General features: G+C 56.6%; 110 protein-coding genes (2 of these 110 running past the window's edge). 55 read left to right on the top strand and 55 right to left on the bottom strand.

Translation table 11 applies throughout. The annotated features are described in order from the left end of the window. On the top strand, positions 1-98 hold the end of the coding sequence (otsA, locus tag EDF73_RS00820; RefSeq protein WP_132724780.1) for an alpha,alpha-trehalose-phosphate synthase. Its footprint begins 1,327 nt before the window's first position; only the last 98 of its 1,425 coding nucleotides appear in the window; its start codon lies off the left edge, out of view; it ends in the stop codon at positions 96-98. A 26-nt stretch (positions 99-124) separates the two neighbouring features. Here otsA and uspC read toward each other — a convergent pair whose 3' ends face one another. After that, the gene (gene uspC / locus EDF73_RS00815; protein WP_132724778.1) at positions 125-553 is read right to left on the bottom strand and encodes a universal stress protein UspC; all 429 of its coding nucleotides are present in this window, start codon (positions 551-553) and stop codon (positions 125-127) included. 508 nt (positions 554-1,061) lie between these two features. On the opposite strand from uspC, the gene EDF73_RS00810 reads away from it, so the two are divergent. Both EDF73_RS00810 and EDF73_RS00805 read left to right on the top strand, forming a co-directional pair. Next, positions 1,062-2,645 carry an MFS transporter gene (locus tag EDF73_RS00810; protein WP_132724776.1) on the top strand — a complete coding sequence of 528 codons (1,584 nt, stop codon included), beginning with the start codon at positions 1,062-1,064 and terminating at the stop codon, positions 2,643-2,645. A 4-nt stretch (positions 2,646-2,649) separates the two neighbouring features. Next, positions 2,650-3,789 carry a glycoside hydrolase family 105 protein gene (locus EDF73_RS00805; RefSeq protein WP_132724774.1) on the top strand — a complete coding sequence of 380 codons (1,140 nt, stop codon included), beginning with the start codon at positions 2,650-2,652 and terminating at the stop codon, positions 3,787-3,789. 394 nt (positions 3,790-4,183) lie between these two features. Here the strand turns inward: EDF73_RS00805 and argS are convergent, their stop codons facing one another. Beyond that, positions 4,184-5,917 (bottom strand): arginine--tRNA ligase, encoded by a 1,734-nt coding sequence (gene argS / locus EDF73_RS00800; RefSeq protein WP_132724772.1) that lies wholly within the window; start codon positions 5,915-5,917, stop codon positions 4,184-4,186. 230 nt (positions 5,918-6,147) lie between these two features. Between argS and EDF73_RS00795 the strand changes: the two genes are divergently transcribed. Together EDF73_RS00795 and cutC are read left to right on the top strand one after the other, a co-directional pair. Beyond that, entirely contained in the window at positions 6,148-6,717 is a 570-nt protein-coding gene (locus EDF73_RS00795; protein WP_132724770.1) for a VOC family protein, read from the top strand. A gap of 76 nt (positions 6,718-6,793) precedes the next feature. Beyond that, complete coding sequence (cutC, locus tag EDF73_RS00790) at positions 6,794-7,537, top strand: copper homeostasis protein CutC (protein ID WP_132724768.1); 744 nt, start codon at positions 6,794-6,796, stop codon at positions 7,535-7,537. A gap of 88 nt (positions 7,538-7,625) precedes the next feature. Here the strand turns inward: cutC and cmoB are convergent, their stop codons facing one another. From cmoB to EDF73_RS00765, 5 genes are read right to left on the bottom strand one after another with little or no spacing between them, the layout of a single operon-like run. Next, the gene (gene cmoB / locus EDF73_RS00785) at positions 7,626-8,639 is read right to left on the bottom strand and encodes a tRNA 5-methoxyuridine(34)/uridine 5-oxyacetic acid(34) synthase CmoB (RefSeq protein ID WP_132724766.1); all 1,014 of its coding nucleotides are present in this window, start codon (positions 8,637-8,639) and stop codon (positions 7,626-7,628) included. Next, on the bottom strand, positions 8,636-9,379 hold the full coding sequence (gene cmoA, locus EDF73_RS00780) for a carboxy-S-adenosyl-L-methionine synthase CmoA (protein WP_132724764.1): 744 nt from the start codon (positions 9,377-9,379) through the stop codon (positions 8,636-8,638). Before cmoA ends, cmoB begins: the two co-directional genes overlap by 4 nt. Positions 9,380-9,418: 39 nt before the next feature. Then, entirely contained in the window at positions 9,419-9,814 is a 396-nt protein-coding gene (locus EDF73_RS00775) for an MAPEG family protein (protein ID WP_132724762.1), read from the bottom strand. Positions 9,815-9,867: 53 nt separating this feature from the next. Next, positions 9,868-10,686: a DUF72 domain-containing protein gene (locus EDF73_RS00770; protein ID WP_132724760.1), complete on the bottom strand. Its 819-nt coding sequence runs from the start codon at positions 10,684-10,686 to the stop codon at positions 9,868-9,870. Further along, positions 10,683-11,249 (bottom strand): hydrolase, encoded by a 567-nt coding sequence (locus EDF73_RS00765; protein WP_132724758.1) that lies wholly within the window; start codon positions 11,247-11,249, stop codon positions 10,683-10,685. The genes EDF73_RS00770 and EDF73_RS00765 overlap by 4 nt, the downstream gene beginning before the upstream one ends. A gap of 268 nt (positions 11,250-11,517) precedes the next feature. Here EDF73_RS00765 and aspS point away from each other — a divergent pair, with 268 nt between their 5' ends. From aspS to ruvB, 6 genes are all read left to right on the top strand, one after another. Beyond that, positions 11,518-13,305, top strand: coding sequence for an aspartate--tRNA ligase (aspS, locus tag EDF73_RS00760; protein ID WP_132724756.1), 1,788 nt, complete (start codon positions 11,518-11,520; stop codon positions 13,303-13,305). A gap of 1 nt (position 13,306) precedes the next feature. Further along, positions 13,307-13,750, top strand: a complete 444-nt coding sequence (gene nudB / locus EDF73_RS00755; protein WP_132724754.1) for a dihydroneopterin triphosphate diphosphatase — start codon at positions 13,307-13,309, stop codon at positions 13,748-13,750. 60 nt (positions 13,751-13,810) lie between these two features. Next, positions 13,811-14,551 carry a YebC/PmpR family DNA-binding transcriptional regulator gene (locus tag EDF73_RS00750; RefSeq protein ID WP_132724752.1) on the top strand — a complete coding sequence of 247 codons (741 nt, stop codon included), beginning with the start codon at positions 13,811-13,813 and terminating at the stop codon, positions 14,549-14,551. A 142-nt stretch (positions 14,552-14,693) separates the two neighbouring features. After that, positions 14,694-15,215, top strand: a complete 522-nt coding sequence (gene ruvC, locus EDF73_RS00745) for a crossover junction endodeoxyribonuclease RuvC (RefSeq protein WP_132724750.1) — start codon at positions 14,694-14,696, stop codon at positions 15,213-15,215. 79 nt (positions 15,216-15,294) lie between these two features. Then, positions 15,295-15,906 (top strand): Holliday junction branch migration protein RuvA, encoded by a 612-nt coding sequence (gene ruvA / locus EDF73_RS00740; RefSeq protein ID WP_132724748.1) that lies wholly within the window; start codon positions 15,295-15,297, stop codon positions 15,904-15,906. A gap of 8 nt (positions 15,907-15,914) precedes the next feature. Further along, the gene (gene ruvB / locus EDF73_RS00735; protein WP_132724746.1) at positions 15,915-16,925 is read left to right on the top strand and encodes a Holliday junction branch migration DNA helicase RuvB; all 1,011 of its coding nucleotides are present in this window, start codon (positions 15,915-15,917) and stop codon (positions 16,923-16,925) included. Positions 16,926-16,988: 63 nt separating this feature from the next. On the opposite strand, the gene znuB is transcribed toward ruvB, so the two are convergent. Together znuB and znuC are read right to left on the bottom strand one after the other, a co-directional pair. Next, entirely contained in the window at positions 16,989-17,774 is a 786-nt protein-coding gene (gene znuB / locus EDF73_RS00730) for a zinc ABC transporter permease subunit ZnuB (protein ID WP_132724744.1), read from the bottom strand. Next, a complete protein-coding gene (gene znuC / locus EDF73_RS00725) occupies positions 17,774-18,526 on the bottom strand; it encodes a zinc ABC transporter ATP-binding protein ZnuC (RefSeq protein WP_132724742.1) in 753 nt (250 codons plus the stop codon). The genes znuB and znuC overlap by 1 nt, the downstream gene beginning before the upstream one ends. A 78-nt stretch (positions 18,527-18,604) precedes the next feature. Between znuC and znuA the strand changes: the two genes are divergently transcribed. The 3 genes from znuA to lpxM all read left to right on the top strand — a co-directional run bounded on the left by znuA (position 18,605) and on the right by lpxM (position 22,034). Then, positions 18,605-19,549 (top strand): zinc ABC transporter substrate-binding protein ZnuA, encoded by a 945-nt coding sequence (znuA, locus tag EDF73_RS00720; RefSeq protein WP_132724740.1) that lies wholly within the window; start codon positions 18,605-18,607, stop codon positions 19,547-19,549. A gap of 15 nt (positions 19,550-19,564) precedes the next feature. After that, the gene (mepM, locus tag EDF73_RS00715) at positions 19,565-20,884 is read left to right on the top strand and encodes a murein DD-endopeptidase MepM (RefSeq protein WP_132724738.1); all 1,320 of its coding nucleotides are present in this window, start codon (positions 19,565-19,567) and stop codon (positions 20,882-20,884) included. 175 nt (positions 20,885-21,059) lie between these two features. Continuing rightward, entirely contained in the window at positions 21,060-22,034 is a 975-nt protein-coding gene (lpxM, locus tag EDF73_RS00710; RefSeq protein WP_132724736.1) for a lauroyl-Kdo(2)-lipid IV(A) myristoyltransferase, read from the top strand. 55 nt (positions 22,035-22,089) lie between these two features. Here the strand turns inward: lpxM and dcuR are convergent, their stop codons facing one another. The 3 genes from dcuR to EDF73_RS00695 form a co-directional block, all read right to left on the bottom strand. After that, complete coding sequence (gene dcuR / locus EDF73_RS00705; RefSeq protein WP_132724734.1) at positions 22,090-22,806, bottom strand: two-component system response regulator DcuR; 717 nt, start codon at positions 22,804-22,806, stop codon at positions 22,090-22,092. Positions 22,807-22,881: 75 nt separating this feature from the next. Beyond that, the gene (locus tag EDF73_RS00700) at positions 22,882-24,567 is read right to left on the bottom strand and encodes an NAD-dependent malic enzyme (protein WP_132724732.1); all 1,686 of its coding nucleotides are present in this window, start codon (positions 24,565-24,567) and stop codon (positions 22,882-22,884) included. A gap of 75 nt (positions 24,568-24,642) precedes the next feature. Then, positions 24,643-25,590, bottom strand: a complete 948-nt coding sequence (locus tag EDF73_RS00695) for an AEC family transporter (protein ID WP_132724730.1) — start codon at positions 25,588-25,590, stop codon at positions 24,643-24,645. Between the two features lie 422 nt (positions 25,591-26,012). On the opposite strand from EDF73_RS00695, the gene EDF73_RS00690 reads away from it, so the two are divergent. After that, a complete protein-coding gene (locus EDF73_RS00690) occupies positions 26,013-27,347 on the top strand; it encodes a 2-hydroxycarboxylate transporter family protein (RefSeq protein WP_132724728.1) in 1,335 nt (444 codons plus the stop codon). Between the two features lie 72 nt (positions 27,348-27,419). Here the strand turns inward: EDF73_RS00690 and pyk are convergent, their stop codons facing one another. Both pyk and EDF73_RS00680 read right to left on the bottom strand, forming a co-directional pair. Next, positions 27,420-28,862: a pyruvate kinase gene (pyk, locus tag EDF73_RS00685; RefSeq protein WP_132724726.1), complete on the bottom strand. Its 1,443-nt coding sequence runs from the start codon at positions 28,860-28,862 to the stop codon at positions 27,420-27,422. Between the two features lie 118 nt (positions 28,863-28,980). Further along, the gene (locus EDF73_RS00680; RefSeq protein WP_165905634.1) at positions 28,981-29,886 is read right to left on the bottom strand and encodes a MurR/RpiR family transcriptional regulator; all 906 of its coding nucleotides are present in this window, start codon (positions 29,884-29,886) and stop codon (positions 28,981-28,983) included. A gap of 319 nt (positions 29,887-30,205) precedes the next feature. Between EDF73_RS00680 and zwf the strand changes: the two genes are divergently transcribed. The 3 genes from zwf (at position 30,206) to EDF73_RS00660 (ending at position 34,397) form a co-directional block, all read left to right on the top strand. Then, positions 30,206-31,681 carry a glucose-6-phosphate dehydrogenase gene (gene zwf, locus EDF73_RS00670; RefSeq protein WP_132724724.1) on the top strand — a complete coding sequence of 492 codons (1,476 nt, stop codon included), beginning with the start codon at positions 30,206-30,208 and terminating at the stop codon, positions 31,679-31,681. A 222-nt stretch (positions 31,682-31,903) separates the two neighbouring features. Further along, positions 31,904-33,715 (top strand): phosphogluconate dehydratase, encoded by a 1,812-nt coding sequence (gene edd / locus EDF73_RS00665; RefSeq protein WP_132724722.1) that lies wholly within the window; start codon positions 31,904-31,906, stop codon positions 33,713-33,715. Between the two features lie 40 nt (positions 33,716-33,755). Next, on the top strand, positions 33,756-34,397 hold the full coding sequence (locus EDF73_RS00660) for a bifunctional 4-hydroxy-2-oxoglutarate aldolase/2-dehydro-3-deoxy-phosphogluconate aldolase (RefSeq protein WP_132724720.1): 642 nt from the start codon (positions 33,756-33,758) through the stop codon (positions 34,395-34,397). A 62-nt stretch (positions 34,398-34,459) separates the two neighbouring features. Here the strand turns inward: EDF73_RS00660 and purT are convergent, their stop codons facing one another. Beyond that, complete coding sequence (gene purT, locus EDF73_RS00655; RefSeq protein ID WP_132724718.1) at positions 34,460-35,638, bottom strand: formate-dependent phosphoribosylglycinamide formyltransferase; 1,179 nt, start codon at positions 35,636-35,638, stop codon at positions 34,460-34,462. A gap of 135 nt (positions 35,639-35,773) precedes the next feature. Between purT and EDF73_RS00650 the strand changes: the two genes are divergently transcribed. The 3 genes from EDF73_RS00650 (at position 35,774) to ptrB (ending at position 39,107) form a co-directional block, all read left to right on the top strand. Continuing rightward, positions 35,774-36,157 (top strand): YebG family protein, encoded by a 384-nt coding sequence (locus EDF73_RS00650; protein ID WP_132724716.1) that lies wholly within the window; start codon positions 35,774-35,776, stop codon positions 36,155-36,157. A gap of 98 nt (positions 36,158-36,255) precedes the next feature. After that, a complete protein-coding gene (locus EDF73_RS00645) occupies positions 36,256-36,930 on the top strand; it encodes a DUF533 domain-containing protein (RefSeq protein ID WP_132724714.1) in 675 nt (224 codons plus the stop codon). 116 nt (positions 36,931-37,046) lie between these two features. Continuing rightward, positions 37,047-39,107 carry an oligopeptidase B gene (gene ptrB / locus EDF73_RS00640; RefSeq protein WP_132724712.1) on the top strand — a complete coding sequence of 687 codons (2,061 nt, stop codon included), beginning with the start codon at positions 37,047-37,049 and terminating at the stop codon, positions 39,105-39,107. Positions 39,108-39,112: 5 nt separating this feature from the next. On the opposite strand, the gene exoX is transcribed toward ptrB, so the two are convergent. Together exoX and EDF73_RS00630 are read right to left on the bottom strand one after the other, a co-directional pair. Continuing rightward, positions 39,113-39,772, bottom strand: coding sequence for an exodeoxyribonuclease X (gene exoX, locus EDF73_RS00635; RefSeq protein WP_132724710.1), 660 nt, complete (start codon positions 39,770-39,772; stop codon positions 39,113-39,115). Between the two features lie 78 nt (positions 39,773-39,850). Next, complete coding sequence (locus EDF73_RS00630; protein WP_132724708.1) at positions 39,851-40,081, bottom strand: DNA polymerase III subunit theta; 231 nt, start codon at positions 40,079-40,081, stop codon at positions 39,851-39,853. Positions 40,082-40,207: 126 nt separating this feature from the next. Between EDF73_RS00630 and yobA the strand changes: the two genes are divergently transcribed. The 3 genes from yobA to EDF73_RS00615 are packed head-to-tail and all read left to right on the top strand — an operon-like array spanning position 40,208 to position 41,810. Next, a complete protein-coding gene (gene yobA, locus EDF73_RS00625) occupies positions 40,208-40,582 on the top strand; it encodes a CopC domain-containing protein YobA (RefSeq protein ID WP_132726216.1) in 375 nt (124 codons plus the stop codon). 3 nt (positions 40,583-40,585) lie between these two features. After that, a complete protein-coding gene (gene copD / locus EDF73_RS00620; RefSeq protein ID WP_132724706.1) occupies positions 40,586-41,455 on the top strand; it encodes a copper homeostasis membrane protein CopD in 870 nt (289 codons plus the stop codon). A gap of 16 nt (positions 41,456-41,471) precedes the next feature. Next, positions 41,472-41,810 carry a YebY family protein gene (locus EDF73_RS00615; protein ID WP_165905612.1) on the top strand — a complete coding sequence of 113 codons (339 nt, stop codon included), beginning with the start codon at positions 41,472-41,474 and terminating at the stop codon, positions 41,808-41,810. A 602-nt stretch (positions 41,811-42,412) separates the two neighbouring features. Here EDF73_RS00615 and EDF73_RS00610 read toward each other — a convergent pair. The 3 genes from EDF73_RS00610 to EDF73_RS00605 form a co-directional block, all read right to left on the bottom strand. Continuing rightward, entirely contained in the window at positions 42,413-43,750 is a 1,338-nt protein-coding gene (locus EDF73_RS00610; RefSeq protein ID WP_132724702.1) for a hypothetical protein, read from the bottom strand. Positions 43,751-44,375: 625 nt separating this feature from the next. Next, on the bottom strand, positions 44,376-44,519 hold the full coding sequence (locus EDF73_RS27375) for an Ecr family regulatory small membrane protein (RefSeq protein ID WP_165905611.1): 144 nt from the start codon (positions 44,517-44,519) through the stop codon (positions 44,376-44,378). Between the two features lie 114 nt (positions 44,520-44,633). After that, entirely contained in the window at positions 44,634-45,584 is a 951-nt protein-coding gene (locus tag EDF73_RS00605) for a VirK/YbjX family protein (RefSeq protein ID WP_132724700.1), read from the bottom strand. 165 nt (positions 45,585-45,749) lie between these two features. Here EDF73_RS00605 and pphA point away from each other — a divergent pair, with 165 nt between their 5' ends. Further along, complete coding sequence (gene pphA, locus EDF73_RS00600) at positions 45,750-46,394, top strand: protein-serine/threonine phosphatase (RefSeq protein ID WP_132724698.1); 645 nt, start codon at positions 45,750-45,752, stop codon at positions 46,392-46,394. Between the two features lie 3 nt (positions 46,395-46,397). On the opposite strand, the gene EDF73_RS00595 is transcribed toward pphA, so the two are convergent. From EDF73_RS00595 to yebS, 5 genes are all read right to left on the bottom strand, one after another. After that, a complete protein-coding gene (locus tag EDF73_RS00595) occupies positions 46,398-46,589 on the bottom strand; it encodes a YebW family protein (RefSeq protein WP_064793225.1) in 192 nt (63 codons plus the stop codon). Positions 46,590-46,682: 93 nt separating this feature from the next. Further along, entirely contained in the window at positions 46,683-46,922 is a 240-nt protein-coding gene (locus EDF73_RS00590) for a YebV family protein (protein WP_132724696.1), read from the bottom strand. Between the two features lie 115 nt (positions 46,923-47,037). Next, positions 47,038-48,471 carry a 16S rRNA (cytosine(1407)-C(5))-methyltransferase RsmF gene (rsmF, locus tag EDF73_RS00585; RefSeq protein ID WP_132724694.1) on the bottom strand — a complete coding sequence of 478 codons (1,434 nt, stop codon included), beginning with the start codon at positions 48,469-48,471 and terminating at the stop codon, positions 47,038-47,040. Positions 48,472-48,545: 74 nt separating this feature from the next. After that, a complete protein-coding gene (locus EDF73_RS00580) occupies positions 48,546-51,179 on the bottom strand; it encodes a PqiB family protein (RefSeq protein ID WP_132724692.1) in 2,634 nt (877 codons plus the stop codon). Continuing rightward, on the bottom strand, positions 51,148-52,431 hold the full coding sequence (gene yebS / locus EDF73_RS00575; protein ID WP_132724690.1) for a membrane integrity lipid transport subunit YebS: 1,284 nt from the start codon (positions 52,429-52,431) through the stop codon (positions 51,148-51,150). Before yebS ends, EDF73_RS00580 begins: the two co-directional genes overlap by 32 nt. Positions 52,432-52,563: 132 nt before the next feature. Between yebS and EDF73_RS00570 the strand changes: the two genes are divergently transcribed. The 4 genes from EDF73_RS00570 to htpX all read left to right on the top strand — a co-directional run bounded on the left by EDF73_RS00570 (position 52,564) and on the right by htpX (position 57,016). Next, positions 52,564-53,061 carry a GAF domain-containing protein gene (locus EDF73_RS00570; RefSeq protein WP_132724688.1) on the top strand — a complete coding sequence of 166 codons (498 nt, stop codon included), beginning with the start codon at positions 52,564-52,566 and terminating at the stop codon, positions 53,059-53,061. Positions 53,062-53,158: 97 nt separating this feature from the next. Beyond that, a complete protein-coding gene (gene proQ / locus EDF73_RS00565) occupies positions 53,159-53,833 on the top strand; it encodes an RNA chaperone ProQ (protein WP_132724686.1) in 675 nt (224 codons plus the stop codon). Between the two features lie 19 nt (positions 53,834-53,852). Beyond that, entirely contained in the window at positions 53,853-55,901 is a 2,049-nt protein-coding gene (gene prc / locus EDF73_RS00560) for a carboxy terminal-processing peptidase (RefSeq protein ID WP_132724684.1), read from the top strand. 233 nt (positions 55,902-56,134) lie between these two features. After that, a complete protein-coding gene (gene htpX / locus EDF73_RS00555; protein ID WP_004863936.1) occupies positions 56,135-57,016 on the top strand; it encodes a protease HtpX in 882 nt (293 codons plus the stop codon). A gap of 78 nt (positions 57,017-57,094) precedes the next feature. On the opposite strand, the gene EDF73_RS00550 is transcribed toward htpX, so the two are convergent. After that, complete coding sequence (locus EDF73_RS00550; protein WP_132724682.1) at positions 57,095-58,468, bottom strand: MFS transporter; 1,374 nt, start codon at positions 58,466-58,468, stop codon at positions 57,095-57,097. A gap of 177 nt (positions 58,469-58,645) precedes the next feature. Between EDF73_RS00550 and kdgR the strand changes: the two genes are divergently transcribed. After that, entirely contained in the window at positions 58,646-59,437 is a 792-nt protein-coding gene (gene kdgR / locus EDF73_RS00545; protein ID WP_132724680.1) for a DNA-binding transcriptional regulator KdgR, read from the top strand. A gap of 59 nt (positions 59,438-59,496) precedes the next feature. Here kdgR and EDF73_RS00540 read toward each other — a convergent pair whose 3' ends face one another. Next, a complete protein-coding gene (locus tag EDF73_RS00540) occupies positions 59,497-59,739 on the bottom strand; it encodes a YobH family protein (RefSeq protein ID WP_132724678.1) in 243 nt (80 codons plus the stop codon). Between the two features lie 159 nt (positions 59,740-59,898). On the opposite strand from EDF73_RS00540, the gene mgrB reads away from it, so the two are divergent. From mgrB to rlmA, 6 genes are all read left to right on the top strand, one after another. Next, a complete protein-coding gene (gene mgrB / locus EDF73_RS00535) occupies positions 59,899-60,042 on the top strand; it encodes a PhoP/PhoQ regulator MgrB (RefSeq protein ID WP_015584020.1) in 144 nt (47 codons plus the stop codon). A 74-nt stretch (positions 60,043-60,116) separates the two neighbouring features. Further along, the gene (locus EDF73_RS00530) at positions 60,117-60,407 is read left to right on the top strand and encodes a YebO family protein (protein ID WP_132724676.1); all 291 of its coding nucleotides are present in this window, start codon (positions 60,117-60,119) and stop codon (positions 60,405-60,407) included. 634 nt (positions 60,408-61,041) lie between these two features. Continuing rightward, positions 61,042-61,158, top strand: a complete 117-nt coding sequence (locus EDF73_RS00520; protein ID WP_049267871.1) for a DUF2627 domain-containing protein — start codon at positions 61,042-61,044, stop codon at positions 61,156-61,158. Between the two features lie 40 nt (positions 61,159-61,198). After that, positions 61,199-61,408: a transcription antiterminator/RNA stability regulator CspE gene (gene cspE, locus EDF73_RS00515; protein WP_001062678.1), complete on the top strand. Its 210-nt coding sequence runs from the start codon at positions 61,199-61,201 to the stop codon at positions 61,406-61,408. Between the two features lie 191 nt (positions 61,409-61,599). Beyond that, positions 61,600-63,345, top strand: coding sequence for a peptidoglycan glycosyltransferase FtsI (gene ftsI / locus EDF73_RS00510; protein ID WP_132724674.1), 1,746 nt, complete (start codon positions 61,600-61,602; stop codon positions 63,343-63,345). A gap of 61 nt (positions 63,346-63,406) precedes the next feature. Then, the gene (gene rlmA / locus EDF73_RS00505; RefSeq protein WP_132724672.1) at positions 63,407-64,201 is read left to right on the top strand and encodes a 23S rRNA (guanine(745)-N(1))-methyltransferase; all 795 of its coding nucleotides are present in this window, start codon (positions 63,407-63,409) and stop codon (positions 64,199-64,201) included. Between the two features lie 3 nt (positions 64,202-64,204). Here rlmA and mntP read toward each other — a convergent pair whose 3' ends face one another. The 5 genes from mntP to manX all read right to left on the bottom strand — a co-directional run bounded on the left by mntP (position 64,205) and on the right by manX (position 68,398). Next, positions 64,205-64,771 carry a manganese efflux pump MntP gene (mntP, locus tag EDF73_RS00500; RefSeq protein WP_132724670.1) on the bottom strand — a complete coding sequence of 189 codons (567 nt, stop codon included), beginning with the start codon at positions 64,769-64,771 and terminating at the stop codon, positions 64,205-64,207. A 421-nt stretch (positions 64,772-65,192) separates the two neighbouring features. Then, on the bottom strand, positions 65,193-65,651 hold the full coding sequence (locus EDF73_RS00495; protein WP_132726213.1) for a DUF986 family protein: 459 nt from the start codon (positions 65,649-65,651) through the stop codon (positions 65,193-65,195). A gap of 55 nt (positions 65,652-65,706) precedes the next feature. Further along, complete coding sequence (locus EDF73_RS00490; protein ID WP_132724668.1) at positions 65,707-66,558, bottom strand: PTS mannose transporter subunit IID; 852 nt, start codon at positions 66,556-66,558, stop codon at positions 65,707-65,709. A gap of 12 nt (positions 66,559-66,570) precedes the next feature. Further along, positions 66,571-67,371 (bottom strand): PTS mannose/fructose/sorbose transporter subunit IIC, encoded by an 801-nt coding sequence (locus EDF73_RS00485; protein WP_132724666.1) that lies wholly within the window; start codon positions 67,369-67,371, stop codon positions 66,571-66,573. A gap of 55 nt (positions 67,372-67,426) precedes the next feature. Next, positions 67,427-68,398 carry a PTS mannose transporter subunit IIAB gene (manX, locus tag EDF73_RS00480; protein WP_132724664.1) on the bottom strand — a complete coding sequence of 324 codons (972 nt, stop codon included), beginning with the start codon at positions 68,396-68,398 and terminating at the stop codon, positions 67,427-67,429. Between the two features lie 447 nt (positions 68,399-68,845). Here manX and yoaE point away from each other — a divergent pair, with 447 nt between their 5' ends. Next, on the top strand, positions 68,846-70,405 hold the full coding sequence (gene yoaE / locus EDF73_RS00475) for a CNNM family cation transport protein YoaE (protein ID WP_132724662.1): 1,560 nt from the start codon (positions 68,846-68,848) through the stop codon (positions 70,403-70,405). A gap of 57 nt (positions 70,406-70,462) precedes the next feature. On the opposite strand, the gene EDF73_RS00470 is transcribed toward yoaE, so the two are convergent. The 4 genes from EDF73_RS00470 to pabB form a co-directional block, all read right to left on the bottom strand. Then, positions 70,463-72,031 carry an EAL domain-containing protein gene (locus tag EDF73_RS00470; RefSeq protein WP_132724660.1) on the bottom strand — a complete coding sequence of 523 codons (1,569 nt, stop codon included), beginning with the start codon at positions 72,029-72,031 and terminating at the stop codon, positions 70,463-70,465. 132 nt (positions 72,032-72,163) lie between these two features. Next, positions 72,164-73,528, bottom strand: coding sequence for an L-serine ammonia-lyase (gene sdaA, locus EDF73_RS00465; RefSeq protein WP_132724658.1), 1,365 nt, complete (start codon positions 73,526-73,528; stop codon positions 72,164-72,166). A 256-nt stretch (positions 73,529-73,784) separates the two neighbouring features. Continuing rightward, positions 73,785-74,363 carry a CoA pyrophosphatase gene (locus EDF73_RS00460; RefSeq protein ID WP_132724656.1) on the bottom strand — a complete coding sequence of 193 codons (579 nt, stop codon included), beginning with the start codon at positions 74,361-74,363 and terminating at the stop codon, positions 73,785-73,787. 3 nt (positions 74,364-74,366) lie between these two features. Beyond that, the gene (pabB, locus tag EDF73_RS00455; protein ID WP_132724654.1) at positions 74,367-75,722 is read right to left on the bottom strand and encodes an aminodeoxychorismate synthase component 1; all 1,356 of its coding nucleotides are present in this window, start codon (positions 75,720-75,722) and stop codon (positions 74,367-74,369) included. 88 nt (positions 75,723-75,810) lie between these two features. Between pabB and EDF73_RS00450 the strand changes: the two genes are divergently transcribed. Then, positions 75,811-75,996, top strand: coding sequence for a YoaH family protein (locus tag EDF73_RS00450; RefSeq protein ID WP_132724652.1), 186 nt, complete (start codon positions 75,811-75,813; stop codon positions 75,994-75,996). Here the strand turns inward: EDF73_RS00450 and EDF73_RS00445 are convergent, their stop codons facing one another. Next, positions 75,997-76,341: a RidA family protein gene (locus tag EDF73_RS00445; protein WP_132724650.1), complete on the bottom strand. Its 345-nt coding sequence runs from the start codon at positions 76,339-76,341 to the stop codon at positions 75,997-75,999. A 131-nt stretch (positions 76,342-76,472) separates the two neighbouring features. On the opposite strand from EDF73_RS00445, the gene EDF73_RS00440 reads away from it, so the two are divergent. The 5 genes from EDF73_RS00440 to rnd all read left to right on the top strand — a co-directional run bounded on the left by EDF73_RS00440 (position 76,473) and on the right by rnd (position 82,857). After that, positions 76,473-78,383 carry an ATP-dependent DNA helicase gene (locus EDF73_RS00440; RefSeq protein ID WP_132724648.1) on the top strand — a complete coding sequence of 637 codons (1,911 nt, stop codon included), beginning with the start codon at positions 76,473-76,475 and terminating at the stop codon, positions 78,381-78,383. 67 nt (positions 78,384-78,450) lie between these two features. Then, positions 78,451-79,146, top strand: coding sequence for a tRNA (adenosine(37)-N6)-threonylcarbamoyltransferase complex dimerization subunit type 1 TsaB (gene tsaB, locus EDF73_RS00435; RefSeq protein ID WP_132724646.1), 696 nt, complete (start codon positions 78,451-78,453; stop codon positions 79,144-79,146). Positions 79,147-79,184: 38 nt separating this feature from the next. After that, positions 79,185-79,766 carry a Slp family lipoprotein gene (locus EDF73_RS00430; protein ID WP_132724644.1) on the top strand — a complete coding sequence of 194 codons (582 nt, stop codon included), beginning with the start codon at positions 79,185-79,187 and terminating at the stop codon, positions 79,764-79,766. A gap of 208 nt (positions 79,767-79,974) precedes the next feature. Continuing rightward, positions 79,975-81,660, top strand: coding sequence for a long-chain-fatty-acid--CoA ligase FadD (gene fadD / locus EDF73_RS00425; RefSeq protein WP_132724643.1), 1,686 nt, complete (start codon positions 79,975-79,977; stop codon positions 81,658-81,660). An 81-nt stretch (positions 81,661-81,741) separates the two neighbouring features. After that, a complete protein-coding gene (gene rnd / locus EDF73_RS00420) occupies positions 81,742-82,857 on the top strand; it encodes a ribonuclease D (protein WP_165905633.1) in 1,116 nt (371 codons plus the stop codon). Between the two features lie 83 nt (positions 82,858-82,940). On the opposite strand, the gene minE is transcribed toward rnd, so the two are convergent. From minE to minC, 3 genes are read right to left on the bottom strand one after another with little or no spacing between them, the layout of a single operon-like run. Next, positions 82,941-83,210 (bottom strand): cell division topological specificity factor MinE, encoded by a 270-nt coding sequence (gene minE / locus EDF73_RS00415; RefSeq protein ID WP_002910902.1) that lies wholly within the window; start codon positions 83,208-83,210, stop codon positions 82,941-82,943. Between the two features lie 3 nt (positions 83,211-83,213). Beyond that, positions 83,214-84,026, bottom strand: coding sequence for a septum site-determining protein MinD (gene minD / locus EDF73_RS00410; protein ID WP_041146180.1), 813 nt, complete (start codon positions 84,024-84,026; stop codon positions 83,214-83,216). A 23-nt stretch (positions 84,027-84,049) separates the two neighbouring features. After that, a complete protein-coding gene (gene minC, locus EDF73_RS00405; protein WP_132724639.1) occupies positions 84,050-84,748 on the bottom strand; it encodes a septum site-determining protein MinC in 699 nt (232 codons plus the stop codon). Positions 84,749-84,874: 126 nt separating this feature from the next. On the opposite strand from minC, the gene EDF73_RS00400 reads away from it, so the two are divergent. The 3 genes from EDF73_RS00400 to EDF73_RS00390 all read left to right on the top strand — a co-directional run bounded on the left by EDF73_RS00400 (position 84,875) and on the right by EDF73_RS00390 (position 86,375). Next, positions 84,875-85,156: a YcgL domain-containing protein gene (locus EDF73_RS00400; protein WP_132726210.1), complete on the top strand. Its 282-nt coding sequence runs from the start codon at positions 84,875-84,877 to the stop codon at positions 85,154-85,156. A gap of 17 nt (positions 85,157-85,173) precedes the next feature. Further along, positions 85,174-85,833 (top strand): fumarylacetoacetate hydrolase family protein, encoded by a 660-nt coding sequence (locus EDF73_RS00395; RefSeq protein WP_132724637.1) that lies wholly within the window; start codon positions 85,174-85,176, stop codon positions 85,831-85,833. 95 nt (positions 85,834-85,928) lie between these two features. Beyond that, entirely contained in the window at positions 85,929-86,375 is a 447-nt protein-coding gene (locus tag EDF73_RS00390) for a YcgN family cysteine cluster protein (RefSeq protein ID WP_100682353.1), read from the top strand. 129 nt (positions 86,376-86,504) lie between these two features. Here the strand turns inward: EDF73_RS00390 and EDF73_RS00385 are convergent, their stop codons facing one another. The 3 genes from EDF73_RS00385 to nhaB all read right to left on the bottom strand — a co-directional run bounded on the left by EDF73_RS00385 (position 86,505) and on the right by nhaB (position 89,179). After that, on the bottom strand, positions 86,505-86,849 hold the full coding sequence (locus tag EDF73_RS00385) for a DUF1971 domain-containing protein (protein ID WP_132724635.1): 345 nt from the start codon (positions 86,847-86,849) through the stop codon (positions 86,505-86,507). A 114-nt stretch (positions 86,850-86,963) separates the two neighbouring features. Further along, positions 86,964-87,494, bottom strand: coding sequence for a disulfide bond formation protein DsbB (dsbB, locus tag EDF73_RS00380; protein ID WP_132724633.1), 531 nt, complete (start codon positions 87,492-87,494; stop codon positions 86,964-86,966). Between the two features lie 134 nt (positions 87,495-87,628). Next, positions 87,629-89,179 carry a sodium/proton antiporter NhaB gene (nhaB, locus tag EDF73_RS00375; RefSeq protein ID WP_132724631.1) on the bottom strand — a complete coding sequence of 517 codons (1,551 nt, stop codon included), beginning with the start codon at positions 89,177-89,179 and terminating at the stop codon, positions 87,629-87,631. Positions 89,180-89,420: 241 nt separating this feature from the next. On the opposite strand from nhaB, the gene fadR reads away from it, so the two are divergent. Further along, entirely contained in the window at positions 89,421-90,140 is a 720-nt protein-coding gene (gene fadR / locus EDF73_RS00370) for a fatty acid metabolism transcriptional regulator FadR (RefSeq protein WP_132724629.1), read from the top strand. 58 nt (positions 90,141-90,198) lie between these two features. Here the strand turns inward: fadR and EDF73_RS00365 are convergent, their stop codons facing one another. Further along, positions 90,199-91,731, bottom strand: a complete 1,533-nt coding sequence (locus EDF73_RS00365; RefSeq protein ID WP_132724627.1) for a SpoVR family protein — start codon at positions 91,729-91,731, stop codon at positions 90,199-90,201. 321 nt (positions 91,732-92,052) lie between these two features. Here EDF73_RS00365 and EDF73_RS00360 point away from each other — a divergent pair, with 321 nt between their 5' ends. Both EDF73_RS00360 and dadX read left to right on the top strand, forming a co-directional pair. Further along, entirely contained in the window at positions 92,053-93,351 is a 1,299-nt protein-coding gene (locus EDF73_RS00360) for a D-amino acid dehydrogenase (protein ID WP_132724625.1), read from the top strand. A gap of 9 nt (positions 93,352-93,360) precedes the next feature. After that, a complete protein-coding gene (gene dadX / locus EDF73_RS00355; protein ID WP_132724623.1) occupies positions 93,361-94,431 on the top strand; it encodes a catabolic alanine racemase DadX in 1,071 nt (356 codons plus the stop codon). A 15-nt stretch (positions 94,432-94,446) separates the two neighbouring features. On the opposite strand, the gene EDF73_RS00350 is transcribed toward dadX, so the two are convergent. Then, positions 94,447-96,180 carry a potassium/proton antiporter gene (locus EDF73_RS00350; RefSeq protein ID WP_132724621.1) on the bottom strand — a complete coding sequence of 578 codons (1,734 nt, stop codon included), beginning with the start codon at positions 96,178-96,180 and terminating at the stop codon, positions 94,447-94,449. Positions 96,181-96,273: 93 nt separating this feature from the next. Further along, the gene (gene ldcA / locus EDF73_RS00345; RefSeq protein ID WP_132724619.1) at positions 96,274-97,188 is read right to left on the bottom strand and encodes a muramoyltetrapeptide carboxypeptidase; all 915 of its coding nucleotides are present in this window, start codon (positions 97,186-97,188) and stop codon (positions 96,274-96,276) included. Between the two features lie 95 nt (positions 97,189-97,283). Here ldcA and emtA point away from each other — a divergent pair, with 95 nt between their 5' ends. Continuing rightward, the gene (gene emtA, locus EDF73_RS00340; RefSeq protein WP_132724617.1) at positions 97,284-97,895 is read left to right on the top strand and encodes a membrane-bound lytic murein transglycosylase EmtA; all 612 of its coding nucleotides are present in this window, start codon (positions 97,284-97,286) and stop codon (positions 97,893-97,895) included. Positions 97,896-97,987: 92 nt separating this feature from the next. Here emtA and EDF73_RS00335 read toward each other — a convergent pair whose 3' ends face one another. From EDF73_RS00335 to EDF73_RS00295, 9 genes are all read right to left on the bottom strand, one after another. Beyond that, on the bottom strand, positions 97,988-100,108 hold the full coding sequence (locus EDF73_RS00335) for a TonB-dependent siderophore receptor (RefSeq protein WP_132724615.1): 2,121 nt from the start codon (positions 100,106-100,108) through the stop codon (positions 97,988-97,990). Positions 100,109-100,373: 265 nt separating this feature from the next. Continuing rightward, complete coding sequence (locus tag EDF73_RS00330) at positions 100,374-101,018, bottom strand: MOSC domain-containing protein (RefSeq protein ID WP_132724613.1); 645 nt, start codon at positions 101,016-101,018, stop codon at positions 100,374-100,376. Between the two features lie 37 nt (positions 101,019-101,055). Further along, positions 101,056-103,026, bottom strand: a complete 1,971-nt coding sequence (locus EDF73_RS00325; RefSeq protein WP_132724611.1) for a TonB-dependent receptor — start codon at positions 103,024-103,026, stop codon at positions 101,056-101,058. Positions 103,027-103,052: 26 nt separating this feature from the next. After that, the gene (modD, locus tag EDF73_RS00320) at positions 103,053-103,907 is read right to left on the bottom strand and encodes a ModD protein (protein WP_132724609.1); all 855 of its coding nucleotides are present in this window, start codon (positions 103,905-103,907) and stop codon (positions 103,053-103,055) included. After that, on the bottom strand, positions 103,904-104,707 hold the full coding sequence (locus tag EDF73_RS00315) for a class I SAM-dependent methyltransferase (RefSeq protein ID WP_132724607.1): 804 nt from the start codon (positions 104,705-104,707) through the stop codon (positions 103,904-103,906). The genes modD and EDF73_RS00315 overlap by 4 nt, the downstream gene beginning before the upstream one ends. 2 nt (positions 104,708-104,709) lie before the next feature. After that, positions 104,710-105,474: an ABC transporter ATP-binding protein gene (locus EDF73_RS00310; RefSeq protein ID WP_132724605.1), complete on the bottom strand. Its 765-nt coding sequence runs from the start codon at positions 105,472-105,474 to the stop codon at positions 104,710-104,712. Continuing rightward, positions 105,471-106,463, bottom strand: coding sequence for an iron ABC transporter permease (locus EDF73_RS00305; RefSeq protein WP_132724603.1), 993 nt, complete (start codon positions 106,461-106,463; stop codon positions 105,471-105,473). The genes EDF73_RS00310 and EDF73_RS00305 overlap by 4 nt, the downstream gene beginning before the upstream one ends. Beyond that, positions 106,460-107,485, bottom strand: coding sequence for an ABC transporter substrate-binding protein (locus EDF73_RS00300; RefSeq protein ID WP_132724601.1), 1,026 nt, complete (start codon positions 107,483-107,485; stop codon positions 106,460-106,462). Before EDF73_RS00300 ends, EDF73_RS00305 begins: the two co-directional genes overlap by 4 nt. A gap of 182 nt (positions 107,486-107,667) precedes the next feature. Then, entirely contained in the window at positions 107,668-109,413 is a 1,746-nt protein-coding gene (locus EDF73_RS00295) for an alpha,alpha-trehalase (RefSeq protein WP_132724599.1), read from the bottom strand. Positions 109,414-109,643: 230 nt separating this feature from the next. Between EDF73_RS00295 and EDF73_RS00290 the strand changes: the two genes are divergently transcribed. The 5 genes from EDF73_RS00290 to EDF73_RS00270 form a co-directional block, all read left to right on the top strand. After that, on the top strand, positions 109,644-110,537 hold the full coding sequence (locus EDF73_RS00290) for an alpha/beta hydrolase (protein ID WP_132724597.1): 894 nt from the start codon (positions 109,644-109,646) through the stop codon (positions 110,535-110,537). A 205-nt stretch (positions 110,538-110,742) separates the two neighbouring features. After that, a complete protein-coding gene (locus tag EDF73_RS00285; RefSeq protein WP_132724595.1) occupies positions 110,743-112,182 on the top strand; it encodes a circularly permuted type 2 ATP-grasp protein in 1,440 nt (479 codons plus the stop codon). Then, positions 112,176-113,105, top strand: a complete 930-nt coding sequence (locus EDF73_RS00280; protein WP_132724593.1) for an alpha-E domain-containing protein — start codon at positions 112,176-112,178, stop codon at positions 113,103-113,105. The genes EDF73_RS00285 and EDF73_RS00280 overlap by 7 nt, the downstream gene beginning before the upstream one ends. Further along, on the top strand, positions 113,102-113,917 hold the full coding sequence (locus EDF73_RS00275; RefSeq protein ID WP_132724591.1) for a transglutaminase family protein: 816 nt from the start codon (positions 113,102-113,104) through the stop codon (positions 113,915-113,917). Before EDF73_RS00280 ends, EDF73_RS00275 begins: the two co-directional genes overlap by 4 nt. Before the next feature lie 18 nt (positions 113,918-113,935). After that, positions 113,936-113,958: the 5' portion of a proteasome-type protease gene (locus tag EDF73_RS00270; RefSeq protein ID WP_132724589.1), read on the top strand. The gene runs 718 nt beyond the window's last position; only the first 23 of its 741 coding nucleotides appear in the window; its start codon is at positions 113,936-113,938; the stop codon falls past the right edge of the window.

Here is a 113,958-nt window from a genome sequence, read left to right as displayed (position 1 = left end):
GGCAGGAAAGGTTTATTACCGACCTAAAGCAGGTTGAGCCGAGAAGCGAGGAGAGCCGGCTGCGACGAAAAGTCGCCACTTTCCCTAAACTTGCCTGACCATGGTTAAGGCTAACGCTGCGGCGTTAGCCTTTTTCCAGCGATACCAGCAATACATCCACGCCGCTGCTGCCGACGATACTTTTCGCCGAGCAGGTCGCGCGGGAAAACAGGCTCTGATTGTGGTTGCCACAAATGACCAGGTCGACATGATGCTGCTGGCAAAAGTCTTTGATATGGTGACACAGCTCACCGCTGGCGATCGTGAGGTTGCCGATCGGATAACCGGCCTCTGCGGCCAGTCCCGCGAGAAAATCGCGGGTTTCTTCGTGCATTAAATCCCGCAGATTTTCCAGCATCGGTGCGGCGAAGTGATTATACAACTCCGGATCGGTCGCCAGGGTGATCAGGCTGACTTTGGCCGCCAGCGGGCGGGCGATGGAGACCGCCTTCGCGATCAGTATGCGGCTTTCCGGCGTGGGCGCAACGGCAACTAACAGATGTGAGTAGGGCATCAAGCCTCCTTAAGATACGCAAAATAACCCCTCTTACTTTCTTTACTCCGATTTCCATTCTCCCGCAAGGTCTATTCGCCATGCGCCAAAAGCACGCAATCCGTGGGTAATAAATCACGTTTCTGGTCATTGGTCCTCGGTTATGGTCTTCGGTTTTGCTATAAAAGAAATGCTGTTTTATAAATAGGTGAAGCCCGTCTGCTGACTCTTTGTATTTTTGCCATGGGTGAGGGCGGGCTGGCAAAAATGAAAAGGTAACCCTCTCCCCATGCTTTTACTGTAGCCATGTACCAACTCCCTTTTGGCTAAGAACCTCACCCATCAGGCTATTTTATTGGCCGGTTCGGCTCCGGGTGAACGACGCGAATCATCCTCATGTACCTGGCGTATCGCCGGTTGTTTCGCGCTGTCGGTGTCCGAACCGTCTGCAATAATGTCGCCTACCGGGAAAGGCTCTAAGCCAGAAAGATTGTCGGAGTTCTCTCCAAAAGACACAGGATTTACGGCGATGAAAACACGTAAAATCGGTTTGGCTAACTACCTTGCCTATGGATCGGGCGATTTTCTGGGCGCGGGGACCACAGCACTCACCGCGGCATGGTTACTCTATTTTTATACAACGTTTTGTGGTCTGACGCCTATCGAAGCGACGTTAATCTTCGCGACGGCGAGGGTACTGGATGCGGTGATTAGTCCGCTGATGGGCTTTCTGACGGATAACTTTGGCACCACCTGGCTGGGCAAACGCTTTGGCCGACGCAAGTTCTTTATTCTGTTAGGTATTCCCTGTGTGTTTAGCTACTCGATCATGTGGGTTGGCGACATGGGATTCTGGTACTACCTGCTGACCTATCTGCTGTTTGATATCGTCTACACCATGATTCTGGTGCCATACGAAACGCTGGTACCGGAAATGACCGACGATTTTAAGCAGAAAACGAAATTTTCCGGAGCGCGCATTTCCATGGCGCAGATGTCGGCCATTCTGGCATCGTTCCTGCCGGGCGTTCTGCTGAGCCACTTTGGCAAGGACAACGCCATCTCCTTCTTTTACGCCAGCCTGGTGTTCTCGGTACTGTGTGCGCTAATGCTGACCTTCGTCTGGTGCTTTACCTGGGAACGGCCGCGTGAAGCGTGGTCGGAGGCGGCGCTGCGTGCCGAAGAAGAGAAGCGTAACCTCTCGCTGGCTCAGAGCCTTAACCGCCTGTTTATTGAGCTGAGTTCGACGCTGCGGATTAAGATTTTCCGTCAGCATTTAGGCATGTACCTCGGCGGCTATATCGCCCAGGACGTCTTCAACGCCGTCTTCACCTACTACGTGGTCTTTGTGCTGATGCAGGAAGCCTCGATGGCCTCCAACCTGCTGGGTACGATGGCCATCTTCCAGTTTATTGCGGTGATCGCCATGATTCCGCTGTGCATTCGCTTTGGCCCGGCGCCGTCTTATCGCATGGTGGTGGTGTTGTTCGGCTTGAGCTCTCTGTCATATGCGATGCTCTACTATGCCGGCCTGAGCGACATCTACTCGCTACTGCTGCTGGTCTCCGCCATTGCCGGCCTGGGGCGCGGTGGGATTAACTACGTGCCGTGGAACACCTACACCTACATCGCTGATGTCGATGAGGTTATTACCGGGCAGCGCCGCGAGGGCATTTTCGCCGGCATCATGACGCTGACGCGTAAAGCCTCGCAGGCGGGGGCGGTGATGTTGGTGGGGATCATTATGCAGCTGTCCGGCTTTGTCTCCGGGCAGAAGACCCAGCCCTATGAAGTCAGCCACACCATTTTATTGATCCTCAGCGTGGGTACGCTGCTGGTGCTGGCCTGCGGCTTCCTCGTCTCCCTGCGCTTTAAGCTCAACCTCGCGACGCATAGCGTGCTGCGGGCCGAAACGCAGAAAATGCGCCAGTCAGGTCGTCCCCAGCCGGAGCTGGCGCGCGCCGAAGACCGTGCGATAGTCGAGATGCTGGCCGGGATGCCGTACGCCTCTCTGTGGGGAAATAACAATATTGGTTATCTGAATCGTAATAAACCTGCTGCGCCATCGCTCAAGCAGGGCGCTGAATTGAATTCGACATATAACAGAGGTTAAAGATATGAAGGTTTGGCCTGTCAAACATAGCCCGCTACTGCGTCAGCCGGAGCATTTTATCGCCCGTCATGAGCTGCAGGCGCTGATCCAAAAAGTGACCCATAGCCTGGTCAATATCCGGGATGAAGAGGGGACGTTTCTGCTGCGGCTGGACGACGGGCGGGTGATTGATACCAAAGGGTGGGCCGGTTGGGAATGGACCCATGGCGTGGGTCTGTACGGCATTCATCAGTATTACCAGCAGACCGGGGATGTCGCAATGCGCGATATTATCGACGACTGGTTTGCCGAGCGCTTTGCCGAAGGCGCCACGACCAAAAACGTCAATACCATGGCGCCCTTTTTAACGTTGGCCTACCGCTACGAAGAGACGGGCAGGCAGGAGTACTTACCCTGGCTCGACAGCTGGGCGGAGTGGGCGATGTATGAGATGCCGCGCACCGATCACGGCGGGATGCAGCACATCACCCTGGCGGAGGAAAATCATCAGCAGATGTGGGACGATACCTTGATGATGACCGTGCTGCCGTTGGCGAAAATCGGTAAATTGCTCGATCGGCCGCAGTATGTGGAAGAAGCCACCTATCAGTTCTTACTCCACGTACAGAACCTGATGGATCGTGAGACCGGGCTGTGGTTCCACGGCTGGAGCTATGACGGCCAGCATAACTTCGCCCGCGCGCGCTGGGCACGCGGTAATAGCTGGTTGACGATGGTGATTCCGGACTTCCTCGAACTGGTCGATCTCCCGGAACACAGCGCCGTCAGGCGCTATCTGATCCAGGTTCTGACCGCCCAAATTGCCGCGCTGGCGAAATGTCAGGACGACAGCGGCCTGTGGCATACGCTGCTGGACGATCCGCACTCTTATCCTGAAGCCTCGGCGACGGCCGGGTTCGCCTACGGCATCCTGAAAGCGGTGCGTAAGCGCTACGTCAGTCGGGAATATGCCGGCATCGCGGAGAAGGCCATTCGCGGGATTGTGAGCCATATCTCTGCGCAGGGCGAGCTGCGGCAAACGTCGTTTGGTACCGGGATGGGGTCGACTCTCGATTTCTATCGTGATATTCCGTTGACCTCAATGCCGTACGGCCAGGCGATGGCGATTCTGTGCCTCACGGAGTATCTGCGGAAATATTTCTGATAATAAAAAACCTGGCAAGCCGCGCCGCGGCAGTTTTCAGCGCCTTGCCGGGGGCCACGGGGGCGGGCGAAACGCCCCCGTGCCGTTCGTCCGCCGCGGAGGAGGAGAAAAAAAACGGATTCACCGTGCACAGAACATTCCAGCGGAATATTCCACAGAACGAGCCACACACCTCCTGTGCCCAAACCCGTGTAAAAAAGAAATCTCCTGCTTAACGGCGACGTCAGCTACGGGGTCGCCGGCCAGAGAGGTTGATAACCCGGCTGAACAGCATAAAAAAATCCGTAATCACGGTGAGATTACGGATTCTTATATCGCCACAGGAGCGGGCAATGCATCCTTAAACGCTCGGCATCAGGCAAACAGCGCCGGGTTTTTTATGTCTGCATCGCGATTACATACGTTCAACGGTCTCAATGCCCAGCGTATCCAGACCCAGCTTCAGCGTTTTCGCGGTCAGCTGCGCCAGTTTCAGGCGGCTGTTGCGCGCGCTTTCGCTGTCGGCGGTGATGATCGGGCAGTGCTCGTAGAAGCTGGAGAACAGACCGGCCAGATCGTAGAGGTAAGCGCACATTACATGCGGCGTGCCTTCACGGGCAACCACGGTCAGGGTCTCTTCAAACTGCAGCAGGCGCGCGGCCAGCTGCGCTTCACGCGCTTCGCTAATGATAACCGGCGCCGCGGCCAGCGCGTTTTCGTCGACGTCCGCTTTACGGAACACGGACAGCACGCGGGTATAGGCATACTGCATATACGGCGCGGTGTTGCCTTCAAACGCCAGCATGTTGTCCCAGTCGAAGACATAGTCGGTGGTGCGGTTTTTCGACAGGTCGGCATATTTCACCGCGCCGATACCCACCGCATTGGCCAGCTTCTCCAGCTCATCGGCAGGCATATCCGGGTTCTTCTCGGCTACCAGACGGCGCGCGCGCTCCAGCGCTTCGTCCAGCAGGTCGGCGAGCTTCACGGTACCGCCCGCACGGGTTTTAAACGGCTTGCCGTCTTTACCCAGCATCATGCCGAACATGTGGTGTTCCAGCGGTACCGACTCCGGCACGTAGCCGGCTTTACGCACGATCGTCCACGCCTGCATCAGGTGCTGGTGCTGACGGGAATCGATGTAGTAGAGCACCCGGTCAGCGTGCAGGGTTTCATAACGATATTTCGCACAGGCGATATCGGTGGTGGTGTAGAGGTAGCCGCCATCCTTTTTCTGGATGATGACGCCCATCGGTTCGCCTTCCTTATTTTTGTATTCATCAAGGAACACCACGGTCGCGCCTTCGCTCTCGACGGCCAGACCTTTGGCTTTCAGGTCGGCGACGATGCCCGGCAGCATCGGGTTGTACAGGCTTTCACCCATCACATCATCGCGGGTCAGGGTGACGTTCAGACGATCGTAGGTGATCTGGTTTTGGGTCATGGTGATGTCGACCAGCTTGCGCCACATCTCGAGGAAGTAAGCATCGCCGCCCTGTAGTTTCACCACGTAGTTACGGGCGCGCTCGGCAAAGACTTCATCTTCGTCATAATGCTTTTTGGCATCGCGGTAGAAGCCTTCGAGGTCAGACAGCGCCATCTCGCCGGCGTTTTCCTGCTGCTGTTTTTCCAGCCAGGCGATCAGCATGCCGAACTGGGTACCCCAGTCGCCGACGTGGTTGGCGCGGATGACGTTATGCCCGAGGAACTCGAGGGTACGCACCGCGGCATCACCGATAATCGTGGAACGCAGGTGGCCGACGTGCATCTCTTTCGCCACGTTCGGGGCCGAGTAATCGATAACCACCGTCTGTGGCTCCGGTTGGGCGACGCCCAGACGCTCTGAGGTCAGCGCGCTGTTGACGCTGTCCGCTAAAAAGGCCGGATCGAGGAAAATATTGATAAAGCCAGGCCCGGCGATTTCGACCTTGTTGGCGATCCCGTTCAGGTCGAGATGAGACAGCACCTGCTCTGCGAGTTGTCGTGGCGCCATACCCAGTTTTTTCGCCACTGCCATCACGCCGTTGGCCTGATAGTCGCCGAACTGGATTTTTGCTGACTGGCGGACCTGAGGTTCGCAATCGGCAGGGGCGCCTGCCGCGATCAGGGCCTGGCTGACTTTTTCTGAGAGAAGAGCCTGAATATTCACCGGAATACCTTACTTTTAAGGCGCGATAACCCCTACGGGGCGGCGCCGGAATGTGGACAAATTAGGCCGGGAGTATACTGCATTTGCGCTCATGCGTCAGCACCGCGCGCGCGTTGGCGGGCGGCACGCTTAATCAATAGCCACTCAGCGGACGCCGGAGAGGATTCCCGGTTGGTCGCCGCCGGGAAACGCGATAAATTAACGCTCTTTGGCGTGGATTGAGGTTACGAATGGCGAACTGGCAGCAAATTGATGAACTTGACGATATTTCCGCGGACCTGCCGCGCTTTAGCGCCGCGTTGAACGGCCTGGCCAACCGGCTGGGGCTGGATATCGCGCCGCTTGCGGCGGACCATATTTCATTGCGTTGCCACCAGAATACCACGGCGGAGCGCTGGCGCCGCGGCTTCGAACGGTGCGGTACGCTGCTGTCGGAAAATACGATCAACGGGCGTCCTATCTGTCTGTTTAAACTTGATGAACCGATCTGCGTTGCCCACTGGCGCTTTCAGGTGGTTGAGCTGCCGTGGCCGGGGGAGAAGCGTTACCCGCACGAGGGGTGGGAGCATGTTGAAATCGTCTTGCCGGGCGAGCCGGATTCGCTGAACGCGCGGGCGCTGGCGTTACTTTCCGATGATGGCCTGAGCCAGCCGGGCATTTTTGTCAAAACCAGCTCGCCGAAAGGGGAACGCGAACGCCTGCCGAATCCGACGCTGGCGGTGACGGACGGCAGCGTCACCGTCAAGTTTCATCCGTGGTCGATTGAGCAAATTGTCGCCAGTGAACAAGCGGATGCGTAACAGTGTGAAGCGGCGCGGTTTCTGTAGCCATAAATCATGACATGCTGTGTCGCCAGCGCAGTGAAGGGAGAAGGAAATGACGTTACTGGAAGTTTGCTGTTATAGCATGGAGTGCGCGCAAGAGGCGCAGCGCCGCGGCGCCGACCGAATTGAGCTGTGTGCCGCGCCGCGGGAAGGTGGCTTAACCCCATCGCTGGGCGTATTGAAAACGGTCCGGGAAACGGTGACCATCCCGGTTCATCCGATTATTCGGCCGCGTGGCGGCGATTTTTGCTATACCGGAGGCGAGTTTGCGGCGATGCTTGACGATGTCGCCATGGTCAGAGAGCTGGGTTTTCCCGGCGTGGCGATCGGCATCCTCGATGCCGACGGTCAGGTGGATATCCCCCGCATGGGTAACGTTATGGCGGCGGCGGGTCCCCTGGCGGTGACGTTCCACCGGGCGTTTGATATGTGTGCGGATCCCCGTCGGGCTTATCACGCGCTGGCCGATTTAGGCGTTGCGCGGATCCTGACATCGGGCCAACAGGCGTCGGCAGAAAAAGGTCTTTCATTAATTACGGAACTTATTGCCCTGGGCGATACTCCAATCATTATGGCTGGCGCAGGGGTAAGAGCGGCTAACCTGGCGCAGTTTCTCCAGGCAGGCGTAAAAGAGGTGCATAGCTCGGCCGGGCAATGGGTCCCTTCGCCGATGCGGTTTCGCCATTCTGGCCTGTCGATGTCGGCCGATGCCGACGCAGATGAATATTCGCGTTATGCCGTTAACGGCGTAGCGGTCGCAGAAATGAGGCAAATCATTTCTGCGCAGAGAGGTTAAACCATTTTTTGCCGCACATCATGTCGCCCAATATGATGATTGCCCGTACCAGGCCCCTGCCATTTCAACAGGGGTCTTTTTTTCGCCTTTATTTCCGTTGCGCCGCTTTTTTCGCCAGCGACTGCTGGGTTTCCGGTCTGGTCGCAATAATGACCGCGCGCTGCGGAGCCGGGTAGCCTTCAAGGGTTTTGCTGCTGTCGGCAGGGTCGAGGAAGTCCGCCAGCGATTCGGTGGTCATCCACCCGGTGCGGCGCTGCTCTTCGGTCGTGGTGACGCCGACATCCACGATGCGGACATCGACAAAACCGCACTTCTCCAGCCACATTTTCAACGCCGCGGCCGAAGGGATAAAGTAAACGTTACGCATTTGCGCGTAGCGGTCGCCCGGCACCAGAACGGTGTTTTCATCCCCTTCAATCACCAGCGTTTCCAGAACCAGCTCGCCGCCTTCAACTAACTGATCTTTTAACTGCCATAAATGGTCGAGCGGAGAACGGCGATGGTACAGTACGCCCATCGAAAATACGGTATCAAAGGCATTCAGCGCCGGCAGTTGCTCAATGCCTAACGGCAGCAGATGCGCGCGCTGATCGTTGCCCAGCAGCTTACGCACTGCTTCAAACTGGCATAAAAACAGCTGTGTCGGGTCAATCCCCACCGCCAGCTGCGCGCCAGCGCCGATCATCCGCCACATGTGGTAACCGCTCCCGCAGCCGACGTCGAGGATCGTCCGTCCGCTCAGGTCGGAAAGGTGCGGCAAGACGCGATCCCATTTCCAGTCCGAACGCCATTCGGTATCGATATCCACGCCGTAAAGCGAGTAGGGGCCTTTGCGCCATGGCATCAGGTTTTTGAGCAGGTTCTCAACGCGCAGGCGATGACCTTCGCTCAACGGCGTTTCGGCTTCGGCGGTTACGCTGTGCAGCAGATCCAGCCGATGCGGCGCCAGCTCGGGCAGAAACTCAACCGCCCGCTCCCATTCACGGAACTTGCCGTGCAGGGCCTCTCGTTGCCAGGCGGCCACCTGGGCAGGCAGCGTTTCCAGCCAGTGGGATAGCGGGCTTTTGGCAATTCGCTGATAGAAATTGCTGAAATCGATCATCCTTTTTCCCCGGATTTCACCGCCACCAGCGAACCAAAGTTAAAGCACTGGAACCACAGTTCGGCATGTGCAAAACCGGCCTGGCGCAGGCGCGCCTTATGGGTCTCAACCGTGTCGGTCAGCATGACGTTTTCCAGCATGCTGCGCTTCTGGCTGATTTCCAGTTCGCTGTAGCCGTTGGCGCGCTTAAAGTCGTGATGCATGTTGAACAGCAGTTCGCCAACCTCGGCATCTTCGAAGCTGAATTTCTCCGACAGGACCAGCGCGCCGCCGGGATTCAGCCCCTGGTATACTTTATCGAGGATCGCCTGGCGTTCAGCGGGGGCAAGAAACTGGATGGTGAAATTCAGCACCACCAGCGAGGCATTCTCAATGGTGATATCGCGAATGTCGCCTTCCACAACCTCGACCGGCGTGGGCGCTTTGTAGGCATCAATATGACGACGACAGCGTTCGACCATGGCCGGGGAGTTATCCACCGCCACAATTTTGCAGCCGGGATGAGCAATATTACGCCGGATGGAGAGCGTTGCCGCTCCGAGCGAACAGCCGAGATCGTAGACCTGAGTCTCTGGCTGGACGAATCGTTCGGCCAGCATGCCGATCATAGAAATAATATTGGAATAGCCGGGAACAGAGCGCTGGATCATATCCGGGAAGACTTCAGCAACCCGTTCATCAAAGGTCCAGTCGCCGAGACTGGCAATCGGCGCGGAAAAAAGCGTATCGCGGTGAGACATAACGTTAAACCCGAAAAAACGAAAACGGCGTATTGTGCGCTAATGTAAGGAGAAAACCAACTCCCAGGGCATATACCACAGATTAGCCAGCACCATCAGCAACAGGGAACACCAGGTGGCGCTCATCCCCGAGCGGCGCCAGCTATACAGCCGGTGGTGAAAACCATAAGAATGCATCAGCCGTCCGGCAATCAGTAAAATGCCGCAGACGTGCACCATCCAGTTCTGGGCGCCGTTCATTTCCATAAACAGCAGCAGAATAATGCCAATGGGCACATATTCAACGGCGTTGCCATGCACGCGAATCGCCACCTGCAGCTCGCTAAAACCGCCGTCGCCATACCCAACGTGATACTGCGTGCGCAGGCGAACGACATCGAACGAAAACTTAATTAACAATAACGCACCTAAAACCGCGTACAGCGCGCTGACCATACAAAAAACTCCCTTTTATTCTGTCAGATGGCTCCGACTATCATAGCAGGATATCAGAAAAGAGAGCTTTGCTGCGGAATTGACGGCGCAGCTCCGACCTCTGGCAATACCGCACGTATCTCCGCCCACAGGGTGTTCACCAGCTCCGGGGCCTGGGCGATATCCGGCGTGTGGAGAAACAGATAAGGGGTGGTGGTCTGGCACCATCTGGCGAGCGTCTGCAGCCAGATGCCAAACAGCTGCTGATTCTGCACCATGTCATCGCTGCCGATAAAGCGCACCAGCGGATTGCTGGCGGTGACTACCGCGTGCACCGGCAGTTTGGGCTTTTTGCGCTGGGCGTCGAGCATCGCCGGCGTGCGCGCGATGGCGCTATGGACGGGGCGACTATCGAGGATGGCGCGGTTGACGTTACGCTGATGCAGGCCGCGGTTGAGCGCCTGCTCGGCTTCTCCTTTGGCGAAAAATTCCGGATGCCGCACCTCGACGCCATAGGTAAAACCGGCCGGTAAGGTATCGAGGAACTGCCACAGGGCGGGAAGGTCAGCGGGGCCAAAGCTGGCCGGCAGCTGTAACCAGTACTGGCCAATCCGGCTTTCCAGCGGCGCCATGCGGGTAAAAAATTCGCGGCTTAAATCATCACAATGACGCAGCGCCGCCTGGTGGGAAATGGTCGCCGGAAATTTAAAGCAGAAGCGGAAGTCGTCGTGGGTTTGTTCATACCAGCGGCTGACGATTTCGTCCCTGGGTAACGCATAAAGGGTGGTGTTGCCCTCCACGCAGTTAAAGTGGCGAGCATACTCTTCAAGGCTGGTGATACCCAGGCGCACCCATTTGGGGTGCGACCATTGCGGAAGCCCGATATAAATCATAAGGCGGCGAGAACGTCCTCGGTGCTGCGCACGCGGGCGATGCGCGGGAAAATATGCGTCATACTGCCCTGGTGCTGTTCGGCAGAGGCCGCGCTGCAGGCATCTTCGGCGATCACCAGATTAAAGCCGAGCTCCCAGGCGTTACGCGCGGTGGATTCGACGCCGATATTGGTGGAAATCCCGCAGAGGATAATGGTGTCGATGCCGCGGCGGCGCAGCTGCAGCTCGAGGTCGGTACCATAGAAGGCGCCCCACTGGCGTTTGGTGACCTCAATATCGCCGTCCTGTTTGCCTAACGTCTGCGGATAGGTCCACCAGTTGTCCGGCAGGGCGTGCGCGCCGGCCTGGGCGTCAACCGGTTGCTTCAGCGCTTCGGCGAAATCAGCGGACCAGCCGACGCGGACCATGACGACAGGTGAACCCTGCTGGCGACATTTTTCCGCCAGACGGGCGGCGCGCGTCACGACGTCACCGGCGCGGTGTGGGCCGCCGGCGAAGGGCAAAATGCCTTCCTGCAGGTCAATGACCACCAGCGCTGTTTTTTTCGCATTGAGTTCTAACATGGTATCCCCGTATCTTGTTCAGTGGTTTGGCCGTTACAATACCGTTGCCAATCGTGCTCATAGGTATCAATTTTTGTTAATTTTTGTGAGCACAGGCAATAAGCGTACAGCAAAGCAACGGACAAACTGCATCGGGCTTATCGTGCGGCGGAAATTCTATTATAATGACCGCCTTTTTTCATTCAGTTGTGACATTCAGCTAAAGCTGCGACTCCGTCGCCTGCGAAGCAGGCAACAAACCGCCTGCGGCTAAGTTAAGGGATATCTCATGCGTACAGAATATTGCGGACAGCTACGTCTGTCCCACGTGGGGCAGCAGGTGACTCTGTGTGGTTGGGTCAACCGTCGTCGTGATCTTGGTAGCCTTATCTTCATCGATATGCGTGACCGCGAAGGCATCGTGCAGGTGTTTTTCGATCCGGATCGTGCCCAGGCGTTAAAGCTGGCTTCCGAACTGCGCAATGAGTTCTGCATTCAGGTCACCGGTACCGTACGCGCGCGCGACGAGAAAAACGTCAACAGCGACATGGCCACCGGCGACATCGAAGTACTGGCGTCCGATCTGACCATCATCAACCGTGCAGAGGCGCTGCCGCTGGACTCCAATCACGTCAACACCGAAGAAGCACGACTGAAATACCGTTATCTGGACCTGCGTCGGCCGGAAATGGCCCAGCGCCTGAAAACTCGCGCCAAAATCACCAGCTTCGTGCGTCGCTTTATGGACGAGCACGGTTTCCTTGATATCGAAACCCCGATGCTGACCAAAGCGACCCCGGAAGGCGCCCGTGACTATCTGGTGCCAAGCCGCGTCCATAAAGGTAAATTCTACGCGCTGCCGCAGTCTCCTCAGCTGTTCAAACAGCTGCTGATGATGTCCGGCTTCGACCGTTACTATCAGATCGTCAAATGCTTCCGTGACGAAGACCTGCGCGCTGACCGTCAGCCGGAATTCACCCAGATCGATGTGGAGACCTCCTTTATGACCGCACCGCAGGTGCGCGAAGTGATGGAAGAGCTGGTCCACAAACTGTGGCTGGATGTGAAGGGCGTCGACCTCGGCAAGTTCCCGGTCATGACCTTTGCGGAAGCCGAACGCCGCTACGGTTCTGATAAACCGGATCTGCGTAACCCGATGGAGCTGGTCGATATTGCCGATCTGGTGAACGCGGTAGAATTCGCGGTCTTCTCCGGCCCGGCGAACGATGCGAAAGGCCGCGTGGCCGCGCTGCGCGTTCCCGGCGGCGCTGCGTTGACCCGTAAGCAGATCGATGAGTACGGCAAGTTCGTACAGATCTACGGCGCGAAAGGCCTGGCCTATATGAAAGTCAACGAGCGCGCGCAGGGCCTCGAAGGCATCACCAGCCCGGTGGCGAAATTCCTCAACGCGGAAATCGTCGAAGCGATCCTTGAGCGCACCGGCGCGCAGGACGGCGACATGATTTTCTTCGGTGCCGACAACAAGAAAGTGGTTGCCGATGCGCTGGGCGCGCTGCGTCTGAAACTGGGTAAAGACCTGGGCCTGACTGACGAAGCCAAATGGGCGCCGCTGTGGGTTATCGACTTTCCGATGTTTGAAGACGATGGCGAAGGCGGCCTGACCGCGATGCACCACCCGTTTACCGCGCCGCGCGATATGACAGCCGACGAGCTGCAAGCCGCGCCGGAAACGGCGATTGCTAACGCCTACGATATGGTTATCAATGGCTATGAAGTGGGCGGCGGTTCCGTGCGTATCCACAATGGCGATATGCAGCAGACGGTATTCGGCATCCTGGGCATCAACGAACAAGAACAGCGTGAAAAATTCGGCTTCCTGCTGGATGCGCTGAAATACGGTACGCCGCCGCACGCCGGTCTGGCCTTCGGTCTTGACCGTCTGACCATGCTGCTGACCGGTACCGATAACATCCGTGATGTTATCGCCTTCCCGAAAACCACCGCGGCGGCCTGTCTGATGACCGAAGCGCCGAGCTTTGCCAATCCGGCATCGCTGGGCGAATTAGGTATTCAGGTTGTGGCGAAGGAGACAAAAGAGTCTCCGGAGAATAAGTAAGATGTCATTCAAGCTTCCCGTTTCCGTTCTGGTAGTGATCTATGCCGAAGATACGAAGCGGGTGCTGATGTTGCAGCGACGCGATGATCCTGCTTTCTGGCAGTCGGTAACCGGCAGCCTGGAAGCGGGGGAAACCGCAGCGCAAGCCGCCGCGCGTGAAGTAAAGGAAGAGGTCGCCATTGATGTTGCTCGCGAGCAGCTGGCCTTAATCGACTGTCAGCGCACGGTGGAGTTCGAGATATTTTCTCATTTACGTCATCGCTATGCGCCGGGCGTAGAGCGCAATACGGAATTTTGGTTCTGTCTTGCGCTTCCTCAAGAACGCCAGATTGTCTTTACCGAGCATCTGGATTACCGCTGGGTGAATGCGGCGGAAGCCGCCGCGTTAACCAAGTCGTGGAGCAACCGGCAGGCGATTGAAGAATTTGTAATTAACGCCGACTAGTATTCCCCGGCCTTTGCACACAGAAGGCTGCGGGAAGAAGGCATTTTTGGAGAGTTTTTTATGGCAGGTCATAGTAAATGGGCCAACACCAAACACCGCAAAGCGGCACAGGATGCCAAGCGCGGTAAAATCTTTACTAAAATCATTCGTGAGCTGGTTACCGCTGCGCGTCTGGGCGGCGGCGATGTCGCCTCCAACCCGCGTCTGCGTGCGGCAGTCGATAAAGCGCTGTCCAACAACATGACCCGCGACACCCTGAACCGCGCTATCGCCCGTGGCGTCGGCGGCGACGAAGACGCGAACATGGAAACCATCATTTATGAAGGTTACGGCCCTGGCGGCACCGCGGTGATGGTTGAGTGCCTGAGTGACAACCGCAACCGTACCGTTGCCGAAGTGCGTCACGCCTTCAGCAAAACCGGCGGCAACCTCGGTACCGATGGTTCTGTGGCCTATCTGTTCAGCAAGAAAGGGGTGATCTCTTTTGAAGCTGGCGATGAAGACGTGATTATGGAAGCGGCGCTGGAAGCCGGTGCCGAAGACGTGGTGGCCTATGACGACGGCGCGATTGACGTTTATACCGCGTGGGAAGATATGGGCGCGGTACGCGATGCGCTGGAAGCGGCCGGTCTGAAGGCCGATGCGGCGGAAGTCTCCATGATCCCCTCGACCAAAGCGGATATGGATGCGGAAACCGCACCGAAACTGCTGCGTTTGATCGATATGCTGGAAGACTGCGACGACGTACAGGAAGTGTATCATAACGGTGAGATCTCTGATGAGGTCGCAGCAACGCTGTGATCCCCGTTATTTTTCAGCCCGCAGGTGCCGTAGCTCGTCCCGGTTGCGTTGTTGCTTCACGCGGCCGGGGATTCTCTGAGTGGCGGCCTGCCGGTGAGCTGAAATCTTCAGGGCAGCGCTTATCGTTAACCGGAGGGGCGTGATGGCGATTATTCTCGGTATTGACCCGGGGTCACGCATTACCGGTTACGGCGTTATTCGTCAGGTCGGACGGCAGTTGAGCTACCTTGGCAGCGGTTGTATTCGCACTAAGGTTGACGATCTGCCGTCGCGCCTTAAGCTGATTTACGCCGGGGTGACGGAAATCATTACCCAGTTCCAGCCCGATTATTTCGCCATCGAACAGGTATTTATGGCGAAAAACGCCGACTCAGCGCTGAAGCTGGGGCAGGCGCGCGGGGTGGCGATTGTGGCGGCGACCAATCAGGATCTGCCGGTCTTTGAGTATGCCGCCAGGCAGGTGAAGCAAACCGTGGTCGGTATCGGCAGCGCGGAGAAAAGCCAGGTGCAGCACATGGTGCGCACGTTGCTTAAACTCCCGGCCAATCCGCAGGCGGATGCGGCGGATGCGCTGGCTATCGCCATCACCCACTGCCACATCAGTCAGAACGCGGCGCAGATCGGCGAGACGCGGCTCAACCTGGCGCGCGGACGCTTACGATAACCTCAAATCAGGCTGGATATTCATCCAGCCTTTTTTTATGATACCGCAGATACTTTCGCCCTTAACGCAGGAGCTCCATGTGATAGGCAGACTCAGAGGCATCGTTCTCGAAAAACAACCTCCGCTCGTATTACTGGAAACGGGAGGCGTGGGCTATGAAGTACATATGCCGATGACCTGTTTTTATGAACTGCCGGATGTGGGCCATGAAGCCGTCGTTTTCACCCATTTTGTCGTTCGCGAAGATGCGCAGTTGCTGTATGGCTTTAATAACAAGCAGGAGCGCACCCTGTTCAAAGAGCTGATTAAAACCAACGGCGTCGGGCCAAAGCTGGCGCTGGCGATCCTCTCCGGGATGTCGGCGCAGCAGTTTGTCAATGCCGTTGAGCGCGAGGAGCTTGCCGCACTGGTGAAACTGCCGGGTATCGGCAAAAAAACCGCTGAGCGGCTGATCGTTGAAATGAAAGACCGTTTCAAAGGTCTGCACGGAGACCTGTTTACTCCGGCGGCCGATCTGGTGCTGACCTCGCCGGCCGGCCCGTCCGATGACGATGCCGAACAGGAAGCGGTTGCCGCGCTGGTGGCGCTGGGCTATAAACCTCAGGAGGCCAGCCGAATGGTGAGTAAAATCGCCCGTCCGGACGCCAACAGTGAAATGCTAATTCGTGAAGCGCTTCGCGCCGCGTTGTGAGGTAAGGGATGATTGAAGCAGACAGGCTGGTTTCAGCAGACAGCACCGGGTTTGAAGAGTCGGCCGATCGCGCAATCCGCCCCAAATTACTGGCAGAGTATGTCGGTCAACCGCAGGTGCGTTCGCAAATGGAGATTTTTATCCAGGCGGCAAAGCTGCGCGGGGATGCGCTCGATCACCTGCTGATCTTTGGTCCTCCGGGGCTTGGGAAAACCACGCTGGCGAATATTGTCGCCAATGAAATGGGCGTTAACCTGCGCACGACCTCCGGCCCGGTGCTGGAGAAGGCGGGCGATCTGGCCGCCATGTTGACCAACCTCGAACCCCACGACGTGCTGTTTATCGACGAAATACACCGACTTTCCCCGGTGGTGGAAGAGGTGCTGTATCCGGCGATGGAAGATTATCAGTTGGATATCATGATCGGCGAAGGGCCGGCGGCGCGCTCGATAAAAATCGACCTGCCGCCGTTTACTCTGATTGGCGCCACCACGCGCGCGGGGTCGTTAACCTCGCCGCTGCGTGACCGTTTTGGCATCGTACAGCGGCTGGAGTTTTACCAGGTCCCAGACCTGCAGCATATCGTCAGCCGCAGCGCCCGCTTTATGGGGCTGGAAATGAGCGAAGAAGGGGCGCTGGAAGTGGCGCGCCGGGCGCGTGGCACGCCGCGTATCGCCAACCGCCTGCTGCGCCGGGTGCGTGACTTTGCCGAGGTACGCCATGATGGCACCATATCGCTGGACATCGCCGCTCAGGCGCTGGACATGCTCAACGTTGATGCGGAGGGGTTCGATTATATGGACCGCAAACTTCTGCTGGCGGTGATTGATAAGTTCTTCGGCGGACCGGTGGGCCTGGATAACCTGGCGGCGGCGATCGGCGAAGAGCGGGAAACCATTGAGGATGTGCTGGAGCCGTACCTGATTCAGCAAGGCTTTTTGCAGCGAACGCCGCGTGGCCGGATGGCGACGGTGCGCGCCTGGAATCACTTTGGTATCACGCCGCCGGCCATGCCGTAGCCGTCATTCCCGGATCACAGACCGTTCCCCCGCTCTGCATCGCGCGACCGGGGGAATGATAACTCAGGCGGCGGATTTCTTCATCATGCTGAAGATAAACAGCAGCGCAGCGCAGAGGACCACCGACGGCCCGGCCGGCGTATCGTAAAACGCCGAGAGGGTCAACCCCCCCGTTACCGCCACGATACCGACGCCGACCGCGACCGCGGCCATCTGCTCCGGCGTGCGCGCGAAGCGGCGAGCCGTTGCGGCGGGAATGATCAGTAGCGAAGTAATGATCAGCGCGCCGACGAACTTCATCGCCACGCCGATGGTCAGCGCGGTCACCAGCATCAGCAGTAATTTCACCCGCTGCAGCTTTACGCCATCGACAAAGGCGAGGTCAGGGCTGATGGTCATCGACAGCAGGTTCCGCCACTGCCAGAGTAAGATCGCCAGCACAATCACCACGCCGATGGCGATAGAGATCAGGTCCTGCGGGGTAACCGCCAGCAGATCGCCAAACAGGTAGGCCATCAGGTCGACGCGAATATTCGACATCAGGCTGACCACCACCAGACCGAGCGACAGCGCGCTGTGCGCCATGATCCCCAGCAGGGTATCCAGCGCCAGATGCGGGCGTTTTTCGAGCCACACCAGGCCGCCGGCCAGCAGCAGCGTCACCGCGATCACCGCATAAAACGGATTAACGTTCAGCAGCAGGCCGAAAGCGACGCCAAGCAAAGAGGCATGGGCCAGCGTATCGCCGAAATAAGACATCCGCCGCCAGACGACAAACGATCCCAGCGGGCCTGCCGCACAGGCAAGCATCATCCCGGCCAGCCAGCCGGGTAACAGTAATTCAATCATCAGCGCTCATTTCCCCGACGCAGTACAATCCGCCCCTGCAGGTCATGGCGGTGATTATGATGGTGACGATAAATACCCAGCTGTTCCGCACCGCGCTGGCCGAACATCGAGATGAACTGCGGATGCAGCGAGACCACTTCCGGCGTACCGGAACAGCAAATATGCTGATTCAGGCACAGAACCTCATCGGTTTTCGCCATCACCAGATGCAGGTCGTGCGACACCATCAGCACCGAGCAATCAAGCTCCTGGCGCAGCTGGTTGATCAGATCGTACAGCGCAACCTGACCGTTGACATCGACGCCCTGGGTCGGCTCATCAAGCACCAGCAGCTGCGGTTGGTTCAGCAGGGCGCGGGCTAGCAGTACGCGTTGGGTCTCGCCACCGGAGAGCTTCTGCATCGGCGCATCGATCAGATGCCCGGCCTGGACGCGCTTCAGCGCCGGCAGAATATCCCGTTTATGGGTGCCGGGACGTAAACGCATAAACCGGTTGACGGTAAGCGGCATCGTGGCATCGAGGTGGAGTTTTTGCGGGACGTAACCAATTCGCAGGTTGCTCTCGCGCTTGATAACACCGTCAGTCGGTGCTACCAGTCCGAGAACGACCCGCACAAGCGTCGATTTACCCGCGCCGTTGGGGCCGAGTAGAGTCAAAATTTTGCCGGGCTTTAGCGTCAGCGAAATGTCAGACAACACGCGTCTTTGGCCGAAGGCGACCGAGACGTTTTCCAGAGTTACAAGATTTGTCATGTCAAATTAGGGGTTGCACAAGCTAGTGAATGTTATAATATCACATCTTTCTCATTCATTACGATGACTAGACGCATTATGTTACATAAAAATACGCTTCTTTGCGCTGGACTTGGCGCCGTTTTTTTGTTCACTCAAACCTCTGCGGCTAACGCCGCCGTTGTTACCTCAATGAAACCGTTAGGCTTTATCGCTTCTGCTATCGCCGACGGCGTCACCGATACCCAGGTTCTCCTGCCGGACGGCGCCTCAGAGCATGATTATTCATTGCGGCCTTCTGATGTAAAACGCTTACAGAACGCAGACTTAGTGGTCTGGATTGGTCCAGAGATGGAGGCGTTTATGGATAAGTCAACGCAAAGCATTGCGCCGAATAAAAAGGTGACGATTGCCGAGCTTGCCGGCGTGAAACCGTTGCTGATGAAAGGGGCGGACGACGACGACGACGACGACGATCATCACCACGGCGCAGGTGAAAATAGTGACCACGATCACCATCACGGTATCTACAACATGCATCTGTGGTTATCCCCAGAGATAGCGCGGCTTTCGGCGGTTGCAATCCACGATAAATTATTGGAACTTATGCCGCAGAGTCGAGCCAAACTTGACGCAAACCTGAAAGAATTTGAGGCAAACTTAGCCTCAACCGATAAGCAGGTGAGTAACGAGCTCGCACCGCTGAACGGGAAAGGGTATTTCGTTTTTCATGATGCCTATGGCTACTTTGAAAAACACTACGGTCTGACATCGCTTGGTCATTTCACCGTTAACCCTGAAATACAGCCTGGTGCGCAGCGTTTACACGAAATCAGAACACAGTTGGTTGAGCAAAAAGCGACCTGCGTTTTTGCTGAGCCACAGTTCAGGCCAGCCGTCATAGAAGCTGTTGCCAGAGGCACCTCCGTGCGCATGGGAACCCTGGACCCACTTGGCATTGGAATTAAGCTGGGTAAAGAAAGTTACCCGCAGTTCCTCAACCAACTGGCGAAACAGTATTCGAGCTGCCTGAAAGGAGATTAACGAGGAAGTGAATACGTGCAACAGATAGCCCGCGCTGTCACTCAGGCATTTAACAATCTGCCACGACCTCATCGCGTTATGCTGGGGTCGCTGAGCGTTCTGACATTAGCGGTCGCCGTCTGGCGACCCTACATCTACCACCCGGAATCCGCCCCTATCGTCAGAACCATCGAGCTGGAAAAAAGCGAAATTCGTTCTCTGCTGCCGGAAGCCTCCGAGCCTATCGATCAGGCGCCGCAGGAAGAAGAAGCGATTCCCCAGGATGAACTGGATGAGAAAGGGGATAGCGATTCAGGCGGCCATGAATACGTGGTGTCTACCGGCGATACCCTGAGCAGCATCCTCAACCAGTACGGCATTGATATGGGCGATATCGCTCAGCTCTCTTCCGCCGATAAAGAATTGCGTAACCTGAAAATTGGTCAACAGCTGTCGTGGACGCTCACGGCGGATGGCGATCTGCAGAGCCTGACCTGGGAAATGTCTCGTCGCGAAACCCGTACCTACGACCGGGTGGCCAATGGCTTTAAGATGAGCAGCGAGCTGCAGAAAGGGGATTGGGTCAATAGCGTGCTGAACGGCACCGTTGGCGCCAGCTTCGTCGCCAGCGCGCGCGCCGCCGGCCTGACCAGTAACGAAGTCAGTGCGGTGATCAAGGCGATGCAGTGGCAGATGGACTTCCGCAAGCTGAAGAAAGGCGACGAGTTCTCAGTGCTGATGTCACGCGAAATGCTTGACGGTAAGCGTGAGCAGAGCCAGCTGTTGGGCGTGCGTTTACGTTCCGATGGCAAGGATTACTACGCGATTCGCGCCGAAGATGGCAAGTTCTACGACCGCAACGGTACCGGTCTGGCGAAGGGCTTCCTGCGCTTCCCGACGGCGCGTCAGTTCCGCGTCTCGTCGAACTTTAACCCACGACGTCTGAATCCGGTGACCGGGCGTATCGCGCCGCACCGTGGCGTGGATTTTGCCATGCCGCAGGGGACTCCGGTCCTTTCCGTCGGTGATGGCGAAGTGGTGGTTGCCAAGCGCAGCGGCGCGGCGGGGTATTATGTCGCCGTTCGTCACGGCCGCACCTATACCACCCGCTACATGCATCTGCGTAAGCTGCTGGTGAAACCGGGGCAGAAAGTGAAACGCGGCGACCGTATTGCGCTGTCTGGCAATACCGGCCGTTCTACCGGGCCGCACCTGCACTATGAAGTGTGGATTAACCAGCAGGCGGTCAACCCGCTGACGGCGAAACTGCCGCGTACCGAAGGGTTGAGCGGTTCCGATCGCACCGATTATCTGGCGCAGGTAAAAGAAGTCATCCCGCAGCTGCGGTTCGACTAACCCATCACCAATGCAAGCCGGTCCGCCTGACGCGCCGGCTTTTTCTTTTGTAGGTTCTGCCGCGTGTCGCTAAACTATGCCCAAACTGATTCGGGTTACGGCGAGCGTGGCTGCAATCTGCTGTTTACGGGGTCACCCCATTCTTTTTCTTATGCAGTACGGCTGTGGACTGGGCATGGAAACGAAAAAAAATAATAGTGAGTTTATTCCAAAATTTGAGAGATCCTTTTTACTCCCTCGCTACTGGGGTGCCTGGCTGGGGGTATTCGCCTTTGCCGGTATCGCCCTGACGCCTCCCGTTTTTCGCGACCCGATCCTCGGTAAGTTGGGGCGTCTGGTGGGGCGGCTGGCGAAAAGTTCTCGCCGCCGCGCGCAGATAAACCTGCTGTACTGCTTCCCGGAAAAAAGTGAGCAGGAACGCGAAGCCATTATTGATGAAATGTACATGTCTGCGCCGCAGGCGATGGTGATGATGGCTGAACTCGGCCTGCGCGACCCGCAGCGCATTCTTGCCCGCGTCGACTGGCAGGGGAAAGAAATCATCGATGAAATGCTGCGCAATAATGAAAAGGTGATCTTCCTGGTGCCTCATGCGTGGGGGGTGGATATTCCGGCCATGCTGATGGCCTCCGGCGGGCAGAAAATGGCGGCGATGTTCCATAACCAGGGTAATCCGGTCTTCGACTACGTCTGGAATACCGTCCGACGTCGGTTTGGCGGGCGGATGCACGCGCGTAACGATGGCATCAAACCGTTTATCCAGTCGGTGCGCCAGGGGTACTGGGGCTACTATCTGCCTGACCAGGATCACGGCGCTGAGCATAGCGAATTCGTTGATTTCTTCGCCACCTACAAAGCAACCTTACCGGCGATTGGTCGCCTGATGAAAGTCTGCCGCGCTCGCGTGGTGCCGCTGTTTCCGGTCTATGATGGTCAAACCCATCGTCTGACGGTGCTGGTCCGTCCGCCGATGGACGATCTGCTCGAGGCCGATGACCACACTATCGCGCGGCGGATGAACGAAGAGGTGGAGATTTTCGTGAAGCCGCATACCGAGCAGTATACCTGGATCCTCAAGCTGCTGAAGACGCGTAAACCGGGCGAAATCGAGCCTTATAAACGTAAAGAGCTGTTCCCGAAGAAGAAGTAAGCGTCGTCTATCCCTCTCCTGAGATGAATACGCCTCGCCAATGAGCCTGACGGGCTCATTGGCTATATTGTCTGAGCACAGCGCTGTGCTCGCTGACCAGCCGGTAGCGGTACTCCGGACGACCGGTCACGCCATAGTGGTTGGTGGTGTAAAGCAGGTTGATCTGCTCCAGCCAAATCAGATATTTACGGCACGATACTCTGGAAATATGCAGCGCCGCGGCCAGCTCGTTGGTAGAGAAATCGCGCTCCTGGTGAGTATCGATCCACCGGCACACCATGCGCAGCGTTTGTGATGTTAACCCTTTAGGTAAACGACGGCTGCCCGTTGAGCGCTGAATGCCGCTACGCAGCAGATCGTCGACATCCGACTGCGCATAGTTCGACTTTGCGTTCTGCAGAATATGGCGCGCGCGCCACGACAGCAGCGCCTCCTCAAAGCGTGGAAACTGAAACGGTTTCAGCAAATAATCGACCACGCCGTAGCGCATCGCCGTCTGGACGGTCAACGCATCTGCGGCGGAGGTAATCATGATCGCATCGATGCTGCGGGCGTTGGTGCGCAGGGTCGGCAACAGATCCAGGCCATTTTCTTGCTGCATATAAACATCCAGCAGTACCAGATCGATGGAGGGTAACTGGTTAAGCATCTGCTCCGCTTCAGCAATCGTCGAGGCGATACCGCAGCAGCGAAAATCGGCGACCCGGCCGATAAACAGCCGGTTAAGCTCCGCCACCATCGAATCATCATCCACAATGAGCACATTGAACATGCGCTGTTCCTCTGGCTATCGGGAAGCCGGGGAGAAAACGCCGCGGGCTTCCCGGGTGATTAAGGTTGGCCGCCGTTACAATGAAGCGCGTTTATAGGCGGTGTAGCGCGCCCGCCAGAAGGTTTTGTCGATATTGGCGGCCAGTTCATCCTCGCTTAATTCAGGCGCCACCCCTTCAGCCTGGGCCACGCGCGCGACCTCCATCGCGATCGCTTTGGAAATCAGCTCAATCTCTTCTACCGGAGGTAACAAACCTCCCTTGCCGACGGTGGCTAAAGGCGAGTGGCTGGCCAGCGTCTTGCTGCAGGTGATCAGCATCGCTTCCGTTACGCGCGTCGCTTTTGCCGCCAGGATGCCTAAGCCCAGTCCGGGAAAAATGTAGGCGTTGTTGCACTGGGCGATGTCATAGGTTACACCCTGATAGAACACCGGTTCGAACGGGCTACCGGTGGCGATAAGCGCGCTCCCCTGGGTCCATTCGAGTAAATCTTGCGGTTGCGCTTCGGCGCGAGAGGTTGGGTTCGACAGTGGCATCACGATCGGCCGAGGACAGTGGCGGTGCATCTCTTTGATAATCTCTTCGCTGAACAACCCCGGTTGCCCGGATACGCCAATCAGGACGGTGGGATGCGCGTTGCGTACCACATCCATTAGCGACAGATGAGCGGCGCTGACGTCCCAGTGGGCAATGTTTTCCCGCGGGGTCACGAGGCCCTGCTGGAAATCGAGCAGATTGGGCATCTCATCGGTCAGCAGGCCAAAGCGGTCGACCATGAAGACGTTATTACGCGCTTCGCGCTCAGACAGACCATCGTCAACCATCAGGGCGATGATTTTTTCGGCGATGCCGCATCCGGCAGATCCGCTTCCGAGGAAAACCACCCGCTGGTCGCGAATCCGGGTGCCAGCCGCCGCTGCGGCAGCGATGAGCGTGCCTGACGTAACGGCGGCGGTGCCCTGGATATCGTCATTGAAACAGCACAGCTGATGGCGATAGCGATTGAGCAGCCGGCTGGCGTTCTTCTGGGCAAAATCTTCGAACTGCAGCAGGACCTGCGGCCAGCGCTGTTTTACCGCGTTAACAAACATGTCCATAAACTCCATATACTGGTCGTCGTTAATGCGCGGATGGCGCCAGCCCATATACAGCGGATCCTCCAGATGCTGCGCATTATTGGTCCCGACATCCAGCATGACAGGTAATGTCGCCGCAGGGTGGATCCCGCCGCAGGCGGTATACAAAGAGAGTTTACCGATAGGGATCCCCATTCCGCCAATTCCCTGATCGCCAAGACCAAGAATGCGCTCGCCATCGGTGACGACAATCACCTTAATATCATTGCGGGAAAAGCTTTGCAGCATCTCATCGATGTGATGCCGGTTCGGCCATGAAATAAACAGGCCGCGCCCGCGCCGATAAATTTCGGAAAAGTGTTCGCAGGCTTCGCCTACCGTAGGGGTATAAATAATCGGTAGGGTTTCTTTTATATGGTTACGCAACAAATTATAGAATAAGGTCTCGTTGGTATCCTGAATGTTGCGCAGGTAAATATGGCGGGAGATATCACGCTTAAATTGACAGAACTGCTTCCACGCCCGCTCGGTCTGTTCGTCGATGGTTTCGACATTGTGCGGCAGTAATCCCTGGAGATTAAACGCCGCACGCTCATCCTCGGTAAAGGCCAGCCCCTTATTTAATAGCGGGTTTTCCAGCAGAACCGCCCCATTATAAGGCGTGTATAACGTTTCTTTGACTAACATGGCAAGACTCCTGAGTGTTGTATTTAAAGCAAGACAGGGATAGACCTGTTTAATGATGTTTGGCGAACGGCGGCGTTAAGAAATGAAATAAATCATTATTCCTTCCGTGACGACGCCAATTGCGGTGCCGAGTAAAATCGAGGATGAAGCTGGCTCGATATAGGTATCGCTACGCAGGGCAAACATCCCGGCGGCAATCGCCGAAGGGGTGGCGCCGATGATAATAACCTGCTGCATCAGACTGTGGCTGAGACCAAAAGCGAGGCCAGCAGCGGCCATCATGGCCGGCTGAATCAGGTTTTTAATACTAATGTTGGTGCAGGTTTGCATATTGACCGTCGGACGTTCGCCGTAAAACAGCAGGCCAAGCGCAAACAGCGACAGACCGCCGGCAATTTTGCCGACCATTTCAATCGGCATACTGAGCATGTGCGGCAGCTGCACGCCGGCAAGGCTTAACAGCACGCCGGAAATGGGGATCCAGACGATAGGGTTGCGTATGGCGTTGAGGAGATTTTGCATGACCAGCTTACCGGCATGCAGCTTCTGTCGCTCGGTTGCGCAATGTTTATCGCCCATCCGAATGAGGACGATCGTCAGAGGAATCATCAATACGCTGGTGATGAGGTTCCCGATGAGCACACCGAGAAACCCTTCCGGCCCGATCAGGACCGCGAGGACCGGCGCGCCGAAATAGGCCATATCAGGAAATGCGCACACCAGGGATTGAATCGCGCTGGTTTTTATATCGTGGCGAAAAACGTATCGTGAGATCAGCAGGCTAAGAAAGTATGACCCCATCAGACCAATCACTAATACGACCATAAAGGTGAAATTTTTAATTTTTTCCGGATCGGTATTTAATGCGCCAATAAAAAGATGAAAGGGCAGAGCGAACCGAATAACGACCGTCGCTAACACCGAGGCGTCCTCTCGACGGGTATAGCCTAACTTCCCGCTCAGCCAACCGAGTAGCATGATAAACACCAGTGGAAACAGAGATTGCAATAGCAGCGTTGGCATAGTTTGTCCTGAAAATATAGTGTAGGGTTGCTGACGTTTTTTAATCTAACGAGGCCCTAAGGTTTGAAAGGTGATTAACATCACAATGGCCGCTGTTTAAATAATTTCGCTTCAGGAACTTTACTTACAAATAGAGATTCTGCGAATAACCTCTTGTTTTATATAGAGGGTGATGGTTTTTTATTTGCAATAATAACTTTAGCTACCGCGCAATAAATTAAATTACTTAACACCGGGTTTGTAACCTGGTCACAAAGTGATGACGCCAATACCGGTATTCTTTTTTATAGCGCAACCCTGTGCTAACGTTTTGCTGATTTTAATGATGAGCTTCTCTTTATTCTATTTTGGCGATTTATTTTCCTGCGCAATTTTACTATTGCGTGACGACCCTACGCTACCTATCACAATGCAGGTGAGAAATGAAAAATAATTCACTCAACCAGCCGCTAGAAAAAACGCTGGCGGCTGGGCAGACACCGCGTTTTTTATCCCATGTTGAAGTCGGTGCCGTGCCTTTAACGCTGTTTGTCGGTATTGCCGCTATCGTTACCATCTCTGCGATGGCGGGCCTGCTGCCAAAAAACATGATTGGCGGGCTGGCGGTGATCATGACGTTAGGCTTCGCGCTGGCGAAAATTGGGCGGATGGTGCCGGTTCTGAAAGATATCGGCGGTCCGGCGATTTTGTGTCTGATGACGCCGTCGCTACTGGTCTACTTTGGCGCGTTTGAAGCACATACTTTGGATACCGTGCACCTGTTGATGAAAGAAGCCAATCTGCTTTACTTCGTTATCGCCTGCCTGGTGGTGGGCAGTATTCTGGGGATGAACAGAACGATCCTGATCCAGGGGATGGTGCGGATGTTCGTTCCTCTTGTCGTCGGAACCGGTGCGGCGATAGTGACCGGCCTGCTGGTGGGCAGCTTATTCGGCTACAGCCTTTACCACACCTTTTTCTTTATTATCGTACCGATCATTGGCGGCGGCATCGGAGAAGGGATCCTGCCGCTCTCGCTGGCGTATTCGGCGATCCTTGGGCAAACCCCGGATGTGTACGTCGCCCAGCTGGCGCCGGCAGCGGTGGTGGGCAATATCTTTGCGATCATCTGCGCGGGCTTTCTGGCGCGGCTGGGGCTGCGCCGCCCGTCGCTGTCCGGTGACGGCATGTTGATTCGCAGTGGCGATGAGAATCGCGTTTTCGCTCAGGCGCAGGGGGGGCAGCCCACCGATTTCCAGCTGATGGGCGCCGGGTTGTTAATGATCTGCGCGTTTTTCATCGTCGGCGGGTTGTTAGAGAAGGTGGTGCACATCCCTGGACCGGTGTTGATGATTCTGGCTGCCGTCCTTTGCAAGTACAGCAAAATTATCCCGGCGGCGATGGAGCTGGGGGCACACAGCTGCTACAAATTTGTCTCTGCTGCTCTGGTCTGGCCGCTGATGATAGGTCTGGGGATGCTGTACGTTCCTCTGGAGAGCGTGGTCGCGGTGTTCTCCATCGGCTATGTCGTGGTCTGCGGTGCAATCGTGATCGCGATGGCATTAAGCGGTTTTTTGATTGCAGCAAAGCTGAATATGTATCCTGTGGAGGCCGCCATCGTCACCAGCTGCCATAGCGGCCTTGGCGGGACCGGCGATGTGGCGATTTTATCCGCGTCAAATCGCATGTCGCTGATGCCTTTTGCGCAAATTGCCACCCGGATTGGCGGTGCCTCGACGGTTATTACCGCGACGTTACTGCTGAAATGGATTGTCTGAAGGCGTGATTGGCGAAAAAAAACCTGCCGGCGATGCCGCTGGCAGGTTGGCGTGTCTCTAAAGCGGAATTGATTATTCGACGGTCAGGATACGGGTGGTGTTGGTGCTGCCGATGGTGCTCATCACGTCGCCCTGGGTCACGATAACGAGGTCGCCGGAGACCAGATAGCCCTTGTCGCGCAGCAGGTTGACCGCATCATGCGCGGCGGCGACGCCGTCGTTGGTGCTATCGAAGTAAACCGGCGTCACCCCGCGGTACAGCGCGGTCAGGTTGAGCGTGCGCTCGTGGCGGGAGAGGGCGAAAATCGGCAGGCCGGAGCTGATGCGCGAGGTCATCAGCGCGGTGCGGCCCGATTCGGTCATGGTAATGATCGCGGTGACGCCTTTCAGGTGGTTCGCCGCATACATGGCAGACATGGCGATCGCATCTTCAACGTTGTCGAACTGGATGTCCAGACGGTGTTTGGAAACGTTGAGGCTAGGGATTTTTTCCGCTCCGAGGCACACGCGCGCCATCGCCGCGACGGTTTCTGACGGATACTGGCCGGCAGCGGTTTCCGCGGAGAGCATCACGGCATCGGTACCGTCGAGGACGGCGTTGGCAACGTCCATGACTTCCGCACGGGTTGGCATCGGGTTGGTAATCATCGACTCCATCATCTGGGTCGCGGTGATCACCGAGCGGTTCAGCTGACGAGCGCGGCGGATCAGGGCTTTCTGAATCCCCACCAGTTCCGGATCGCCGATCTCGACGCCGAGGTCGCCACGCGCGACCATCACCACGTCAGAGGCCAGAATGACATCATCCATCGCGTCCTGATCGCACACGGCTTCCGCACGTTCTACCTTCGCCACGATTTTCGCATCGCAGCCCGCTTCACGCGCCAGACGGCGCGCATAGTTCAGGTCTTCGCCGCAGCGCGGGAAGGAGACCGCCAGGTAATCCACGCCGATTTTCGCCGCGGTGAAGATGTCAGCCTTGTCTTTTTCAGTCAGCGCGGCGGCGGAGAGGCCCCCGCCCAGTTTGTTGATGCCTTTGTTGTTAGACAGCGGTCCGCCGACGGTCACTTCGGTAAACACTTTCAGACCCTGAACTTCGATGACTTTCAGCTGGACGCGGCCATCGTCGAGCAGCAGGATATCGCCAGGCACCACATCTGCCGGCAGGCCTTTATAATCAATACCGACTTTCTCTTTATCGCCTTCGCCTTTACTCAGTTCTGCGTCCAGCAGGAATTTGTCGCCGATATTGAGGAAAATTTTGCCTTCTTTGAAGGTGGATACGCGGATTTTCGGACCTTGTAAATCGCCAAGGATAGCGACGTGGCGGCCCAGTTTTGCCGCGATTTGCCGCACTTTATCCGCACGAATCTGATGATCTTCCGGGGTACCGTGAGAGAAGTTCATACGTACTACGTTAGCGCCTGCAGCAATAACCTTTTCCAGGTTATTATCGCGATCGGTTGCCGGGCCTAAGGTGGTGACGATTTTGGTTCTGCGAAGCCTTCTGGACATGTAATACTCCGTTGACTAAAACAATTTTGGTGTTGCGTGAACATGGAATCGGTGGTGCCAGCCAGCAACGTCGCCGTGCCGTGGGGACAGAACCGAAGGTGTAACTGATTATCAAGTTTTATAGGTTATCGCTGTGTACGGGCTGTTCTTTATCAAAACGCGATTCTTTCAATGCTTCCTTGACCCTCTTCAAGTTATCTCTGAATTTTGCCCCGCGACGGAGAGTAAAGCCGGTGGCCAGCACGTCAATCACCGTCAGCTGGGCAAGACGTGAAACCATCGGCATATAGATATCCGTATCCTCGGGAACATCGAGCGTAATCGACAGCGTCGCCTCGCGCGCCAGAGGGGTATTGGCAGAGGTAATCGCGATGACCATGGCATCGTTTTCACGCGCCAGCCGCGCCAGTTCCACCTGGCTTTTCGTGCGGCCAGTATGTGAGATAATCACCACGACGTCATCATCATTACAATTCATACAGCTCATGCGTTGCAGGACAATGTCGTCGGAGTAGATAACCGGAACATTGAAACGGAAAAATTTGTTCATCGCGTCGTGGGCGACCGCCGCCGAGGAGCCAAGACCGAAGAAGGCGATCTTCTTCGCCTGGGTTAAAAGATCGACGGCGCGGTTCAGCGCTGACATGTCGAGAGAGTGGTGGACCTGATCTAAACTGGCCATTGCCGACTCGAATATTTTTCCGGTGTAGGACTCTACGCTGTCGTCTTCATCGACATTACGGTTAACATAGAGGGTCCCGTGTGCCAGGCTTTGTGCCAGATGAAGTTTAAAATCGGGAAAGCCGCGGGTTTCAAGACTCCGGCAAAAGCGGTTAACGGTCGGCTCGCTGACGCCCGCTTCCAGCGCCAGGGCGGCGATGCTTGAATGAATGGCCTGAGCAGGCGTTGCAAGAATGACTTCCGCCACTTTGCGTTCGGATTTGCTAAGGTGTTCCAGTCGGGACTGGATTTTTTCCAGCATGTTCATGGGTAACGGGGCGCTCATCAGTGGAAGCGATTTCAGTAATGGGTGAAATCATCGGGCATTTTAGCAAGAATATACCCCTCCGCGGCCGCAAGCGGGGAGGAATGACGTTAAAAAATGTTGTTTTTTTTCATTACATGATCAGAGTCGTATTTTACTAACTTAAAACCGGTCGAAACAACGAACAATATTAGCCGGATGCCCAAAATGTCGCCGTAAGTTTTCTCCACGTGCGGTTTAGCGTCGGGAAAGGGGGCCGGAGGGTTTCGGGAAATTCGTAAACACAGTACAGTGCAGTGTAAGAAAATTACAAATATAGCCTGGCATAAGCACCAGACTATCAACTGAGGAGAATGACATGGCGGTAACGCAAACGGCCCAGGCATGCGATCTGGTCATTTTCGGCGCGAAGGGTGACCTGGCGCGTCGTAAATTGTTGCCTTCCCTGTATCAGCTTGAAAAGGCTGGCCAGATCAGCCCGGATACCCGCATTATCGGGGTCGGACGTGCTGACTGGGATAAAGATGCTTACACCAGGGTAGTACGTGAAGCGCTTGAAACCTTCATGAAGGAAAAAATTGATGAAGGTCTGTGGGAAACCCTGAGCGGACGTCTGGATTTTTGTAACCTTGACGTCAACGACACCAAGGCGTTCACCCGCCTGGGTAAAATGCTTGATCAGGAAAACCGGGTCACCATCAACTACTTTGCGATGCCGCCGAGCACTTTTGGCGCGATTTGCAAAGGCCTCGGCCAGGCGAAACTGAACGCCAAACCGGCACGTGTGGTCATGGAAAAACCGCTGGGCACCTCGCTGGATACCTCCCGCGAGATCAACGATCAGGTTGGCGAATTCTTCGAAGAGTGCCAGGTCTATCGTATCGACCATTACCTCGGCAAAGAGACGGTACTTAACCTGCTGGCGCTGCGTTTTGCCAACTCCCTGTTCGTCAACAACTGGGACTGCCGGACGATCGATCACGTCGAGATCACCGTTGCTGAAGAGGTCGGCATTGAAGGCCGCTGGGGTTATTTCGATCAGGCCGGGCAAATGCGCGACATGATTCAGAACCACCTGCTGCAGATCCTGTGCATGATTGCGATGTCGCCGCCTTCGGACCTCAGCGCCGACAGCATCCGCGATGAAAAAGTGAAGGTGCTGAAATCCCTGCGCCGTATCGATCGCTCTAACGTGCGTGAGAAAACGGTTCGCGGCCAGTACACCGCGGGTTTTGCCCAGGGGAAAAAAGTGCCGGGCTACCTCGAAGAAGAGGGCGCCAACAAATCGAGTAATACCGAAACTTTCGTGGCGATCCGCGTCGATATCGACAACTGGCGCTGGGCCGGCGTGCCGTTCTACCTGCGTACCGGTAAACGTCTGCCGACCAAATGTTCCGAAGTGGTGGTGTATTTCAAAACGCCGGAGCTGAACCTGTTCAAAGAGAACTGGCAGGAGCTGCCGCAGAACAAGTTAACGATTCGTCTCCAGCCGGATGAGGGCGTTGATATCCAGGTTCTTAACAAAGTTCCGGGTCTTGACCACAAACACAATCTGCAGATTACCAAGCTGGATCTGAGCTATTCGGAAACCTTCAATCAAACGCACCTGGCGGATGCCTATGAGCGTCTGCTGCTGGAGACCATGCGCGGTATTCAGGCGCTGTTCGTGCGCCGTGATGAAGTGGAAGAGGCGTGGAAGTGGGTTGACTCCATTACCGAAGCCTGGGCCGCCGATCGCGATGCGCCAAAACCGTATCAGGCAGGCACCTGGGGACCGGTCGCTTCTGTGGCGATGATTACCCGCGATGGTCGTTCATGGAATGAATTTGAATAGTCCGGTCATTATCCGGATGAGTTATTTTACCGGTAACATGATCTGACGCAGTAAGTCGCATAATTTTTATTCTTTTAAGCCCCGGGAGGATTCACCCCCGGGGCTTTTTTTATTACACTGCAGGCAGATATTTTGCCGCTGAGCTGCAGTGCTGGTGCCTTTCACCTTCTCAGGTATCGCTAAAAACGCTGTAGCCGGACAGATAAAAATTCAGGAGCCTTTATGAATTCGACAATGTTACGGGTAACAAATCGCATTATCGAACGGTCGCGTGAAACCCGCACCGCCTACCTCGCACGGATTAATCAAGCCAAAACGGATACCGTCCATCGCGCGCAGCTGGCCTGCGGTAACCTGGCCCATGGCTTTGCGGCCTGTCAGTCGGATGATAAAGCCTCGCTGAAGAGCATGCTGCGGAACAATATTGCCATCGTTACCTCCTATAACGACATGCTGTCCGCCCATCAGCCGTATGAGTATTACCCGGATATTATTCGCAAGGCGCTGCATTCGGTGAATGCGGTAGGCCAGGTCGCCGGCGGCGTTCCGGCGATGTGCGATGGCGTTACTCAGGGCCAGGACGGCATGGAGCTCTCGCTGCTCAGCCGTGAAGTGATCGCCATGTCTGCCGCTATTGGCCTGTCGCATAACATGTTCGACGGCGCGCTGTATCTGGGAGTGTGTGACAAAATTGTCCCCGGGTTGACCATGGCCGCGCTCTCCTTTGGCCATCTGCCGTCCGTTTTCGTGCCGTCTGGCCCGATGGCCAGCGGTCTGCCGAACAAAGAGAAAGTACGTATTCGCCAGCTGTATGCCGAAGGTAAGGTCGATCGCATGGCGCTGCTGGAATCTGAAGCCGCCTCCTACCACGCTCCGGGGACCTGCACCTTTTACGGGACCGCTAATACTAACCAGATGGTGGTCGAATTCATGGGCATGCAGCTCCCGGGCTCCTCGTTTGTTCACCCGGACGCCGAGCTGCGCGAAGCGCTGACCGTCGCCGCTGCGCGCCAGGTGACGCGGATGACCGGCAACGGCAACGAATGGCTGCCGCTGGGGAAAATGTTCGATGAGAAAGTGGTGGTCAACGGCATTGTGGCGCTGCTGGCAACCGGCGGCTCGACTAACCATACGATGCACCTGGTGGCGATGGCTCGAGCGGCGGGCATCATTATTAACTGGGATGATTTCTCCGATCTTTCTGACGTCGTGCCGCTGCTGGCGCGCCTCTACCCGAACGGCCCGGCGGATATTAACCACTTCCAGGCGGCAGGCGGTGTACCGGTGCTGGTGCGTGAACTGCTGAAAGGCGGCCTGTTGCACGAAGATGTGCATACCGTGGCCGGCTTCGGTCTCTCGCGCTATACCATGGAGCCGTGGCTGAATAACGGCGAGCTGGACTGGCGTGAAGGGGCGGAGGCGCCGTTAGACGATCAGGTTATTGCGACTTTCGCCAGGCCATTCTCTCGCCATGGCGGGACGAAAGTGCTCAGCGGTAACCTGGGGCGGGCGGTGATGAAAACCTCCGCCGTGCCGGTGGAAAACCAGATTATTGAAGCGCCGGCGGTGGTTTTTGAAAGCCAGCACGACGTGCTGCCGGCTTTCGAAGCCGGATTGCTGGACAAAGACTGCGTGGTTGTTGTCCGTCATCAGGGGCCAAAAGCGAACGGCATGCCAGAATTACATAAACTTATGCCGCCACTTGGTGTATTATTGGACCGCCGTTTCAAAATTGCGCTGGTCACCGATGGTCGACTCTCCGGCGCATCAGGCAAAGTACCGTCAGCAATCCATGTAACGCCTGAGGCGTACGATGGTGGGCTGCTGGCGAAAGTACGTGATGGCGATATCATCCGCGTGAACGGGCAGAGCGGTGAACTGACGCTGCTGGTGGATGACGCCGAACTGGCTGCACGCCAGCCGCATGTTCCTGACCTCAGCGGTTCGCGTGTCGGGAGCGGTCGGGAAATGTTCGCCGCGCTGCGGGAAAAACTCTCCGGAGCAGAACAGGGCGCAACCTGCATCACTTTTTAAGACGATACAATTTTGTAGATCTGGCGAGAGAGAAACTCTGATGAAAAACTGGAAAACAACTGCAGAAGCAATCCTCACCTCCGGCCCGGTAGTACCGGTGATCGTGGTGAAAAAGCTGGAACACGCTGTGCCGATGGCCAAAGCGCTGGTTGCCGGCGGCGTACGCGTACTGGAAGTGACGCTGCGTACCGAATGCGCGCTGGAGGCGATCCGCGCGATTGCGAAAGAAGTGCCGGAGGCGATTGTCGGCGCAGGTACCGTCACCAACGTAGAGCAACTGAAAGCCGTCACCGAAGCTGGCGCCCAGTTTGCTATCAGCCCTGGCCTGACCGAGTCGCTGCTGAAAGCGGCGACGGAAGAAGGGACCATCCCGCTGATCCCGGGTATCAGCACCGTATCCGAACTGATGCTGGGTATGCAGTATGGCCTGAAAGAGTTCAAATTCTTCCCGGCGGAAGCAAACGGCGGCGTAAAAGCGCTGCAGGCTATCGGCGGCCCGTTCGCGCATATCCGCTTCTGCCCGACCGGGGGGATCTCTCCGGCAAACTACCGCGACTACCTGGCGCTGAACAGCGTGCTGTGCATCGGCGGCTCCTGGCTGGTGCCGGCGGATGCGCTGGAAGCCGGTGATTACGACCGTATCACGAAAATTGCCCGTGAAGCGGTAGAGGGCGCGAAGTAATTTTTACGCCCTGATCTATCGCTAAGTGCAGACCCGGTAAGCGCGAGCGCTACCGGGTTTTTTTATCCCTGCACCAGCACCGCCGCAGCGGCCGCTTTCGCGCGGGCAATCGCTTCCTCGACGTTGTCAGCCACCGCCAGGGTGACGCCCAGTCGACGGGAGCCGTCAATTTCCGGCTTACCGAACAGGCGCAGCTGCAGGCCGGCGCCGACGGCAGCCTGAATATTGCCGAAGGTGACGTTCTGGCTGGTCAGCTGCGGCAGAATCACCGCGGAGGCCGCCGGGCCGTACTGGCGAATCGCGCCAATCGGCAGGCCGAGGAAGGCGCGAACGTGCAGGGCGAACTCAGAGAGATCCTGGGAGATGAGCGTCACCATTCCGGTATCATGCGGGCGGGGCGAAACTTCACTGAAAATCACCTCATCGCCGCAGACGAACAGCTCGACGCCGAACAGACCATAGCCGCCGAGCGCCAGAACCACTTTGCTGGCAATCTCCTGGGCGCGGGCCAGCGCCTGCGCGCTCATCTGCTGCGGTTGCCAGGACTCGCGATAGTCGCCATCTTCCTGGCGGTGGCCGACCGGCGCGCAGAAATGGACGCCGTCGACGGCGCTGACGGTAAGCAGGGTAATTTCAAAATCGAAATTCACCACCCCTTCAACAATCACCCGACCGGCGCCGGCGCGGCCGCCCTGCTGGGCATAGCGCCAGGCGTCAGCCAGCTGTTCATGATGGCGAATAAAGCTTTGGCCTTTGCCGGAAGAGCTCATCACCGGTTTAACGATGCAGGGCAGGCCAATATCGGCGACGGCTTCGCGAAACGCCGCTTCGCTGTCGGCAAAGCGGTAGGCGGATGTCGGCAGCTGCAGCTCCTCCGCCGCCAGGCGACGAATGCCTTCGCGGTTCATCGTCAGCTTCGCCGCGCGCGCGGTGGGGACCACTTTCTGCCCGGACAGTTCCAGCTCGACCAGCGTATCCGTAGCGATAGCCTCGATTTCCGGCACGATGTAGTCAGGTTTTTCCTGCGCGACCAGCGCGCGCAGAGCTTCGCCGTGCAGCATGTTGATCACGTGTGAGCGATGTGCGACCTGCATCGCTGGCGCATCGGGGTAGCGATCGACCGCGATGGTCTCAATCCCCAGGCGTTGACACTCGATGGCGACTTCCTTACCCAGTTCGCCTGAACCCAATAACATCACCCGCGTGGCTGCAGGACGCAGCGCTGTGCCTAATAAAGTCATGACTCTTTTCCGCAGTAAAAAAACATACGCCGCATTATAAACGAAAACGTTTGCGTCTGTCTTTATGGCTGTTGGTTGAGTCCTGGCGGAAAATTTGTTATACTGTATAAAAATACAGTATAAAGAGGCTGCGCGATGGCGGTTGCAATTCAATATGTGGTGATCCGCGAAGGTGAGGAAAAGATGTCGTTTACCAGCAAAAAAGAGGCCGATGCTTACGACAAAATGCTCGATCTTGCCGAGGTCCTTAACGACTGGCTGGTGGCGTGCCCGCTGACGCTGGATGAACCTCAACGCGATGAAATGGCGATGTGGCTGGCGGAACGCAAAGACACGCTCCATCATATTCTGAAGTCCGGGAAACTCCCGCAAGAGAGTGAGGAAGTGGCGCGACAGGACGGCCACAGCGAGACGGACTCTGCGGACTCTGCGGACTCTGCGGACTCTGCGGATGAGCCGGGCGAACCGTCCGTTGCCGTCCCGGCGGCCAGCAGGGCGCGCAAAGCGAAAGCGGCCTGAGCGCGTCTGGAATTTGCGCATCTTTAGCCATGGATAACATTTCCTGACATCGCGTCGTTTAGGCTGATGGCATCGCTTATTCAGCAACGAGGGCATTCATGGCTAACTGGCTCAATCAACTGCAGTCTCTGCTCGGCCAGCAGGGGCAATCTTCGCCGTCCGGCGAACGCGCTGACGGTAACAATTTCCTCCTGCCCGGCGCGCTGGGCGGTCTGGCGGGGCTGCTGGTGGTGAGTCAGTCATCACGCAAGCTGCTGGCCAAATATGGCACCAGCGCGCTGCTGGTTGGCGGCGGTGCGGTGGCAGGGAGCGTGTTGTGGAATAAGTATCAGCAGAAAATGCGCCGCCATTCGCCGCAGGGGGCGCAACCGCAGCCCGCCGGCTCTCCCGCGCCAGCTGGCGAGCTGGATGCCCGCAGCGAACGGCTGATCATGGCGCTGGTGTTTGCCGCGAAAAGCGATGGACACATTGATGACAGCGAGCGGGCTAATATTGAGCAGCAGCTGCGGGCGGCCAATATCGATGTCCAGGGGCGGGTGTTGATCGATCGCGCGTTGGCGCAACCTCTGGATCCCCAGCGTCTGGCGCAGGGCATCAGCAGCGAGCAGGAAGCGCTGGAAGTCTATTACATCAGCTGCGCGGTGATCGATATCGATCACTTTATGGAACGTAGCTATCTCAATGCGCTTGGCGAGGCGTTACGGCTCCCGGCGGAAGTGCGCGCCGATATTGAACAGGATATTCAGGCGCAAAAACAGGCGCTTTCCACCTGAATCAGCAGGTTTTGCTTGCAACGCGTGCCACTTTTGCCACCCTTATAGACACGCCATCCTTCAAGTCGTTTCTTGAATGATTTTGTGTACAGATACAGGATGCAAAAGAGCAAAAGATGCCACCAAAAGCGAAACGAATCCCCCACGCCATGACCTTACATGGCGATACCCGCATCGATAACTACTTCTGGCTGCGCGACGACGATCGCGCGCGGTCAGACGTGCTTGACTATCTGCGCGCGGAAAACGCGTACGGCCAGAAGGTTATGTCCACGCAGCGGAGTTTGCAGGAGCGGGTGCTGAAAGAGATTATTGATCGCATCCCGCAACGGGAAGTCTCCGCCCCCTATAGCAAAAATGGCTATCGCTATCGTCAGGTGTATGAGCCGGGCTGCGAATACGCGATTTATCAACGCCAGTCGGTGCTGAAAGAGGAGTGGGACTCATGGGAATTGCTGCTCGATGGCAACCAGCGTGCGGCGCATAGCGAGTTCTATACCCTTGGCGCGCTCGGGATCTCGCCTGACAATCATACGATGGCGGTGGCGGAGGATTATCTCTCCCGGCGGCAGTATGGCCTGCGTTTATGCAATCTGCAAAACAACAGCTGGTACCCTGAGGTGCTGGAGAACGTTTCGCCAGAATTTGCCTGGAGCAATGATTCACAAACGCTATGGTATGTCCGTAAGCATCCGACCACGCTGCTGCCTTACCAGGTCTGGCGGCATACCGTGGGGGCTTCACCGCATTCAGATGTGCTGGTGTATGAGGAGAAGGATGAAACGTTCTATGTCAGCGTCCATAAGACCACCTCCCAGCAGTTCGTGGTGATCTATCTTGCCAGCGCCACCACCAGTGAAGTGCTGCTGCTCAATGCCGAAATGCCGGATGCTGAACCGGTATGCTTCCTGCCGCGCCGCAAAGATCACGAATACAGTCTCGATCACTATCAGCACGCTTTTTACCTGCGCTCCAACCGCGAGGGGAAAAACTTCGGTCTTTATCGCAGCCATGCGCGTGATGAACAGCAGTGGCAAACCCTGATTGCGCCGCGCCACGACGTCATGCTGGAAGGGTTCACGCTGTTTACCGATTGGCTGGTGGTGGAAGAACGCCAGCGTGGGCTAACCAGCCTGCGGCAGATCAACCGCAAGACCCGGGAGGTGGTTGGGATTGCGTTTGACGATCCGGCCTACGTGACCTGGCTTGCCTATAATCCGGAGCCGGAAACCTCCCGCTTACGCTACGGTTACTCGTCAATGACCACGCCGGATACCTTATTTGAACTGGATATGGATACCGGCGAGCGGCGGGTGCTCAAACAGCAGGAAGTGAAAGGGTTCGACGCCAACTGTTACCGCAGCGAACACCTGTGGATTAAGGCTCGTGATGGCGTTGAAGTCCCGGTCTCGCTGGTTTACCGACGCGAACATTTCCGCAAAGGGGCCAGTCCGCTGCTGGTTTACGCCTACGGGTCGTACGGCGCCAGCGAGGATGCGGATTTCAGCGCCAGCCGCCTCAGCCTGCTTGACCGTGGCTTCGTCTTTGCTATCGCCCATGTTCGCGGCGGGGGAGAGCTCGGGCAGCAGTGGTATGAGGACGGTAAGTTTCTGTGTAAGAAAAATACCTTTAATGATTATCTCGATGTCTGCGACGCGCTGCTGGCGCAGGGCTATGGCGATCCGCATTTGTGCTACGGTATGGGCGGCAGCGCGGGAGGGATGCTGATGGGCGTCGCCATTAACCAGCGCCCGGAACTGTTTCACGGGGTGGTTGCCCAGGTGCCGTTTGTTGATGTCGTGACCACTATGCTCGACGAGTCGATTCCGCTGACTACCGGCGAGTTTGAGGAGTGGGGCAATCCGCAGGATGAAACCTACTACCGTTATATGAAGAGCTACAGCCCTTACGATGGCGTTACGGCGCAGGCGTATCCTCATCTGCTGGTCACCACCGGTTTACATGATTCGCAGGTGCAATACTGGGAACCGGCAAAATGGGTGGCGAAACTGCGGGAGCTGAAAACGGACGATAATCTGCTGCTGCTGTGCACCGATATGGATTCGGGTCATGGCGGCAAGTCGGGGCGCTTTAAAAGCTATGAAGGCGTGGCGTTAGAGTATGCCTTTCTGATTGGCCTGGCGCAGGGCACCTTGCCAGGCCAGGCGGACGTTTAGCGCCGCTACTCCCCGAGATAATGCTTCAGCGTTAAGCGCAGCTCGGGGCTCATCCGATCCAGGTTATTGAACAGCCAGCGTAAATAGCCTGGGTCATTTTCTGCTATTTCGGAAACCGCTTTGCCGCGATATTTACCAAAGGTAAAGGTGGTTAACAGCGCCGGGCGGCCGGTAATGGTCGCCATCTCTTCAGGTGCCCAGCCGGTGACGTTAATGATATCAAGCAGTAATGCCGCGGTGATATAGCAATCGTACAGCGCGCGGTGCTGATGTAATCCCGCAGGCGTGGCGACGTTCAGCTTACGCGACTTATACAGCCCCATATTGCTGTATTTGATGCCTGGCCACAGGCGACGCGCCAGCTTCATGGTACAAATCCATTCCCCGTGCATTTCCGGCAAGACCCGGCGATCGAAACTGGCATTGTGGGCGACATACCACGGGCTGCCGACGTAATGCGGTAACACCTCTTCAAGCCAGGGTTTGTCAGCGACCATCTCTTCAGTGATATGGTGGATCGCCATGGCCTGCGGGCTGATCGGGCGGTCGGGGCGCACCAGATGGCTCATGGGGTTGGTGATTTGTCCATCGACAACATCGACGGAGGCGATTTCGACAATGCCTCCCTGTAACCCGCAGGTTTCTGTATCGATTACGCGTAGCATGGCTCGCTCCAGGCCAAAGAAACCAGCGTAATAGAATGCGCAGGTCTTGCCAATCGGGATGTCCGCAGCGGACGGGAATTATTTCGCTTTGGGTTCATAGGGCAGACGCGACAATGAAACGGAAGCCAGGCGATGGGCTATCAACCGCTCGCGAAACCAGTCACGCAGGTGCGCAGGCTGCTCTCTTTCAACCAAATCGGCGACGACGGGCATATTGTAACGCTCTTTAAAAGCGACGCCGGCCGCGGCAAGATCGACATTGACTTTATCCATCTCATCCTGCGAGATTTTTGCCAGGTTATTTTGCAATGGGTTTCTCCTTCATGATGCCGAAAACCGATCGGGCGTGACCTTCGACGTCGACGCACCGCTCGACTACGCCATTATACAGGGTTATTCTCTGTGCTACATACATAACGAAAAGGAATGACGATTATGCGTCCCATCGCCGTACGCGCGCTGCGCGTATCCGCTCTTCTCGCCGGTTTCCTGGCCAGCGCTGCGGCTTTTGCCCACGCGCATCTGCAACAGCAAACCCCCGCCGCAGGCTCGGAGGTCAGTACTTCCCCGCAGACCCTGACGCTTAATTTTTCTGAAGGTATCGAAACCCGCTTCAGCGGCGTGACCCTCAGCGGGCCGCAGCAAAAAACGGTCAAAACCGGAGAACTCACGCGCAGCGACAGCAATCAAGCCCAGCTGATCGTGCCAGTCGCCGAGCCTTTAGCGGCGGGTGACTATACCGTTGACTGGCATGTCGTCTCCGTCGACGGTCACAAAACCAAAGGACAATACCACTTTACCGTGAAATAACCGATGCTCACGGGACTCTATATCACGCTTCGTTTTGTCCACTTCACTTCGCTGATGGTGGCGTTTGGCTGCTTGCTGTACGGCGTGTGGTGGGCGCAGCCGACGCTGCGGCGTTTGCTGATGCAGCGCTTTTCCCCGCTGCTGCGCCATCTTCTGCTGTTCAGTGCGCTCTCGGCATTGCTGATGCTGATGGCGCAGGGTGGATTAATGGGCGACGGTTGGCCGGATGTCTGGCAACCCGCCATCTGGCAAGCCGTTGCCGGCACCCGGTTTGGCAGCGTCTGGCTGTGGCAGATCCTGCTGGCCTGGATCGCGCTGGCGGTGGCGTGGTTAAAGCCACGTCGCGCGGGGCGGCTGCTACTGGTGCTGCTTTGCGCGCAGCTGTTGCTGATGGCGGGCGTGGGGCATGCGGCGATGAGTGAAGGCGCGCGCGGCTTCCTGCAGCGTACCAACCATGCCGTGCATCTGTTCTGCGTCGCCAGCTGGTTTGGCGGCCTGCTGCCGTTTATTTACTGCCTGCGGCTGGCGCAAGGGCGCTGGCGTCATGCGGCGATTAGCGCCATGATGCGTTTTTCGCGCTACGGGCATCTGGCCGTAGCGGGGACCCTTGCCAGCGGCGTGGTGAATACGCTGCTGATCCAGGGAGGGTTATTCCGTGATTCACCCTGGGGGCAGATGCTATTGCTCAAATGTGCGCTGGTCGCAGGGATGGTGGCAATTGCATTGGTGAACAGGTATGTTCTGGTGCCACGTATGTCGGTGAGCGGAACGCGAGCGGAGCAGCTCATTCTGCGCACCACGCAGGTGGAAATGGCGCTTGGCGCGTTGGCGCTGGCGGCCGTCAGCCTGTTTGCAACCTGGGAACCTTTTTGAATTAACTGGTTAAATCATGAAAAAAATTGTTCTGACAATGTTGTTACTGGCAAGCTCTGGCGTCGCGCTGGCGGCTCCGCAAATTATCACCGTGAGCCGCTTTGAAGTGGGCAAGGATAATTGGGCGTTTAACCGCGAGGAGGTGATGCTGACCTGTCGCCCGGGTAATGCGCTGTTTGCCATTAACCCCAGCACGCTGGTGCAGTATCCGTTGAATGATATCGCCGGGCAGCAGGTGAAGGCGGGTAAAACCAGCGGCCAGCCGATCTCGATTATCCAGGTGGACGATCCGCAGCATCCGGGGCAAAAAATGAGCCTGGCGCCATTTATCGAACGCGCGCAGAAACTGTGCTGATTCTTGAACGTATCTTGCTGAATTAGCGTATAAAAAACCGCCAGCACCCCTTGCGGGGTGCGGCGGTTTTTTGTTGGCATAAGCCATTTCGTCAGGAAATATTCGGCCACTTTTGTTGCGGACTGGAAAACCTGACGCGGTAAACTATTCTTATAAGGCAAGGCGACTTAGCCTGCATTAATGCCAACTTTTAGCGCACGGCTCTCTCCCAAGAGCCATTTCCCTGGACCGAATACAGGAATCGTGTTCGGTCTCTTTTTATGTGAAATTTATCAATCAGTTACAGCATAAGACCCGAAATAATCCTTCATTTCGCGCGAGGGTCTTGTCCCCTTATACCACAACAAAAAACGCCTTAACATTCCCTTTACAGAAAATCTCTGCTTGATGAACGCATTATCACCACCGGTTCGAGGTAGCGTTGCGCGCGGAACAGACAGCTTAACTTGATCGCCATACTTTTTATGCCGGATAAACTTTGGGGACAATGCAGAGGATAACGGATAGCCTATGGTTATCGTGCGATCATGAAGGATTCACGGTTGTCCGGAGTCGTAGGAAAACCTCCGGACGCGCATCACCGCCTTAGATCTGTGAAATCATTACTCTCGTTCATTTAATGAATAAATTTCGGTCAGAACTGAAGGCATTGACCCCGCACCACCAATATTAATTTTGATGGTGTTATCATATTCATCGTTGAACAAGAAAAACAGAATTCCTGAGATATTTTGGTATTGCTGATCCTGATAGAGCTTTAGTGCTCTTTGGACTTCGTGGAGGACGCGGAGCTCAACGAGTTTTTCTGGTTGCCCCTGCTTAAGGTTACCTGTGCGGTCGAACTCCATGACCCCATTGCTGCTTGACTCTGAGATAAGAACGATGTTTGCCTGAGGCGAGGTAGATTGAATCTCCTGCTGGAGTAATTTTATCGTGGTATTCATTCTACAGGTATAGAGATCATCCATAATATCTTTGTCATGCTGGATATCTTGTTCTGTTGTATCCATTGCGCCATCGCTAAAAAAACTTAATTCTTGACGAATTTGTGCTACGGTTTTGTTATTAAAAACCTGACATGATTTATCGATATTTTTCGCAGCGAACCAGGCAGGAATATCATTATAAAGATTATCCAACAGGATCGTAGAAAGGTAGAAATCGAACGTATAAATATCAAACCCTTTAGGAATTCCACCTTCTGTATAGATGTTTCCTGCTGAGTCGTAGGTTGTTAATCTGAATTTTTCGATAATTTCAGGCCACTTTTTTTCATCATCGGTCGCCGTATTGTTTTTTATTTTTTCGGCGATATTACGATAGTGATTGTCAATGCCTTCAACATATCTTATTGATTTCTTGTCTAATTCCCTGGCGAACTCGGCATTGAACATCGCGCTCGCAAAGATGACGCCTAGTTTTATTTCTTTAAGCCCTCTGGCATCTAAAAGCGATCTTGTTTGCGCTGCGACATGTTCCAGATCATTTTTATTCAAACCATTAAGATATGGCTCGTCGGCAAGAAATATTGCGGCAACGTTATCACGGTATTGTTCTATGCTGGGTAATAGTTTGCTGATTTTTGCCTTTAGCAAAGAGTCAGCTGGCAAGGCTCTGAGTTTATTTTGGTCTATTGGCTTAAATATTTTTTGATGGCGTAAGTTATTATCATCGTAATAAACTGTGGAAATGTTTTCAGTTTTTCTTGCAGTATTGAGGGCCGGTCCCAGATCAAGGTAAAGTTGAAGACCATTTTTTTCGGCCAGGATGAGTTCATGGCGAAGTTGTTCTTCATTGTAGACATTGATCATCGCGATATTGACATTAGCGGCAAACTTTGGGTTGATACCGCTCGGTGATAAAAATCCCACGGTAGCAAAAACGTTACAGGATAATAAGATGACCAGGAGACTGGAGAGATAATACAAATGCTTTTTCAATTTTAAATCCCTTTATTTAATGAGTTTCACTTCTTCAGTATGGAAGCCCGTCATCATGAGCGGTGAAACGCAGGATTTTACAGCGTTAGCAAGCAAAGGTACACAGGGTTACAGCAAATGCCGGACTGCTGAATTCGGACAAGGTCTCTGTTAACCGCTGGCGGTGATATCTGACACCCTCCTTAGAGGGAGCGGGCCTGCCAGGGTTAAAGCCGGAAGGATGGCTTATCTGGGATGCACCCGGCGCGGTTATCGGCAAAATTACCGTTGTCAGTGGTTTGAAAACGCGCGCTGGCCAACAACCTCCCTACGACGATGCGGTATGTGGAGTGTGTGCCGTTCCTGGTTGAATGTCGGAACTGTAGACTTGTGGCGTGGATGAATGAATCCTCTGAGACGAGTCGTGCAAAAAGAGGAAAGAAAACACCTGCACCTGATTGGACCCGTAGCGCAGGTGAACGTCGCGGGCCAACATCGGAAGGCGAAGAGTATCTCTGTCGGGATGATAAACAGAATAGCAATGAGATTAAGAAATATGATTTTTAATTTTATTAAAATTTGCTTTTTAAAAAATGGTAGGGTAGAGAGGATGGGGCTAAGTGCTTCGCGAATAAAAGATAAGACGTTATTCTGGCGTAACAAAAGAAGGGTACAGCTGCGTTTCAAGATAACTGACTAACGCCCAAATTTCACCGCTGAAAATAAACCAAAGAGCCGTTAGCAGAATGACCAGTACAAGTGCCAGGAGAACGGTTTCAGTTTTACTCATAACTTCAATGGTTACCCGAAAGGAAAACGATGAAGGTATGATAGTAACGAAACCAGAGGATAAGATGCAAACGCCGTTACGCAAAACGGCGTTTAATTGATGCGCCCCATTCTGCTAAGCACGGGAGGTGAGCAGGTCCACCTGAGCGATCATGTCATCAAGCAGCTGGAAACGACGGCGGTATTCGGCGCGTTTTTTGCTGGCGATCGTCTCGAGCGTCTTTCTTTCCAGCCGCAGCGGTAAGCGCCAGCGCCAGGCGCCCTCGGCGATGCCATCAACAGATTGCCAGAATTCGTCATAGCTGGCATGAAAATGGCGCCCTTTGCTCAGACGATAGCGCAGCGCCCGGAAAACGTGGCCGTTATCGCTCACGCCATAAATCGCCTGGATATTGCTTCGCGCCGCCAGGGCCCAGATAAACTCAAGCAGCAGGCGTTTAGGGAACAGACCATAGCAGGCGCGGGTGGCGAGCTTAATCACTTCATGGGAGACGTTACGCCGTGGGCCCTGCAATCCTCCGATGATCAGCTGCCATTGTTCCTGCTGGCGGACGACGCTGAAGGTGGCGCTGGCGAGAAGCGTCTGATTGCCGTCGCGCAGCCACAACGTGGTCTCGCCCTCACGTTCCGCTTTACCGGCAGAGGAGGCTGATAAGGTAAACCGGGCGTCATCTTTGCCCCGCAGTTCCAGCAGCTTCAGTTCCCTGGCCGACGTCATGGCGCCAGCCAGGCGCGTGCCGGGGAGGGTATCGAGAAACTGATAGTGGCTGATCATCGCCTGCGCGCGCTGGCTGGCGCTGAGCCCACGGGCCAGATACTGGCGATGAACTTTCCCCGGCAGCGTCACCTGCGCGGCGAGCAGTTGCTTAAAGTCCGGGCGCGCGGAGAGATTATCCAGCATCGCCCGGGTGGGTTTATAAAATAAGGCCGTGCGTAGCAAAAATTTAAGCCGATAATGACGCGTTTGCCAAATTGGCGCGGGAATAAGTCGGCCCATCACCAGATCGGCAATAAGATTTGTGCGTGGCTGTACTGCGTAGGTTGAATGCAGGCTATTGTCCGTCACGATAAATACCTCGTCGTTATTTAGCCTCTATTTTAGAGACAGGGCGACGCGAGATTAATATCCGGACGGACTATATTTCGCTTTCGTTTAAATTTGATTGATGTGGATATCTAAGACGTATCAGACGATAAATAATTATCTATAATTGTAGCAGGGGGGAAAAATATGTATCAGCGTATTGATGGTTCAGCCTGGCGAAATATCTGGCTGGTAGGCGATGTGCACGGCTGCTTTGCGCTGCTGATGACAAAACTGCGCCAGCGAAAGTTCGACCCTTACCAGGACCTGCTCATCTCGGTGGGCGATCTGATCGATCGCGGGCCGCAAAGCGCGCGTTGCCTGGCGCTGATTCGCTGCCGTTGGTTTCGCGCGGTGCGGGGAAATCATGAACAGATGGCGCTGGATGCAAAAGAGAGCGGGGCGCTGGCGTTATGGATCATGAATGGCGGAAGCTGGTATCAGGAGAGCTCGCGGCGTGAACAGCAGGAGATTGATCGACTCCTGGTCCGCTGTCGCGAACTACCGCTGATCGTTGAGCTTTGCGCTGGCTCGCAGCGGCACGTTGTTGCGCACGCCGATTACCCGGCGGCCAGCTATCGTTGGCAGCAGCCGGTGGACGCGGAGCAGGTATTATGGCGTCGGCAGCGTCTCACCGATCATCTCGCCGGGCGGCACGGCGCGATTGGCGGCGCCGATCATTTCTGGTTCGGCCATACGCCGTTACAGCGGCGTTATGATAGCGATAATCAGCATTACATTGATACCGGGGCGGTGTTCGGCGGTGAACTGACGCTGGTGCAGCTGCAGTAAGGGTCAGAAGTCACTGTATTTGCTGGCTGGCTGCCAGAAGCCATCGATAAAATCCTCGACCGGAAAACAGCCGCCCTGGCGTATTCGCTGGTCATCCATCGCCACCAGGCACCGTCGTTCGTTATCGTAAACGTCCACCACAATATCTTCGCAACCGCCGTCCAGATAACAAATAAACAACACTAAGGCAAACATCCTGGCCTCATATTCGGCTTGGTTTATCAGTATAGGGTAGCTCAGAAAGGGCGGGGAGAAATAACCCGTCTCAGGCGACGGGTTCTTTTTGAATCAGGCAACGCGCATGATCCAGGCATCGGCTTGTTGATCGTAGTGCTTGCGATAAAGGACGGAATGTTGACCATCGAGGATGGCTGGTACGCTGGTTTCGGCGTCCCAGCCGTCCAGTTGCATACATAAATCTGGATCGGATTTACAAGGAATGCTTAACGTTCGCTCTCCCTGCTGTTCTGCGTGCAGTTCGGCATCGTCTATCTCAAACGCGCCGATACGAATGCTGGTTTTGCTCATAAGTTCACCCCATTGATCTGCTGAGTTGTGGTACGACCAGTTAAGGCCGCCATTTTTCAGCGTAGACAATGAGGCGCAAATCGCCAGTTAAAAAATGCTGTTTATTCGAACTCGATCACGCCTGACCGGCAAATAACTTTCCATCGCGAACCAGTTCCCGCGGATAGCTGTTTTTCAGCCTGGAACCGACTTTCTTCGCCAGACCAAGGGTGGCGCCCTGGAAGGTGACGATAACTTCGTCCTGCTGCGGCGGTGTTGCGGGGTAGACATCGCGCCCACGGTACCACTCTTCCGCTTCGGCCTGGCTGAGTTCAAACGGTGCGTCGGGCGCCGCAAGGGCGATGACCGCCTCGTGCTGCCAGCGGTACCCTTTGTTATGCGTCTCTGCCAGACGAATGCCAATCCGCGAAAAACGTACCTGGCCAATCAAGGATTCCAGCGCTTTCGGGAATAACCAAATCTCTTTATCGCGCTGCCACAGGCTGTGACTGTCATCCCAGCGCAGGCCCACGCCGGCTGCGGCGGCGGAAACCGCGGCAATTTCCCGGCCTTTCAGCGGTGCAAAAGGAAACTTCCCGACCTTATATCCGGGGGCCGGCAGCGGTTCGATGGCCGCGGTTTTCTGTAAACGGGCGACAAAAAAGCCTTCGCAGTCAAAAACCTGTGGGAAGACGTGGAGAAAACCCTCAGGCGTCAATACCTCAGCGGCCTGCGGGAATAATGCGCCAAGCGGCAACGCCGCCACCGCCTGCGGATAGCGGGCCAATAGCCACTGTACCACCTCTTCATTTTCTTCCCGGTTAAGGGTACAGGTGGAGTAAACCAGCGTGCCGCCGGGGCGCAGCGCGTGAAACGCGCTGTCGAGCAGCTCGCGTTGGGTTTGCGCAATCTGCTGGTTGCTTTCCGGCGACCAGTTTTTCAGTGCGTCGGGATCCTTACGTACCACCCCTTCGCCCGAGCAGGGGGCATCAAGCAGGATGGCGTCAAAGCACTCCGGCAGGGCAGCACCGAATACCCGGCCATCAAAATGGGTCAAGGCAACGTTACTGATTCCACAGCGGCTGATATTGGCATGCAGGACCTTAACCCGGCTGGCGGAAAACTCATTGGCGAGGATCCCGCCGGCGTTGTCCATGCGGGCGGCGATCTGCGTGGTTTTGGAGCCTGGCGCGGCGGCCATATCCATTACCCGCTGCGGCATGTCGCCATCGGCAAACAGCGCGGCAACCGGCAGCATTGAGCTGGCCTCCTGAATGTAAAACAAACCGCTCAGATGCTCGGCGGTGCTGCCCAGCGGCAGGGTATCTTCATCGTCTCGCTCGATCCAAAAACCTTCTTCACTCCACGGAATGGGCGTCAGCTGCCAGCCGTAAGGCGCCACCCGTCGCAGGAAGTCGGCCACGCTGATTTTCAACGTGTTGACGCGCAGGCTGCGGCGCAACGGACGCTGGCAGGCGGCGAGAAAATCATCGAAGGAGAGATGCGTCGGCATCGCCTCACGCATTTGAGCGAGGAACTGGTCGGGAAAGTAGACAGCGTTTTGAGCCACTGGTGCGCACCACAAGAAAAAAGGGTGCGCAGTTTATCATAAACGCTCCGGCGGTGGACACCGGAGCGTTTTGCTTACTGCGGCAGGGCGGTGCCCCATTCGCGCCACTCTTTCGGTTCACTTTCCAGCAGCAGGAAGTGTTTACCATCCTGCGCTTTCGGCGCCAGCGGCGTGCCCGGCGGCGTGGCAAAGGAGATACCGCCGCGAATGAACTGGTTGAAGGTCCCGGTTTTCACCACGCCGCCGATCAGGCCAAAGTCGAGGTTATACCCGGAAGAGAGCCAGAATACCGAGTTGTTACGAACCAGGTACTGATAGCGTTTGCTGATGCGCAGTTTGACCATCACGCGATCGGACATGGAGCCCAGCGTCAGCCCGGTCACCGTACCGACCTCCAGGCCGCGGAACAGCACCGGCGTACCGATATCCAAAGAACCCGCCTCCGGCACTTCGACGACGATGCTCAGGCCATCGATATAGCGGGAGTCGCTGATCGTCGTTTCCTGAATTTCAAAATCACGACGCGGCGAACCGCGACCCGGCTCCACGTTGATATAGGGCTGGAAGATCGTATCCAGGTGTTCAACGCCCGCCGCAGAAATTTGCGGGGTAATCACCGAGAAGCGGGTGCCGCCGCGGGCGAAGGTATTAACGTACTCCGGGTAGAGCACGGCTTTCGCCTGCACTTCGTTTTTAGCGGTAATTAAATTCAGCGTCTGCACCTGGCCGATATTAATCCCCAGGTAGCGAATCGGCATCCCTTCGGATATTTTACCCGCATCGAAGGCGTGCAGCGTGATCTGACCGCCTACCGCACGAGCGGCGGTTTCTGAAGCATAGAGAATGCGTTTATTGCCGATGCGCGCAGCGGCGCTGTTTCCGCTGAGATCGTCAAAACTGATGGCGCCTCTCAGCGCTCGCGCCAGCGGTGACGCCTGCACGGTCAGACCATGACCATCGAGCTGGACTTTGGCGCCCCCTTCGGCCCAGAACACGCTATTGCTGGTCAGCAGATGACGATATTCCGGCTTGATGTGCAGATCGATGTCAAAGGCGTTGCGACGGGGTTTGACCGAAATAATCTCACCGACGGCGAATTTACGATACAGCACCACCGAACCCTCCTGAACGTCCGGCAGGGTTTCCGCCGTGAGGCTCAGGGTGGTGGTCGGCACGTCGCTCAGGCTATTTTCCTCCGCCTTTTCCATATTGGCATACAGAGGATAGCTGGACTGAATCGCCCCTTTTTCGCCGGGAATAATGCGAATCCCGCCGTCAACCCACTCGCTGGCGCTGGCGCCGAGCACTTTGACGCCATCGAGACCGACCTTCACATCAAGGCGGCTGTTGACGACAAATTTGCTGTCGCCGTGCACCAGTCCACGATACTCAGGGGTAATCGCCACCTGGAAGGTCACCCCTTTAGCGGTCAGTTTGCGCTCCAGAACCTGACCAATTTTCACGCCGTGCAGCACCAGCGGCTGCCCGGCATCAATCCCGTAACTCTCCGCCGCCGTCAGGGTGATCGTGGCGACGTCAGGCTCTTCCAGTAGGGATTTATCCGCCGGCAGAACGACAAAGTGGTTGCGCGTTTCCCCTTCGCCAGGCACCAGTTCAAAGGTATTGCCGGTAAGCAGGGCGCTGAGGCTCGGGTTATCCAGAGAAATCTTCGGCTTTTTCATCTGAATCAGCGTCTTGTCCCGCAGTAGGGTGACGACGCTGGGGTCGACCGTCATCTCACCGGTCACTTTACTGCCGGGGGTGAGGTTGAGTTTAGTGAGCTGGCCGACTTCCAGCCCCTGATACATCAGCGGGGTAGAACCGGCCTTCAACCCCCGGCCATCGGGCAGTTCGAGGGTGACCAGCACGCCGCGTTGGCTGTGGGCCAAATCTTCATACAGCCCGAACTCATCATTTTGCTGAGCCGGTTGGGAATCCGCAGGGGAGTCAAAGGCGATGGCACCGTTGACCAGCGCCGACAGGCTTTCCAGCTGAACTTTCGCGCCGCCGAGGCCAACATCGGCCTTCACGCCGGAGACATTCCAGAAGCGGCTGCCTTTTTTCACCAGGTTGGTGAAGCGCCGTTCGATCAGGACGTCGATGGTCACGCCCTGGTTGTTGTCATTGAGCGAGAAATCATAAACCCGGCCAACGGGGATTTTGCGGAAGTAGACCTGGGAGCCGCTGGTGAGTGAACCGAGGTCCGGCGCCTGCAGATGAATCATCAGCTCGCCATTGTTGATATGGTATTTGGGCTGGGTATCGAGGGCGACAAAATGATCCTGCGCCTCTCCCGGGCCCGGCATCATGCCGATATAGTTACCGCCAACCAGCGCATCAAGACCGGAAACACCGGCCAGCGAGGCTTTCGGGGTCACCAGCCAGAACTGAGTCTCCTTACGCAGAGCGTCTTTCATGTCGCCTTTGACGCTGGCGGACACCTCGATTTTACTCAGGTCTTTGCTCAGGGAGATATTCTCCACGGTGCCCACCTCTACCCCTTGATAGCGGATAGGCGTGCGCCCCGGGACAATCCCGTTGGCCGACTGGAAGTCGATGGTAATTGTCGTCCCGCGATCGTTATAGCTGGTCCAGATCAGCCAGCTAGCGATCAAGAACGCAATCACCGGCAGCAGCCAGAATGGCGAAATGCGACGTTTGGTTTTAATTCTGGCTTCAGTCGGTGAAGCGGGCGTTTCCTGACTCATGTGCGTCCCAAAGTAAGCGGCTGTCCAGCCATTCAACAGCAAGGATAGTTAATATTACCGCGGCGCCGAAATATACCGCAGCCGGTCCCATCGTAAAAGCGAGGAGCTGGTCGCGATTGATCAGAGACATGGTTAATGAGATAACAAACAGATCCAACATTGACCAACGACCGATCCAGGTAATCAGCCGCAGCAGCAGAATGCGGGTACGCAGTCCCTGCTCACACCTGAAGTGTATGCTGACCAGCAGCGTAAATAACACAATAACTTTGGTAAAGGGCACCAGAATACTGGCGATAAACACCACCCCGGCAATGGCGATGTTGCTGTTCGCCAACGACATGATGCCAGAGAGAATCGTATCATCCTGGCGAGAACCGTTAACGTAAATAATCGAGATCGGCAGCAGATTAGCCGGGATCAGGAACACCATTGAGGCGATCAAGCCGGCCCAGCTTCGTTGTAAGCTCTGCGGCCGCCGATGGCGCAGCGGGGTATGGCAGCGGCGGCAGCGCCCGCGGGAATCGCGAAAACCGGTGTAATGGCAACCGGTACACACCTGCAGCGCCGGATCCGGGCGCAGCGCCGGTCGCTGCGGATAAAAACGCTCCCACAGCTCTTCAACATTCATATGAATGATCGTCAGGATGCTGAGCAGCGTCAGCGAGATAAAGGCGACGAGCCCGACGCCCGGTTGCAGGAAGGCGTAATCCTGTACCTTGATGGAGGCCACGCCGATGCCCACCAGATAGATATCCAGCATCACCCACTCTTTGAGCCGCTCCAGCATCAGCAGCACCGGGCGTAAATTCATCCCCAGCACGTTTCCCAGCCACAGGTAAGCGATACAGATAACCAGCAGCGCCGGCGCGCCAACGGCGCAAAACAGCACCATCGCCGCGGTCAGCGGATCGCCCTGACCGGTCATTTGCCAGATGCCCTGTAATACGTTAGCGTCAATACGCATGCCGAGCAGGTGCAGGCGCAGCAGCGGCGCCGTCCAGGCGAAAGGCATCAGTACCAGCATTGCCAGCGCGATGCTGCCAAGGCGCGAAAGCGACCAGTCACGGCCATCGCGAACTTTCGCGTTGCAACGGGGGCACCACGCGCTCTGATTGCGCTTAAGCACCGGCAAGCGGAACAGAATGTCGCACTGGGGGCAGCGGTGATAGTGCGCCTGCGGCAAGGGTTGACCTACCGCATGCACGATCATCTTTTTGGCTGGCGTAATCGGTTGTGTTTTTAGTGGCATTTATTACGTACAGGAATGAATGTATCTCACTATCTTAACCCAGGAATGAATTCATCTTGAGCCTGAACGCATTTAATGCTTATTTTATTAGGCAGTAAGTGTTTGGCAGTAAGACAACTAAGTGATTATATAATGAACAAAACAGAATTTTACGCGGATCTGAACCGTGATTTTCAGGCATTGATGGCAGGCGAAACCAGTTTTTTGGCCATGATCGCGAACACCAGCGCGCTGCTGTTTGAGCGCCTGAGTGAGGTTAACTGGGCAGGCTTCTATCTGCTCGAAGGCGATACGTTGGTGCTGGGGCCTTTCCAGGGCAAACTGGCCTGCGTACGGATCCCGGTTGGGCGCGGCGTGTGCGGCACGGCCGTGGCACAAAATCGCCTGCAGCGTGTGGAAGATGTCCATGCCTTCGATGGTCACATTGCCTGTGATGCCGCCAGCAATTCGGAAATCGTTTTTCCTTTGCAGGTGAATAATCACATTATTGGCGTTCTGGATATCGACAGCACCGCGTATTCCCGCTTCACCGTTGAGGATGAACAAGGGCTGGCTGAACTGGTCGCACATCTGGAAAAACTCATTTCTGCGACCGACTATCAAAAAATATTTGCCCACGTCGCAGGATAATCAACGGATAACGTAGCATTTAGCGATGGCGTCATTATAATGACGCCTGTTCATGCCTGCGGCTTGTTGGCTACGTCCGTTGTAATCAGGAAATTTCATGGAAAATCAACCTAAGTTGAATAGCAGTAAAGAAGTTATCGCGTTTCTGGCCGAACGTTTCCCTCAGTGTTTCAGCGCTGAAGGCGAAGCTCGCCCCCTGAAAGTCGGTATTTTTCAGGATCTTGTTGAGCGTGTTGGGGGGGAGATGAATCTCAGCAAAACCCAACTTCGTGCCGCTTTACGTCTTTATACTTCGAGCTGGCGTTATCTGTACGGCGTTAAGCCGGGCGCTATCCGCGTTGACCTTGATGGCAACCCGTGTGGCGAACTGGAAGAGCAACATGTGGCTCACGCCCGTCAGCAGCTCGAAGAAGCCAAAGCTCGCGTTCAGGCGCAGCGCGCAAGCCAGCAGGCTAAAAAGCGCGAAGCCGCCGCCGCTGCGGGTCAGCAGGAAGATGGCGCTCGCCGTGAGCGTAAGCCTCGTCCTCAGGTTCGCCGCAAAGAAGGCACCGAACAGCGTAAGCCGCGTCCTGCCGTTGCGAAAGCACCGCGTGAAGAGCGTCATACCCCTGTATCAGATCTGACCGCATTAAGCGTTGGCCAGGCTCTGAAGGTGAAAGCAGGCAACAATGCAATGGACGCCACCGTTCTGGAAATCACCAAAGATGGCGTTCGTGTACAGCTGACTTCTGGTATGTCAATGATTGTACGCGCAGAACACCTGGTGTTCTGAAACGGAGGCCGGGCCAGGCATGAACAAATTCTTTAAGCTCACCGCGCTTGCGGGCCTGCTAGCGATAGCAGGCCATGCGTTCGCCGTGGACGATATTACCAGCGCCGATCAGATCCCCGTGTTGAAAGAAGAGCCGCAGCACGCGACGGTCAGTGAGCGGGTGACCTCGCGTTTTACGCGCTCTCACTATCGGCAATTTGATCTCGACAATGCCTTCTCGGCAAAAATTTTCGATCGCTACCTGAATCTACTGGACTACAGCCACAACGTGCTGCTGGCCAGCGACATCGCGCAGTTCTCCGCGAAGAAGAACCAGATCGGCGACGAGCTGCGCAGCGGAAAGCTGGACGTTTTTTACGACCTGTATAACCTCGGGCAGAAACGTCGTTTCGAGCGCTATCAGTATGCGTTGAAGGTGCTGGAACGTCCGATGGACTTTACCGGCAACGATAGCTTCAATCTGGACCGCAGCAAAGCGCCGTGGCCGAAAGACGAGGCCGAGCTGAACGCGCTGTGGGATGCCAAGGTTAAGTTTGACCAGCTGAGCCTGAAGCTCGCCGGCAAAGATGATAAAGAAATTCGCGAAACCTTAACCCGTCGCTACAAATTCGCCATTCGCCGTCTGGCGCAATCCAACAGCGAAGATGTGTTCTCTCTGGTGATGACCGCCTTCGCCCGTGAGATTGACCCGCACACCAACTATCTGTCACCGCGCAATACCGAACAGTTCAATACCGAAATGAGCCTGTCATTAGAAGGGATCGGTGCGGTGCTGCAGATGGATGACGACTATACGGTGATTAATTCGCTGGTGGCCGGCGGCCCGGCGGCGAAGAGCAAATCCATTAGCGTCGGCGATCGCATCGTTGGCGTCGGTCAGTCCGGTAAGGGCATGGTTGACGTCATCGGCTGGCGTCTGGACGACGTTGTCGCCCTGATTAAAGGGCCGAAGGGCAGTAAAGTTCGTCTCGAAGTTCTGCCTGCCGGTAAAGGGGCGAAAACGCGCATCGTGACGTTGACCCGTGAACGTATCCGCCTTGAAGATCGCGCGGTGAAAATGTCGGTGAAAACCGTCGGTAAAGAGAAAGTCGGCGTCCTGGATATTCCTGGCTTCTACGTTGGACTGACGGACGACGTCAAAGTGCAGCTGCAGAAGCTGGAGAAGCAGAATGTCAGCAGCATCGTTATCGACCTGCGCAGTAACGGCGGTGGCGCGCTAACCGAAGCGGTATCGCTTTCGGGTCTGTTCATTCCATCCGGCCCGGTCGTACAGGTCCGCGATAACAACGGTAAAGTGCGCGAAGACAGCGACACGGACGGCGTTGTTTACTACAAAGGCCCGCTGGTGGTGCTGGTCGATCGTTTCAGCGCTTCGGCATCGGAAATCTTCGCTGCCGCCATGCAGGACTATGGCCGCGGGCTGATTGTCGGCGAGCCAACCTTCGGTAAAGGCACCGTTCAGCAGTATCGCTCGCTGAACCGCATCTACGATCAGATGCTGCGTCCTGACTGGCCGGCGCTGGGTTCCGTGCAGTACACCATTCAGAAGTTCTACCGCATCAACGGCGGCAGTACTCAACGTAAAGGTGTGACGCCGGATATCATGATGCCGACCGGCACCGAAGATCGCGAAACCGGTGAGCAGTATGAAGATAACGCGCTGCCGTGGGATAGCGTCAATGCGGCGACCTATGTGAAGTCCGGCGATCTGACGCCGTTTGGACCAGGTCTGCTGAAGCTGCATGATGAGCGGATCGCCAAAGATCCGGAATTCCAGTACATCATGAAGGACATTGCCCGCTACAGCGCGATGAAAGATAAGCGCTATATCGTCTCCCTGAATTACGCCCAGCGTGAGAAAGAGAACGAAGAAGACGATGCGACGCGTCTGGCACGCATCAACGACCGTCTGAAGCGCGAAGGCAAGCCGGCGCTGAAGAAACTGGACGATCTGCCGAAAGATTACCAGGAACCGGATCCGTATCTTGATGAGACGGTCCACATCGCGCTCGACCTCGCTCATCTTGAGAAAGAGCAGCCAGCGGTGGAACCACCGGTCAGTAAATAAGTCTCTAACGGGCACACATACTGTGCCCGTTTTCATTTCTCTCTCCCCGCTTTTCCTGATTAATACATACAAAATGTCAACACCTGACGTTGATGTCAGCGATATGCTACAAAATGTAAAGTTGTGTCTTTCTCGTGACTTAGCGGGGGTTGATGGTTGAAAATTAACGTTCTACCCATACGATATGGGTAATCGCATAGTGCGTTTTGTTAAACCGAGGTTAAAAGAAAATTATGATGCGAATCGCGCTCTTCCTGTTGACCAACCTGGCAGTGATGGTGGTATTCGGGCTGGTGCTAAGCCTGACAGGAATTCAGTCAAGCAGCATGACCGGACTGCTGATTATGGCGCTGCTTTTTGGTTTTGGTGGTTCGATCGTTTCGCTGATGATGTCGAAATGGATGGCGCTAAAATCGGTGGGTGGGGAGGTCATTGAGCAGCCGCGTAATGAAACGGAACGCTGGCTGATGAATACCGTTGCCCAGCAGGCGCAGCAGGCTGGCATCGGCATGCCGCAGGTCGCCATCTACCATGCGCCGGATATCAACGCGTTCGCCACCGGCGCGCGCCGCGATGCTTCGCTGGTTGCCGTGAGCACCGGGTTGTTGCAAAACATGAGCCGTGATGAAGCGGAAGCCGTTATCGCTCACGAAATCAGCCATATCGCCAACGGTGACATGGTCACCATGACGCTGATTCAGGGGGTGGTGAACACCTTCGTTATCTTTATCTCGCGCGTTATTGCGCAGATTGCGGCCGGTTTTCTTGGCGGTAACCGGGATGACAGCGAAAGCAGTAACGGTAACCCGCTGATTTATTTTGCCGTTGCCACCGTTCTGGAGCTGGTGTTTGGTATTCTGGCCAGCATCATCACCATGTGGTTCTCGCGCTACCGTGAGTTCCATGCGGACGCCGGATCTGCCAGACTGGTTGGCCGGGAGAAAATGATTGCCGCTCTGCAGCGTCTGAAAACCAGCTACGAACCGCAGGAGGCCAGCAGCATGATGGCGTTTTGTATTAACGGTAAAGCGAAGTCGATGAGCGAACTGTTCATGACTCACCCGCCGCTGGATAAGCGTATTGAAGCGCTGCGTAGCGGGGAATACCTGAAGTAATTCAGCACGTTCAGAAATAAAAACAAAAATCCGCGGCTTCAGGGCCGCGGATTTTTTTTACCTGAAACCTGAGGGCGACTATCTGCCCGGACGGGGCTGGGTCACGCGAAGCCCGCTGACGGTCGCGGCAATGACGGCTAGCCCGCCGGCCAGCAGCAGCGCGCTGTGGGTGCCACTGTTGCCCTCTAAATTAAGCAAAAGCGCGACCAGCGCCGCGCCGATGCTTTGTCCGAGCAGGCGCGCGGTTCCCAGCATTCCGCTGGCGCCGCCGCTGCGATGGCTCGGTGCGGAAGAGACTATCGTATGGTTATTCGGCGACTGGAACAGACCAAAACCGGCGCCGCAAAGCGCCATCCGCCAGATGATATCCAGGTCGGAAGGTGATGCGGGCAGCAGCGCCAGACCGAACAGGCCGCAGGCCATCACCAGCAGACCGAGTGCGCCCAGCAGTCCCGCGTGGACTTTCTCAATCAGATACCCTGCCAGCGGCGCCATCACCATCGTCGCTAACGGCCATGGCGTCAGCAGAAGTCCGGTTTCCACTTCGCTGCGCCCCATCATCGACTGCAGGAAGAAGGGCAGGGAAACCAGAGCCAGCATCTGCGCGCAGAATGAACAAATCGAGGTGCAAATGGAGAGTGAAAAAAGCGGGATCCGCAGCAGGTCGATGGGGAGCAGAGGAACCGTCATCTGCAGCTGGCGGCGGACGAAGAAGAAGCCGATGATCAGCATCGCAACCACTTCCGCGAGCACCAGCTGGCCGGACTGGCCCTGAGCAAATCCGCCGAGCGCGGTGATCAGTAAGCCAAAGGTCAGGGCGTTCATGATCGCGCTGGGGAGATCGAAGCGGGTAATTTTACTCCGTCCGGTATTTGCTGGCAGGTAGCGCATCGCGAGGATCAGCGAAACAATTCCCAGCGGGATATTGATTAAAAAGAGCCACTGCCATGAGGCGACGGAGAGGATCGCCGCGGCAATGGTGGGGCCGGCTGCGGATGAAACGGCAACCACAAAGGAGTTAATCCCCATCCCGCGGCCGAGAAAACGCTGCGGGAAGATCAGGCGAATCAACGCCGTATTGACGCTCATCAGAGCCGCTCCGCCCAGACCCTGCGCCACGCGCGCGAGGGTCAGCATCTCGAGGCTATAGGAGAGGGCGCAGGCCAGGGAGGTGAAGGTAAAGAGCGCCAGGCCGATTTTATAGATCCGTCGATAGCCGACCATGTCGCCTAAAAATGAGAGCGGCAGCAGCGCGATAACGATAGCGATTTGGTAGGCGTTGACGATCCAGATTGAGGCGGCCGGGGAGGCATTTAAATCGCTGGCGATGGTGGGCAGCGCCACGTTGGCGATTGCCCCGTCGAGTACCGCCATTGCCAGGCCTAAAACGATGGTCAGGATGGCGCCGTAGCGCTGCGGCAAAGGCAGGCCATCGGGAATGTTTTTATCCATGTTAAATGTGCGTCTTAGTGGTGACTATTCTCTGGATAATGATTTTAGCATTGATTATTCGGCTGTATGTCGCAGATTTGTAACGAATGAGCAGAAGAACGATTGCGGCTACCGTGATGCGAATTTATAATAAAAACCGGTTCTAAATTTTATAAAACAGTTACGATGAGGTGATAAATGGCAGTTGCAGATTTGGATAAGCAGCCAGATTCTGTCTCTTCGGTATTGAAGGTTTTTGGCATTCTGCAGGCGCTTGGTGAAGAGCGTGAAATTGGCATAACCGAACTGTCCCAGCGCGTCATGATGTCAAAAAGCACCGTTTATCGCTTTTTGCAGACCATGAAATCGTTGGGCTATGTGGCGCAGGAAGGCGAGTCAGAGAAATACTCGCTGACGCTGAAGCTGTTCGAACTCGGCGCTCGTGCGTTACAGAATGTCGATCTGGTACGCAGTGCCGACATCCAGATGCGTGAACTTTCACGCCTGACGAAAGAGACTATTCACCTGGGGGCGCTGGATGAAGACAGCATTGTCTATATCCACAAAATAGACTCGATGTACAACCTGCGCATGTATTCGCGTATTGGTCGTCGCAACCCGCTGTATAGCACCGCTATTGGTAAAGTACTGCTGGCGTGGCGCGATCGTGGCGAAGTTGAGCAGATTCTGGAAGGCGTCGAGTACAAACGGAGCACCGACCGGACGATTACCAGTACCGAGGAGCTGCTGCGGGTGCTTGATCAGGTGCGTCAGCAGGGGTATGGCGAAGATAACGAAGAGCAGGAAGAGGGGTTGCGCTGCATCGGCGTGCCGGTATTCGACCGCTTTGGCGTGGTGATCGCCGGGCTGAGCATCTCGTTCCCGACCCTGCGTTTCTCGGAAGAACGTCTGCACGAATACGTGGCGATGTTACATACCGCGGCGCGTAAGATTTCTGAACAGATGGGGTACAACGACTATCCATTCTGATCGCAATGGCGTTCTGGTTCGTGGGCTACAGCGGCAACCTATGCTGTAGCCCAAAAACATTAGCCTTTGTCGTCGATCACGGTGGCGCTTTTACGCAACACGGGGCAGTCGGTGAGCCCGATGATGCCGCTATCCGAATGGACATATTGTGCGGTGCTGGTGCCGCGCGCAGTCAGATATTTGCACTGAAGACCCAGCCCCGCCGCGTTCTCGTTGCTGCCAATCAAGATGCCGTAACCGCTTAATAATATGCCAATCCAGACGATAGCCAGTACGACAATGGAACGAATGATTAATCGCATTGTTGCCTCATTATTTGTATTATCCCTGCGTTAATTTTGCCAGCTACACGCCTTGAAACAAGTCTATGATTCCTAAACTTGCCTTTCGTATTACAGTTAGCCGCGGTTTAAGATGCTCATGTTATCCTGGAACCATCTGATACTGATGCGGAGAGTGGAGTGAAAAAAGTACGCTGGGTTTTGCTGATAGTCATCATAGCAGGCTGTTTATTGCTGTGGACTCAGATGCTTAACGTAATGTGCGATCAGGATGTACAGTTTTTCAGCGGCATCTGCACGATCAACAAGTTCATCCCCTGGTAAGACATTTTTATGACGACCGATTTTCTTCTGCTGCGCGAGTGGTAGAATGAACGCCTTCTCTTTGAGGTGGTGAAATGAGTGAGTTATTAAGTCCTGGGATCTTTAATCTGGCATCACTGGCGCTGTCCATCGTGCTGCTGTTTGTCGGTCTGGTGTTATGGTTTTTTGTTAATCGCGCAAGTTCGCGCACCAATCAGCAGATTGCACTGCTGCAGGCCTTACTGGATCAGCAAAAGCGGCAAAACGCGCTGCTGCGTCGTCTTTGTGAAGCCAATGAGCCTGAAAAGGAAGAGGTTGCCAAAACTTCAACGGGAGAGAAGGGCAAGGACGATGACGACTTTATTCGTCTCGTCGCCGAACGGTAACCCGTGGACAGGTGTGCACCGCCGCGGTGTGCGCCTGTATTATCGCCTTTAGCTATAACTTATTCTTATCTTTTCTCATCCTTGTGACTTATCTGATGTCACTTAATGTGCTGGCGCTCGCAATTCTCTCTACTAACCTCACTGATTTTGCAGTTACTCAAATAATATAATAACCATGCGTTTTAATTGTCTGACGAAAAATATTGTCATTAATGGTTCACGTTTCAATTGTACTATAAATAATATTTATAACCTGGCCATGATCGCGGCTTTATATCGCTATACGGCTTAAATCAAGCGCATTTTCAGCTATCGATATGCGTTTTTATGCGCATCATTATGCACAGCCGCGGATGGTTACCCCTGAAAATTGGCCGTTCGTATGCCCGGGTACCTGGACGAACAGAAGTTGTTGAGCTATGGTAAAAAAGTTGCAACGTTCAGGCTAACTATATTGTCTGGCGGGCGTGACGGCGAGGGTAGCCCAGGGCGGCAAAGACGCATAAATGTGCAGGTGATCAAATGATTACCTTATAATTTGTGCGGGGGATCGAGACACGTTTAAAAATGGCTTGCCATTATTTACGTTGTATGTGATAACACCTTTCGGGTTAAACGAGGTACAGTTCTGTTTATGTGTGGCATTTTCAGTAAAGAAGTCCTGAGTAAACACGTTGTCGTTGAATACCGCTTCTCTGCCGAACCTTATATTAGTGCCTCATGCAGTAATGTGTCAGTTTTATCTATGTAAGCGCCTACGGGCGAAGAAAACAGTCTAAGGAATTTTGCAAATGGCAAAGATTAAAGGTCAAGTTAAGTGGTTCAACGAGTCTAAAGGTTTTGGCTTCATTACTCCGGCTGATGGCAGCAAAGATGTGTTCGTACACTTCTCCGCTATCCAGGGTAACGGTTTCAAAACTCTGGCTGAAGGCCAGAACGTTGAGTTCGAAATTCAGGACGGCCAGAAAGGTCCGGCAGCAGTTAACGTTACTGCTATCTGATTCAAGACCACTCATCTTGTAGAAAAAGCCTCGCCTCTGCGGGGCTTTTTAGTCTTTATTGCAAAACATTTCCATTTTTCCCCCGCCGTCGCGCTTTGTTGCAAAACAACATCCTTATTAGCACTGTTTCGCATTTTGTTTTGCTGATTTTCTGTTAAATCAGATGGTTGCAAAATAATGCTGGAGCTACGGTGCAAAAGAACAAAAGTAAGTCAGCTGCTCATTTCACCCCGGTGCGTTTTGGGTTGTTGTGCGTGGCTATTCTCGGTTGTCTCGGAATACTGTTAGGCCGGGTGGCCTGGCTGCAAATAATTTCTCCAGATAACCTTGTTAAACAAGAAGATATGCGTTCATTGCGCGAAGAGCCCATCGATGTGCAGCGTGGAACGATCAGCGACCGTGAGAACCGCCCGCTGGCAGTAAGCGTGCCGGTGAGCGCCATCTGGGCCGACCCGCAAACGATTATGCAAAAGGGCGGCGTTGGCTATGGCCCGCGCTGGCAGGCGATGGCGGAGGCTCTGCACCTCAATCTGAGCGATCTGGCCAGACGCGTTGAGAGTCATCCTCATATGCGGTTTATCTATCTGGCTCGTCAGGTTAACCCGGAGCAGGCCGAATGGATCGACAAACTGCACCTGCCGGGGATCAATCTGCGTGATGAATCGCGCCGCTTTTATCCCGCGGGGCACGTGGCGGCTAACCTGCTGGGATTCACCAATATCGATAACCAGGGTATTGAGGGGATTGAGAAAAGCTTTAATGCTCAGCTCACCGGAATGCCGGGGCGTCGGCTGGTGCGCAAAGACCGCCATGGCCACGTGATTGAGAATATTACCGAAGAGGCGGCGGTTCCGGCACATAATATTCAGCTGAGTATCGATGAACGGCTGCAGACGGTGACCGAAGATGCGCTGGATAACGCCGTGAACTGGAATAAAGCGGAATCGGGCGCGGCGGTGTTGATTAAGATCGACACCGGCGAAATTCTGTCGATGGCCAGCTATCCGGATTTTAACCCCAATAACCGTGATGATGCCAAACTGGATGATTTTCGTAATCGCGCCATCAGCGATATCTTTGAGCCGGGCTCAACGGTCAAGCCGCTGGTGGTGATGACGGCGCTCCAGCAGGGGATTGTGCAGCCGGATAGCGTGGTGGATACCCATCCCTTTGTGCTCGATGGACACCGCATTCGCGATGTCGGCTATTACCCGGAGCTGACGTTGACCGGTATCCTGCAAAAATCCAGTGATACCGGCGTTTCCCATCTGTCGCTGGCCATGCCGGTGCAGCATCTTATTGATACCTATAAAGCGTTTGGTTTTGGCGACCCGACCGGACTGGGGCTGACCGGCGAGAGCTCGGGGCTGATGCCGCAGCGTCGCTACTGGGGGCAACTGGACCGCGCGACCTTTGCCTTTGGTTATGGTCTGATGGTCACACCGCTGCAGCTGGCGCATGTCTATGCCACTATCGGCGGTTTTGGCATTGAACGTCCTTTATCAATCACCCGGATCGACCCCCCGGTGATTGGCACCCGGGTGATGCCTGAGCCGATCGTCCACGAGGTGGAACATATGATGGAGAGCGTGGCGCTGCCGGGCGGCGGCGGGACTAAAGCCGCCGTGCGTGATTACCGTATTGCGGTAAAAACCGGGACCGCCAAAAAAATCGGTCCGGATGGCAAATATATCGATAAATACGTGGCATATACCGCAGGCGTGGCGCCCGCCAGTCATCCACAGTTCGCGCTGGTGGTGGTGATTAACGACCCTGGTAACGGGGCCTACTACGGCGGGGCAATCTCGGCGCCGGTATTCAGCCAGATCATGGGGGACGTTTTACGCCTGGAGAACGTTATGCCGGACGGGATGCCGCAGGGCTCGGAAAATCTGATCGTGATGCACAACGGCGAGGCCGCGCCGCCGGCGTTGTAACAGTGGTCTGAAAGGGCGAATAGCGCTACACTTTCGCCCTTTCAGCGACACCGGAGTTGTCATGTCATACAGTTGCCCACTTTGCCACGCGCCGCTTACCCGGCGCGATAATAGCTATATTTGCCCGCAGCGGCACCAGTTCGATCTGGCGAAAGAGGGGTATGTCAATTTACTGCCGGTGCAGTTCAAGCGCTCGCGCGATCCGGGCGATAGCGCGGAGATGATGCAGGCGCGGCGGGCGTTTCTCGACGCCGGACACTATCAACCGCTCCGCGATGCCATCAGCGCATTTCTTGCCAGCGTAGCCCCCGTCGACCTGCTGGATATCGGCTGCGGAGAAGGGTATTACAGCCATGCATTTGCCGCTATCGCCGCCAACAGCTGGGGCCTGGACGTGTCGAAAGCGGCGATTCGCGCCGCGGCGAAACGCTACCCGCAGGTGAATTTTTGCGTCGCCTCCAGCCAGCGCCTGCCTTTTGATGACGCCAGCCTCGATGCGGTGATTCGGATTTATGCGCCCTGCAACGCGCAGGAGCTGGCGCGCGTCGTCAGGCCTGGCGGCTGGGTCATCACCGCCACGCCGGGACCGCGGCATCTGCTGGAACTGAAAGGGCTGATTTATGCTGATGTGCGGCTGCATGAGGAAAATAACGAAGAGATGCCCGGGTTTACGCTGCGTCAACAGCAGCAGCTGGCCTATCCGATGCAGCTGACCGGGCATGAAGCCGAAGCGTTGTTGCAGATGACGCCCTTCGCATGGCGGGCAAAACCGGCGGTGCGTGCAACGTTACGCGCACAGGCCGCGTTTGGCTGCCAGACCGACTTTATGGTGCATTTCTGGCAGCGTGAAGGTTGAGCGTTAACCGGCGAAATGACTCCACAGAATCTGGCCGCCAATGCCAATCAGGACGATACCGCCAAGGATTTCAGCCCGTTTGCCCAGCAGCGGGCCAATAAATCGCCCGACCATAATCCCCAGGGTTGACATAATCAACGTCGCGCAGCCGATGGCCAGCGCGGTGGCGATAATATTGACCTGCAGGAACGCCAGGCCAACACCGACGGCCATTGCGTCGAGGCTGGTGGCGAAGGCGGTGGTGACCAGCAGCCAGAATCCATGACGGCGCGGGGCTTCACACGCTTCGTCATCGGTACCGCGAAAACCTTCAATCACCATACGCCCGCCGAGGAATACCAGCAGGACAAAGGCAATCCAGTGATTCCACTCCAGAACAAACTGACTGGCGAGCATCCCCATACCCCAGCCGACGAGCGGCGTCAGGGTTTCGATGGCGCCGAAAATCAGCCCGGTGCGTAAGGCTTCGGAGAATTTAGGTTGGTGTAGCGTAGCGCCTTTACCGATAGAAGCCGCGAAGGCGTCCATGGACATGCCAAAAGCAAGAAGAATCATCGCGGATATGTTCATGAGTGCGTCCTGACCGGGGAAAATCCATATGACACATCACTACCCCCAGTAAATATACGCAACGCGGCCCACGACAGGGGATTGCGTACAGCGGTGATGTGTCTATGGTCTCGCCTGATTGAGCATCTTCTTCAACCCGTACGTGCCACGTTTTGCAACGAGTATGTTGACACGTACATCTCCTGACAGGCAGGAAATCGGCTACTCCCCAACGACGGGCGCAACCTTAACATATTTTTAGAATATAAAACAATAACAGCTTTGGTTTATTTCGGCAACCAAATGATAACGATTTTCATTTGAATTTATAGGTCAATAAATCGTTAAATAATATCGTTGAAATGGCCAGCTGAAATATAGCCATGGCTATGTATTCATCTGGCGTAATTCGCGGGAATATAGCCTGCGCTATATTTTTAACTTACTGAGTTGAAACGAGAAGTTTGTAAATTTTTTCCAGATCGTCGATATTTCGTACACGAATAAGCAAGCGTCGCTGCTCTAATTGCATCACCAGCACGCCATCTTCCGATAAATTCATCTCTTTAATTCGCTTATATTCAATCCAGATATTGGCGAAGAAAAAGCCCGTCGCTTTGAAGATGATTTTAGGGGTTCTTATCCAGAACAAATACAGGCCCATTAATGCCAGTGCAGATAATAACCATGTGGTTATTAGCGCCCCGTGACTGATAATGTTGTTATAAATCAGTATGGCCGTCAGGCCGACGAAGATGATCCCGTCGACGCGGCTGCGGCGGAGCAGGGGGATAGCGAGGAGCAGCGGGCCGTTGCGGCGCGGCATAATAAACTGGTCATAAATCGCAAACGCCAGTAAAACAACAATAAACAGAATCAGCACCAGGTCCGTGAGTGTCATCCATCCTCCAGTTAAAAAAAAGCCGGGGGCAGGCCCCCGGCGGACAACAGGATAATTACAGGCCCAGCAGGCCGATAGCGTAGCCGACGATACCGATGACGAAGAAGCCAACGATGATCCACAGGGCGTTAACTTTCTTCCGCAGCAGCCACATACAGGCGAAGGTCAGCAGCAGAGGCACCAGGCCCGGCATCAGCTGGTCAAGGATGGTCTGCACGGTGGTGACGTGAACCTGGCCATCCGCGCCGGTGATTTTGGACACCACCAGCGGTATGTTCACGTGCGTCCACTTGTTAACCAACGCCCCCATGACAAACAGGCCGAGAATTGACGCCCCCTCGGTCAGTTTCTGCAGGAAACCGCCGCCCATATCTTTAACGATATCCACACCCTTGCTGTAACCGTAAGCCACGCCGTAGTAACGGGTCAGCAGGCGGACGGCGTTGAACAGGATAAAGAACAGCAGTGGGCCCAGCAGACTGCCGCTCATCGCGATGCCGGCACCTAACGCGGCGAATACCGGACGAACGGTACCCCAGAAGATCGGGTCGCCGACCCCTGCCAGCGGCCCCATCAGACCGACTTTGATGCCGTTGATGGCGCCATCGTCGATCTCTGCGCCGTTGGCGCGCTGCTCTTCCATCGCCAGCGTAACGCCAAGTACCGGCGCGGCGACGTACGGGTGGGTGTTAAAGAACTCCAGGTGACGCTTAATAGCCTGCTTACGTGCATCGTTGTTCTCCGGGTACAGGCGACGAATGGCCGGTACCATAGAGAAGCAGAAGCCCAGCGCCTGCATACGTTCGAAGTTCCATGACCCCTGGAACAGGTTAGAACGAATGAACACGCCACGAATGTCACTCGGAGTGAGTTTTTTCTCGGTGGTATTTTTAGTCATATCAACCATTTCGCTCACCTGTTAGTCCAGTTCGTTATCGAGATCGTTATTACCAGCAGCCTGAGCTGGCGCACCCGCTACGCGGTTATATTTCGGGCTCAGCTGAATGTAGAGGATAGCCATAACTGCGCCAATCACACCCAGAGCAACCAGGTTGAAGTTAGTGAACGCCGCGGTAACAAAGCCGAGGTAGAAGAATGGCATCAGGTAGCCTGCGCGCATCATGTTGATGACCATCGCATAACCGACCACTACAATCATGCCGCCGGCGATGTTCAGACCGCTGGTCACCACTTCCGGAATAGCGTTCAGCATGCCCTGAACTTCGCTGGTCCCGACGGAGATAGCCACGATAACGGCCGGGATGGCGATACGCATTGCCTGCAGGAACAGCGACGAAACGTGGATCCACGAGATGGCCGTCAGGTTGCCATTTTCCGCCGCTTTATCCGCCGCGTGCTGGAAGGCCACGGTGATAGTACGCACGATGATGGTCAGTACCTGGCCTGCTGCCGCCAGCGGGATAGCCAGGGCGATACCGGCGCCGATGCTTTGACCGCCGGCGATAACCAGAACGGTGGATATAATGGACGCCAGCGCGGCATCCGGTGCAACGGCCGCGCCGATGTTCATCCAGCCCAGGGCGATCATCTCCAGCGTACCGCCGATGATGATACCTTTCTGCATGTCGCCCAGAACGATACCGATTAAGGTACAGGCCACCAGAGGACGGTGGAACTGAAATTCATCAAGTACCGACTCCATACCCGCAATACACGCGACGATGAACACCAGCACAATCTGAAGAAGGGTAATCTCCATTGTACTTCTCCTGTTGATTAAGTCTTAAGTTGAAAATTGGGGCCGACCCGCAGGGCTATTTGCTCACCTTGCCGATCAGGTCCATCATTTTCAGTTTCTGGTCGGTGGAAACTTTACGGACTTCCAGTTCAATACCGCGAGCATTCAGTTTCTTAAATGCTTCAATATCTTTTTCATCGACCGAAACGGCGTTGTTCACCTGCGTTTTACCCTGACGGAAAGCCATCCCGCCGATGTTGACGGTCGTGATTTTCACGCCGCCTTCAACGACACGTTCCACGTCGGTAGGGTTAGTAAACAGCAGCATGACGCGCTCGCCTGCGTATTTCGGGTTGTTGTAGACGCGGATCATTTTTGCCACATCGACAACGTGGGCCGTGACGCCCGGAGGAGCAACCTGTGTCAATAACGTTTTGCGTACGGTATCCGCCGCCACTTCATCGCTCACGACGATAATGCGGGTGACGTTGGTTTCTTTGGTCCAGCGGGTAGCAACCTGACCGTGAATCAGACGGTCGTCGATGCGCGCCAGGCCGATCACCATATAGTCGTTTGGCCCCATTGGTTTCACCGGCGTTGCCGCTTTAGGCGCCGCAGCCTGAACCGGAGCAGGGGCCGCTTTCTCCACCGCTTTCGCTTTCAGCGCCTTCACGCCTTCACGACCGGTTTCTACCGCCAGGGCCACCAGCTCGTCGAACGACGGATCGTCGTCGCGCGCCATCAGCGTTTCAACCAGCATCGGAATGTTGACGCCGGCAATCACTTCGTAATGTTCTTTATCGACGACAATGCGGCTGGCAGCGTTGAACGGGCTGCCTCCCCATGTATCGACGAGAAACAACACCCCTTTTGCTGTATCCAGCTTTGCCAGCTGTGCGTTGTACTTTTCGATCAGCGTTTCTGCGTTTTCACCAGGGACGAAATCGATCCAGCCAACGTTTTCCTGCTCGCCCAACAGCATTTCTGCGGTTTTCAGCAGTTGTTCTGCAGCCCAACCATGTGTGCCTATTACAATAGCAATCGTCACTTGCTACCTCCTTTATTATCGTGAATGCATCATCTGTTGTGATACATCCTGAATCATTCTTGCGGACAAAATCGATTCAGTGAGGGTGTAGGTTCTAAAATAATTACTACCGTGAATTATTTTAGATAGTGAAAAAATAATTAATGTGATGAAGATCCGTTAATCACGCATCTGCAAGCAATAAATTCGCAGCGCAAAAAATAGGCTTACCTATTGCAAAGACTGGTAAAATTTTTTCCAATCTTCCTCCATTTTTTGCTATGTTTAGCTTCCGTTTAATTACTCAGGAGTATAGGGCATAGCCCGCTGTATGGACCCTCATCGACGTCTTTTCACCTTCAGGCACTTTTCTGCCGCCGCTACCTGCTACGCTTTTTTACCCGCTACGATTGTCTCTGCCGTGGATGACATCGCGATGACTCCGTCGGTCGTTAACTGGAGCAACTCATGGAATTCTTAATGGATCCCTCGATCTGGATCGGTTTGTTGACGCTGGTCGTCCTCGAGATCGTGCTCGGTATCGACAACCTGGTCTTTATTGCCATCCTTGCGGATAAACTGCCGCCGAAACAACGTGATAAAGCGCGTCTGATCGGTCTGTCGCTGGCGCTGGTCATGCGTCTGGGGCTGCTGTCGGTCATTTCGTGGATGGTGACGTTGACCAAACCGCTGTTCAGCATTGCGGATCTCTCTTTTTCCGGGCGCGACCTCATCATGCTGCTCGGGGGGATATTCTTGCTGTTTAAGGCGACCACTGAGCTGCATGAACGGCTGGAAAACCGCCAGCATGATGCCGGCCACGGCAAAGGTTATGCCAGTTTCTGGGTCGTGGTGCTGCAAATCGTGGTGCTTGACGCCGTCTTCTCGCTGGATGCGGTGATTACCGCCGTCGGGATGGTGAATCATCTGCCGGTGATGATGGCCGCGGTGGTCATTGCGATGATGATGATGCTGCTGGCCTCGAAGCCGTTAACCCGCTTCGTCAACCAGCATCCGACGGTGGTGGTGCTGTGTCTGAGCTTCCTGCTGATGATCGGCCTGAGCCTGGTGGCTGAAGGTTTCGGTTTCCATATTCCGAAAGGGTATCTGTACGCGGCGATTGGCTTCTCGATCACCATTGAGTTCTTCAACCAGGTGGCGCGACGTAACTTTATTCGCCACCAGTCGACGCTGCCGCTGCGCGCGCGTACGGCGGATGCGATCCTGCGTCTGATGGGTGGGCGTAAGCAACACGCCGTCAGCCATGATGGCGACAGCCCGGCGCCGGTGCCGGTGCCGGAAGGGGCGTTTGCCGAAGAAGAGCGCTATATGATTAACGGCGTTCTGACGCTGGCGCAGCGCTCATTGCGCAGCATTATGACCCCGCGCGGTGAAATCAGCTGGGTGGATGCGGAGCAAAGCGAAGAAGAAATTCGTCGCCAGCTGCTCTCCTCGCCGCACAGCCTGTTCCCGGTGTGCCGGGGCGAGCTGGATGAAATCATTGGCATCGTGCGGGCGAAGGAGATGCTGGTGGCGCTGGAGGGCGGTGAGAACGTCGCGGCGTTAGCTTCTGCCTCTCCGGCGATCGTGGTGCCGGAAACGCTGGATCCGATCAACCTGCTGGGCGTGCTGCGTCGCGCGCGCGGAAGCTTCGTCATCGTGACCAACGAGTTTGGCGTGGTGCAGGGGCTGGTGACGCCGCTGGATGTTCTGGAAGCCATTGCCGGTGAATTCCCGGATGCTGATGAAACGCCAGAAATTGTCGCTGACGGCGACGGCTGGTTGATCAAAGGTTCAACCGACCTGCACGCCTTACAGCAGGCGGTGGGCCTGGATGACATCGTCAATGAAGATGAAGACATCGCCACGGTTGCCGGGCTGGTGATTGCCGTAAATGGCCATATCCCGCGTACCGGTGATGTAGTGGAGCGGGCGCCACTGCAGTTTACGGTCCTTGAAGCGAACGACTATCGTGTCGATCTGGTGCGGGTTGTGAAGACTCAGCCCGATAGCCACGAAGAAGAGTAACCGGCAAACAAACGTAGTGTGCCGGTCGGCCAGCCGCCTCTCCCGGAGGCTGGCCGGTTAATTATCCACCGCCGGGCGCGTCTGCGAGGCCGCCAGCCACTGTGGAAATTGCGCTATCGGCATGGGCCTGGCGTAGCGGAACCCCTGCAGGATATCGACCCCGTGGCGCCGCAGATACTCCGCCTGCTCCTCTGTCTCAACCCCCTCAGCGATCGTCACAATTTTCAAGCGGTGCGCAAGCGCGATAATCATATCCGTCACCTTCGCATTGACGCTGTCAACGCCGATGGCGCTGGTGAAAGACTTATCAATTTTCAGCACGTCAGGACGCAGTTTTTCCAGCCACGACAGGGAGCTGTTGCCGGTGCCGAAGTCATCGATCGCCAGCTGGACGCCTTTAAAATGCAGATGCTCCGCCATATGCCGATCGCCATCCTGCAGCACGTCGCGTTCGGTAAGTTCAACCACCAGCTGCTGTATCGGGTGGGCGCTAAACCAGTAGTGATGCAGATCGCGCAGCAGTTCGCCATTGGCGAAATGGCGAGCGGCGACGTTGATCGAAATATGAAAATCTTTATTCTCAGGGAACAGGGCTAGCCGGCGCGCGGTTTCCGCAATCACGTAGCGGGTGAGCGGAACGATCAGGTTGTAACCTTCCGCGATAGGAATGAAGACCTCCGGAGAGATATTTCCCCGACGCGGATTATTCCAGCGCAGCAAGATCTCAACGCCGCAGCATTGTTGCGTACGCAGATTCTCCAGCGGCTGGCACCATAGCTCGAATTCGCGTGCGGCGATACCGAGGCTGATTTCGCGGGAAAAACTCATTCTGCCGGCGGTCATCAGCCAGGCGATACCGGTCATCATCAGGCTCAGGATCAGCGCCAGCGGCAGAACGCCGGGGAGTTCATTGAGGGCGATAGCCGAGGCGCCGGGACCGCTGACGTTAATGGTAAACGGAAACTGCGTTGAGCTCTGGCTGTAAATAATCTGCTCCCCCGGCCCGGCGTCGTGCTCGACCACGCCGGCACCGTTGATAAAACTCCTGCTGCCGACACGCAGACCAATACCGGTAATTAATGGTGATTTTGCGTTGAGAATTAACTCCCCCAGCAGCTCGATGTTAATCATCATCAGCACGCCGTCAGCGCCGCTCAAAGAGGCCGGGAACCATTGAATTAACACCGGAGAACCCACCAGCAGCGAGCCGTCGGTGGCATAGGCCAGCAGCGGGTGGCTGGCGGGGAGCATGGGCTGACGTTGATGAATGGGGATGTTACGCTCGCCATAGATACTGGAGCAGTACAGGATATTGGATTTCACCAGCGCGATTGTCCGCACCGTTTGCAGCGAGGCCGCCAGCTTGCGCAGAGGCAGCTGCACGTCGCGGCAGGGTTGCCCCACCAGCTGCTGCAGCGACAGGCGCTGAGCCGCCAGCGGGCGCAAAATTTCGTCCATCGCCGCCACCATCTGACCGGTGGTTATCTGCACGCGTTGCTGATTTAGGCTGCGCTGTGAAATAAATCGGAAGACCAGCGTCGTTGTGAGCGTCAGGAGTGCGACAATCAAACAAACGGCAATACGTTTACGGCGGTATGTCGTAATAACCTTTTGTGCATTTTGCATGCGCGACACCCTGTCGACTCTAAGTTCTGTTAAGGATAACAACCGTCATAGCGCAAAGGTAGGGGGGGTAAATAAATAGCGAAGAAAAAAAGAAAAATGCGCCCGGCCCGGGCGCATTTTACGAGAGAGCGTTTAGTCACACTGGACTTTGATAGCCAGGCCGCCGCGGGAGGTTTCGCGATACTTGGCGTTCATATCTTTACCGGTTTCATACATCGTTTCGATGACTTTATCGAGCGAGACGCGCGGTTCGCTGGTCCGGCGCATGGCCATACGCGCGGCGTTGATTGCCTTCACGGAGGCAATTGCGTTACGTTCGATGCACGGAACCTGCACCTGGCCGGCGACCGGGTCGCAGGTGAGGCCAAGATTGTGTTCCATACCGATTTCCGCAGCGACGCACACCTGCTCCGGGCTGGCGCCAAGGAGTTCAGCCAGCCCCGCGGCCGCCATCGAACAGGCCACGCCGACTTCGCCCTGACAGCCGACTTCCGCGCCGGAAATCGAGGCGTTCATCTTGTACAGCGCGCCCACGGCGCCGGACGCCAGAAAGTAACGAATATAAATGTCCGGGCTGACGGATTCGATAAAGTGGTCATAGTAGGCCAGTACCGCCGGCACGATACCGCAGGCGCCGTTGGTCGGCGCGGTCACGACGCGCCCGCCGGCGGCGTTCTCTTCGTTGACCGCGAGGGCGAACATATTCACCCAGTCGACGACGTTCATCGGATCGTTGGACAGCTTGTCGCTGGCTACCAGCAGACGGCGCAGCGCAGAGGCGCGACGCGGGACGCGCAGCGGGCCAGGCAGCACGCCTTCGGTATTGATGCCGCGATCGATACAGGCGCGCATGGTTTGCCAGACGTTAGCAAAATAATCTTCAATCTCTTTCTTGCTGTGCAGCGCCAGCTCGTTCTGCATCACCATGCCGGAGAGCGACAGCCCGGTTTCTTTGCAGTATGCCAGCATCTCCTGCGCCGATTTGAACGGGTAGGGTACGCTCAGCTCATTGGCGCTTTCTTTGCCGAAATGCTCCTCGTCGACGATAAAACCGCCGCCGATGGAATAATACGTTTTGCTGTAGATCTCTTTGTCGCCCGCCCAGGCATGAATCGTCATCCCATTTTCGTGCAGCGGCAGGTTGTCGCTCCGAAAACGCATGCCGTCATCCTGCGGGAAATCCACTTCATGCTGCCCTTGCGCCAGCAGCAGACGCCCGCGGCTTTCGACGTCGCGGATAAATGCCGGGATCGCGTCAATGTCGACCGTTGCCGGCTCATAGCCCGCCAGTCCCATAATAATGGCGATATCCGTATGGTGGCCTTTGCCGGTTAATGAAAGCGAGCCGTAGACATCCACCGCCACGCGGGTCACTTCATTCAGCAATTCCTTTTCGACCAGGTCATCGACGAACTGTTTACCGGCCTTCATCGGGCCTACAGTATGGGAAGATGAGGGACCAATCCCCACCTTGAACATGTCGAATATACTAATCACGCTAATACTCCTGACAGGGTTACCGCAGCAGCGGCAACGATGTGATAACTGCGCATAGTGTAAGAGGGAACCGCACCATCAGCTTAACTATTCACATGAATTAAACTAATGGATAACGGAGAAATTACTAATGATGAGAACGCCTTCTCATTTTGAGTATATACCCTAATGTATCGACCCGCCGCGCGGGGGGACGCGACCGGCAAGGCGGTGAACGCGGCCGGCGCGGCGACCGCATCAGAAGTGATGAGAAAAGCTAAGCTTTAATACCGATTTGCAGGGCCAGCTCGCGAATAATGCCGGCGGTCATCCCCCAGACAAAATAGTGCTGATACCACGACAGCCAGACGCGATGCGAATTGCCGCGCCGATGAATATCCAGCGGGTGGTAGCGCCCCAGGCGCAGCGCCTCGGCGAGGGGCATTTCAAAGACCGCCGCCACTTCGTCCTGGCTGGCATGATAGCGGAGATTCGGCGGAATAATGCCGACCACCGGGGTGACCTGAAAGCCGGTGACGCTATCCACCGGCGGCAGGACGCCGATGATCTCGACCGCGTGTGGAAGAATCGCGACCTCTTCCTGCGCCTCGCGCAATGCGGCGGCGATAAGCGTCGCGTCGGTGTCATCGACGGCGCCGCCCGGGAAGGCGACCTGGCCGGCGTGTTTACGTAACCGCGACGAGCGCTGGGTCAGCAGCAGCCCCGGCTGCGGCCGACGAACGATGGGCACCAGCACGGCCGCCTGGCGCTGATTCAGCGCGTTGCGCGTTGGCTGCGGGCGCAATAATTGAAAACGCGAAAGAAAGTCGTCCAGTTCAAGGCCGCTATCCGCCATGTTCTAGCTCTCCAGCTGTTGCAAAATACGATGCACTTTATCAAACGTTTCCTGATATTCGGCCGCTTCTTCACTGTCCGCTACGATGCCGCCGCCGGCTGAGCAGTACAGTTGCCCCTGAAATGCCGTCAGCGTGCGAATAGTAATGCTGGTATCCATATTGCCACACCGGCTGATATAGCCGATACTGCCGCACCACGCATTGCGTCGCTGAGGTTCGAGTTCATCAATAATTTGCATCGCTCGCACTTTGGGGGCGCCGGTAATCGAACCGCCGGGGAACGCCGCGCGCAGCAGATCGCTGGCATCGAGATGAGCCGGCAGTCTGGCGGTAATCGTACTCACCAGATGGTGCACCGCCGGGAAGGGTTCCACCACAAACAGCTCCGGAACCCGTACGCTACCGGCTTCGGCGACCCGACCAATATCATTTCGCATCAAGTCGACGATCATTAAATTCTCCGCCCGGTCTTTTGGCGAGCCGGCCAGTTTAGCCGCCTGCAGGGCGTCTTCCCGCGGATCCGCCAGGCGCGGCAGGGTGCCTTTAATCGGCCGGGTCTGGATCGCGCCTTGCTCCAGGCGGATGAAGCGCTCGGGGGACAGGCTCAACACGGCGCCTTCCCGCAGGCGAATAAAGGCGCTGAACGGCGCACGATTGGCACGGTTTAGCTGGCAAAATGCCTGCCACTCGTCGCCGCGGTAGCTGGCCTGAAAACGCTGCGCCAGGTTGACCTGGTAGCAGTCGCCGCTCTGCAGGTAAGCCTGGACCTGGCGGAATTTCTCGCCGTACTGCGCGCGGGTCATATTTGAACGCCAGGGCGACGTCAGGGCAAAAGGGACCACCGGCGCGGGGGACTGCGCCTGTAGCCAGCGGAGCCGGGCATGAGGATCGCCGTAGCTAAGCAACGAGACTTCGCGGCGCTGATGATCGACGATCAGCGCCCAGTCATAAATACCGACGGCCATATCCGGCAGCGCGATATCCGTCGCGGCCTGCGAGGGCAGGGATTCAAAACGGCGGCCCAGATCGTAACCGAACAGTCCCAGAGCGCCGCCGAGGAACGGCAGATGGGGATGCGCCTGCGGCGCGAGTCCGCACTGGTCCAGCTGCGCCTGCAGCAGCGTCAGCGGATCGGCCGTGGAAAGGCTTTGCGTCTGGCCGTCATCAATCGCGGTTGTCCCGCCGCGGGTGACCAGCGTGGCGCGTGGCTCAGCGACGATAATATCAAAACGGTTATGCGGATGGTCGGCAAAGCCGGAATGCAACAGCATCGCCCACGGCGTGGTGCTTAAAGGAGTAAAGAAACGCCCGGCAGCATCCGGGTGCCATGGCAGGGTAATAATAGCGGGGGACAACATCTTCCTCGATCCTAATCGTTACCGTCCTCTGGTGTAAAAGGGGGGCGGCATGAAATAATTACGCCACACAATGTAGCAGGAGTGAGTCATGTTTGCAGGTTTACCTTCGCTGAGCCACGAGCAACAGCAACAAGCGGTAGAACGTATTCAGGAACTGATGGCTAACGGGATGAGCAGCGGTGAGGCCATTGCGCTGGTGGCGAGTGAACTGCGCGCCACGCATACCGGAGATCGGATCGTCGCGCGCTTTGAAGATGAAGACGAAGACGAGTAATTAAGCCGCGGCGATAATTTTAATTTCGACTTTGTATTCCGGCTTCATTAACGCGGCCTGAACGGTGCAGCGTACCGGGGCGTGGCCGGCAACGACCCAGGCGTCCCAGGCTTTGTTCATCGCGGCAAAATCGCTTTTGTCCGCGAGGAAAATGGTGGCATCAAGAATACGCGACTTGTTGCTACCCTGTTTTTCCAGCACGGCGTCAATCTGCGCCAGGGTATTCGCGGTTTGCTCAAAGGCGTCCGCATCAAGGTTTGCTGGTACGCCGGTGTAGTAAATCGTCTGGTTGTGGATCACCACATCAGACCAGCGGGCTTCGGCATCGATACGCGTAATTGTCATGTTAGTTTCCTTCGGTTTTATTCCATCAGACAGCGGCAAGACTGCCACAATGTTCTGCCCGCGTCACTACCCGGGCTGGTGAAACGACGCCCTCCCTGACATAATCACTGTCCAGATAACCAGGGGGCATTGTGATCGACGATTTTGCAGCAGACGGCCAACTGGCCAGGGCGATTCCGGGATTTAAACCGCGCGAACCGCAGCGCCAGATGGCGATGGCGGTGGCCCAGGCGATTAAAGCGGCGCGGCCGCTGGTGGTCGAGGCAGGCACCGGGACCGGCAAAACCTACGCCTATCTGGCGCCGGCGCTGCGGGCCAATAAAAAGGTGATTATCTCCACCGGATCGAAAGCGCTGCAGGATCAGCTGTACAGCCGCGATCTGCCGACCGTCGCAAAAGCGCTGAACTTCACCGGTAAACTGGCGCTGCTGAAAGGGCGCTCCAACTACCTGTGTCTTGAACGCCTCGAACAGCAGACGATGGCCGGCGGCGATCTGCCGGTACAAACCCTTAGCGACGTGATTCTGCTGCGCTCGTGGTCGAATCAAACCGTCGATGGCGATATCAGCACCTGCGTCAGCGTCGCCGAAGACTCTCAGGCCTGGCCGCTGGTCACCAGCACCAACGATAACTGTCTGGGTAGCGACTGCCCGCTGTATAAAGACTGTTTCGTCGTTAAAGCGCGTAAAAAGGCGATGGATGCCGATGTGGTGGTGGTGAACCATCACCTGTTCCTCGCCGACATGGTGGTTAAAGAGAGCGGCTTCGCCGAGCTTATCCCGGAGGCGGAGGTAATGATCTTCGATGAAGCGCATCAGCTCCCGGATATTGCCAGCCAGTATTTCGGCCAGTCGCTCTCCAGCCGCCAGCTGCAGGACCTGGCGAAGGACATCACCATCGCCTACCGCACCGAGCTAAAAGATACTCAGCAGTTGCAAAAGTGCGCCGACCGCCTGGCGCAGAGCGCGCAGGATTTCCGTTTGCAGCTCGGCGAACCCGGCTATCGCGGCAATCTTCGTGACCTGCTGGCGGATAGCAATATTCAGCGTGCGCTGTTGCTGCTCGATGATGCCCTGGAGCTATGCTACGACGTGGCGAAACTCTCCCTTGGCCGCTCGGCGCTGCTGGATGCCGCTTTCGAGCGCGCCACGGTGTATCGCGCGCGCCTGAAACGGCTGAAGGAGATTAACCAGCCGGGCTTTAGCTACTGGTACGAATGTACTTCCCGCCACTTTACCCTGGCGCTCACCCCGCTAACCGTCGCGGAAAAGTTTAAAGAGGTAATGGCGCAAAAAGCGGGCAGCTGGATTTTTACCTCGGCGACGCTGTCGGTTAACGACGATCTGCACCACTTCACCGCGCGCCTCGGTATTGAAGAGGCGGAGTCGCTGCTGCTGCCGAGCCCATTTGACTACGCCCGCCAGACGCTGCTCTGCGTGCCGCGCAATCTCCCGTTGCCCAATCAGCCCGGCGGCGCGCGGCACCTGGCGGCGATGCTCAAACCGCTGATTGAGGCCAACGACGGTCGCTGCTTCATGCTCTGTACCTCGCACGCGATGATGCGCGATCTGGCCGAGCAGTTCCGCGCCACCATGACGCTACCGGTGCTGCTGCAGGGAGAAACCAGCAAGGGGCAGCTGCTGCAGCAGTTTGTCAGCGCCGGTAACGCCCTGCTGGTGGCCACCAGCAGCTTCTGGGAAGGGGTAGACGTGCGCGGCGATGCGCTTTCGCTGGTGATTATCGACAAGCTGCCGTTTACCTCGCCGGACGATCCGCTGCTGAAAGCGCGGATGGAAGATTGTCGCCTGCGCGGCGGCGATCCTTTTGCTGAAGTTCAGCTGCCGGATGCGGTCATTACCCTCAAGCAAGGGGTAGGGCGCTTGATTCGTGATATCGACGACCGCGGGGTGCTGGTGATTTGCGACAACCGTCTGGTGATGCGCCCGTATGGCGCGGTGTTCCTCGCGAGCCTGCCGCCGGCGCCGCGAACCCGCGATATTCGCCGGGCGGTGCGCTTCCTCGCCGTGCCGCCGGCGAGGTAATCTGTCGCAAAATGTGGTAAGCTGCGCGCCATTTTGTCAATCTGCTAGAGCGAGAGCGCGACAACCCATGCGAATTTTGGCTATCGATACCGCCACGGAGGCCTGCTCCGCGGCGCTGTGGAATGATGGCACCCTTTGTGCTCATTTCGAAATTTGTCCCCGCGAACACACGCAACGTATTCTGCCTCTGGTGCAGGATGTCCTGACGGAAAGTCATCTGCGACTCACTGACCTCGATGCGCTGGCGTTTGGCCGCGGGCCGGGCAGTTTTACCGGCGTGCGCATCGGTATCGGCATTGCCCAGGGGCTGGCGCTGGGGGCGGAACTGCCGATGATCGGCGTGTCGACCCTGGCCACCATGGCGCAGGGCGCATGGCGTAAAACCGGAGCGACCCGCGTGCTGGCCGCTATTGATGCTCGCATGGGGGAAGTCTACTGGGCGGAATACCAGCGTGATGAGCAGGGGGTCTGGCACGGTGAGGAGAGCGAGGCGGTGCTGAAGCCGGAAGCGGTGAGCGAACGCTTGCAGCAGCTGGCAGGCCAGTGGGCGACCGTGGGCACCGGCTGGCAAGCCTGGCCCGATCTGGCGAAAAACGCGCCACTGGTATTAACCGACGGCGAAATGACGCTGCCCGAGGCGGAGGATATGCTGCCGCTGGCCTGCTATCTGCTCGCTGCCGGACAAACCGTCGCCGTGGAGAAAGCCGAACCGGTTTATTTGCGAAACGAAGTGGCATGGAAGAAACTTCCCGGCCGGGAATGAATCTCAGTAAGCAGAAGCCTGAGATAAGGAGTCGCATCATGGCGGGTCAAAATAAAGTAGTACGTTGGTTTTTAGCGGGCGCCGTTGCCGCCGCGTTGAGCGGCTGCGTTTCGGTGCCGGATGCCATTAAAGGCTCCAGCCCGACGCCACAGCAAGATTTAGTCCGGGTGATGGCTGCGCCGCAGCTGTATGTCGGCCAGGAAGCGCGCTTTGGCGGTAAGGTCGTCAACATCCAGAATCAACAGGGGAAAACCCGGCTGGAGATTGCCACCGTGCCGTTAGACAGCGGCGCCCGGCCTGAGCTGAATGAACCTTCACGCGGGCGGATCTACGCCGACGTGAATGGCTTCCTTGACCCGGTCGATTTTCGTGGTCAGCTGGTCACCGTCGTCGGCCCGATTACCGGCGCCGTCGACGGAAAAGTAGGCAACACGCCCTACAAATTTATGCTGATGAACGCCACCGGCTATAAGCGCTGGAACGTGGTGCAGCAGGTGGTTATGCCGCCGCAGCCTATCGATCCGTGGATGTTTGGCCCACGCCCCTGGGGCTACGGCTATGGCGGCTGGGGTTGGTATAATCCGGGCCCTGCGGAAGTCAGAAGTGTTGTAACTGAATGATTTTGTAGTTTTTGTAAGCTAAAAGAAACAGCGGCTTGTCCGCTGTTTCTTCATTTTTAGTCTGATAAGAAAAATAAATAGTGACGCGCTTCGCAACCTGTAAAACGCCTAATTAATAAACTGGTACGCTGAGTTAATATAATGTTAACAGAATGTTTGTTGATCAGGGGCTGTGATGACGACGAATAACTATTTCAGAGGTGATGCAGTGAAAAAGGTTTGGCTAAACCGCTATCCCGCCGATGTTCCGGCGGAGATAAATCCTGACCGCTATCAATCCCTGGTTGAATTGTTTGAACATGCCACCACGCGATATGCCGACCAGCCGGCATTTATCAATATGGGCGAGGTGATGACCTACCGTAAGCTGGAGGAGCGCAGTCGGGCGTTCGCCGCGTATCTTCAGCAGGGGCTGGGCCTGCAGAAGGGTGACCGCGTCGCGCTGATGATGCCTAACCTGTTGCAATACCCCATTGCGTTATTCGGTATTCTGCGCGCCGGGATGATCGTGGTGAACGTCAATCCGCTGTATACGCCGCGGGAACTGGAGCACCAGCTCAATGACAGCGGCGCGGCGGCGATTGTCATCGTCTCCAACTTTGCTCATACCCTGGAGAAAGTGGTCGCCAGAACCCAGGTGAAACACGTGATTCTGACGCGCATGGGCGATCAGCTCTCCACGGCGAAAGGCACGCTGGTGAATTTCGTCGTCAAATATATCAAGCGGCTGGTGCCGAAGTATCATCTGCCTGACGCGATCTCTTTCCGCAGTGCGCTGCATAATGGCTACCGCCTGCAGTACGTCAAACCCGATATTGTCACGGAAGATCTGGCGTTCCTGCAATATACCGGCGGTACCACCGGGGTGGCGAAAGGGGCGATGCTCACCCACCGCAATATGCTGGCTAACCTCGAACAGGTGAATGCCACCTACGGGCCGCTGTTGCACCGGGGGAAAGAGTTTGTCGTTACGGCATTACCGCTGTACCACATCTTTGCGCTGACCATGAACTGCCTGCTGTTCATTGAACTCGGCGGCCAGAACCTGCTGATTACCAACCCGCGCGATATTCCGGGTCTGGTGAAGGAGCTGGCGAAATACCCGTTTACGGCAATGACCGGGGTTAACACCCTGTTCAACGCCTTACTCAACAATAAAGAGTTCCAGCAGCTCGACTTCTCTTCACTGCATCTCTCCGCCGGCGGCGGGATGCCGGTGCAGCAGGTGGTGGCCGAACGCTGGATGAAACTGACCGGCCAGTATCTGCTGGAGGGCTACGGGCTGACCGAGTGCGCGCCGCTGGTCAGCGTTAACCCGCACGATATTGACTATCATAGCGGCAGTATCGGTTTGCCGGTCCCGTCTACCGAAGCGAAACTGGTGGACGATGACGATAATGAAGTGCCGCCGGGTCAGCCGGGGGAACTGTGCGTGAAAGGCCCGCAGGTGATGCTGGGGTACTGGCAGCGCCCGGACGCGACCGCTGAAATTATCAAAGACGGCTGGCTGTATACCGGGGATATTGCGGTAATGGATGATGAAGGCTTTTTGCGCATCGTGGACCGTAAAAAAGATATGATTCTGGTCTCCGGTTTCAACGTCTATCCGAATGAGATCGAGGATGTGGTGATGCAGCATTCTGGCGTTCAGGAAGTGGCCGCCATCGGCGTCCCGTCAGGCAGCAGCGGCGAAGCGGTGAAGATCTTCGTCGTGAAGAAAGACGCGGCGCTGACCGAAGAGGCGCTGATTACCTTCTGCCGCCGTCACCTGACCGGTTATAAGGTGCCAAAACTGGTGGAATTTCGTGATGAGCTACCGAAATCCAACGTTGGGAAAATTTTACGGCGAGAACTGCGTGACGAAGCCCGCGCTAAAGTAGACAATAAAGCCTAAGGTATACGCGAGTCGCCAGACGCCGGCTAAGCCGGCGTTTTTTATGGGCGCAAGTTAAGAGAGTATGATTTGAACTATCAGATGATCACCACCGACGATGGTCTTCGCGCCATCTGTGAAGCGGCAAGCGCGGCTTCGGCGCTTGCGCTGGATACGGAATTTGTCCGCACCCGCACCTACTACCCGCAGCTGGGCCTGTTGCAACTGTTTGACGGCACACAGGTTTCGCTGATCGACCCGCTGGAAATCAGCGACTGGGCGCCCATGCGCGAGCTGTTGCTGAACAAAGACGTCACCAAGTACCTGCACGCCGGCAGTGAAGATCTGGAAGTGTTCCTCAACACCTTTGGCCTGATGCCGGCGCCGTTGATCGATACCCAGATTCTGGCGGCCTTTTGCGGTCGCCCGATGTCATGGGGATTCGCATCCATGGTGGAAGAGTACTCCGGCGTCGCGCTGGATAAGAGCGAGTCGCGCACCGACTGGCTGGCGCGTCCGCTGACCCAGCGTCAGTGCGATTATGCCGCTGCCGATGTCTGGTATCTGCTGCCTATCGCCAGCAAGCTGATGGCGGAAACCGAAGCCGCCGGCTGGCTACCCGCCGCGCTGGATGAGTGTCGTCTGATGCAGCAGCGTCGCCAGGAAGTGCAGGACCCGGCGCAGGCATGGCGCGATATCGGCAACGCCTGGCAACTGCGCAGCCGCCAGCTTGGCTGCCTGCAGCTGCTGGCGGAGTGGCGTTTGCGTAAAGCGCGCGATCGCGATATGGCGGTTAATTTTGTCGTTCGTGAAGAACACCTGTGGAGCGTGGCGCGCTATATGCCGGGGAGCCTGGGCGAGCTCGATAGCCTGGGATTATCCGGCAGTGAAATTCGCTTCCACGGTAAAACGCTGATAAGCCTGGTGGCGAAAGCGCAGGAGCTGCCGGAAGAGGCGTTACCGGAACCGCTGCAAAACCTGATCGATATGCCGGGATACCGCAAGGTCTTTAAAGAGATTAAAGCGCTGGTGCAGGATGTGAGTAGTGGAACGGGGCTGAGTGCGGAGCTGCTGGCATCCAGACGGCAGATTAACCAGCTGCTAAACTGGCACTGGCAGTTGAAGAGCGGCAATACCTTGCCGGAGCTGATTTCCGGCTGGCGTAGCGCACTGATGGCCGATCGCCTGAAGGCGCTGTTAAGCGAATATCCGCGCTAAGCCACGGCAAATAGCCCGGAGGTGATATCCGGGCCATACAACAAACTGGCCCGATAGCGCAAGGCTATCGGGTGCACCCACCGTCAGGATTTCGACTCTTCCGTTTCTGGTAAAGTCACGTTCAACTCCAGAATCGAAATATCACCGTCTCGCTGCTCCAGCTGCACGCTGACCATTTCCGGGTCGATCTGCACATATTTACAGATGACTTCCAGAATATCCTTCCGTAGCTGCGGCAGGTAATGCGGTTCAGCATCGCCGCGACGACGCTCCGCGACGATGATTTGCAGGCGCTCTTTCGCAATGTTGGCCGTGTTCTTTTTCCGCGAGAGAAAAAAGTCGAGTAATGCCATAATTTATCCTCCGAACAGGCGTTTGAGGAAACCTTTCTTCTCTTCTTCAATGAAGCGGAAAGGACGTTCTTCTCCGAGCAGACGTTCTACCGTATCGGCATAAGCCTTACCTGCATCTGATGCATCGTCCAGAATAACCGGCTCGCCCTGGTTTGACGCGCGCAGTACGGACTGATCTTCCGGGATCACGCCGACCAGATTGATACGCAGGATTTCCAGAACGTCTTCCATGCTCAGCATGTCGCCTTTGTTGACGCGGCCAGGGTTATAGCGCGTCAGCAGCAGATGTTCTTTAATCGGCTCTTCGCCATTTTCCGCACGGCGGGATTTGGAGGCGAGGATGCCGAGGATACGGTCGGAGTCACGAACGGAGGAGACTTCCGGGTTAGTGGTGATGATGGCTTCGTCAGCAAAGTACAGCGCCATCAGCGCACCGGTTTCGATGCCTGCAGGTGAATCACAGACAACAAAATCGAAATTCATTTTTTTCAGTTCTTCGAGAACCTTATCGACGCCTTCGCGGGTCAACGCATCTTTATCACGCGTCTGGGAAGCGGGGAGGATATAGAGGTTTTCGGTGCGTTTATCTTTGATTAACGCCTGATTCAGCGTGGCATCGCCCTGAATGACGTTGACGAAGTCATAAACCACCCGACGCTCGCAGCCCATGATCAGGTCGAGGTTACGCAGGCCGATATCGAAGTCGATAACGACGGTTTTCTTTCCCTTCTGGGCCAGACCGGTAGCGATGGCCGCGCTGGAGGTAGTCTTGCCAACGCCCCCTTTACCCGAAGTCACAACAATAATGCGTGCCATAGAAATTCCTTGTTAAAAAGGGACTAACTCAACGGTTGAATAGTCAACGCGGTATCACCCAGACTCAGGCGCGCCGCTTTGCCATAAAATTCGGCCGGGATATTATCACTCAGCCAGTATTCCCCAGCGATGGACACCAGCTCCGCCGTGAGGTGTGAACAAAATATTTGCGCTTCTCTATCGCCACCTGCGCCTGCGAGCGCTCGTCCTCGCATCATGCCATATACATGGATGTTACCGTCGGCAATAAGTTCCGCACCGGCACTCACATGATTTGTAACAATTAGATCACAGTTTGGAGCATAAATGCGCTGACCGGAACGTACCGGCAGATCAATTAAACGTGTTTTTGTGATCTGATTAACAACTGGCGCTGGTGCAACCGGTTCTGACGGCGCCTGACGGGGCATTTTTTCTTTCCCTTCCGTCAGTAAAGGGATCCCGCTGCGGTCGATTTCCGTCTTCAGCCGCGGGATTTTGCAACCACTCACGCCCATAATCCGTAAGCCGGTGCTGGCGATGGCCTCGTGCATGGCGCGCCAGTCAACGACCTCTTCGACGCTGCTGATATTCACAACGACGGGAGCATGACGTAAAAAAGCGGGAGCCTGGGCGATTTTGTCTTCTAACGCCTGACGAATAACCTCGGGATTTGCGTCGTGCAAATGAACGACAGATAAGGTGAAGCTACTGCCTTTAAGTTCGATTGGCGTATTTGACATCCTGGCCTTACTCAATTTGCTGTTTATCACCCGCCGAAGTGCGGTGATATTCCGAAGACTAAAAGGCATGTTATAGTCACTCATATATTGAGGCAAGTGACCACGGGTCTAATTCCGAGTAAAACTATGTTTTGTGTGATTTATCGAAGTACTAAACGTGAGCAAACCTATTTGTATGTCGAAAAAAGGGACGATTTCTCACGCGTTCCCGCCGAATTGATGGACAGCTTCGGCACGCCGCAAATGACGATGCTTTTGCCGCTCGACGGACGTAAAAAGCTCGCGGGTGCCGATCTGGAAAAAGTAAAACAGGCGCTGATCGATCAGGGCTATTACCTGCAACTTCCTCCTCCGACTGAGAATCTACTGAAGAAACACCTGGCGGAACAGGGGAATAAATCTGATTAAACCACCGAGGGGAAATAATGTACCAACATCACAACTGGCAGGGAGCATTACTGGATTACCCGGTAAGTAAAGTCGTTTGCGTAGGCAGCAATTATGCAAATCACATCAAGGAAATGGGCAGTGCGCTACCGGAAGAGCCGGTGCTGTTTATTAAACCTGAGACGGCGCTATGCGATATTCGCCAGCCGTTGGTGTTCCCTGAAGGTCTGGGTTCGGTGCACCACGAGGTGGAGCTGGCGGTGCTGATCGGCAGCACGCTGCGCCAGGCGACGGAAGAGCATGTGCTGAAAGCGATAGCGGGCTACGGCGTGGCGCTCGACCTGACCCTGAGGGATTTGCAGGCGAAGATGAAAAAGGCCGGTCAGCCGTGGGAAAAAGCCAAGGGCTTCGATAATTCCTGTCCGGTCTCCGGTTTTATTCCTGCCGCAGAATTCCACGGCGATCCGCAAAATACGCCGTTGAGTCTGCAGGTGAATGGCGAGGTTCGTCAGCAGGGGACGACCGCCGATATGATCCATAAAATCGTGCCGCTGATTGCCTACATGTCGCGCTTCTTTACCCTTAAAGCCGGCGACGTGGTGCTCACCGGGACGCCGGAAGGCGTCGGGCCGCTGCACAGCGGTGACGATCTGGAAGTGGGTTTTAACGGTTTTTCGTTGACCACCCGGGTGCTGTAACGTCCGCTTGCCGCCTCTCGCAGGCGGCAAAACTTGCATCGGTGTGCCAGACTGGTTATAAGGTGCACCCTGAATTGCAATCACGGATATCCCCTATGAGCGAACAACCTTTCTGGCAACACAAAACACTGGATGAAATGACCGATGCAGAGTGGGAATCACTGTGCGACGGCTGTGGACAGTGCTGCCTGCATAAGCTGATGGATGAGGATACCGATGAAATCTATTTCACCAACGTCGCCTGCCGTCAGTTAAATATCAAAACCTGTCAGTGCCGCAACTATGAGCGACGTTTCGAATACGAACCGGACTGCATTAAACTAACGCGTGACAACCTGCCGACGTTTGAGTGGCTACCGCCAACCTGCGCCTATCGCCTGCTGGCGGAAGGCCAGCCTTTACCGCACTGGCACCCGCTGTTGAGCGGCTCGAAAGCGGCGATGCACGGCGAACGCATCTCCGTGCGCCATATTGCGGTGAAGGAGGAGACGGTACGCGACTGGCAGGACCATATTTTGAATAAGCCTGACTGGGCGCAGTAAGGCGTTCACGTCAGCTGCTAGCTATTGCGCAAACCCGCCGCCCGGCGGGTTTTGTGTTTTGTTGCTCAGATTTACCATTGATGAAGTCTGGCTTTCTTGACCGATGTCATCCGTCAAACGACAAATGACTCAGGCTTTCTTCGCGTGGAACAGCCCGTTTTCACCGTGCGCGTCGTCTTCTACCCAGAAGTGGATATTGAACTGCGCATCCTCGCTGAGCTCAACGCGATGCCAGTACTGCGGCGGACTGGTGGCAAACTGGCCGGCGTTAATCACCACCTTCACTTCCGGTTCAGTGGCCCGCTCATCAGCGAAGCCATAATAGGTCACCGTGCCTTCCATCACGCACAGCTGGCCGAAAACCCCGGCGGCGGTATTGTGGTGGCTGAGCAGAGCGGCGGGGACATTCTCTTTGGTGAAGAACGGGGTGGAACGTTTAACTTTCCAGTTAGCTGGAATACGCAAGTGAGACATCGTCAGCTCCTTAGCAGGACTCTATAAGATGTATTTAATATGCATCTTTATGGGTGACGGCGTCAACGTACAGATAAAAAAAACGCTCCCGAAGGAGCGTTTTCTCTACTGGGCCTAGCGCCCGAACAGATCGCGTTTTTTGGGTTTGAAGGGCTGAGCAATCAGCACCAGTAATCCAACGATCAGATAGGCGGCGAAGATCCCGACCAGCCACTGCGGCATCTCCAGCGTCAGAAACTCCCACTGGCGCACGGAGCAGTCGCCGCTGGCAACAAACATCTGCGGCAGCCATTTGTCCAGCGGTAGCCACGTCGGGAAGCGGGCGGCGAAATCGCAGGTCTGAAACGGGGAAGGATGCAGCTGAATCATCGTGTGTTCCCACGCCAGCTGCAGGCCCCGCAGGGCGCTATACAGCCAGATCACCAGCGCCACGTAGCGTAACGGCGTTTTCGGCGCGATGGCGCCGACGATACCGGCAGCCATAATGCCTAATAACGCACAACGTTCATAAATACACATCACGCAGGGTTGTAGCAGCATCACGTGCTGAAACCACAGCGCGACTAACTCAAGGATAAAAGCGGTTAACGCCATCAGGAGCCAGGCTCCGCGTCCCCGCGAGCACTGGTTTAAATATCGCAACATAGTCATTTCCCTGAAACATGCTAAATCATGGCAGTGTAAACGAAAACCGTACCGACGCCAGCAGCTTGTCGGAAAATATTACATAAAAGAAGTGCGCTTATCCGCCTGAAGAAGGCGGATAAGCGCAGCTTGATTTAAGGAAGTGACGGCGTAACGAGCCAGTGGTTATCGAGCATCCATTGGGTGGCGGGCATTAAGGTGAACTCAACGCACAGTAAACCGACCAGGGTCATCACAAGGGTATAAGGCAGCGCCATCCACACCATGCGCCCGTAGGAAAGGCGAATCAGCGGCGCCAGCGTGGAGGTCAGCAGGAACAAAAAGGCCGCCTGGCCGTTCGGCGTGGCGACGGAAGGCAGGTTGGTACCGGTGTTAATGGCCACGGCCAACAGCTCAAACTGCGGCAGGCTGATAACGCCGTGCTGTAGCGCGGTTTTCGCTTCGTTGATGTACACCGTGCCGACAAAGACGTTATCGGAGATCGACGACAGCAAACCGTTAAACAGATAGAACAATGACAGTTGAGCGTGCGGTGAGGCCTGCAGGACAAACTGAATCACCGGCGTAAACAGGTGCTGGTCGATGATCACGGCAACGACGGCGAAAAAGACGGTCAGCAGGGCGGTGAACGGTAGCGCCTCGGTAAAGGCTTTGCCGATGGCATGCTCATCGGTGACACCGGAGAAAGTCGTCGCCAGAATAATCACCGATAAACCGATCAGGCCCACCTCCGCGAGATGCATCGCCAGCGCAATCACCAGCCAGATGCCGATAATCCCCTGGGCAATGAGCCGCAGGCGGTCCTGGCGGCTACGCTGCTGGCGGCTGCGATCGTCATAGTCCTGTAAAACCTTACGCACCGCTGGCGGTAACGGCTCACCGTAGCCGAATAGCTTGAATTTCTCCAGCAGCAGGCAGGTCAGCAGGCCGCAGACGACGACCGGCAAGGTCACCGGCGCCATGCGTAAAAAGAACTCGCCGAAGTGCCAGCCGGCCGCTTTTGAGATAATCAGGTTTTGCGGCTCGCCGACCATGGTCATCACGCCGCCCAACGCTGTCCCGACGCCCGCATGCATCATCAGGCTACGCAGAAAACCGCGGAACTGTTCCAGCACGCCGCGATCATGTGGGTCGAGATGGCTATCGTCCAGGATGTCGTTATCGTCCGGGCGCGAAGAGGCTACGCGATGATAAATACCGTAAAAGCCGACGGCGACGCTAATCACCACCGCCACCACGGTTAACGCATCGAGGAAGGCGGAGAGGAAGGCCGCAGCCAGACAAAAAGCGAGCGACAACATCATTTTGCTACGAATACCCAGCAGCAGACGGGTAAAGATAAACAGCAGCAGCTGCTTCATAAAGTAAATCCCCGCCACCATAAACATCAGCAGCAGGAGAACTTCCAGATTGTTGGCGATTTCTTCACGAATATGCTCGGGGCTGGTCATGCCGATAAACACGGCTTCTATCGCCAGCAGGCCGCCTGGCAGCAGCGGATAGCATTTGAGCGCCATGGCGAGGGTACAAATAAACTCAACCACCAACAGCCAGCCGGCGATAAAAGGGTTAAGATAAAACACCAGCGGGTTAATGAGTAAGACGATGATGAGAGTGAGCTTGTACCAGTCCGGCGACTGGCCAAGAAAATTGCGCCACAGGGCGCGGCCATAAGACATTTCCACGACAGACATCCTTCCCGCCAAATTAATGACATGATTTTACACGTAACTATTTACAAGACTAGCAGTTGAGCAAAATGGGAAGCAACTGACTTCGCCTCGCATTCCGGCCATGGCCCGCGTGAAATGAAAAGCTGAAAATGAAACGGCGATCCCCTTTTAATTACTTTATGATGCTATCTGCACTATAGCGGCTCTGGTATGATGAGTAGAATTTGCAACGCTGTGTAATGGAAATCTTACTATGGTCATTAAGGCGCAAAGCCCTGCGGGTTTCGCGGAAGAGTACATCATCGAAAGTATCTGGAATAACCGTTTTCCACCAGGCACGATTCTCCCTGCTGAACGTGAACTTTCTGAACTGATTGGCGTGACCCGCACTACCTTACGCGAAGTGTTGCAACGTCTGGCCCGTGACGGCTGGTTAACCATTCAGCACGGCAAACCGACGAAGGTGAACAATTTCTGGGAAACGTCCGGGTTGAATATCCTCGAAACTCTGGCGCGTCTCGATCACGACAGCGTTCCGCAGCTGATCGATAATCTGCTGTCGGTACGTACCAATATTTCGACTATTTTTATCCGCACCGCCTTCCGTCAGCACCCTGAAAACGCCCTGCAGGTTCTGGCCAGCGCGCGCGAGGTGGAAGACCACGCCGATGCCTTTGCCGATCTGGACTACAACATTTTCCGCGGCCTGGCGTTTGCCTCCGGCAACCCGATCTACGGTCTGATCCTAAACGGAATGAAAGGGCTGTATACCCGTATCGGCCGCCACTATTTCGCCAACCCGGAAGCACGCAGCCTGGCGTTGGGCTTTTATCACCAGCTGGCGAAGGTGTGTGAAGAGGGGCTGCACGAGAAGGTGTATGACATTGTCCGCCGCTACGGCCACGACAGCGGTGAAATCTGGCACCGGATGCAGAAAACTATGTCGGGCGATTTAGTCATCGGCATGCGCTAACGCGCACTGCAGCAGAAAAAACGCCCGGCGGAAACCGGGCGTTATGCTTTTCGCTCAGCTACAGCGCATTCGGGCGCGGCGGGCTGCGATCCAGCAGTTCGATACTGCCATCGGCGTTTTGCTGTTCCAGCAGGATATCAAACCCCCACAGGCGGTGGACGTGCTTGAGCACTTCCCGGCGGCCTTTATCCAGCGGCACGCGGTTGTGCGGCACATAGCGCAGCGTCAGCGATCGGTCGCCGCGCAAATCGACGCTCCATACCTGAATATTCGGTTCGAGGTTGCTGAGATTGTACTGAGCGGACAGCTTCGAGCGAATCTCCCGATACCCCTCTTCGTTATGGATAGCGGAAATCTCCAGATAGTTATTATGATCGTCATCGAGCACCGTAAAGAAGCGGAAATCGCGCATAATTTTCGGCGACAGGAACTGGCTGATAAAACTCTCATCTTTAAAATCGCGCATCGCGAAATGCAGCGTTTCCAGCCAGTCGGAACCGGCGATATCCGGGAACCAGTAGCGGTCCTCTTCGGTGGGTGACTGGCAAATGCGTTTAATGTCCTGGAACATGGCAAAGCCCAGCGCATAGGGGTTAATCCCGTTGTACCACTGGCTGTTATAGGGCGGCTGAAAGACCACGTTGGTGTGGCTGTGCAGGAACTCCAGCATAAAGCGCTCCGTCACTTTCCCCTCATCGTACAGGTGGTTGAGGATGGTGTAATGCCAGAAGGTCGCCCAGCCTTCGTTCATCACCTGCGTCTGCTTCTGCGGATAAAAATACTGGCTGACCTTGCGCACAATCCGCAGGATTTCACGCTGCCACGGCTCCAGCAGCGGCGCATTCTTCTCCATAAAGTACAGCAGGTTCTCCTGCGGCTCTGAAGGATAGCGGCGTGCGGATTCGATGGTTTTCTCTTCTTCCCGCTTCGGCAGGGTGCGCCACAGCATATTGACCTGACTTTGCAGATACTCTTCGCGGCTTTTTTGTCGCGCCTTCTCCTCCTGCAGTGAGATTTTCTGCGGACGTTTATAGCGGTCGACGCCGTAGTTCATCAGGGCATGGCAGGAGTCGAGTAGTTTTTCTACCTCATCGACGCCATAGCGCTCTTCGCAGTCGGTGATGTATTTACGGGCGAAGATCAGGTAATCAATGATCGAGCTGGCGTCGGTCCAGCTGCGAAACAGGTAGTTGTTTTTGAAAAAGGAGTTGTGCCCGTAGCAGGCATGGGCCATCACCAGCGCCTGCATGGTAATGGTGTTCTCCTCCATCAGATAGGCGATGCAGGGATTGGAGTTGATCACAATCTCGTAGGCCAGGCCCTGTTGACCGTGCTTATACGCCTGTTCAGTTTCGATAAACTTCTTGCCGAACGACCAGTGCGGATAGTTGATCGGCATGCCGACGCTGGAGTAGGCATCCATCATCTGCTCGGAGGTAATGACTTCGATTTGATGGGGATAGGTGTCGAGCCGATACAGCTTGGCTACCCGGTCAACTTCGGCAAGGTAGGTCTCCAGTAGTTCAAAAGTCCAATCGGGTCCATCGCTTAAACGAGTGGTGTCCCTGTTCATGGAATCAATCGTAGCCATTAGCGCGCCCTCATTGTCGGTGGCTCTCTCTGTACGGAGAACCTCTAAACAAGCATAGAACACGGCATGACAAACTGCGTCTGCCGACAATTTCTTTTCTTCGCGATTTCGCAATCTTAAAGGCGTTTTTTGGCGCTCGTTGCGGGATTTTATTCTGAGTAAAAATGAAGCGCAGCATGAGATAGTAAATCTATGGGGTCAATGCTGGTGCGGCATGCTGTGAGTTAAGTCACCATAAATAAAGCGTATGTTGAATAATATTTTCAACTGAGTTATCAATTTGTAATTAGATGATTGTTCTTTAACTATTACGGAGTCGCTATGCGAGTCGTCATACTGGGAAGTGGGGTAGTTGGGGTCGCGAGTGCCTGGTATTTAAGCCAGGCGGGGCATGAGGTGACGGTTATCGATCGCCAGCCCGGCGCCGCCGAAGAGACCAGCGCCGCCAACGCCGGGCAGATATCCCCGGGCTATGCCGCGCCATGGGCGGCGCCAGGCGTGCCGCTGAAGGCCATCAAATGGATGTTCCAGCGGCATGCGCCGCTGGCGATCGGCCTCGACGGCACGCAGTTCCAGTTGAAATGGATGTGGCAGATGCTGCGCAACTGCGATACCCGCCATTATATGGAGAACAAAGGGCGGATGGTGCGCCTGGCCGAGTACAGCCGCGACTGCCTGAAGGCGCTGCGCGAAAGTACCGGTATCCAGTATGAAGGGCGCCAGGGCGGTACCTTGCAACTCTTCCGTACCGAAAAGCAGTACGAGAACGCCACCCGCGACATCGCCGTGCTGGAGGATGCCGGCGTGCCTTATCAACTGCTGGAGGCGAAACGTCTGCTGGAGGTCGAACCCGCCTTAGCCGAGGTAAGCCACAAGTTGACCGGCGGCCTGCGCCTGCCGAATGACGAAACCGGCGATTGTCAGCTGTTTACCACGCGCCTCGCGGCGATGGCCGAGCAGGCGGGCGTTACGTTTCGCTTTAATACCTCGGTCGATGCGCTGCTGTATGAAGGCGAACAGATCTACGGCGTGAAATGCGGCGCTGAAATTATTAAAGGCGATGCGTACGTGATGGCTTTCGGTTCCTATTCTACGGCGATGCTGAAAGGGCTGGTGGATATTCCGGTCTATCCGCTAAAAGGCTATTCGCTGACGATTCCGATTGCCCGGGAGGACGGCGCGCCGGTTTCGACTATTCTTGATGAGACTTACAAAATCGCGATTACCCGTTTCGACCAGCGTATTCGTGTGGGCGGAATGGCGGAAATTGTCGGCTTTAATAAAGAGCTGTTACAGCCGCGTCGCGAAACGCTGGAAATGGTGGTGCGCGATCTGTTCCCGCGCGGTGGTCACGTTGAGCAGGCCACCTTCTGGACCGGACTGCGTCCGATGACCCCGGACGGCACGCCGGTGGTCGGTCGCACGCCCTATAAGAATTTGTGGCTCAACACCGGGCATGGCACCCTGGGCTGGACGATGGCCTGCGGATCCGGGCAGCTGCTCAGCGATTTGATCTCGGGCCGCACGCCGGCAATTCCGTATGATGACCTCGCCGTTGCGCGCTACAGCCCCGGTTTTACCCCGGCGCGCGCCCAGCACCTGCACGGTGTTCATAACTAAGGAGTCTTCATGTCTCGTCCTGTACTGGCCAGCATTGATTTGTCGGCCTTGCGGCAGAATTTACAGATTGTCCGGCGCGCGGCCCCCGCGTCGCGCCTGTGGGCGGTGGTGAAAGCCAACGCCTATGGTCACGGTTTATCGCGCGTCTGGAACGCGCTGAGCGGCGCGGATGGCTTTGCGATGCTCAATCTTGAAGAGGCGATCCTGCTGCGGGAACACGGCTGGAAAGGGCCGATTCTGCTGCTGGAGGGCTTTTTCCACGCCGATGAGCTGGCGCTATTTGATAAGTATCGCCTGACCACCAGCGTACACAGTAACTGGCAAATTAAGGCGCTCCAGCAGGCGAAGCTGCACGCGCCGCTGGATATCTACGTTAAGGTCAACAGCGGGATGAATCGTCTGGGCTTTATGCCGGAGCGTATTCATACCGTCTGGCAGCAGCTGCGGGCGTTGACCAATGTCAGTGAAATGACGCTGATGTCGCATTTTGCCGACGCGGAAAATCCGCAGGGTATTGTTGAGCCGATGCGCCGCATCGAACAGGCGGCAGAGGGGCTTAACTGCGCGCGGTCGTTGGCGAATTCGGCGGCGGCGCTGTGGCATCCGGAAGCGCATTTTGACTGGGTCAGGCCGGGGATCGTGCTGTATGGCGCCTCGCCTTCCGGTCAGTGGCAGGATATTGCCAACAGTGGACTCAAGCCGGTGATGAGCCTCAGCAGCGAAATTATTGCCGTGCAAAACCTGAAGGCCGGGGATGCGGTGGGCTACGGCGGCCTGTATCGGGCGGCAGAAGAGCAGCGCATCGGCATCGTGGCCTGCGGTTACGCTGACGGCTATCCGCGGGTGGCGCCGGACGGCACGCCGGTGCTGGTTGACGGGGTGCGCACCACCACGGTGGGACGGGTCTCGATGGATATGCTGGCGGTCGATTTAACGCCGTGCCCACAGGCGGGGATCGGCGCGCCGGTCGAACTGTGGGGGAAAGAGATTAAAATTGACGATGTCGCCGGAGCCTGCGGCACCGTCGGCTACGAGTTAATGTGCGCGCTGGCGCCGCGCGTTCCGGTGGTGACCGGGTAACTTGCCTGAGGCGGATCACTCCGCCTCATCATCCGCCACGCGAACCCCGACCTTCAGCACGTGATCCTCTTCTTTTTCCGCGACCGTCCACAGCATGCCGGCAAACTCCACCTGGTCACCGACGACCGGCGCGGCGCCGAGCAGCTGCTGCACGACATCGCCCAGCGACTGCTGATTTTCACGAAACTCTTCGCCGCCGTCGAGACCGTAAATCTGCGCCACATCGGCGAATTTGGCATCGGCATCAAGGATAAAGTCACCGAAGAAGCGCTGGTCAAGCGCCACCGGCGGCGACTGGCTAAACATTTTGCCCAGCGCCGGCAGGTCGTGCTCGCGACCAATGACGCAGAGAATATCGCCTTCCAGCAGGCGGGTGCTGCCGGTAGGATGCAGCAGGGCATTATCGCGAAACAGCGCGGCAATGCGCGTTTCCGGCGGCATATGCAGATCGCGCAGCGCCGCGCCGACGCACCATTTATCCGCACTCAGCTGGTAAACAAACTGCTCCCACGGATTTTCCGGGTGAATATCCAGCCCGACGCGGGAAATCGGCCAGCCCACCGGCGGCACCACCACTTTGGCTTTTTTGGCCGCCCATGACAGGGATGTGCCCTGCAGCAGCAGCGAGACCAGCACCACGAAGAAGGCGACGTTAAAGAACAGACGCGCGTTTTCAAGGCCGGCCATCATCGGGAAAACGGCGAGAATAATCGGCACCGCCCCGCGCAGGCCCACCCAACTGATAAACACCCGCTCACGCAGGTTGAAGCCGCGAAACGGCAGCAGACCGGCAAACACCGACAGCGGACGGGCGATAAAGATCATCCACATCGACAGCAGCAGCGCCGGAATGGCGATCGGCCACAGATCGGACGGGGTGACCAGCAGGCCGAGCACCAGGAACATGGCGATTTGCGCCAGCCACGCCAGCCCATCGAAGTTTTGCAGGATCCCGTGGCGGTTGCGAATCGGCCGGTTGCCGAGCAGGAAACCGCACAGATACACCGCCAGAATGCCGCTGCCATCCAGCGAGGTGGTGACGGCAAAAATCATAATCCCGCCGCTCAGCGCCAGCAGAGGATAGAGACCGGTCGGTAACACAATCCGGTTAATCATCTGCAAGAGCAGATAGCCGCCGCCGAGACCAATGGCGATGCCCAGACCGAACTGCTGGACGATATGGACGGCAAACATCCAGCTCAGGCCGTTTTCATGCTGCTGAATCATCTCGATAAGGGTGATGGTCAGAAATACCGCCATTGGGTCGTTGCTGCCGGATTCGATCTCCAGGGTCGAGCCGACACGCTCGTTCAGCCCCTTGCCGCCAAGCAGCGAGAACACCGCCGCCGCGTCGGTTGAACCGACAATCGCGCCGATCAGCATCCCTTCAATAAGATTGAGATGGAACAGCCACGCGGCCATCACCCCGGTCAGACAGGAGGTGATCAGCACCCCGACGGTGGCGAGAGAGAGGGCCGGCCACAGCGCGACGCGAAAAGAGCTGGCCTGGGTGCGCATCCCGCCGTCAAGCAGGATCACCGCCAGCGCCAGGTTACTCACCATGTAGGCGAAAGGGTAGTTGTCAAAAGGGATGCCGCCGATACCATCGACGCCTGCCAGCATACCGATGGCGAGGAAGATGACCAGAATCGGGATGCCAAGGCGCGAGGAAAAGGAACTCAATAAAATGCTACAGGTTACTAATACCGAACCCAGAATAAACAAACTAATGACCGCAGCGGCGTCCAAAGTTGACGTACTCCTTACTGACGAGAAGTGATTTGTGAAATTGACATCATTTTAACAACCTGCGGAGGATCCGGAAATGTGTCACAGAAGTTTTTATTCTGTCAGTACCGGATGACCGCTAAGCGTTAAGGTCGTGGTGGCCGCGTTGTTCACCAGCAATGCTTTCGCGCCGAGGGGCAGGGTCACGGTGCGCTGTTCGTGACCGAAATCTAACCCGCTGATGAGCGGAACAGCGAGCTGTGCGCGGAGATAGTCATAGACCATCGGTAAATCATAACCGGCATCATAGTCGTTAGGATTGGCCCCGGTGAAGCTGCCGAGGATAATTGCCCGCTGATGGCCGAGAATACCACTATTAAGCAGCTGCAACAGCATCCGTTCGACGCGGAACGGATGTTCGTTGATATCTTCCAGCACCAGGATGCCGTCGGTTATCTGTGGCATCCAGGGCGTGCCGATCAGTGAGGTTAACATCGCCAGATTCCCGCCCCATAGGGTGCCCTGGGCGCGGCATTCTGGCCCGTCGCCCTGCCACTCAAGGGTAAACTCCGGGCAACGCAGCGCCTGCCAGAAGTGATGTTCAGTAAACGTGTCCAGCGTTTCGGCGCCGAAGTTACCTGCCAGCATCGGCCCGCTGAAGGTGATTATGCTACCCTTTGCCAGCAGACCCATCTGGATCGCGGTGAAATCGCTGTGGCCGCAAATTAACAGCGGGTTGTGCTGCTGACGGGCAATTAAGGCCTGCCAGTCGATGTGCGGCAGCAGGCGGGTGGCGCCGTAGCCGCCGCGTACCGCCATCACGATGCGGTTACGGCCTTCAAGGGCGGCCAGCTGGTTGATATCGCTCAGGCGTTCATGTTCAGTCCCGGCGAAACGCTGCTGCCGGCGGGTGATGACCTGCTGGTGCATCACCTGATGTCCGGCGTCCTGCAGACGCTGTACGCCGCGGTTCGCCGCTTGCTGGTTGATGCAGTAACCTGAGGGGGCGACCAGATAAAACTGAGACATGACAATTCCTTGCTAAGAATGAAAGGGTTATCATGCCGCCTGGAGCGATTATTGTCATCTCCAGGCGGCAAACTTCAGCCAATAAGGATAGATGTGTGAAATTGAGATGGTTTGTTTTTTTGTTTGTATTGTTGGCCGGTTGTAGCTCAAAACAGGATTATCGTAACCCGCCGTGGAACGCCGAAGTGCCGGTGAAGCGGGCGATGCAGTGGATGCCGATCAGTGAAAAAGCCGGCGCGGCGTGGGGCGTCGACCCGCAGCTGGTGACGGCGATTATCGCTATTGAATCCGGCGGTAATCCGACGGTGATCAGTAAATCCGGCGCGGTAGGCCTGATGCAGCTGAAACCCTCCACCTCCGGACGCGATGTTTACCGGCGCATGGGCTGGCGCGGCGAACCGTCGGTCAGCGAGTTGAAAAACCCGGAACGGAATATTTCTATGGGGGCGGCTTACCTGAGCATCCTCGAGAATGGCCCGCTTGCCGGAATTAAAGATCCGCAGGTGATGCGCTATGCGGTGGTGGTCTCTTACGCCAATGGCGCCGGGGCGCTGCTGCGCACCTTCTCGTCGAATCGCCAGGACGCGATTGATGAGATCAACGACATGGACGCCGATGAGTTCTTTGAACACGTGGTGAAAAAGCATCCGGCGCCGCAGGCTCCGCGCTATATCTGGAAGCTGCAGCAGGCGCTGGACGCCATGTAGCGGCGGGCCTTTTCCCCCGCGCGCGGCGCTTAACGGAGCTACAGATGGTGCGATGTTGTAGCCGGCAAGCGCCGCGTCGCCGGGGGCGTTACTCAGAAATCGTAACCGACGGTGGCGATAACGCTACGCTCGGCGCCCCGGTAGCAGTTGCCGGTTCCGTAGCAGCCGGAGACATATTCCCGGTCGCTGAGGTTGTTGGCATTCACCTGCACATAAGCCCCTTTCAGCGACGGCGACCAGACGCCAAGCTCGGCGCGGACCATCGCATCCAGCAGCGTGACTGACGGCAGACGTTCGGTATTCGCATCATCAGCCCACTGCTTACCAATATAGCGAACCCCGGCTCCGGCGCTGATCCCGGCCGGGAACTGATAGCGCGCCCACAACGAGGCCATCTGATCCGGCGTCAGCTGCGGCGTATTGTCGTTGGTGCCATCGGTGGTGTCCTGGAAGCGCAGGCGGTTCCAGGTGTAGGAGGCAAGGGTGCTCAGCTCCGGCGTAATTTGGTTATGCATCTCCAACTCCACGCCCTGAGAGTGAACTTTCCCGGCCGGAATAAAGGTGGCGGTCGCGATATTGGGATCGCGCGTCGCCACGTCCTTCTGCGTTAAGTCGTAGATCGCGATGCTGTACAGGTCGCTGCTGCCCGGCGGCTGGAACTTCAGCCCCGCTTCCAGCTGTTCTGCGGTGGTTGGCTTCAGCAGCGTACCATTGGCTCCCGGCAGCATCGCCGGGGTAATTGCCTGGCTGTAGCTCAGGTACGGCGACAGACCGTTTTCCAGAGCATACAGCAGTGAAGCGCGGCCGCTAATATGATCATCGGAGCGACGGCTGGCGGTCCCTGAAGTGTCGCTGACCTGGCGGGAAACAATGCGGTCGTAGCGCCCGGACACGTCCAGATGCCAGCGGTTCCATACCATCTCGTCCTGGAGATAGAGTCCGGTCTGATAGTAGCGGCGGTTATTATCATCGCTGTAGGTCACCGTATGCCCGCTCTGGGCGGTATAACCGCTGAACGGATTGAGCGCGGAAGCGTCGCCGGCGCCGGTCCACAGATCATTGCGGAAGCGGTGGTATTCCGCGCCGACGATCAGGGTATGGGCCAGGTCGCCGGTGTTGAAGTCCGCGCGCAGACGGTTATCGGTGGACCAGGCGTCCAGTGAACCGCGAGAGCCGCTGTAGCCGCGCGTAAGCATATCGCTGTCGTCCACCCAGCCGACCTGGTACGCCTGATCCAGCGAGACGTTGGTGTGGGTGTAGCTCCCCGCGGAATAGGCTGACCAGACATCGTTAAACTGATGATTAAATTCGTAGCTGTAAATCTGCTCCCGGCGCTGATATCCGTCGGACGGATCGCCTTCATTGGTGCTGGTAGACAGCTTGCGCCCGTTGTGCGCGTAGCGGGTGCCGTCCAGCGGCAGCGAGCCGTGGTAGCCGCCAGAGGGATCTTTTTGCAGGTAGGCGCGCAGCAGCAGCGAGGTGTCGCTGTCGGGCTGCCAGAGCAGTGAGGGCGAAATAGCGTAACGCTCTTCGCGGCTGTTGTCGTACTGGGTGTCGCTGGTGCGCGTCATCCCGATAATGCGGTAGGCCCATTGATCGTTGATGGCATCGGTATAATCGAAGGCCGCCCCTTTGGTGTTCTGCGTGCCGCCGCTGAGCTGAAAATGGCCTTCGGAGGTGAACTGCGGGCGTTTAGACGTCAGGTTAACTAAACCGCCCGGTACGCTTTGGCCATACAGTGCCGAAGAGGGGCCGCGGATGACGTCAACGCGTTCAAGAAACCACGGATCAATTTGCAGCACGTTATGGCTGCCGCCGTCGCTCATCAGGCGCATTCCGTCGAGGAACAGGTTATCGACATCGCCGCCGTGGTAGCCGCGCAGGGAGACCGTATCAAAGCGCGTGGCGCCGCCGCCAAAACTGGAGTACACGCCCGGGGTGTATTGCAGCGCCTGGCTAATCGTATTCGCGCCCTGGTCCTCCATTTGCTGGCGGGTGATGACCGAAACCGACTGGGCGGTGGTGATCAGCGGCCGATCGGTTTTGGTCGCCCCGGCGGAGGTTTTGGCGCGATATCCCCGGGTGGGCGAGGTCGCGGAATCGACCGGTTGCGCGGTGACGACGATGGTGTCTTCCGCCAGGCTGGCGCACGGGAAGGCGGCGGCCAGGGCGCACAGCAGCACGGAGCGTTTGCAGGTGAGGCGAGCGATCATTGCATAATCCTGAATTTACGCGGTCTGGTACTCCTGTACGCCGCCGCGAGAACAAAGCGAAAGTGTCATCTCTCGTAAAAAAGTAATGCGAATTATTATTGTTTGGTTTTGTGTTATCAAGGGGTGATTAGTTAATCAGGAAATAAAAACCCATGAAAAATATCATGTTTATCCTGTACAAAGGGGATGAACAGGAGAACAGGCAGAAGGGAATACCTTAACTGGCTACCAGATTTGGTAGCCAGTGGTCATCAGCGGAAGAGAATCAACTGCGGCTGTCGAGGCGTCTCCGGGTTATCTCTCTCCAGGGGGCGGCAAGAAACGGCATGGCGGAGAGGGTCTGTAGTTCGTCTTCCGTGCCGCCGTCGCTAAAGATGATGGCCTGTACCCGGCTCAGCGGCCAGCTGGCGGCGGGGCGATCGATTAGGATCAGCGTATCGCCGCAGCGGGTCATGCCGGGCTCGATCACCCGATAAAACCAGCCGTTACGCGATTGCCGATGCATCAACTCCGGCGCATCCGGATCCTGTAACCGCGCGGCCATCGTCTGGCAGGCGACGCGCCCCCAGGATAGCTGGATTTTAGCAGTCCCAATACGGAAGACGTCGCCCGGGCAGACATTAGCTTCCGTCATCCCGTAGGTAGAAAAGTTTTCACCAAACATTCCGGTCGTGAGGCTCTGCCCGGCCAGCGCCGGATAACGTTCGCGCCAGAAATCGTAATGTTCGCGCGCATAATGCATTAGCGCGCAATCGGGATCCGCAAAATGTTCCTGAATGCCGTTTTCCGCTTCCAGTCCATGGGCTTTGAGATACACACTGCCGCTTAACGCGACCTTACGCTGCGAGCCATCCGCCTGGCGCTGATTGCCGAGGATAGAGTGCAGTATCACCTTAAAATCGGGTACCATAGGGTTCTCCTTATTTCTCCGCGAGGCGGAGAATGAATCAGAATCGGTATTCCACGCCGGCCCAGAAGTTGCGTCCTTCCTCAATAAATCCTTCGCTGTAGTAGTAGTGGCTATCGAAGAGATTATTCACCGAGGCGTTGACGCTGAAACCACGGCCTATTGCATAATCGGCGCGTAGGTGGGTGATAGCGAATCCCGGCGCTTTTTGCTTGCCGTCGCTGCTGCTGTAGCTTGAGGAACGAGCCTCTTCAGAAAGGGTGATCTGCAGTGGCTCTGTCGGTTTTAGCGTCAGCCAGGCGGTCAGGGTCTGATTTGGCAGATCGGTCACCTTACCGGTCTCCTGCCGTTTCGTTTCCGCGTGAATCAAGCCATAGCTTAGCCCGACGTCAAGCACGGCAAACGGCGAGCCTTTGATGCCCAGATCCAGGCCGCGATAATCGACCCGCCCGCTGTTTTGGTTCTGCACGGTATCATCATCTATCGCGATTGACATAATGGCATCGCTGACGCGGTTATAGTAGGCGCTGACTTCATAGGCCCAGCTACCGATAAGATGGCCGTTCCAGGTCAGGTCAACGCTACGGGCGCGCTCAGGTTTCAGCTGAGGGTTAACCAGCGCAATTTGGTCTTTGGCCGGCTTCGACGTGGTGTAGCGCTCTTTGAGCGTGGGGAATCGGGTGCGATCGGAAAATGAAAGCGCCAGCGTGTCGTCGTTGGCAAAGTGATAGCGAGCCATGCTCTGCCAGTTAAACGCATCCTGCTTGTTACCGTCGTAGCGAGTCACGCTGTCGTTTTTCTCGTGCTTCATCCCCTCAATACTGTTGCGCCAGTCATAGCTTACCCCGGCAACGATATCGACATTCTCCGCGGCCTGCCATTGATATTCACTGGCGAGGGACCAGGTACGATCCTGGTAACGGTCATAAGGGCCATTAATGGCGCTCTTTTCTCTATGGATATCATCTTTCCAGTTGACGGCGAAAGAGAGCTGGTCGCTTTCATGAATATCGGTAGAGAGCTGTAGACCCGCCCCGGTACTGTAGTCGCTATAGTGACTGTAGCTGCCGGTTTTATGCTGCAGGTCGGCCAGCGAGTTATACATCATCAGGGTATTTTTAAAGGTATCGTGGTACAGGCGGCTTTTCAGCGTGAATCGGTCGCCGAGGTGCGTGGTCCCTTGATAGTAATAGCTTTCTTTATCGTATTCCGGCCACTGCCAGTAGCGTGATTTCTGCGTGCTGGTCCCGGCGTAAGGAGGGTTCTGCTTCTCGCCGTCCTGCTTGATCCACGTGAAGGCGTATTCATCGTTACCCCGTGGCGTAAAACCGAGCTTAAAGATCCCGCGCTTATCGTCACTTGCCGAATTAGCCATTTTGCCGTCCTCACCGGCAACGGGGCTATTGCTGCCGTGAGGCAGGGCAAGGAAGTCGCGCTTCAGGCGACTACCGCTAAGCTGTATATAGCCCAGCTCATTGCTTACCCCGAGAGAGGCATGGGTGTCATAGGCGCTATCTTCGCTGCGGCTCCAGCCCTGGCGATAACCGACACTGGCCTCCAGTGGCTTATTTGGCCGTGGGGTGGTGATATTGACCGCGCCGCCCATTTGATTAGGGCCCTGCAGCAGGGAGGAGTAACTTTTCGCGACTTCCACTGACGCTACGTCCGACGTCAGAAAACGGCCAAGGTCGAGGTTGCCATCATAGGGAACATATATCGGTACGCCATCGAAAAAAACCGGGACCTGACGGCCGTCGAAGCCGCGAATTTTCACCTGTAATTCATTACGGCCGCCTGATTTTTGCAATACCACGCCGGGTACCGCTGACAACGCGTGGGCTACATCTTGTCTGTCCAGGCTTCTGATGGTCTCTTGCCCGAGGATACTGGTGGTCGCCGCCGGAACGGAGCTGGACCAGACGGTCAGCGACTCCTCCGGGCGATCCGCCCACGCGGCCTGACTCAGGCTCAGGCTAATGAATGTGCAAAGATAGGATTTCCTGACTCTCATTTTTATTATCCCTGTTTACGGTTATTTTATTTTGCATCGTCTGGCTGCAGTCGGACCTCAATATCCGCCGGTGGCGCATACCACGGCGCCGAAGTAACAAACAATTCAATTCCACAATCTAGGTACTGATTTAAGCGGGTTAACGTTATGCCCCCCGTCAGCGCCAGCGTGCAGTCTGGCGCGATTTGGCGCGCCTGTTCGGCGACCCGACGGGCCTGTTGCGGGGTAAATTTATCCAGTTGCACAATGTCGGGCTGCGCCTGCAACGCGGCCAATGCCTCTTCGGGCGTCTCGGCTTCGACGGCCACTTTCTTTTCCGGCGACTGTTGTCGCAGCAGTTGAATCGCGTGGACCCAGTCGCCGCTGTTATGCAGGAAGCGCCGATGGTTAGCGAACACCAGCAGGGTTTCAGCACAGCCGGCGCGGTGGATTAAGCCACCCGCGGCGAGGATCGCCTGGGGACCTAACAGCCGGGTACCGGGAATCGCTTTGCGGGTGCAGGCGATGTGGGCGGTAGGATGACGGGCATGCAGCAGGGCCAGCATGGCATGAACATAAGCTGAAACACCGCAGCTCCATTCAAGGACGTTTTGCACCGCTTTCCAGCCCTGATGCAGAGCGCTCGCATTACCGGTTGCGCGTAGCAGCATCTCACCGGGCGCCGATTGCGCGCCGTCTTCCAGCTGCGCCGTCACCGATAACCCGAGACTCTGTAGCATCCGGGCCGCCGGGGAAATACCGCTCACGCAGCCGCCCTGACGATGGCGAAACTCAATGACCCCTGGACGGGTTCCGATCGCCAGCGCGCGGGTCGTCAGGTCGCCGCCCTGAATATCTTCCATCAACCACGCATCGGTGAGCGCCTGAGGCAGGTAGATCATGCGGTTTCTCCACAATCCCAGAAGATCAGCGCCCAATCGCGGGTGGCCGGCGCGATGGCCTGCGGATCCTGCTGCTGATACCAGTGGCGAAGCCGCGCGCGCTCCTCATCGTTAAGCGTGCCGAGCGTCCATCTGACGTTTTCCTCGAAACGCGCAAAGGTACTGTTATCCCGCTGGCAGTTGCGACCGCGGATAAACTCGACCCGCGCCTGAATACCCATTTGATACAGAACGTTCAACGCGTAGATATAGTTCGGCAGCTCGATTACGGCGCGCCCTATCGCGCGCTGGATGGCCGGCGACATAAACGTTGGGCTGACGAGATGCGTGGTATAGACGCGCAGCCGCGCCTGACGATTGAGCTTTTCCATCGCCTCGCGCAAATCGGCGACCAGCGTCGAGCGGGAGGCAACGGCGATATCGCAGCGCGGGATATCGTGCCACGACGCTTCCCACGCCCGGCAGTGCCAGCGCGCGTTGGAGATATTCATTTGCGCGGCGCGCTTTTGCGCGACCTCCAGCATCCGCGGGCTGTAATCGACGCCGTGCACGGCGCGGAGTTTGTCCGCCAGGGCGAGGGCGACGGTTCCCGGCCCGCAGCCCATATCAAACAAACTTTCCGCGCCGGTGAGATCGATTTTGTCCAGCAGCTGCAACAGGTAGTCAGCCAGCGGCTGCGTACCGCTGATGGCCATTTTTTCCGCCCTGGCGTCCCAGTGGGCCGGGGATTTTTCCGTCCGTCCGGCGAGCCTGAGCTGCTGCTGGTAAAGCTCTGCAAAGTTAATTTCGTCAATAAGCATAATCATTCCTGAAGGTTGAAGTTGCCGAGGTGACGTCGGATCTGCGCGGGCGACACGCCATACAGCTTGGCGAGGCGCTCTGGCTCAAGTTGGCTGCGCGGTGAGCCCTGGCTGACCAGACCGTCAGGCTCGATCCTGAGAACCGTGTCGGCAAGGGCGAGGGCGTGCAGCGGATGGTGCGTTGCCATTAGCAGGGTCATACCGCTTTGTCGCAGCTGGCCCAGCGTATCGAGCAGGCGGATCTGGTGACCAAAATCGAGACTCGAGGCGGGTTCATCCAGTAATAACAGCCGGGGCCGCTGCGCCAGGGCGCGGGCGATGAGGGTTAACTGCCGTTCACCGCCGCTCAGCGTTGACCAGCTTCTGGCGGCAAGATGAGCGATACCGAGGGCCGCAAGCTGGGCAAATGCGCTATCGCGTTCGCGTCTGGCGGGCTGGGTAAACGTGCCGATATGCGGACTGACCCCCATTAGCACCATGTCCAGTACGCTAAAGGCGAAAGCCCCGTCGTGCGCCTGCGGGACCCAGGCTATCGTCCGGGCGCGCTCGCGGGCGCTCATCTGGCTGACGAGCTGGTCGTCGATTAATACCTGTCCCGAAATCAGGGGCAACAGGCCGAGAATGCTGCGCATCAGCGTAGTCTTACCGCTGCCGTTGGCACCCAGCAGGCAGCATACTGCGCCAGAGGTCAGTGTAAATGTGACCTCGCGCAGGAGCGGGCGTTTGGGATAGCCGACCTCGGCCTGACGAACGGTGAGTTGGGTCATCGGCGACTCCCGCGAATCAGCAGCGCCAGAAAGAACGGCGCGCCAATAAATGAGGTCAGGACCCCTAGCGGGATTTCAGTCGCGCTCAGGCCACGGGCCAAGGTGTCGGTAAGGAGTAATAAGATCGCGCCAAGTCCCATCGCCACCGGCAGCAGGCGCTGGTGGTTGCTTCCGGTCAACAGGCGTCCCATATGCGGGACAATGAGACCAATCCAGCCAATAATTCCCGCGATCGCCACCGCGCTGGCGGTACTCAGCGTTGCGCAGACCACCACGATAAGCCGTAAACGCGCGACATCAATGCCCAACGAACGGGCCTCATCATCGGACAGTGTCAGGAGGTTGAGACGCCAGCGCAGCAGCCAGAGTGGTAAGCATCCGGCCACCATCAGCGGGGCGGCAAAAATCAGATCGGCAGGGGTAATATCCGCTAAACCTCCTAGCAGCCAGAAGGTAATGGAGGGCAGCTGGGTGTAGGGATCGGCAAGGATTTTAATCAGCGAAATCCCGGCGCCGCACAGCGTGCCGAGCGCAATGCCGACCAGCACCAGGGTGAGTGCCGGATCGCGATGAGCGATAATTCGGGACAGCGTGCCCACGCCTGCGACGACCAGCAGACCGCCGCAGAAGGCAAGCAGTTGGATAAAAAGCGCCGACATCCCGCACCAGATGGCGAAGCAGGCGCCCAGACCTGCCCCGGCGGCCACGCCGAGAATATCCGGTGACACCAGCGGGTTGCGGAACATCCCTTGATAGGCCGCCCCGGCAGCGGAGAGCGAAGCGCCAATAGCGAGCGCGGCAACGATCCGCGGCAGACGTATCTGCCAGAAGACGATGCTCGCCTGCGGGGAGAGCGAGGCGCTATAGGGATCGAACAGCAGCGTAAACAGCCGCCCGACGGTGAGATCCCACGGGCCGGTCAGCAGCGCGCCGGAAAGCGTCAGCAGCGCGGCAAGCAGTAGCATGATGCTCAGCGTTGATGTTTTCATCGGCGATTCATCAGCTTTGCATAGCGCGCGGGCGTTAAGGCCGCGTGCCAGAATAGCGTGCTATAGCGGATTAAATCATCCTGCAGCGTGGCCTCTATCCGCGGATCGAGCCAGGCGTGCAGCCGACGCACTCCGGCGAGGCGGTTGATGCCCGGCGGCGCGTCCAGCCAGCCGAACGGCAGGCCGTCAAGCAGCAGAACCTGGCGTTTGGCCACGGCGGTAACCCCTTGCCATGCCGGGGCCTGCAGAATGTAATCCCGGGTGGCGACCTCCTGGGTCAGGACAATATCCGGCTGCCACGCCAGCAAATTTTCCAACGAGACCTCGGTGAGCCCGCTGCGTCCGGCGACGCGGGCCACGTTCTCCAGCCCCAGAAGCTCTGCCGCCTCGGTATGTAACGATCCGGCCAGTCCCGTCTGCAGCCCTTTCGCACCACGTGCCGCATAAAAGCGCGTCCGCGCTCCGGCCGTGGCCGAAAAGGCTAACGCTTCGGTAATAAATTTCTGCGCCAGCGCCGCCTGCTGCCTGGTGCGGGTCTCGGTAGCGACGATTTCGCCAATGGTTAACAATTGCTGCGCTGATGAGGCCAGCGTCCCACCGATCAGCACCCACGGAATGTTGCTGCGGGTACTGACCCGGCGCGCCTGGGAAATCCAGGTGTCGTCAGTCGTTCCGCAGTCCACCACCAGATCCGGCTCAAGTGCGAGCAGCTTTTCCAGCGACAGGGTGCTGGCGCGCCCGGCGAGCCGACCCAGCTGAGGAAGCCGGGCGATCGCATTCGGAACGGGAGCATCCGGGAGGCGCGAGAAATCAAAGGAGGAAAAGCCCAGCAGTTTTTCCGGCGCGGCGGCAAGCAGTAGCATATCGGCGGGGGCACCCGCGCTGACGATTCGCTGAATGCGGGCGGGCGAGGGGCTTTCGCCAATGCTAAAAGCCAGCGAGCTGGCCCCATGACCTCTCAGGCTGGGGAAGCACAGCAGGAGGCTTAGTGCCTGAAGAAACGAGCGGCGAGAAACGGGCATATGTTTCCGTCCTGAAACAAATGGATTAAAAAATCGCTATATATTTACATATATAACGAGGATGAAGTTGCCTGAGATCAAGGATATCCGGATTAACATTCGAGCTACCCCTTAAGGGGGAGGAGAGCTGACGCTGGAGGCGGGAGGAAAAAAGCGCGGCGGTTGGCCCGCCGCGCCCGGGATTACGGTGCGGCTTTTTGGTCAGGGGCGGCAACCGCATCGTTAGCGGCAGGCTGTGAACTGACGGCAACGGTGGGTTTATCCGCGGTGGCAACCGGGCGTGTTGCCGGCAGCGAATCGCATGGTTTCTCTTTCGGGCACACCAAATCGAGCATTTTCAACGTCACGCCGTTGGTCCAGCCAAATCCGTCCTGCAGCGGATACTCGCCGCCGCCGCCGCCGGTTCCCGTCGAGCTGACGTCATACTTCTCAACCAGCTTTTGTTTACTGTCGTAGGTATGCTGAACGTTGGTGAGGAAGCGCCAGCTCACTTCCATGGCGACTTTTTCCTGGCCGTAGTTTTGCAACCCTTCGGCGGCGACCCACTGCAGCGGCGCCCAGCCGTTTGGCGCATCCCACTGCTGGCCGCTATTGACGGTGGTGGTGGTTAATCCGCCAGGCTTCAGCAATCGTGATTCCGCGGCCGCCGACACCTTCGCCGCCCGTTCGCGGGAGGCGGCGTTAACGTACAGCGGGAACAGGGCGGCGGCGGTCAGCTGATTACGCACTTTATGGGTCTTCAGATCGTAATCCGCATACCAGCCCTCTTTATCGTTCCACAGATATTTTTCCAGCGCTTTCTGCCGGGCGTTCGCCAGCCCGTCATACTGCGTCGCTTTGGCATTATCACCGGCGGCTTTACTGGCGCGGGCGATGGCTTTCTCCATATGGAACATCAGTGCGTTGAGATCGACCGGCACAATACTGGTGGTGCGGATGGTACCCAGCTGCTGCGGGTTATCCATCCAGCGCGAGCTAAAATCCCAGCCCGAAGCGGCGGCGGAACGCAGGTCGCGATAGATCTCGGTCGCCGGGCGGTTGGGGTTGTTTTTGGCGGTAGTGACATCATCAAGCCAGGATTCCGGGCGCGGGGTGTCATTATTATCCCAGTAGCGGTTCAGCAGCGCACCGTCTTCCATCCGCACTACGCGCTGGTTGGCCTGTCCCGGCGCCAGCGAATCGGCGCCTTGCATCCAGTACTGGTACTCTTTTTCCAACTGCGGCAAATAGGTTTTCAGCGCCTGGTCGCCATCGTGGCTGGCGAGCAGCTCCACCATAAACGAGAAGAACGGCGGCTGGGAGCGGCTCAGATAATAGCTGCGGTTGCCGTTGGGAATATGGCCCCAGGTGTCGATTTCCGTGGCGAAGTTCGCCACCATGTCGGCAATTTTGTCCCAATGCCCGCTCTCCGCCAGACCCAGCATGGTGAAGTAGCTGTCCCAGTAATAGACTTCGCGAAAGCGGCCGCCGGGAACCACATAGGGTTTCGGCAGCGGCAGCAGCGAATCCCATTTTTCGACGTCTACGGTGCTACGGGTCAGCACCGGCCACAGCCCGTCAATATGCTGACGCAGCGTCTGGCCCTTCGGCGGGACATACTGGTCGTTATCTTTTGGCAGCGTAAAATTAAGTTCGACAAAGTGGCGCAGATCGAAACTGGCCTGGTTTTTTTGCATGCGATAATCGGCGAGGATCATCAGCGGATCGCTATTGGGCACCGCGTCGGCGAACGTTTTCTGGTCGGGGAACAGTTTGGCGCTTTGCACATCATTGAACAGCGGGCCTAACAGAATATCCGGGGATTGCGGCGCGGGTTGATTGTCTGCAGCCTGGGCCGCGAGCGCCGATAAAGCGAAGAGTACGCCCCCCAGCGCCAGACGTACGGCGTAAGGCAGCGTTGCGGGGCGACGTGAAACCGATCTCGTCATGGGGAGTTCTCCTTATCATTTCAGACGGTCATGCCACTGCGAGCGACCATCACAAAACCTTAGACGAATATCCGCCGCCCGGCGTGTTGCAGATAACATTTTGTGTGAAAACAGACAATTTACCTGCCTGACCCGCCACAGTCGTGACCATAAATAAAAGCTCCGTCCCCCCTACGCCGGTAAAAAAGATATGTTGTAATGGCCGGATCGCACACTGACGGGAGTCGCCGATGAATCGACGTCATTTTCTGCTGTTTAGCGCTGCGGCGCTGTTGCTGACCCAGCGTACGCGAGCCAGCGGCCGCGTCGAGGAAACGCTGCCTTTATGGCCGGGAGAGCCTCCCGGCGGCGGCGGGCCATCCGGCGCCCCCCGGCTCTCCGCGCGCGGCGCGCTGAGTCATATCGCCCGGCCGTCGCTGTCGGTCTGGCGTCCGGCGGTACCCAACGGCCACGGCGTGCTGGTTGCGGCGGGCGGCGGATACCGGCGTATTGAAATGGCGAAGGAGGCCTGGCCCGCCGCGGACTGGCTCACCGCGCGCGGCTACACCGCCTATGTCCTGAGCTACCGCCTGCCCGGCGAAGGGTGGGGCGCCGGCGCGCCGGCGCCGCTGCAGGACGCCCAGCGGGCGCTGCGCCTGATTGCCCGGCGGGAGAAAAAGGTCAGCCTGCTGGGGTTCTCCGCCGGTGGGCATCTGCTGGGAATGGCGGCCTGTCGGGCCGACTTCGTCTCTTATCCGCCCACGGATGCGCTTGACGCCCGGCCCGCGCGCGCCGCAGGGGCGGCGCTGATTTATCCGGTTATTTCGCTGATGCCGCCTTACAGCCATACCGCCACCCACCGGATTCTGGCCGGCCCCCATGCCTCAGCAGCCGTTGACCGGGCCTGGTCGGTACAAACCTACGTCGATGTCCACACGCCGCCCTGCTTTCTGGTTCAGGCGGAGGATGACCCGGTCTCCGATCCGCATAACACCGTGATAATGGCTGGCGCCTGTCGGCAGCATCAGGTGCCGGTCAGCCTGTATCGATATGCCCGCGGAGGCCACGGTTTCGCCATGGGGCGGCCCGGTACGCCCACCGTGGCATGGCCGGAGCACTATGCCGGCTGGCTGCGCGAGCGCTAGCTGTCATGGCGCAGGCGCGGTTTTTTTGCCTCATGATGGTGCACGACGGGCGTATTATCAGGCCTGTGGCGGGTGATTTTTTGCACAGTTAAACGGCGCGGGAAGGGGAGATTGCACTCGCGCTTCGCTTCCCGCTACCTGGCATAATAAATGCTTATCTCTTTTCGGGGTTACCCCACAGTGAGTATAACCGGAGGAGACGGCCATGATAAAAATAACGCTTCCTGACGGGCATTATTATGATGAGATGCTTACCGCGCAGGGACAGCAGCGTCACCACTATAACGCCTGGTGGCAATGGTTTCACAGCACCGACCAATTCTCTATCCGGCAAAAGAAAGCGCAGGCAGAGCTGCTTTTTCACCGCATTGGCATCACCTTTAACGTGTATGGGGAAGATGAGGGCACCGAACGGCTGATTCCGTTTGATAGCGTGCCGCGCATTATTCCCGCCGGAGAGTGGAAAAAAATCGATCGCGGGATTCGTCAGCGGGTGAAAGCGCTGAACGCCTTTCTCTACGATATCTACCATGAGCAGAACATCCTGCGGGCGGGGATTATTCCGGCCGAGCAGGTCCTGGCGAATGAGCAATATCAGCCCTGCATGCAGGGTATCAATCTGCCCAATAATACCTACGCCCATATCACCGGCGTCGATATGGTGCGCAATAGCGACGGGCAGTATTACGTGCTGGAGGATAATCTGCGTACCCCGTCGGGGGTCTCTTATATGCTCGAAAACCGCAAGATGATGATGCGTCTCTATCCGGAGATGTTCGAAAATCACCATATTGCCCCGGTGGAGCGCTACCCTGGCTATCTGCTGCAGACCCTGCGCGAAAGCTCCCCCGTTGACGATCCCTGCGTGGTGGTCATGACGCCGGGCCGTTTTAACAGCGCCTATTTCGAGCACAGTTTCCTTGCCCAGCAGATGGGCGTGGAGCTGGTGGAAAGCGCCGATCTGTTTATCAAATCCGGCGCGGTCTATATGCGCACCACCGAAGGGCCGCGGCGGGTCGATGTGATCTATCGCCGCATCGATGATGCCTATCTCGATCCGCTGGCCTTCCGCGCCGACTCCATGCTTGGCGTACCCGGCCTGCTGTCGGTGTATCGCTCCGGCGGGGTCGTGCTGGCTAACGCCATCGGTACCGGCGTGGCGGACGATAAATCAATCTACCCCTTCGTGCCGGAGATGATCCGTTTCTATCTCGGCGAACAGCCGATCCTGAACAATATTCCGACCTGGCAGTGCCGCAAGCCGGAGGATCTGCAGTATGTGCTCAATAACCTTGAGCTGATGGTGGTGAAGGAGGTTCACGGCGCCGGGGGCTACGGCATGCTGGTGGGGCCGCGCTCGACGAATGAGGAGCGCGAGGCGTTTCGCCAGCGTCTGCTGGCGAATCCGGCCAACTACATCGGTCAGGAGACCCTGGCGCTGTCAACCTGCCCGACGTTCGTTGAAGACGGCCTGTCGCCGCGGCACATCGATTTACGCCCCTTTGTGCTCTCCGGTCAGGAGATCCGCCTGGTGCCCGGCGGCCTGACGCGGGTGGCGCTCACCGAAGGCTCGCTGGTGGTGAACTCATCGCAGGGCGGCGGTACCAAAGATACCTGGGTGATGGAGGATGGCGAATCATGTTAAGCCGGACGGCAAGTGAACTTTTCTGGATGGCGCGCTATCTGGAGCGCGCGGAAAGCTACGCCCGGGTGCTGGATGTGACCTGGAAATTATCGATGATCCCGCGTCATAGCCAGCAGTCCCGCGACCTGGCGTTGCCGCTGAATTTATCGGTAACCCATGAGCTGTTTCAGGCGCGACACGCGCGTTTCACCATGAGCAATTTGCTCAATTTCTTCGCCCTCGACGGCAATAACCCCTGCAGTATTTATAGCTGCGTGGAGATGGCCTGGAACAACGCTCACGCGGTACGCGGCAGCCTGTCCGCGGAGGTGTGGGAGTGCATCAACGCCACCCGGATTGAGCTGCGCAACCTGCGTCAGCGGGGGATTAGCGAGCTCGGCACCGACGGTTTTTTCGAATGGGTGAAAGAGCGGGTGCATCTGTTTCGCGGCGCGGTGCTCGGTACGCTGCTGCGTAACGACGCCCTGAGCTTTATCGGTATCGGCACCCTGATTGAGCGCGCTTACGCCACCACGCAGCTGCTGCTGATCAAAGACCAGCAGTTGAACAGCGACCCGGACCCGGTACGCGAATACTACCGCCTGGATACCCTGCTGAACGCGGTCGGCGCGCGCGAAGCCTACAACAGTATTTTTCGTCAGCCGGTCACCCGGGAGACGGTCATGGAGCTGCTGATTCTGCGCAACGACGTGCCGCGCTCGCTGCGGGCCTGTATTTCCGACCTCATTGGTCAACTGGAGCATATTGCCAACGATCGCTCGCATCTGCCGCTGCGTCTGGCCCATCAGCTGAACGTCGATCTGCGTTTTAGCACCCGCGACGATCTGGCGGGCGCGGATTTACAAACTTATCTCAACGGGCTGCTGGCGCGGATTAACGCGCTGTCTGACAGCATCCGACAAACCTATCTGGAGGCGCTATGAAACTGGTCATCGATCACCTGACCCGCTACGGCTACGATGAAGAAGTAAAATTTTCGACCCAGTATCTGCGTCTGACGCCGCGCAGCACCGCGCGGCAAACCATCTCCTCATGGACGCTGACGCTGCCGGAAGGGGCGGCGGTCACCACCACCGACGCGTGGGGCAACGTCCTGCATGTCTTAACCCTCGATAACCCGCACAAAGAGATCGCCATTCGCGCCAGCGGGATCGTCGATATCGCCCAGGATTGTGAGGAGAGCGACGTGGCGGAAGAGGAGCTGCTTTCGCCGCTGGTTTTTTTACGCTGCACGCCGCTGACCCGGGCCGACGAACCGATCCGCGAATTTGCCCAGCGCCTGTACCGCGGCGATCGTCCGGAAGAGAGTCTGGATCAACTGATGGCGGAGTTGTGCCTGAGAATGCCATACTCACCGGGGGCCACTCAGGTGCAGGACTCCGCTGCCGATGCCTTTGCGCGTGCGAAAGGGGTCTGCCAGGATCATACCCATGTGTTCCTCGCCTGCTGCCGCGCGCTGGATATCCCGGCGCGCTATGTCAGCGGCTACGTCTACAGCGATAATGCGCAGCATGTCGCGATGCACGCCTGGGCGGAGGTGTGGCTGAACGGGCGCTGGAAATCATTTGATATCACGAACAACACCCGCCATTTGAATCAGCATCTGCGTCTGGCGACCGGGCTGGACTATCTGGATGCCTGTCCGGTGCGCGGCACCCGGCTGGGCGGCGGCGGGGAAATTATGTTAACCAACGCTGAAGTGCGCGAGCATTCGCAACAGGCGCAGCAGCAATAAGGGCAGGAACAAAGAACGATGACCTACTGTGTGGCCATGTG

Source organism: Klebsiella sp. BIGb0138, assembly GCF_004342285.1.
Lineage (GTDB): Bacteria > Pseudomonadota > Gammaproteobacteria > Enterobacterales > Enterobacteriaceae > Klebsiella.
Note: the sequence above shows the minus strand (reverse complement) of the source record. Positions and strands in the feature narration are given on the sequence as shown.

Bases quoted from the DNA above. Each gene is read 5' to 3' on its own strand.
- lpxM (WP_132724736.1), top strand. From the start codon at position 21,060: ATGGAAACGAAAAAAAATAATAGTGAGTTTATTCCAAAATTTGAGAGA.
- EDF73_RS00645 (WP_132724714.1), top strand. From the start codon at position 36,256: ATGGCTAACTGGCTCAATCAACTGCAGTCTCTGCTCGGCCAGCAGGGG.
- minC (WP_132724639.1), bottom strand. From the start codon at position 84,748: ATGTCAAATACGCCAATCGAACTTAAAGGCAGTAGCTTCACCTTATCT.
- yobA (WP_132726216.1), top strand. From the start codon at position 40,208: ATGCGTCCCATCGCCGTACGCGCGCTGCGCGTATCCGCTCTTCTCGCC.
- cmoA (WP_132724764.1), bottom strand. From the start codon at position 9,379: ATGTCTCACCGCGATACGCTTTTTTCCGCGCCGATTGCCAGTCTCGGC.
- EDF73_RS00805 (WP_132724774.1), top strand. From the start codon at position 2,650: ATGAAGGTTTGGCCTGTCAAACATAGCCCGCTACTGCGTCAGCCGGAG.
- EDF73_RS00660 (WP_132724720.1), top strand. From the start codon at position 33,756: ATGAAAAACTGGAAAACAACTGCAGAAGCAATCCTCACCTCCGGCCCG.
- EDF73_RS00400 (WP_132726210.1), top strand. From the start codon at position 84,875: ATGTTTTGTGTGATTTATCGAAGTACTAAACGTGAGCAAACCTATTTG.
- kdgR (WP_132724680.1), top strand. From the start codon at position 58,646: ATGGCAGTTGCAGATTTGGATAAGCAGCCAGATTCTGTCTCTTCGGTA.
- znuA (WP_132724740.1), top strand. From the start codon at position 18,605: ATGTTACATAAAAATACGCTTCTTTGCGCTGGACTTGGCGCCGTTTTT.
- EDF73_RS00750 (WP_132724752.1), top strand. From the start codon at position 13,811: ATGGCAGGTCATAGTAAATGGGCCAACACCAAACACCGCAAAGCGGCA.
- znuB (WP_132724744.1), bottom strand. From the start codon at position 17,774: ATGATTGAATTACTGTTACCCGGCTGGCTGGCCGGGATGATGCTTGCC.
- EDF73_RS00550 (WP_132724682.1), bottom strand. From the start codon at position 58,468: ATGGATAAAAACATTCCCGATGGCCTGCCTTTGCCGCAGCGCTACGGC.
- EDF73_RS00580 (WP_132724692.1), bottom strand. From the start codon at position 51,179: ATGAGTCAGGAAACGCCCGCTTCACCGACTGAAGCCAGAATTAAAACC.
- EDF73_RS00460 (WP_132724656.1), bottom strand. From the start codon at position 74,363: ATGGCGGATAGCGGCCTTGAACTGGACGACTTTCTTTCGCGTTTTCAA.
- EDF73_RS00810 (WP_132724776.1), top strand. From the start codon at position 1,062: ATGAAAACACGTAAAATCGGTTTGGCTAACTACCTTGCCTATGGATCG.
- rlmA (WP_132724672.1), top strand. From the start codon at position 63,407: ATGTCATACAGTTGCCCACTTTGCCACGCGCCGCTTACCCGGCGCGAT.
- copD (WP_132724706.1), top strand. From the start codon at position 40,586: ATGCTCACGGGACTCTATATCACGCTTCGTTTTGTCCACTTCACTTCG.
- EDF73_RS00300 (WP_132724601.1), bottom strand. From the start codon at position 107,485: ATGCCCGTTTCTCGCCGCTCGTTTCTTCAGGCACTAAGCCTCCTGCTG.
- EDF73_RS00305 (WP_132724603.1), bottom strand. From the start codon at position 106,463: ATGAAAACATCAACGCTGAGCATCATGCTACTGCTTGCCGCGCTGCTG.
- prc (WP_132724684.1), top strand. From the start codon at position 53,853: ATGAACAAATTCTTTAAGCTCACCGCGCTTGCGGGCCTGCTAGCGATA.
- EDF73_RS00590 (WP_132724696.1), bottom strand. From the start codon at position 46,922: ATGAGCAAAACCAGCATTCGTATCGGCGCGTTTGAGATAGACGATGCC.
- cmoB (WP_132724766.1), bottom strand. From the start codon at position 8,639: ATGATCGATTTCAGCAATTTCTATCAGCGAATTGCCAAAAGCCCGCTA.
- EDF73_RS00310 (WP_132724605.1), bottom strand. From the start codon at position 105,474: ATGACCCAACTCACCGTTCGTCAGGCCGAGGTCGGCTATCCCAAACGC.
- EDF73_RS00495 (WP_132726213.1), bottom strand. From the start codon at position 65,651: ATGACACTCACGGACCTGGTGCTGATTCTGTTTATTGTTGTTTTACTG.
- yebS (WP_132724690.1), bottom strand. From the start codon at position 52,431: ATGCCACTAAAAACACAACCGATTACGCCAGCCAAAAAGATGATCGTG.
- EDF73_RS00615 (WP_165905612.1), top strand. From the start codon at position 41,472: ATGAAAAAAATTGTTCTGACAATGTTGTTACTGGCAAGCTCTGGCGTC.
- EDF73_RS00520 (WP_049267871.1), top strand. From the start codon at position 61,042: ATGTGTGGCATTTTCAGTAAAGAAGTCCTGAGTAAACACGTTGTCGTT.
- cutC (WP_132724768.1), top strand. From the start codon at position 6,794: ATGACGTTACTGGAAGTTTGCTGTTATAGCATGGAGTGCGCGCAAGAG.
- uspC (WP_132724778.1), bottom strand. From the start codon at position 553: ATGCCCTACTCACATCTGTTAGTTGCCGTTGCGCCCACGCCGGAAAGC.
- cspE (WP_001062678.1), top strand. From the start codon at position 61,199: ATGGCAAAGATTAAAGGTCAAGTTAAGTGGTTCAACGAGTCTAAAGGT.
- EDF73_RS00315 (WP_132724607.1), bottom strand. From the start codon at position 104,707: ATGCTTATTGACGAAATTAACTTTGCAGAGCTTTACCAGCAGCAGCTC.
- mntP (WP_132724670.1), bottom strand. From the start codon at position 64,771: ATGAACATATCCGCGATGATTCTTCTTGCTTTTGGCATGTCCATGGAC.
- EDF73_RS00540 (WP_132724678.1), bottom strand. From the start codon at position 59,739: ATGCGATTAATCATTCGTTCCATTGTCGTACTGGCTATCGTCTGGATT.
- EDF73_RS00595 (WP_064793225.1), bottom strand. From the start codon at position 46,589: ATGTTTGCCTTAGTGTTGTTTATTTGTTATCTGGACGGCGGTTGCGAA.
- EDF73_RS00690 (WP_132724728.1), top strand. From the start codon at position 26,013: ATGAAAAATAATTCACTCAACCAGCCGCTAGAAAAAACGCTGGCGGCT.
- znuC (WP_132724742.1), bottom strand. From the start codon at position 18,526: ATGACAAATCTTGTAACTCTGGAAAACGTCTCGGTCGCCTTCGGCCAA.
- dsbB (WP_132724633.1), bottom strand. From the start codon at position 87,494: ATGTTGCGATATTTAAACCAGTGCTCGCGGGGACGCGGAGCCTGGCTC.
- EDF73_RS00450 (WP_132724652.1), top strand. From the start codon at position 75,811: ATGTTTGCAGGTTTACCTTCGCTGAGCCACGAGCAACAGCAACAAGCG.
- EDF73_RS00360 (WP_132724625.1), top strand. From the start codon at position 92,053: ATGCGAGTCGTCATACTGGGAAGTGGGGTAGTTGGGGTCGCGAGTGCC.
- ptrB (WP_132724712.1), top strand. From the start codon at position 37,047: ATGCCACCAAAAGCGAAACGAATCCCCCACGCCATGACCTTACATGGC.
- tsaB (WP_132724646.1), top strand. From the start codon at position 78,451: ATGCGAATTTTGGCTATCGATACCGCCACGGAGGCCTGCTCCGCGGCG.
- yoaE (WP_132724662.1), top strand. From the start codon at position 68,846: ATGGAATTCTTAATGGATCCCTCGATCTGGATCGGTTTGTTGACGCTG.
- EDF73_RS00700 (WP_132724732.1), bottom strand. From the start codon at position 24,567: ATGTTAGTCAAAGAAACGTTATACACGCCTTATAATGGGGCGGTTCTG.
- EDF73_RS00365 (WP_132724627.1), bottom strand. From the start codon at position 91,731: ATGGCTACGATTGATTCCATGAACAGGGACACCACTCGTTTAAGCGAT.
- ldcA (WP_132724619.1), bottom strand. From the start codon at position 97,188: ATGTCTCAGTTTTATCTGGTCGCCCCCTCAGGTTACTGCATCAACCAG.
- EDF73_RS00290 (WP_132724597.1), top strand. From the start codon at position 109,644: ATGAATCGACGTCATTTTCTGCTGTTTAGCGCTGCGGCGCTGTTGCTG.
- EDF73_RS00325 (WP_132724611.1), bottom strand. From the start codon at position 103,026: ATGAGAGTCAGGAAATCCTATCTTTGCACATTCATTAGCCTGAGCCTG.
- pyk (WP_132724726.1), bottom strand. From the start codon at position 28,862: ATGTCCAGAAGGCTTCGCAGAACCAAAATCGTCACCACCTTAGGCCCG.
- exoX (WP_132724710.1), bottom strand. From the start codon at position 39,772: ATGCTACGCGTAATCGATACAGAAACCTGCGGGTTACAGGGAGGCATT.
- EDF73_RS00295 (WP_132724599.1), bottom strand. From the start codon at position 109,413: ATGACGAGATCGGTTTCACGTCGCCCCGCAACGCTGCCTTACGCCGTA.
- EDF73_RS00650 (WP_132724716.1), top strand. From the start codon at position 35,774: ATGGCGGTTGCAATTCAATATGTGGTGATCCGCGAAGGTGAGGAAAAG.
- minE (WP_002910902.1), bottom strand. From the start codon at position 83,210: ATGGCATTACTCGACTTTTTTCTCTCGCGGAAAAAGAACACGGCCAAC.
- EDF73_RS00470 (WP_132724660.1), bottom strand. From the start codon at position 72,031: ATGCAAAATGCACAAAAGGTTATTACGACATACCGCCGTAAACGTATT.
- minD (WP_041146180.1), bottom strand. From the start codon at position 84,026: ATGGCACGCATTATTGTTGTGACTTCGGGTAAAGGGGGCGTTGGCAAG.
- EDF73_RS00330 (WP_132724613.1), bottom strand. From the start codon at position 101,018: ATGGTACCCGATTTTAAGGTGATACTGCACTCTATCCTCGGCAATCAG.
- EDF73_RS00280 (WP_132724593.1), top strand. From the start codon at position 112,176: ATGTTAAGCCGGACGGCAAGTGAACTTTTCTGGATGGCGCGCTATCTG.
- aspS (WP_132724756.1), top strand. From the start codon at position 11,518: ATGCGTACAGAATATTGCGGACAGCTACGTCTGTCCCACGTGGGGCAG.
- EDF73_RS00285 (WP_132724595.1), top strand. From the start codon at position 110,743: ATGATAAAAATAACGCTTCCTGACGGGCATTATTATGATGAGATGCTT.
- ruvC (WP_132724750.1), top strand. From the start codon at position 14,694: ATGGCGATTATTCTCGGTATTGACCCGGGGTCACGCATTACCGGTTAC.
- edd (WP_132724722.1), top strand. From the start codon at position 31,904: ATGAATTCGACAATGTTACGGGTAACAAATCGCATTATCGAACGGTCG.
- EDF73_RS00570 (WP_132724688.1), top strand. From the start codon at position 52,564: ATGAACAAAACAGAATTTTACGCGGATCTGAACCGTGATTTTCAGGCA.
- EDF73_RS00445 (WP_132724650.1), bottom strand. From the start codon at position 76,341: ATGACAATTACGCGTATCGATGCCGAAGCCCGCTGGTCTGATGTGGTG.
- htpX (WP_004863936.1), top strand. From the start codon at position 56,135: ATGATGCGAATCGCGCTCTTCCTGTTGACCAACCTGGCAGTGATGGTG.
- zwf (WP_132724724.1), top strand. From the start codon at position 30,206: ATGGCGGTAACGCAAACGGCCCAGGCATGCGATCTGGTCATTTTCGGC.
- modD (WP_132724609.1), bottom strand. From the start codon at position 103,907: ATGATCTACCTGCCTCAGGCGCTCACCGATGCGTGGTTGATGGAAGAT.
- purT (WP_132724718.1), bottom strand. From the start codon at position 35,638: ATGACTTTATTAGGCACAGCGCTGCGTCCTGCAGCCACGCGGGTGATG.
- EDF73_RS00770 (WP_132724760.1), bottom strand. From the start codon at position 10,686: ATGATTTATATCGGGCTTCCGCAATGGTCGCACCCCAAATGGGTGCGC.
- EDF73_RS00430 (WP_132724644.1), top strand. From the start codon at position 79,185: ATGGCGGGTCAAAATAAAGTAGTACGTTGGTTTTTAGCGGGCGCCGTT.
- EDF73_RS00335 (WP_132724615.1), bottom strand. From the start codon at position 100,108: ATGATCGCTCGCCTCACCTGCAAACGCTCCGTGCTGCTGTGCGCCCTG.
- dcuR (WP_132724734.1), bottom strand. From the start codon at position 22,806: ATGTTCAATGTGCTCATTGTGGATGATGATTCGATGGTGGCGGAGCTT.
- EDF73_RS00390 (WP_100682353.1), top strand. From the start codon at position 85,929: ATGAGCGAACAACCTTTCTGGCAACACAAAACACTGGATGAAATGACC.
- proQ (WP_132724686.1), top strand. From the start codon at position 53,159: ATGGAAAATCAACCTAAGTTGAATAGCAGTAAAGAAGTTATCGCGTTT.
- EDF73_RS00775 (WP_132724762.1), bottom strand. From the start codon at position 9,814: ATGGTCAGCGCGCTGTACGCGGTTTTAGGTGCGTTATTGTTAATTAAG.
- EDF73_RS00490 (WP_132724668.1), bottom strand. From the start codon at position 66,558: ATGGTTGATATGACTAAAAATACCACCGAGAAAAAACTCACTCCGAGT.
- EDF73_RS27375 (WP_165905611.1), bottom strand. From the start codon at position 44,519: ATGAGTAAAACTGAAACCGTTCTCCTGGCACTTGTACTGGTCATTCTG.
- EDF73_RS00485 (WP_132724666.1), bottom strand. From the start codon at position 67,371: ATGGAGATTACCCTTCTTCAGATTGTGCTGGTGTTCATCGTCGCGTGT.
- pphA (WP_132724698.1), top strand. From the start codon at position 45,750: ATGTATCAGCGTATTGATGGTTCAGCCTGGCGAAATATCTGGCTGGTA.
- EDF73_RS00385 (WP_132724635.1), bottom strand. From the start codon at position 86,849: ATGTCTCACTTGCGTATTCCAGCTAACTGGAAAGTTAAACGTTCCACC.
- pabB (WP_132724654.1), bottom strand. From the start codon at position 75,722: ATGTTGTCCCCCGCTATTATTACCCTGCCATGGCACCCGGATGCTGCC.
- fadR (WP_132724629.1), top strand. From the start codon at position 89,421: ATGGTCATTAAGGCGCAAAGCCCTGCGGGTTTCGCGGAAGAGTACATC.
- EDF73_RS00695 (WP_132724730.1), bottom strand. From the start codon at position 25,590: ATGCCAACGCTGCTATTGCAATCTCTGTTTCCACTGGTGTTTATCATG.
- nudB (WP_132724754.1), top strand. From the start codon at position 13,307: ATGTCATTCAAGCTTCCCGTTTCCGTTCTGGTAGTGATCTATGCCGAA.
- ruvB (WP_132724746.1), top strand. From the start codon at position 15,915: ATGATTGAAGCAGACAGGCTGGTTTCAGCAGACAGCACCGGGTTTGAA.
- EDF73_RS00275 (WP_132724591.1), top strand. From the start codon at position 113,102: ATGAAACTGGTCATCGATCACCTGACCCGCTACGGCTACGATGAAGAA.
- EDF73_RS00795 (WP_132724770.1), top strand. From the start codon at position 6,148: ATGGCGAACTGGCAGCAAATTGATGAACTTGACGATATTTCCGCGGAC.
- rnd (WP_165905633.1), top strand. From the start codon at position 81,742: ATGATCACCACCGACGATGGTCTTCGCGCCATCTGTGAAGCGGCAAGC.
- EDF73_RS00395 (WP_132724637.1), top strand. From the start codon at position 85,174: ATGTACCAACATCACAACTGGCAGGGAGCATTACTGGATTACCCGGTA.
- dadX (WP_132724623.1), top strand. From the start codon at position 93,361: ATGTCTCGTCCTGTACTGGCCAGCATTGATTTGTCGGCCTTGCGGCAG.
- EDF73_RS00765 (WP_132724758.1), bottom strand. From the start codon at position 11,249: ATGTTAGAACTCAATGCGAAAAAAACAGCGCTGGTGGTCATTGACCTG.
- EDF73_RS00530 (WP_132724676.1), top strand. From the start codon at position 60,117: ATGAGTGAGTTATTAAGTCCTGGGATCTTTAATCTGGCATCACTGGCG.